The sequence below is a fragment of the Streptomyces sp. NPDC012769 genome, from assembly GCF_042901205.1.
GTDB lineage: Bacteria > Actinomycetota > Actinomycetes > Streptomycetales > Streptomycetaceae > Streptomyces.
Window position 1 is genome coordinate 402,548 of the sequence record NZ_JBIBCP010000002.1, and the last position, 115,343, is coordinate 517,890.

The following is a 115,343-nucleotide window of genomic DNA, read 5'->3' on the forward strand; positions in this document are numbered from 1 at the left end:
TCCGACTCGCCGGCCGCCAGGGTGACGATCTCGCTGCCCATGAAGGAGAAGACGACCATCAGCACACCGGTGAGGATCGCGCCCGCGCCCATCGGGAAGAAGCCCCCGGTGTCGGTGAGGTGCGCGAGGCCCGCGCCCGGGTTGTCCGAGCCCGGCAGCACGCCGAAGACGGCGAGGAAGCCGATGACGACGAAGGCGGCGATGGCGACCACCTTGATGCCGGCGAACCAGAACTCGAACTCGCCGTACGAGGCGACGGAGCCGAGGTTGGTGGCGGTGAGGACCACCATCACGATGAGCGCCCAGGCCCACTGCGGGACGGCCGGGATCCAGCTCTCCAGGATCACCGCGCCGGCGGTCGCCTCGACCGCGAGCACGACCACCCAGAAGAACCAGTACAGCCAGCCGATGGTGAAGCCGGCCCAGCGGCCGAGCGCCCGGTCGGCGTAGGCGGAGAAGGAACCGGAGGAGGGGCGGGCGGCGGCCATCTCGCCGAGCATCCGCATCACGAAGACGACCATGGCGCCGACGAGCGCGTAGGAGAGGAGGATGGCGGGGCCGGCCGCGGCGATTCCGGAGCCGGAGCCGACGAAGAGACCGGCGCCGATGACGCCGCCGATGGCGATCATCGACAGGTGGCGGTTCTTGAGGCCGGCCTTGAGGCCATCGGAGCCGTGGGCGGCGGAGGAGTCCTGGGAGTGACCGGGGTTTCCGGTGTTCCCGCCTTCCTTTGCCAGGGTCGGCTGCGTGTTCATGAACGCTTCCTTCGGGTGTGGGGGCTGCTCGGGTCGCGAGCCGGTGACATGTAACCCGGAGACCGATGAGTACGGAAGAGCTGATTCCGGATCGTGATTCAGGACATATGCCGGAGATAAGGTCCGGACCTTTCGGGACGGAAGTCCCGAACCAAGGTCCCGACCCCGCTGACCGCTACCCCGCCCGGGTCGTGCCACACTCGGACCATGCGCGTCTACCTCGGCTCCGACCATGCCGGTTACGAACTGAAGAACCACCTCGTCGAGTGGCTGAAGGCCCACGGCCACGAGCCCGTCGACTGCGGCCCCCACATCTACGACGCCCAGGACGACTACCCGCCGTTCTGCCTGCGCGCCGCCGAGAAGACGGCCGCGGACCCGGACAGCCTCGGCATCGTGATCGGCGGCTCCGGCAACGGCGAGCAGATCGCCGCCAACAAGGTCAAGGGCGTCCGTGCCGCCCTCGCCTGGAGCGAGCAGACCGCCGCCCTCGGCCGCGAGCACAACAACGCCAACGTGATCTCCATCGGCGGACGCATGCACTCCCAGGAAGAGGCGACCAAGTTCGTCGAGATCTTCCTGACCACCCCGTACTCGGGCGACGAGCGCCACACCCGCCGCATCGACATGCTGAGCGCGTACGAGACCACCGGCGAGCTCCCGCCGATCCCGGCGCACCACCCGCAGAACGAGGCCTGATCAGCACCCATGCCTGAGGGGCACACCATCCACCGGCTGGCCGCCGACTACCGGGAACGGTTCGGCGGCCGGCCTGTGCGCGTCACCAGCCCGCAGGGCAAGTTCGCCGACTCCGCCGCCCTCCTCGACGGCACCGTCCTCGCCCGCACCGAGGCCCACGGCAAACACCTCTTCCTGGGCTTCCCCGGCGACGAGTGGATCCACATCCACCTCGGCCTCTTCGGCAAGGTCGGCTTCGGCGACGCGCCCGCCCCGCCGCCCACCGACACGGTCCGGCTCCGGCTCGCCGACCCCGACGCGTACGTCGACCTGCGCGGGCCCACCACCTGCGCGCTCATCACCGACGGCGAGAAGCGGGCGATACACGACCGGCTCGGCCCCGACCCGCTCCGGGACGGCGACGACCCCGACAAGGCCTGGCGCCGCATCTCGAAGTCCCGCACGACGATCGCCGCGCTGCTGATGGACCAGAAGATCATCGCGGGCGTCGGCAACGTCTACCGCGCCGAGGTCCTCTTCCGGCACGGCATCGACCCGTACCGCGCGGGCAAGGACCTGACCGAGCGCGAGTGGCGCGCGATCTGGGACGACCTGGTGCTGCTGATGCGCGAGGGCGTGCGCCTGAACCGCATCGACACCGTCCGCCCCGAGCACACCCCCGAGGCGATGGGCCGCCCGCCGCGCGTCGACGACCACGGCGGCGAGGTCTACGTCTACCGCCGGGCCCACCTGCCCTGCCACATCTGTGGCGGCGAGATCCGCACCGCCGACCTCGCCGCCCGCAACCTCTTCTGGTGCCCGGCCTGCCAGCCCGCCGGGGCCCGCCCGTAGACGCCTAGAACCCGTGCGGCAGCCAGGGCGCGACCGGAGAGCCGAAGGCGACGGACGCCTCCACCAGCGCCCCCTCGCGCAGCTCCCGCACCCGGCCGGCCGCCGCGAGCGACAGCAGCGACACCCCGCCCAGATACGCCGAGCCCAACTCCCGTACGGACAAGGCCACATCGGCGGCCTCGTCCGTACGGACGCAGAGTGCGCCCTTCGGGTCACCCGTCAGCCGCCAACGCCCCTCGTTCCACGGGCAGAAGGCGTCCTCGACCTCGAACACCACGTCCACCGGCGCCTGGTACGTCCGCGCCGCCAGCGCCGCGCCCACGTCCACGAGCCGGACGAACAGCCCCTCCCGCAGCGTCGGCTCGCACCGCCGGACGTCCGTCACCAGGTGCTGCCAGGCGTCGTCCACCGGACGGCTGTGCACCTCCACCCGCGAGGTCAGGTCCACCGAGCACAGGAACCGCCACAGCGCCGCCTCCGCCACCGGGTCGAGCCCCGCCAGCTGCTGCACCATGACGGATCCCTCCGGGCCCGCCCACGACCACTTCGGCCGGATCGCGTAGTGCGCGTACCCCACGACCTCGCCGTCCCGCTCCGCGAGCAGGCACTGCCGCGGTGACGCGCCGTCCCGGTTGGCGGGCGGGTCGATCAGCGCGAGCCGCTCCCAGCCGGGCCGCCGCGCCGGCATCCCCGGCCGGCCCGCGACCAGCCGCGCGTACACCGCCTCGGTCGCCGCCAGCCCCTCCGCCGGCGTCGTCACCCGCAGCGCCACCTCGTCCGTGCCCTCCGGCACCACGAGCCGCACCCGGGTCGGGTCGATCGTCGCCCGCACCGCGTGCGAGGCCACCCCGTACCCGAACCGGCCGTAGATCTCCGGCTCCGAGGCCGTCAGCACCGCGAGCGGCTCGCCCCAGCTCCGTACGTCGTCGAGCTGGCGGCGCATCATCGAGGTGAGGATCCCCCGCCGCCGGTGCGTCGAGGCCACGCTCACCATCGTCACCCCCGCCGCCGGCAGCAGGGCCCCGCCCGGCACCGAGAGCCGGAACGTGAACGCCCCCGCCGTACCGACGCAGCGGTCCCCGTCCCAGACGCCGACCGAACGCTCGCACTCGGTCAGCTCCCGCCAGAGCGCCCGCTCCTCGTCCGCCTCCGCGACACCCCCGAACGCGAGCTCCAGAACCCCGTACCAGTCGTCCCACGCGGCGGGGTCGAGCACCCGCAGTTCAGTCGTCATATGCCATCGATATCAGCGCCCCTCGGACCGACGCGACCCGATTTCGAATGCAATGTCACCTGGGTACCCCCCTGCACGAGCTCCGACGGGGTGGATAGGGTCCAGGCCAATGGGACGTCGCGCCGGAGTGGACTCGTACGCGGCCCGGATGCGCAGGAGCGCCCACCGGGTCCGCGTCGCGCTGCGCCGGTCCGGGGTGGACTACTTCCGCGGCGACGGCTCCGACTGGGTCGCGCTCGCCGGACTCCTCCTCACCGTCCCCGCCATCGCCTTCGGCACCATCGCCGACCCCGTGTGGTGCTCGCCCGCCGCCCTCGTCCTGCCGATCGTCGCCGGCGGGCTGCTGCTGCGCCCCGCCAGCCTCCTCGGCCTGTACGCGGCTGCCGCCGGCGCCCTCATCGTCGAGTCCGTCGTCCTCGGGCCCTACACCCAGGGCCCCGCCCGGGTCACCCCCGGCACCGTCCTGGTCGTCGCCGCCTGCGGCTTCTTCGGACTGCTCATCGCCCAGTTCCGGGCCCGCGTCGGCGTGCCCTGGCGGCGCGGCGGCACCATGCTCTTCGACCTGCGCGAACGCATCCGGGTCCAGAGCGCGCTGCCCCGCCTCCCGGCCGGCTGGCACCGCGAGATGGCGCTCCGCCCGGCCGGCGGCCAGTCGTTCTCCGGCGACTTCGTCGTCGCCGCCCGCACCAACGGCGGCCGCACCCTCGAAGTCCTGCTCACCGACGTCTCCGGCAAGGGCATGGACGCGGGCTCCCGCGCCCTGCTGCTCTCCGGCGCCTTCGGCGGACTCCTCGGCTCCCTGCCCCCGCACGGCTTCCTGCCGGCCGCCAACGCCTATCTGCTGCGCCAGGACTGGGACGAGGGCTTCGCGACCTCCATCCACCTCGTCCTGGACCTGGAGTCCGGCGACTACGAACTGCTCTCCGCCGGCCACCTGCCCGCCCTGCAGCTCCACGCGGGCAGCGGACGCTGGGAGGAGAAGGCCGCCGAAGGGCCCCTCCTCGGCGTCTACGACGGCGCGGAGTTCCACCCGGTCAAGGGCTCCCTGCTTCCCGGCGACGTCCTCATGCTCTTCACCGACGGCCTGGTCGAGAGCGCCGAGCGCGACATCGCCGAGGGCATCGACCGGCTCACCGGCGAGGCCGACCGCTATGTCACCGCCGGCTTCGAGGGCGCCGCCTGGCACCTCATCGAAGCGTGTGCCAAGGACGTCAACGACGACCGCGCGCTGCTCCTCATCAGCCGCAAGGGATGACGCAAGGGATGACGCAACTGATGACGCCGGGGATGACCTCATGAGCGGTACGCCGTACCTCACCCTCGCCGAGATCGAGGCCCTCGCCGTGGCCGCCCACGCCGGCCAGACCGACAAGGCGGGCCGGCCCTACGCCGAGCACCTGAGGGCCGTCGCGGAGGGCGTACGGGTCCGGGGCGGCAGCCCCGGGCAGATCGCGGCGGCCTGGCTGCACGACGCCGTCGAGGACGACGCCCTGTCCGAGAAGTGGCTGGCGGACGCGGCCCTGCCGACGGAGGTGAAGGCCATGGTGCTCGCCCTCACCAAGCGCCCCGGCGAGGAGCTGGAGGACTACACCCGTCGCATTCTGGCCACCCCGGGCGCCCTCCTGGTCAAGGAGGCCGACCTGGCGCACAACGCCGATCCGGCCCGGCTCGCCGTCCTCGACCCGCCGACCCGGGACCGGCTCACCGCCAAGTACGCCCGCGTCCGGTCGCTTCTCGGCCTCGCCCCACAGAAATGATCAGGACGGAATTCGTCACCTTGGCTTGATTTCGACGGCGACGATTCGTCACCCCACCGTCCTGGGCAGGAAGTTGGTGGCACGATAGATGCGGCGGGGGTGTTCTGTGACGTGCGCTCCCCGGCGGCAAGGCGGGACCGACCGAGGGTGTGATCAGTTGTGGCCATTTCACTGTCCGTGGTGCTGCTGTTGGCGATCATCCTGGTGGTGCTGATCCGCGGCGGAAACCTGAAGGCCGGCCCGGCCGTCGTCGCGGTGCTCTTCGGCTTCTTCCTTGCCTCCACGGGCATGGCCGACGACATCCAGCGCTTCCTCGACTCGATAACGCGGACCATCGGCGCGATCAAGTTCTGAACCGGTCAAGGGCCCCCGCCGCTCGGCAGGGGCCTTCTCCGGTCACGCCGCCCGGTCTCAGAACAGCCGGACGCCCTCGAACCCGGAACCCGTCAGCGCCACCGGCGCGCCCAGCGTGCCGTCCTCGTGCGCCGGGTGCAGCACCAGACCGCCCCGCGGGTCGGTCGTGACCAGATCGATCCGCTCGTCACCGGCCAGGTCCCCGGCCGCGACGAGCGCCGGCACCTCCGACTCGCCCCATCCGGATCCGGCCACGGTCACCGGCTCCGTCAGGACGTACGGAGCCTCCCAGCCGTGGTCGACACCGGCGAACTCCAGCGAGCCCCGGACCGCGTCCCGGGCCAGGACACCGGCCGGCAGCATCTCGGCCCTGCCCTCCGAGGCGACGATCGTCCGCCCCGCCCAGCCGCTCGCCGCCAGCACCGTCGGCTCGGCCGCGCGCAGCTCGGCACCCTCGTAGAGGTCGAACACCAGCAGCCGGTCACCCTCGACCGCCACCACCTTCGGCAGCCCCGCGAACGACCGGCGGACGGCGATCCCGGTCACGCCCGACCAGTCGTACCCGGTGATCTCGGCCGGCGCCCCGAAGCCGCCCCTGCCGTCACCCGGGTACACGAACAGCTTCGCGCCCTGCCGGGCCACCAGGTCGTTGCGCACGTCGTTGGGCTCCTGCGGCCCGTACCGGTTGATCAGGTGCCCGGCCCGCGCCACCACCGCGCCCGACCAGTCCCGCCCGTCGGCGACGACGGGCGCCGAGAACCCGCCCTCGACGCCGGCGGCCAGCGTCAGCCGCCCCTGCGCGTCCACACCCAGCAGATCGGCCCGGCCGTCGCTGTCGTAGTCACCGAACGGCTCCGGGAAAGGCGACCTGATCCAGTACTCGGCGCCCACCGCGTCCGAGGAATTGCCCGCACGGTCCACCGCCCGGGCCCAGAAGGTCATGGGACCGGAGTCCTCGGGCGTGACGAAGGTCGTCGTGGCCGTCCCGTCGGCGCCGACCGGAACCCGACGGTCGGCCGGGCAGGACAGGGTGGACTCGCGGTACCTCGGGTCCACGCAGAAGTGCGAGGCCTCCGTCCCCTCCGGCAGGGCGAGCCGCACGGTCCGCACCGTCCCCGGCTCCGAGGCGTTCGGATAGGGGGTCGCGTCCAGGAAGGTCACCGCCGGGGCGGCCGGCCGCGTGTAATCCGTCGAGAACCCGCACGGCACGGTCCACTCCGAGGCCCGGCCCGCGCTCTCCAGCCGCACCTGCCACCAGTACGGGCCCTCGGGCGGCATCGACTGCCCGGGCACCCGCAGGGCGACCGTGGAGCCGCCGCTCGTCGGGACCGTCGTGTCGACGACCGGCGCCTCCGCCGCCCCCGCACGCCACAGCCGGAAGTGCGCCTCGGGCAGCCCACCGGTGCCGTTCCGGTCCTGGACCTTCGCCGTCAGCGTCACGAGATCCGTGTTCCCCACCCAGGGAAGGTCTCCGGAGGTCACGCAACCACCCGGGAGCGACGCCGGATCCACCGGCGTGAACGGGGACTCGGCGGCGGCCGACGCCGTCCCGCTCCCCAGGAGCGCCGCCGCGCACGCCAGCGCCAGCGAGGCCACGGCCCCTCTGCTCGTTCGTCTCATGACTCCCCTCCCGATCAGCGCAGTTGATCACTGCGGGAGAGAAGCTAACGACGACGGCCCGGGCCGGTCCATCGAAAATGGACCGGCCCGGGCCGTAACCGTCAGAGCGGGCGACGGGAATCGAACCCGCGTAGCTAGTTTGGAAGACTAGGGCTCTACCATTGAGCTACGCCCGCGAAGCGGCACCGCAGGCTGGGAGCGCCGCGGCACGGACGCCATCGTAGCGGGTCCCGGTGGGTGCCCGCACGCCCCTCGAAAAGAGGGGGCGTCGCACCGTCCCCGTCCATGTACCCTACGTGTCGCACCGACGGGGTGTGGCGCAGCTTGGTAGCGCGTCCGCTTTGGGAGCGGAAGGCCGTGGGTTCAAATCCCGCCACCCCGACCACCAGCCAAGATCACGTTGTGGGGCGCAAGCCGCTTGCGGTTACTATGCAAGCTGCGTGCCCGTGTGTCTCTCTGACCGGGCCGATCGGCAGGAACCGCCCCCTGGCGGTGCCGCCGGAAACCAGGAATCAGCCACCAAGGAGACCGAACCGTGAAGAGCGCCGTGGAGACCCTGAACCCGACCCGGGTTCGGCTCACTGTCGAGGTGCCCTTCGAGGAGCTCAAGGACAGCCTCGACGCGGCGTACAAGAAGATCAACCAGCAGGTCACGGTCAAGGGCTTCCGCAAGGGCAAGATCCCCGCGCGCGTCATCGACCAGCGGTTCGGCCGTGGTGCGGTGCTGGAGGAGGCCGTCAACGACGCCCTCCCGAAGCTCTACACCGAGGCGGTCAACGAGGCCGAGCTGAACCCGCTGGGTCAGCCCGAGGTCGACATCACCGAGCTGAAGGACGGCGAGAAGCTGGCCTTCACCGCCGAGGTCGACATCCGCCCGACCATCGAGATCCCGGACTACTCCGGCATCGAGGTCGAGGTCGACGCCATCGAGGTCACCGACGAGGACGTCGAGAAGTCCGTGCAGCAGCTGCGCGAGCGCTTCGCCTCCACCAACCCGGTCGAGCGCGCCGCGGCCGAGGGCGACGTCGTCACCCTCGACCTCGAGGCCAAGGTCGACGGCGAGGTCCTGCCCGACGGTGTCGCCAGCGGTGTCTCGTACACCATCGGCTCCGGCGAGCTGCTCGACGGCATCGACGAGGCCGTCACCGGCCTGGAGGCCGGCGGCGAGGCCACCTTCACCTCGCAGCTGAAGGGCGGCTCCGCCGAGGGCAAGGACGCCGAGGTCACCGTCAAGGTCACCGCCGTCGCCGCCCGTGAGCTCCCCGAGCTCGACGACGAGTTCGCGCAGATGGCGTCGGAGTTCGACACCCTCGACGAGCTCAAGGCCGACAGCCGCAAGCGCCTCGAGAACATGAAGCAGTTCGACCAGGCCACCCAGGCCCAGGAGCGCGTCCTGGAGAAGTTCCTGGAGCTGGCGGAGATCCCCGTCCCCGAGAAGCTCCTCGAGGACGAGATCAACACCCGCAAGCACAACCTGGAGCACCACCAGCTCGGTCAGATGGGTCTGACCCTCGAGAAGTACCTGGAGTTCCAGGGCAAGACGGTCGAGGAGTTCGACGCCGAGACCAAGGAGCAGGCGGTCAAGGGCATCAAGACCCAGTTCCTGCTCGACGAGCTGGTCTCCCAGGAGAAGCTGAACGTGGACCAGGAGGAGCTCACCGAGCACCTCATGCGCCGCGCCGCCTCCTCCGGCATGTCCCCCGACCAGTTCGCCCAGGCCGTGGTCCAGGGCGGCCAGGTGCCGATGCTGGTCGGCGAGGTCGCCCGCGGCAAGGCCCTCGCGGTCGTCGTCGAGGCCGCCAAGGTCGTCGACACCAACGGCAACGTGGTGGACCTGTCCGACGAGGACGAGGAGCAGGCCACCGAGACGGTCGAGGCCGTCGCAGGCGAGGCCGAGGTCTCCGAGGAGAAGTAAGCCCCACCAGGCTCACCGGGAGGCCCGCGCCTCCCGGTGAAGCCCGCGCCACGGGCCCGGACGCACAGCTGTGCGCCCGGGCCCGTGGACGTACCAGGACCCCTCCGTGGCCGGTTTATGCGCGCCCAACTACCTTGCGCTCCCAGCGAACAGTTCGGTAAGCGGGATGGCGCCCGCCTACCAGCGCGTTAGGGTCCATGAATACGAGGGCACTGCCCTCAGAACGAGACGCTGAGACGGCCCCGTGGCCGTCGGAGACGAGCAGGTGGATACGTGACGAATCTGAAGCCTTACGCCGCGGGTGAGCCGTCCATCGGTGGTGGCCTCGGCGACCATGTCTACAACCGGCTGCTCGGCGAGCGCATCATCTTCCTCGGCCAGCAGGTCGACGACGAGATCGCCAACAAGATCACCGCGCAGATGCTCCTTCTGGCCGCCGACCCGGAGAAGGACATCTACCTGTACATCAACAGCCCCGGCGGCTCGGTGACGGCCGGCATGGCCATCTACGACACCATGCAGTACATCCCCAACGACGTCGTGACCATCGGTATGGGCATGGCGGCCTCGATGGGCCAGTTCCTGCTCACCGGCGGCACCGAGGGCAAGCGCTTCGCGCTGCCGAACACCGACATCCTGATGCACCAGGGCTCCGCCGGCATCGGCGGCACCGCCTCGGACATCAAGATCCAGGCCGAGTACCTTCTTCGCACGAAGAAGCGCATGGCCGAGATCACCGCGCGCCACTCCGGTCAGACCGTCGAGACGATCATCCGCGACGGAGACCGCGACCGCTGGTTCACCGCGGAGGAGGCCAAGGACTACGGCCTCATCGACTCCATCATCACGCACGCCGCGGGCGTTCCCGGCGGCGGCGGCACGGGCGCCTGAGCCCGTCAGTCCGCTGAAGAGCCCCAGCCCCCGCCGAACGCCACCAGGACGGTGAACACCCAGATGCAGAACAACCTCTCCCCGAGCGGCCTCTACACCGGCGCGCCGATGGACAACCGCTACGTCGTCCCGCGCTTCGTCGAGCGCACCTCGCAGGGCATCCGCGAGTACGACCCGTACGCGAAGCTCTTCGAGGAGCGCGTGATCTTCCTCGGCGTGCAGATCGACGACGCCTCGGCCAACGACGTCATGGCGCAGCTGCTGTGCCTGGAGTCGATGGACCCGGACCGTGACATCTCGATCTACATCAACAGCCCCGGTGGTTCGTTCACCGCGCTGACGGCCATCTACGACACCATGCAGTTCGTGAAGCCGGACATCCAGACGGTCTGCATGGGCCAGGCGGCCTCCGCCGCGGCCGTGCTGCTCGCCGCCGGCACCCCCGGCAAGCGGATGGCCCTGCCGAACGCCCGCGTGCTGATCCACCAGCCCTCCGGCGGCACCGGCCGCGAGCAGCTCTCCGACCTGGAGATCGCGGCCAACGAGATCCTGCGCATGCGCAGCCAGCTGGAGGAGATGCTGGCCAAGCACTCCTCGACGCCGATCGAGAAGATCCGCGACGACATCGAGCGCGACAAGATCCTGACGGCCGAGGACGCCCTCGCGTACGGCCTGATCGACCAGATCGTCTCGACCCGCAAGAGCACGGCCGCCGCGGCAGCCTGACGCTCGACCTTCCCGCGGCGCGGTGGACATGGCGGTGGGCATGGCCGAATTCCGACCATGTCAACCGTGCCAAGGGGGGCCCGAACGGGGGGCCCGGCAAGGTACCGTCGAATATGAGGCACCAGGAGTCGCTGAACCAAGCGCTCCCAGGCGAAGGGGAAGCACCTCGTGGCACGCATCGGTGATGGCGGCGATCTGCTCAAGTGCTCGTTCTGCGGAAAGAGCCAGAAGCAGGTGAAGAAGCTCATCGCGGGACCCGGTGTGTACATCTGCGACGAGTGCATCGACCTCTGCAACGAGATCATCGAGGAAGAACTCGCGGAGACGAGCGAGGTGCGCTGGGAGGAGCTTCCCAAGCCTCGCGAGATCTACGAGTTCCTCGAGGGGTACGTCGTCGGGCAGGAGCCCGCGAAGAAGGCCCTCTCGGTCGCGGTGTACAACCACTACAAGCGCGTCCAGGCCGGCGAGAACGGCGGCGGCGCGGGGCGCGACGACGCCATCGAGCTGGCGAAGTCCAACATCCTGCTGCTCGGCCCGACCGGCTCCGGCAAGACGCTCCTGGCGCAGACCCTGGCCCGGATGCTCAACGTGCCGTTCGCCATCGCCGACGCCACCGCGCTGACGGAGGCGGGCTATGTCGGCGAGGACGTCGAGAACATCCTGCTCAAGCTGATCCAGGCCGCCGACTACGACGTCAAGAAGGCCGAGACCGGCATCATCTACATCGACGAGATCGACAAGGTCGCCCGTAAGAGCGAAAACCCGTCGATCACCCGCGATGTCTCCGGCGAGGGCGTGCAGCAGGCCCTGCTGAAGATCCTGGAGGGCACCACCGCCTCCGTACCGCCGCAGGGCGGCCGGAAGCACCCGCACCAGGAGTTCATCCAGATCGACACGACCAACGTGCTCTTCATCGTGGGCGGCGCCTTCGCCGGCCTGGAGAAGATCATCGAGTCGCGGGCCGGCGCCAAGGGCATCGGCTTCGGCGCGACCATCCGCTCCAAGCGGGAGATCGAGGCCAGCGACCAGTTCCAGGAGGTCATGCCGGAGGACCTGGTGAAGTTCGGGATGATCCCCGAGTTCATCGGCCGTCTCCCCGTCATCACCTCGGTGCACAACCTGGACCGCGAGGCCCTCCTGAAGATCCTCGTCGAGCCGCGCAACGCACTGGTCAAGCAGTACCAGCGCCTCTTCGAACTCGACGGCGTGGAGCTGGACTTCGACCGCCCGGCCCTGGAGGCCATCGCCGACCAGGCCATCCTCCGCGGCACCGGCGCGCGCGGTCTGCGCGCCATCATGGAGGAGGTCCTCCAGTCGGTGATGTACGAGGTCCCGTCCCGCAAGGACGTGGCCCGCGTGGTCATCACGGCGGACGTGGTCCGGAACAACGTCAACCCGACGCTGGTCCCGCGGATCGTGAAGAACGACGGCAGGCACGAGAAGTCGGCCTGAGCCGCACGGACGAACAGAAGGGGCGCCCCGCCGAACCGGCGGGGCGCCCCTTCTGGTGTGCGCCCGAACGGGCCGTCAGGCCTCAGATCTTGACGCGGACCTCCTTGCGGAGCTTGGCGGTGAGGGCGGCCGCCTCCTCGCCCGAACGGGCCTTGCCCGCGAGCATGTCGGCCATGTCCACCGGGACCACGAAGCCCACGGTGCTGTGGTCGGCCCACACGCACATGGTCATGCTGAACGCCGGGGTGCCCTGGGCGGCGTCGGGCTTGGTCTTGGCCTCCTGGCACTTCAGGACGGCGCCGTCGGCCTCGGCGGGCGTGTACTGCTGCGGGCTGCCGACGAGTTCGGGGGTGTCCTTGTCCTTCTCCTTGTCGGACTCGGCCTTGACGGCGGCGAAGACGTCGTCGACGACCTTCTCCGGGTCGTCGATCTCGCCGTAGAGGCCGCTGAAGGAGAGGATCTTGCCGCCGAGCGGGTTGGCCTTGTTCTCCACCTTGTAGCCGGCCTCGATCTGGGTGGCGTTCTTGACGCCGGTCTGGGCCTCCTTGAGGGAGTCCTTTCCGGCCGAGTCGCCTCCCTTGGCGTCCTTCTTGTACTCGCCGAGCACGATGTCCGGGGTGGTCAGCTTGTGCGGGCCGTCGTTCGCCACGTTCGAGGCGCCACCGCCGAACACGAAGTACGCGCCGACGCCCAGCGCCGCCACCACGGCCACCGCGCCGATGATCCAGCCGGCCTTGCCCTTCTTCGCGACCGGCGGGGGCGGCATGTAGCCACCGGGGCCCTGAGGGGCGCCGTACGGGGGCTGCTGCGGCGGCTGGCCGTACGGGGCGGGCTGCTGGGGCTGCTGGCCGTAGGGGCCGGGCTGGCCGTACGGCCCCGGCTGCTGCGGCGGGACACCCTGCGGGGCCTGCTGCGGGTAGCCGTAGCCGGGCTGCGGGGCCTGCGGCTGACCGTACGGCCCCGGCTGCTGGGGCTGCTGGCCGTAGGGACCCGGCTGGCCGTACGGCCCGGGCTGCTGGGGCTGGCCGCCGTACGGGCCCGGCTGGTTGTAGCTCATGGACAGGTTCCCCTCACAGGATGTTTATGCGTAGCGAACATCCTGTCGGAAGCCGTGCGGCGCCGGGGCGGTGGGGGTCACACCGTTACGGAACAATCGAGTTTCTGGACAACGCCGGGTCCCCCCTAAACTGAGCCCGTGACCGAGAACACTCAGCAGCAGACAGCAGCCACTCCCGAACTGCCGACCCAGTACGCGCCGGCCGAAGTAGAGGGGAAGCTGTACGAGCGCTGGGTAGAGCGGGGTTACTTCGAGGCGGACGCCAAGAGCGACAAGCCGCCGTACACCATCGTCATCCCGCCGCCGAACGTCACGGGCTCCCTCCACCTGGGCCACGCCTTCGAGCACACGCTGATCGACGCCCTCACCCGCCGCAAGCGGATGCAGGGTTACGAGACGCTGTGGCAGCCGGGCATGGACCACGCGGGCATCGCCACCCAGAACGTGGTCGAGCGCGAGCTCGCCAAGGAGGGCAAGTCCCGCCACGACCTCGGCCGTGAGGCGTTCGTCGAGCGCGTCTGGCAGTGGAAGGCCGAGTCCGGCGGCCAGATCTCCGGCCAGATGCGCCGTCTGGGTGATGGCGTCGCCTGGTCCCGTGAGCGCTTCACCATGGACGAGGGCCTGTCCCAGGCCGTCCAGACCATCTTCAAGAAGCTCTACGACGACGAGCTGATCTACCGCGCCGAGCGCATCATCAACTGGTGCCCGCGCTGTCTCACCGCGATCTCGGACATCGAGGTCGAGTACCAGGACGACGACGGCGAGCTCGTCTCCATCCGCTACGGCGACGGCGACGCGTCCATCGTCGTCGCCACCACCCGCGCCGAGACGATGCTCGGTGACACCGCCGTCGCCGTCCACCCGGACGACGAGCGCTACAAGCACCTGGTCGGCACCGAGATCGAGCTGCCGCTCACCGGCCGCCGCATCCCGGTCGTCGCCGACAGCCACGTCGACCCCGAGTTCGGCACCGGCGCCGTCAAGGTGACCCCCGCGCACGACCCGAACGACTTCGAGATCGGCCAGCGCCACGGCCTGCCGAACCTCGCCGTCATGGACGAGCGCGCGGTCATCACCGCCCACGGCCCCTTCCAGGGCCTGGACCGCCTCGAGGCCCGCTCCGCCATCGTCGCCGCACTGCGCGCCGAGGGCCGGATCGTCGCCGAGAAGCGCCCGTACGTCCACTCCGTCGGCCACTGCTCGCGCTGCAAGACCACCATCGAGCCGCGCCTGTCGATGCAGTGGTGGGTCAAGGTCGGCCCGCTCGCCAAGGCCGCCGGCGACGCGGTCCGCGACGGCAAGGTCAAGATCCACCCGCAGGAGATGGAGAAGCGGTACTTCGACTGGGTCGACAACCTGCACGACTGGTGCATCTCGCGCCAGCTGTGGTGGGGCCACCGCATCCCGGTCTGGTACGGCCCGAACGGTGAGGTCGTCTGCGTCGGCCCGGACGAGGAGCCGCCGGCCGGCGACGGCTGGCACCAGGACACCGACGTCCTGGACACCTGGTTCTCCTCCGGCCTGTGGCCGTTCTCCACGCTGGGCTGGCCCGAGCAGACCGAGAGCCTCGCGAAGTTCTACCCGAACTCCGTCCTCGTCACGGGGTACGACATCCTCTTCTTCTGGGTCGCCCGGATGATGATGTTCGGCCTGTACGCGATGGACGGCACCCCGCCGTTCCACACCATCGCCCTGCACGGCATGGTCCGTGACCAGAACGGCAAGAAGATGTCGAAGTCCTTCGGCAACGTGGTCAACCCGCTGGACTGGATGGACGAGTACGGCTCCGACGCCGTCCGCTTCACCCTGGCCAACGGCGCCAACCCGGGCGTCGACGTCCCGATCGGCGAGGACTGGGTCAAGGCCTCCCGCAACTTCGCCAACAAGATCTGGAACGCGACCCGCTTCGCGCTGATGAACGGCGCGACCGTCGAGGGCGAGCTGCCCCCGGTCGAGCAGCTGTCCGCGACCGACCGGTGGATCCTCTCCCGACTCAACAAGACGGTCGCGCAGGTCGACGCGTACTACGAGGACTACCAGTTCGCGAAGCTCAGCGACGCGCTGTACCACTTCGCCTGGGACGAGGTCTTCGACTGGTACGTCGAGCTGTCGAAGACGACCTTCTTCGCCGGCGGCGAGCAGGCCAAGGTCTCCGGCCGCGTCCTCGGCGAGGTCCTGGACGTGATGCTGCGCCTGCTGCACCCGATCGTCCCGTTCGTCACCGAGACGCTCTGGACCACGCTCACCGGCAAGGAGTCCGTCGTCATCGCCGACTGGCCCACCGACTCCGGCTTCCGCGACGAGGCCGCGGAGAAGGAGATCGAGCTGGTCCAGAAGGTCGTCACCGAGGTCCGGCGCTTCCGCGCCGACCAGGGCCTGCAGCCCGGCCAGAAGGTCCCCGCCCGTCTGGAGCTCGACGGCACCGCGCTCGCCGCGCACGAGGCCGCCATCCGTCAGCTGCTGCGCCTCCAGCCGGAGGGCGAGGGCTTCGCCGCCACCGCCTCCCTGCCGGTCGCCGGCGCCACGGTCTCGCTCGACCTGTCGGGCACGATCGACGTCGCCGCCGAGCGCAAGCGCCTCGCCAAGGACCTGGCCGCCGCCGAGAAGGAGAAGGCACAGGCCGAGGGCAAGCTCGGCAACGAGGCCTTCCTGGCCAAGGCGCCGGACAACGTGGTCGACAAGATCCGCACCCGGCTCGCCAAGGCGGACGAGGACATCGCCCGCATCCAGGCGCAGCTGGAGCGCCTGCCGCAGGCGTAGCGGAGCAGTGGGGGAGGGGCCCGGAACCGGGGACGGTTCCGGGCCCCTCCCGTATGTCCGGAGTGTGTGACCTCACATGACAGGGGACCGAAGTCCGTCAGCTCGGGCCGAAGGACCTTGGATGATGGAAGGCATGCTCCGCCTCCCCACCCTCCCCGCGCTGCGCCGCTGTGCGGACCGGTGGGCGGGGTCGCCCCGGGCCACGGACGTCGTCGCGGCACTCAGCGCCTTCGGCCTCATGCTCCTGGACGTGCCGGGGCTCGCCCGCGCCGACAACTCCCTCACCGGGGTCACCGCCACCCTGGTCCTCGCGGCCGGCGCGGCCACGCTGGTGCTGCGGCGGAAGGCCCCGTGGGTGCCGTTCCTCGTGGCGCTCGGCCTGATGGGCTGGCTGCACGAGCTCACGATGGTCCAGTTCGCGCTGTACTCGCTGGGCCGCTTCCGGGGCCGGCGGACCGCCGTCCTGGCCACCGCGCTGTACGTGGGCACCGCCTACGCGTACTTCCACACGCCCGGCTGGCCCGCCCGGCACGGCGAGACCCTCAGCGACTTCCTGAGCCTGGTCGTCCCGATCGGCGTCCTCGCCGCGGGCGTCGGCATCGCCGCCTTCCGCCAGGACCTGGTGCGCGCCCTGGAGGCCCAGCGCCGCGAGGCCGCCGCCCGGCAGGCCGTCCAGGAGGAGCGGATCTCGGTCGGGCGCGATGTGCACGACCTGGTCGGCCGGGAGCTGACCGTGCTCGCGGTGCGGGCCGAGGTGCTGGCCGTACGGGCCAGGGGAGAGGCGTACCAGCGGGACTTCGAGGAGCTCGCCGACACGGCCCGGCGCGCCCACCACATGCTCAACGAGACCATCGTGCGGCGCGGCGACGCGGCCGCCGCCACCCCGGGCCTCGAAGGGCTCGCCGCGCTCGCCGAGGAGAGCGAGCGGATGGGCAGCCCCGTGGACGTCACCGTCGCGGAGGAGGCGAAGGCGTTGTCGCCGCTGCGGCAGGCGGCCGTCCACCGGGTGGTGCGGGAGTGTCTGACGAACGCGGCCAAGCACGCGCCCGGCCTGCCGGTGACGGTCGCCATCACCGTCGAGGGCCCGTCCCTGCGCGTCGAGGTCCGCAACCCGCTCTCCCCGACCCCGCCGGACCGCGCCCCGGTGTCGACCGGCACCGGCCTGTTCTCCATGGAGGAGCGCGTCACCAGCATGGGCGGCTCGCTGACCGCCCGCCGCGAGAACGGTGTCTACGCGGTGACGGCCCTGCTGCCGAGCGGGCTGCGCTAAGGGGTGTCTCGCCGATCTCGCCGATCTCGCCGGGCTCGCGACGCGAGCCGGTGGGGCGAAAGACCCCGAAAGGGGTGGGTCCCCGGTCCTGTCGGTGCCCCTCCGTAGACTGGTGGCGTGAGTGAGCCGAGCGACCCGAGCGACCAGTTCGACGACATCGTCGACGCCGAGACCGACCGTGACCCGGACCTGGCGGTGATCGAGGCCGGCAGCCGCACCCTGCGCGCGATGGCCGGGCCGCCCCAGGGCGATCCGGTGCCCTCCCGCCCCGCCGACCCCGAGGTCGACAAGGCGCTGCGCGAGGTCGAGACCGAGCTGTCGACCCGCTGGGGCGAGACCAAGCTGGAGCCCTCGGTCAAGCGGATCGCGGCCCTGATGGACGTGCTGGGCGACCCGCAGCGCGCGTATCCGTCGATCCACATCACCGGCACCAACGGCAAGACCTCCACGGCCCGCATGATCGAGGCCCTGCTCGGCGCCTTCGACCTGCGCACCGGGCGGTACACCTCGCCGCACGTGCAGACCATCACCGAGCGGATCAGCCTGGACGGCGCCCCGATCGACGCCGAGCGCTTCGTCGAGACGTACCGGGACGTGAAGCCGTACGTGGAGCTGGTCGACGCCCGTGAGGAGTACCGCCTCTCCTTCTTCGAGGTGCTCACCGGCATGGCGTACGCGGCCTTCGCCGACGCCCCGGTCGACGCGGCCGTGGTCGAGGTCGGCATGGGCGGCACCTGGGACGCCACCAACGTCATCGACGCCTCCGTCGCCGTCGTCACCCCGATCGACCTGGACCACACCGACCGGCTCGGCGGGACCACCGGCGAGATCGCCGGCGAGAAGTCCGGGATCATCAAGCAGGGCGCGACCGTGATCCTGGCCCAGCAGCCGGTGGACGCGGCGCAGGTGCTCCTGAAGAAGGCCGTCGACGTCGACGCGACCGTGGCCCGCGAGGGCATGGAGTTCGGCGTCGTCTCGCGCGAGGTCGCGGTCGGCGGCCAGCTGCTGACCCTGCGCGGCCTCGGCGGCGAATACGACAACGTGTTCCTGCCGCTCTACGGGGCGCACCAGGCGCACAACGCGGCCGTGGCGCTCGCCGCCGTCGAGGCCTTCTTCGGCATCGGCGCGCAACACGCCCGCACCCTGGACGTGGACACGGTCCGCCGGGCCTTCGCCCAGGTGGCCTCGCCGGGCCGGCTGGAGGTCGTGCGCTCCTCGCCGACGGTGATCCTGGACGCGGCGCACAACCCGCACGGCGCGCGGGCGACGGCCGAGGGCATCACCGAGTCCTTCGGTTTCTCCCGGCTCATCGGTGTGGTCTCGACGAGCTCCGACAAGGACGCCAAGGGGCTGCTCGAAGCCTTCGAGCCGATCTTCGCGGAGGTGGTGATCACGGCGAACTCCAACCCCCGGGCCACCGACGTCGACGCGCTCGCCGCGATCGCGGTCGAGGTCTTCGGCGACGAGCGGGTGGTCGTGGAGCCGCGGCTCGACGACGCCCTCGAGGCGGCGATCACGCTCGCCGAGGAGGAGGACGAGTACGCGGGCGCGGGCGTCCTCGTCACCGGTTCGATCTTCACGGTCGGCGACGCCCGACTGTTGCTGAAGCGAGGCTGATCCGATGCGGGTGCTGTGTTCCTCGACGCTGATCGGCGAGTTCTTCGTGATCGGTTTCGCCGGGCTCGTCGCCATGAAGGACGAGTCGCTGGCGATGTCGACGGTGTGGACGGTCTGCGGCATCGCCATGGCCCTGTCGGTGCTGCTGTGCGGGATGATCACCCGTCCGGGCGGTGTGCAGCTGGGCTGGGCGCTGCAGATCGGTCTGGTCGCGAGCGGCTTCGTGGTGCCGGTGATGTTCTTCCTGGGTGCGCTGTTCGGCGTGCTCTGGTGGGCCTCGGTGCACTACGGCCGGAAGATCGACGAGATCAAGGCCGGCTGGGCGGCCTCCGAAGGCTCCGCAGGGCCTGACGCTGCGTGATCGGGGCCGGTGCGGGCCCTGTAGCCTCTTCAGTCCCGCACACCGTTGTCTGAAGGAGTTCCCCCGTGAGCCAGCGCACGCTCGTCCTGCTCAAGCCCGACGCCGTCCGCCGTGGCCTGATCGGCGAGATCATCGGCCGTATCGAGCGCAAGGCCGGCTGGACCATCGCGGCCCTGGAGATGCGCGAGCTGGACCAGGAGACGCTGGAGCAGCACTACGGCGAGCACAAGGGCAAGCCCTTCTACGAGCCGCTGATGGGCTTCATGGCCTCCGGCCCGGTCGTCGCGCTCGTCGTCGAGGGCGAGCGGGTCATCGAGGGCCTGCGCACGCTCGCCGGCCCGACCGACCCGATCGCCGCCGCGCCCGGCTCCATCCGCGGCGACTTCGGCACCATCGTCCGCGAGAACCTGATCCACGCCTCGGACTCCGAGGAGTCCGCCATTCGGGAACTGAAGATCTTCTTCCCCGGCCTCGTCTGACCCGGCGTCAGCCGATCAGAGCCACCCCCTGGGGCGACCGAAGGAATTTCGGTCGCCCCCAGGCATATGAACGACGAACCCGGGAACGGATCGCCGCGTCATTCCGTCACCTATACAGAGGTGGATCCGTCACCTATACAGAGGTGGACTGGGGCGGTCCGCCGCGCGGTATCCGTGCGGGCGGCACTACGATGGGGAAACTCCACGCCGCACCACCTACAGCCACCACCTCGCCGACCTGAGAAGCCGTCAACGCTCCGCTAGGGAAGGCCCGACGCATCCTCATGGGAAACAAGGGGAACTCAATGTCGTTCATCGGCCGTGACATGGCTGTCGACCTCGGGACCGCCAACACGCTGGTGTACGTCAGGGGTCGAGGCATCGTTCTGAACGAGCCGTCCGTCGTCGCGATCAACACCAACACCGGCGGCATCCTCGCGGTCGGTGCGGAGGCGAAGAAGATGATCGGCCGGACCCCCGGCAACATCGTCGCCGTCCGCCCGCTCAAGGACGGCGTGATCGCCGACTTCGAGATCACCGAGCGGATGCTCCGCTACTTCATCCTCAAGATCCACAAGCGCCGCTACCTGGCCCGTCCCCGGGTCGTCGTCTGTGTGCCCTCCGGCATCACGGGAGTCGAGCGCCGCGCCGTCATCGAGGCCTCCACCCAGGCCGGCGCCCGCCAGGTGCACATCATCGAGGAGCCCATGGCCGCCGCCATCGGCTCGGGCCTCCCGGTCCACGAGGCCACCGGCAACATGGTCGTCGACATCGGCGGCGGCACCACCGAGGTGGCCGTCATCTCCCTCGGCGGAATCGTCACGGCACAGTCCATCCGGGTGGCCGGCGACGAGCTCGACAACGCGATCATCCAGCACATCAAGAAGGAGTACTCCCTCCTCCTCGGCGAGCGCACCGCCGAGCAGATCAAGATCACCATCGGCTCCGCCTACGACCTCGACCAGGACGAGCACACCGAGATCCGCGGCCGCGACCTGGTCTCCGGCCTGCCCAAGACCGTGGTCATCTCCGCCGCCGAGGTCCGCAAGGCCATCGAGGAGCCGGTCAACGCCATCGTCGACGCCGTCAAGACCACCCTCGACAAGTGTCCGCCGGAGCTCTCCGGTGACGTCATGGACCGCGGCATCGTTCTCACCGGTGGCGGCGCACTGCTCCGAGGCCTGGACGAGCGGCTCCGCCGCGAGACCGGCATGCCGATCCACATCGCCGAGGACCCGCTGGACTCGGTGGCGCTCGGATCCGGCAAGTGCGTCGAGGAGTTCGAGGCGCTCCAGCAGGTCCTGGACGCCCAGCCGCGCCGCTGACCCGGCCGGCAGCCCGTAACGACCGCGTCACCCCACAACTCCATCACCCCCGGGCCCCGGCCCGGGGGCCCGTATCGAACGAGGAAAGGCACGGCCGCCGCACGTGAGGGACACACGAGAGAGCCGGCTGCTCCTGGTACTGCTGATCGCCATCGCGTTCGCACTGATCACGGTGGACATCAGAGGAGGCCAGGAGTCACCGGTCGACGGTGCCCGGCAGGCCGCGGCCGCGGTCTTCGGTCCCGTCGAGAACGGCGTCGCCTCGGCGGTCGACCCGATCGGCAACGCGATAGGAGCGGTCCGCGACTCCGGGGAGCGGCACAACCGGATCGCCGCCCTGGAGCAGGAGAACGCCGCCCTCAAGGCCAAGCTCGGCAGCGACGACCGCAACCGCAACCGGCTGCGCGAGCTCGACACCCTGCTGAAGACGGCCGGCGCCGGCCAGTACGGCATCAAGGGCGCCCAGGTCATCGCCATAGGAGCGGCCCAGGGCTTCTCCTGGACCGTCACCATCGACGCCGGCGCCCAGGACGGCATCCGGCGCGACATGACCGTCCTCAACGGCGCCGGACTCGTCGGCCGGGTCACCACCGTCGGCCCCTCCACGGCGACCGTGCTGCTCGCCAACGACCCCGACTTCACCGTCGGCACCCGCCTGGAGAAGACCGACGAACTCGGCTTCGCCACCGGCCAGGGCAACGGCCCGCTGCTCGTCCAGCTCCTCAACGGCAAGGCCAAGGTCAAGCCGGGCGACCGGCTCGTCACCTTCGGCTCGCACGGCGCCAAGCCCTTCGTGCCCGGCGTCCCGGTCGGCGAGGTGGTCCGCGTCGACCCGCTGGGCGGCGGCCTGACCCGTAACGTCTACGTCCGCCCGTACGTCGGCTTCAGCAAGCTCGACATCGTCGGCGTCGTCGTCCAGGCCCCGCGCACCGACCCGCGCGACACGGTGCTGCCGCCGAAGCCCAAGCCCGCCCCGACCGTCACCGTCACGGTCACCCCGCCGCCCCCGCAGCAGAACCCGAACCAGCAGAACCAGCAGGAAGGGCAGGCCCAGCAGCAGGGCGACCAGCCCGCGCTGAAGCCGGACGAGCTGAACCAGCAGCCCCAGCAGGACCAGCAGCAGGCCCAGCCGCAGGACCAGCAGCCCCAGCAGCAGCCTCAGCCACAGGACCAGCCGCAGGACCAGGGGGAGGAAACGCCGTGAAGTTGAACCGCATCCTGCTGTCGGCCGCGCTGGTCGTCGTCGCCCTGGTCGTCCAGGTCTCCGTCCTCGCCCGCCTCCAGCTCCCCGGCGCCGTCCCCGACCTCGTCCTGCTCACCGTCGTCGCGCTCGCGCTGGTGTACGGACACGTCACCGGCGCCCTCGTCGGCTTCAGCGCCGGCCTGATCGCCGACCTCGCCCCGCCCGCCGACCACGCCGCCGGCCGCTATGCCCTCGTGCTCTGCGTCGTCGGCTACCTCGTCGGCCTCGCCCGCCCCGAGAACGGCCGGCTCAAGTCCGCCGCCGGGCCCATGGCCGTGGTCGCCGTCACCGCCGTCGGCTCCACCCTCCTCTACGCCGGGGTCGGCGCGCTCGTCGGCGACACCGCCGCCCGCCACGTCGGGCTGGGCTTCCTGCTGTTCACGGCCGCCCTCTACGACCTGCTCCTCGCGCCGTTCACCGTCCCGCTGATCATGGCCATCGCGCGGCGCGCCGAGAACGACCCGCTCGCCGAGGCCGGGACGAACGGAGCCGACGTCTCCTCCGGCTGGCTCTCCACCGGCACCGGCCTGAGGATCGGCACCCAGCGCAGCGGCCTGCTCGTCAAGGCGGCCCGGACCCGCGCCTCACGCGCCGGACGCATCAAGGGAGTCAAGCGACTGTGACCGAGGGGGCAACGGCAGCATGAGCAACATCCCGGAGACCGGACGGACCCCCAGGGTCCAGATCCGGCTCATCGTCATCCAGGTCCTCGTCTTCTCCCTGCTCTTCACCCTCGGCGGACGCCTCTGGTACCTCCAGATCCGCCAGGGCAAGGAGTACACCGACGAGGCCAAGAACAACCACGTCCAGCAGGTCGTCCAGCCCGCCGTGCGCGGCTCCATCCTCGACGCCCGCGGCGTCCCGCTCGCCGACAACGAGACCCGGCTCGTGGTCTCCGCCTCGCGCACCGAGCTGATGAAGATGAAGGACGACGGCAAGGCCGTCCTCACCCGGCTCGCCGGCGTCCTGGGCATGAAGCCGCAGGACGTCATGAACAAGATCCGGCTCTGCGACTCCGAGACGCCCAAGCCCTGCTGGAACGGCTCCCCGTTCCAGCCGATCCCGGTCACCGACGAGGCCACCACCCAGCAGGCCCTGACGATCCGTGAGGCCTCCGAGGACTTCCCCGGCATCACCGCCGAACTCGCCGCCGTCCGCCGCTACCCGGCGCCCGGCAAGGCCCGCACCGCGCAAGTCCTCGGCTATCTCTCGCCCGTCACCGACGAGGAGATCGAGAAGGCCAAGGACACCGACTCGCCGTTCCTCCGCTCCGACCAGGTCGGCCGCTCCGGCATCGAACGCACCTACGACAAGGAGTTGCGCGGCAAGGCCGGCGTCACCCGCTACGAGGTCGACAACCTCGGCCGCGTCATGGGCCAGACGAAGTCCGACCCGGGCGTGCCCGGCTCCACCCTCGTCACCAGCATCGACGCCCGCGTCCAGGCCGTCGCCGAGTACGAGCTCCACCAGGCGATGAAGACGGTCCGCGGCGAGACCGACAAGATCACCGGCCGCCCGTACGAGGCCGACGCCGGCGCCGTCGTCGTCATGGAGTCCAGGACCGGCCGCGTCGTCGCGATGGCCTCCCAGCCCGACTACGACCCCAACGCCTGGGTCGGCGGCATCTCCGCCAAGGACTACGCCGCGCTCACCAGCAAGGACTCCAACTACCCGCTGCTGAACCGCGCCATCCAGGGCCAGGCGCCCGCCGGCTCCGTCTTCAAGGTGGTGTCGGCGAGCGCCGCCGTGCGCGCCGGGCACGACTTCAACGACAAGTACCTGTGCAGCGCCTCGTACAGCATGGGCAACCGCAGCTTCGCCAACTTCGAGTCCAAGGGGCACGGCCCCATCACCCTCGGCGACGCCCTCAAGTTCTCCTGCAACACCGTCTTCTACCGCCTGGGCCACCAGGAATGGCAGCGCGACGGCGGCCTCAAGCCGAAGAAGGACGCCAAGGACTGGTTCTACCGGACCGCCCGCGACTACGGCTTCGGTAGCGAGACCGGCATCGACCTGCCCAACGAGGTCACCGGCCGCATCCCGGACCGCCACTGGAAGCAGAGCTTCTGGGAGGCCAACAAGGACGTCTGGTGCAAGCAGGGCAAGAAGGGCGGCACCTACGTCGAGCAGATCGCCTACGAGAGCTGCCTCGAAGGCAACCAGCTCAAGGCCTTCGACAGCATCAACTTCGCGATCGGACAGGGCGACGTCCTCATCACGCCCGTCCAGCTGGCCACCGCCTACGCGGCCATCAGCAACGGCGGCACCCTCTACAACCCCACCGTCGGCAAGGCCGTGATCAGCCCCGACGGCAAGCAGATCCGGGAGATCAAGCCCCGGCCGCACGGCCGGCTGCCGGTCGACGCCCAGACCGTCAAGGACCTCGACAAGGGCCTGCGGTCCGTCGTCGAGCCCGGCGGCACCGCCGCCTGGCGGTTCGGCGGCTGGCCGCAGGACAAGATCCCGATGCACGCCAAGACCGGTACCGCCCAGGTCTACGGCAAGCAGACGACGTCCTGGCTGGCGACGTACACCAAGGACTTCACGATCGTCATGACCATCTCCCAGGGCGGCACCGGCTCCGGCGCCTCGGGACCCGCCGTGCGCAACATCTACGACGCCCTGTACGGCCTCGACGACGCGGGCAAGCAGGACCTCAAGCGGGCCCTGCTGCCCCAGCCGCAGCAGACCCTGCCGAAGGTCAACCCCGACGGCACCATCGACGCGCCCGAGGTCAAGCCCTACGACCCCAAGTCACAGCTCGTCGACCCCGCCGAGGGCGGCGTGGTGCCGCCGCTCGCGGGCCCGCCCCCGTACCTGAGGGACTGACCCGATGACCGCCCCCCACGGCTTCTCCGTCTCCCGCTACGCACCCGAGCGCGGGCCGCTCGCCAGGCTCACCGCCCGCGACTCGGTGCTGCGCAGGCTCGACTGGCCGATACTGCTCAGCGCCCTCGCGCTGTCCTTCCTCGGCACGCTGCTCGTGTGGTCCGCGACCCGCAACCGCACCGAGCTCAACGGCGGCGACCCGTACGCCTTCCTGTTCCGGCACTCGCTCAACACCGGCATCGGCCTCGTCCTGATGATCGGCACCATCTGGCTCGGCCACCGCACCCTGCGCGGGGCCGTGCCGATCCTCTACGGCATCTCCATCCTGCTGATCCTCGCCGTCCTCACCCCGCTCGGCGCCACCATCAACGGCGCTCACGCGTGGATCCAGATCGGCGGCGGCTTCTCGCTCCAGCCCAGCGAGTTCGTCAAGATCACCATCATCCTGATCATGGCGGTGCTGCTCGCGGCGAAGGTCGACGCGGGGGACCAGATCCACCCCGACCACCGCACCGTCGCCAAGGCCCTGGTGCTGGCCGCCCTCCCCATGGGCATCGTCATGCTGATGCCCGACCTCGGCTCCGTCATGGTCATGGCCGTCATCGTGCTCGGCGTGCTGCTCGCCTCCGGCGCCTCCAACCGCTGGGTGCTCGGCCTGATCGGCGCGGGCGTCCTCGGCGCCGTCCTGGTGACCACGCTCGGCATGCTCGACGAGTACCAGATCAACCGCTTCGCCGCCTTCGCCAACCCCGAACTCGACCCGGCCGGCGTCGGCTACAACACCAACCAGGCCCGCATCGCCATCGGCTCCGGCGGCCTGTACGGCGCGGGACTGTTCAACGGCCACCAGACCAGCGGCCAGTTCGTGCCCGAACAGCAGACCGACTTCATCTACACCGTCGCCGGCGAGGAGCTCGGCTTCGTCGGCGCCGGACTGATCCTCGCCCTGCTCGGCGTCATCCTGTGGCGGGCCTGCCGCATCGCCCGCGAGACGACCGAGCTGTACGGCACGATCGTGGCCGCCGGCATCATCGCCTGGTTCGCGTTCCAGTCCTTCGAGAACATCGGCATGACGCTCGGCATCATGCCGGTCGCGGGCCTGCCGCTGCCCTTCGTCTCCTACGGGGGTTCGTCGATGTTCGCCGTGTGGGTGGCGATCGGACTGCTGCAATCCATCAGGGTGCAGCGCCCGATGACGGCCTGACGCGCACTCCCGCCGCGCCCCCATCGCGTTCTAGGCTCGATCCATGGACGAGACGAAGCGCGAGATCGAGCGGAAGTACGAGGCCGCCGACAAGGCCGTGGTCCCGGACCTCGACGGGGTCCCGGGCGTCGCCGCCGTCCGGGACGAAGGCGTCATGGAACTCGACGCCGTCTACTACGACACGCCCGACCTGCGGCTCGCCGCCGACTCGCTCACCCTGCGCCGGCGCACCGGCGGCACGGACGCCGGCTGGCACCTGAAGCTCCCGGTCGCCCCCGGGATCCGCGACGAGATCAGGGCCCCGCTCGCCGAGACGCTGCCGCGCTCACTGGCGGGGCTCCTGCGGTCCCGGGTCCGGCACGAGGACGTCGTCCCCGTCGTCCACCTCCTGTCCCGCCGCGACGTCCGCCACCTGCTCGACGTCGACGGCAGCCTCCTCGCCGAGCTCTCCGTCGACACCGTCCACGCCGAACGGCTCACGGGTGACGGGAAGGCCGCCTGGACCGAGATCGAGGTCGAACTCGCCGACGACGCCGACGAGGCGATCCTCGACGCCGTCGAGAAACACCTGAAGAAGGCCGGCATCCGCCCCTCGCACGCGCCCTCGAAACTGGCCCGGGCCCTCGCCGACACGGGCGGCGGGCCCGCGAAAACCCCGACGGCCGCCACCGGCACCCCCGGCACGGCCGGACACGCCGTCCTCGCGTACGTACGGGAACAGATCGAGGCGATCGTCGCCTTCGACCCCGCCGTCCGCCGCGACCTCCCCGACGCGGTGCACAAGATGCGGGTCGCCACCCGACGCCTGCGAAGCGCCTTCAAGACGTACCGCAAGGTGCTCGACCGCGCCGTCACCGACCCGATCGGCGAGGAACTGAAGTGGCTGGCCGGCGAGCTCGGCGTCGCCCGGGACGAGGAGGTCCTCCAGGAACGGCTCGACGACCGGCTCGACGAGCTCCCCGACACCCTCCGCCTGGGCCCCGTCCACGCCCGGCTGCGCATCCGCGGCACGAGCCGCGCCGAAGAGGCCCGGCGCACGGTGCTCGCCGCCCTCGACTCCGACCGCCACCTCGCCCTCCTCGACCGCCTCGCCGCGCTCCTCGCCGACCCGCCGCTGCGCAAGGCGGCCGCACGCGACGCCGCCGATGTCCTCGCCCGCGCCGCCCACAAGGACTTCGACCGCCTCGCCGACCGGGTCGACCACGCCCTCGCCCTCGACCCGGGACCCGAGCGCGACCTCGCCCTCCACGAGGCCCGCAAGGCCGCCAAGCGCGCCCGGTACGCCGGCGAGTCCGCCCGCCCCACCCTCGGCAAGCCCGCCAAACGGTTCGCCAAGCGCGTCAAGGCCGTCCAGTCCTGCCTCGGCGACCACCAGGACAGCGTCGTCACCCGCGAAGCCCTCCGCGAGCTCGCGATCCAGGCCCACGCGGCCGGCGAGTCCGCCTTCACCTGGGGCGTCCTCTACGGCCGCGAGGCGGCGGCGGGGGAGGCGCTGGAGCGGGAGCTGCCGGAGCTGTGGGACCGGGCCTCCGCCCCGGAAATCCGGGCGGCACTGAGCCACTGAGCACCGGGGTACGCTTGAGAGTCGCCCCCCTGCCAGCTCACGAAGGTTCGAGATGTCTGCTGCCGAGTCTGTCTTCCCGCAGCTCGAAGCTCTGCTCCCGCACGTGCAGAAGCCGATTCAGTACGTCGGTGGAGAGCTGAACTCCACGGTCAAGCCGTGGGAGTCCGCCGATGTGCGCTGGGCGCTGATGTACCCGGACGCGTACGAGGTCGGCCTGCCCAACCAGGGCGTCATGATCCTCTACGAGGTACTGAACGAGCGTGACGGCGTCCTCGCCGAGCGCACGTACAGCGTGTGGCCGGACCTCGAGGAGCTGATGCGCGAGCACGGCGTGCCGCAGTTCACGGTCGACAGCCACCGCCCCGTCGGCGCCTTCGACGTGTTCGGTCTGTCCTTCTCGACCGAGCTCGGCTACACCAACATGCTCACCGCCCTCGACCTCGCCGGCATCCCGCTGGAGTCGAAGGACCGGACCGTCGACCACCCGATCGTGCTCGCCGGCGGCCACGCCGCCTTCAACCCCGAGCCGATCGCGGACTTCATCGACGCGGCGATCATCGGTGACGGCGAGCAGGCCGTGCTCGACATGACCGAGATCATCCGCCAGTGGAAGGCGGAGGGCCGGCCCGGCGGCCGCGAGGAGGTCCTCTTCCGCCTCGCCAAGACCGGCTCGGTCTACATCCCCCGCTTCTACGACGTGGAGTACCTGCCGGACGGCCGCATCGGCCGGGTCGTCCCCAACAGGTCCGGTGTGCCGTGGCGCGTCTCCAAGCACACCGTCATGGACCTCGACGAGTGGCCCTACCCCAAGCAGCCGCTCGTCCCGCTCGCCGAGACCGTCCACGAGCGGATGTCCGTCGAGATCTTCCGCGGCTGCACCCGCGGCTGCCGTTTCTGCCAGGCCGGCATGATCACGCGCCCCGTGCGGGAGCGAAGCATCACCGGCATCGGCGAGATGGTGGAGAAGGGTCTCAAGGCGACCGGCTTCGAGGAGGTCGGCCTGCTGTCGCTGTCCTCGGCGGACCACTCCGAGATCGGTGACATCGCCAAGGGCCTCGCCGACCGCTACGAGGACGACAAGGTCGGCCTCTCCCTGCCGTCGACCCGCGTGGACGCCTTCAACGTCGACCTCGCCAACGAGCTGACCCGCAACGGCCGCCGCTCCGGCCTCACCTTCGCCCCCGAGGGCGGCTCCGAGCGCATGCGCAAGGTCATCAACAAGATGGTCTCGGAGGAGGACCTGATCCGGACCGTCTCCACCGCGTACGGCAACGGCTGGCGCCAGGTGAAGCTGTACTTCATGTGCGGCCTGCCGACGGAGACCGACGAGGACGTCCTGCAGATCGCCGACATGGCGATGAACGTGATCGCCGAGGGCCGCAAGGTCTCCGGCCAGAACGACATCCGCTGCACCGTCTCCATCGGCGGCTTCGTGCCCAAGCCGCACACCCCCTTCCAGTGGGCCCCGCAGCTCTCCGCCGAGGAGACCGACGAGCGCCTGGCGAAGCTCCGCGACAAGATCCGCGGCGACAAGAAGTACGGCCGCTCCATCGGCTTCCGCTACCACGACGGCAAGCCCGGCATCGTCGAGGGCCTCCTCTCCCGCGGCGACCGCCGCGTCGGCGCCGTCATCCGCGCGGTCTACGAGGACGGCGGCCGCTTCGACGGCTGGCGCGAGCACTTCTCGTACGACCGCTGGATGGAGTGCGCGGAGAAGACCCTCCCCGAGTTCGGCGTGGACGTGGCCTGGTACACGACCCGCGAGCGCACCTACGAGGAGGTCCTGCCCTGGGACCACCTGGACTCCGGTCTCGACAAGGACTGGCTCTGGGAGGACTGGCAGGACGCGCTCGACGAGACCGAGGTCGAGGACTGCCGCTGGACGCCGTGCTTCGACTGCGGTGTCTGCCCGCAGATGGACACCCACATCCAGATCGGCCCGACGGGCAAGAAGCTGCTGCCGCTGTCGGTCGTGAACAAGTAGGCACGACGGCGATCGGGTGACGGCCCGGCGGAGGGGTGAACCCTCCGCCGGGCCGTCGGCGTCCTGTGGGACATGAGCACGGAAAACCCGGCACCGGCCCAGCCCGCCCCGCACGCCCTGATCCGCATCCCGGTCAGGTTCGTCGTGCTGGTTCTCGTCCTCCCGGTCCGCATGGCCTGGGACGCCCTCAAGGCCGCCGGCCGCCTCCTCGACCGCGCGCTGCTCCGCCCGACCGGCCGGGGCCTCGCCTGGCTCTACCGCCACCTGCTGAAGCGTCCGGCCGTCTGGCTGTACGAGCGGCTCCTGACCCCGACGGCTCGGGCCCTCGGCCGTGCCGCCCGCGCCGCCGGCCGGGCGATCGCGTGGGTGTTCGGCGGGTTGTGGCGCGGGCTGGCGTGGGTGTTCGGTGGCCTGTGGCGGGGCCTGTCGTGGGCCTTCGGCGGGTTGTGGCGTGGGCTGGCGTGGGTCTTTGGTGGCCTCTGGCGTGGGCTGGCGTGGGCCTTCGGCGGTCTCTGGCGTGGTCTTTCCTGGCTGCTCGGTGGCCTGTGGAGCGGGCTGGCCTGGGTGTTCCGGGGGCTGGGCGCCGGCCTGGTACGGCTGGGGCGCGGGCTGTCGGCCGGGGCGGTGCTGCTCGGCAAGGCGCTCGCCCTGCCCTTCTCCGCCTTCTGGCGGTACGTGCTCGTCCCCGTCGCCCGCTACGGGATAGCCGTCCCCGCCGTCTGGCTGTACCGGGCGGTGCTGGCGCCGGTGGGGCAGGGGACCGCCTGGGCACTCGTCAGGCTGTGGCGTGGTCTGGCCTGGGTGTTCATCGGACTCGGCCGGGGCCTGGCCTGGGTGTTCATCGGACTCGGGCGCGGCATCGCGGTCGGTGCCGGCTGGCTGGGGCGCGGGCTGCTGGCGACCGTGACGGCGCTGTTCACGGTGCTGTTCCGGTGGCCGTGGCGGTACGGGGTCGTGCCGCTCGTCACGTACGGGATCGTCCGTCCGGCCGTCTGGCTGTGGCGGCGCGTCCTGCTCCCCGTCGGCCGTGAGATCCGTGACGCCCTCGCCATCTGCTGGCGCGTCGCAGGATTCCTGTCCCGGGCCGTGGGCCGCGGCCTCGCGTGGCTGGCCCGGAACCTCGTCGCCCGCCCCGTCGCCTGGGTCGCCCGTCACCTGTTCGTACGGCCCGCCGCCTGGGTCTACCGCCAGGTGTGCACCCCGGTCGGCCACTGGATCCGCCACGCCGTCTGGGCCCCCGCCCGCAAGGCGCTCGCCGAGGGACGGCAGACGGCCCGGGCGGCCCTCGCCTCCGCCCGCGACGCCGTCCGCCAGGCCCGGCGCGACACCTGGCGCGCCCTGGTCGGAGAGACCCGCGCCGACCGGCCCCGGGAACCTCAGGTGGCCCGGGCGCGTACTCTGGGTAGTACAACGAACGTCCCCGGCGCGGCGCCCGCACCCGAGATCTCCCCGCAGACGCGGGGGTGAACCGGGCGGGCCCCCCAGGGCACACCCGCATTTCGAGGGCGGTGCGCCTCCCGCGCCCGCCCCGCACCGAGGAGAAGAACCACTGGGCAAGCGACAGCCCGAAGGCCCGCCGCCCGCACCGGCGGTGCAGCGCATCCGACTGCGCTACACCAAGCGCGGCCGCCTCCGGTTCACCAGCCACCGTGACTTCCAGCGCGCCTTCGAGCGTGCGCTGCGCCGTGCCGAGGTGCCCATGGCGTACTCGGCCGGGTTCACCCCGCACCCCAAGGTGTCGTACGCCAACGCCGCCCCGACGGGTACGGGCTCCGAGGCCGAATACCTGGAGATCGCCCTCACCGAGGCCCGCGACCCCGAGACCCTGCGGGCCCTGCTCGACGAGTCCATGCCGAGCGGCCTCGACATCATCGACGCCGTCGAGGCCCGGACCTCCGGCCTCGCCGACCGGCTCACCGCCTCCGTGTGGGAGCTGCGGCTCGACGGCGTCGACGTCGACGACGCGCGGAAGGCCGTCGACGCGTTTCTCGCGGCCGAGAGCGTGGAAGTACAGCGCAAGACCAAGAACGGTCTGCGCACCTTCGACACCCGCGGTGCCGTCGTGGAGCTGACCGCGGCCCCCGCCCCGGGCGATCCCCAGGGTGATAGGCCGCTGGACAGCGCCTGTGCGATACTGCGGCTGGTTGTTCGGCACGTGACACCTGCCGTGCGACCCGACGACGTCCTGTCCGGTCTCCGAGCTGTGGCCGACCTGGCGCCGCCGGTCCCCGCAGCGGTGACCAGGCTGGCGCAGGGGCTCTTCGACGAGGAGTCCGGCACGGTGACCGACCCGCTCGCGCCCGACCGCGAGGCAGTCACGGCCGCTCCACCCACGGCCGCCGCGACCGCCTCAGCGACGGCGCCGGGTGACGGCACCGCGTAGGGAGCGGTCGTTGTAGCGCCGCCCTGGTACTCGGGAGCCACCTGGGTCGGGCAGCGCACTGACCAGGAGACTTTCGCCAGGCCGTACGCACTGTGCGTACGGAACCGGCGAGCCAGACACAGAGCTCCCGTGCGGCGCCCGCGCCCCGGACGGCGGCACCGCGCATCTCGCGCGATTCGTGCCGCCGGACCGGAACCAGACGCGGCGCCCGGGAGCGTGACGGGAGAACCCCGCATGCTCGAAGAGAACGACACCAACGCACCCGGTGACAAGCTGCCGCCGCGCCGTCGGCGCCGCGCCGCTTCCCGGCCGGCCGGTCCGCCGGTGACGGCCGAGGCCGCCACCGAAGCCACCGAGGTCGTCGAGACCACCGCCGCTCCGGCCGCCGAGACCCCGGCCGCCGAGACCCCGGCCGCCGAGGAGCCGGCGCCCGCGCGTCCGCGCCGCCGCGCCACCCGGAAGGCCACCGCACCCCAGACCGCCCCGGCCGAGGCCCCGGCCGCCGAGGCCGCCGCGCCTGCCGCCGAGGCCGCTCCGGTCGCGGAGGAGGCCGCTCCGGCGCCTCGTACGCGTCGTCGTGCGACCCGTGCCGTGACGACCCCGGAGGCCGTCGAGGCCCCGGCCGCCGAGGCCGCCGCACCTGCCGCCGAGGCCGCTCCGGTCGCGGAGGAGGCCGCCCCGGCCCCCCGTACGCGTCGTCGTGCGACCCGCGCCGTTGCCACCCCGGAGGCCGTCGAGGCCCCGGCCGCCGAGGCCGCCGCGCCTGCCGCCGAGGCCGCTCCGGTCGCGGAGGAGGCCGCCCCGGCCCCCCGCACCCGCCGCCGGGCCACCCGTAAGACCAGCACGCCCGAGGTGGGGGCGGCAGCCGCCGCCGAGATCGCCGCGGAGACCTCCGGCGAGGCACTGCCCGAGGACACCGTCGAGGAGATCGCCTCGCACGGCGCCGATGTCGCCGCCGCCGAGGAGGCCGCCACCCGCGGCCGTGGCCGCCGCCGCGCCGCCTCGCCGCAGTTCACCGCCGAGCCGGCCGCCGAGGCCGAGAAGCCGCGCACCCGCCGCGCCGCCCGCCCGGCCGTCGCCGTCTTCCAGCCGCCGGTCTTCACCGAGCCGATGTTCCAGACCCCGGAGACCGCCGCGTACATCGCCGCGGCCGAGGCCGTGGAGGAGGAGCCCGAGGAGGAGACGGCCGAGACCGTCGAGACCGCCCCGGCCCCCGAGCACGTCGAGACCGGCTCGCGCCGTCGTCGCCGCCGCCGTGGCGAGCCCGTCGCCGTCGAGCCCGTCCCGGCCACCGTCGCCGACGAGCCCGAGGTCGAGTCCACCCCCGAGGCCGCCGAGGCCGAGGCGGAGTCCGAGGCCGAGGACACCGAGGAGTACGAGGACCGCCCGTCCCGCCGTCGCCGTCGTGGCGGCCGTCGCCGTCGCCGCGGCGAGTTCGCCGAGGCCGAGGAGACCGACGAGGCCGAGGAGGCCGAGGAGGCCCACGCCGAGGCCGAGGGCGAGACCGAGGAGACGGACGAGGGCGAGGACACCGAGGCGTTCGGCGGTTCCAGCAGCTCCCGCCGTCGCCGTCGCCGCCGTCGCCGCAGCGGTGACGCCTCCGAGGCCGAGGCCACGGAGGAGGACGGCGTCCGCACGGTCGTCAAGGTCCGTGAGCCCCGCCCCGCCCGCGAGAAGGCCGAGCCGTCCGACGAGGTGCAGTCCATCAAGGGCTCCACCCGCCTGGAGGCCAAGAAGCAGCGCCGCCGCGAGGGCCGCGAGCAGGGCCGCCGTCGCGTCCCGATCATCACCGAGGCCGAGTTCCTCGCCCGCCGCGAGGCCGTCGAGCGCGTGATGGTCGTCCGCCAGAACGGCGAGCGCACCCAGATCGGCGTCCTCGAGGACAACGTGCTCGTCGAGCACTACGTCAACAAGGAGCAGGCCACCTCCTACGTCGGCAACGTCTACCTGGGCAAGGTCCAGAACGTGCTGCCGTCGATGGAGGCCGCCTTCGTCGACATCGGCAAGGGTCGCAACGCCGTCCTGTACGCCGGCGAGGTCAACTTCGAGGCGCTCGGCATGGCCAACGGGCCGCGCCGCATCGAGTCCGCCCTGAAGTCCGGCCAGTCCGTCCTGGTGCAGGTCACCAAGGACCCGATCGGCCACAAGGGCGCCCGCCTCACCAGCCAGGTCTCGCTCCCCGGCCGCTACCTCGTGTACGTGCCCGAGGGCTCGATGACCGGCATCAGCCGCAAGCTCCCGGACACCGAGCGCGCGCGTCTGAAGACCATCCTCAAGAAGATCGTCCCCGAGGACGCGGGCGTCATCGTGCGCACCGCCGCCGAGGGCGCGAGCGAGGACGAGCTGCGCCGTGACGTCGAGCGACTGCAGGCGCAGTGGGAGGAGATCCAGAAGAAGGCGAAGAACGGCAACGCGCCGACGCTTCTCTACGGCGAGCCGGACATGACCGTCCGCGTCGTCCGTGACATCTTCAACGAGGACTTCTCCAAGGTCATCGTCAGCGGTGACGACGCGTGGGAGACCATCCACGGGTACGTGAACCACGTCGCCCCGGACCTGACCGACCGCCTGTCCAAGTGGACGAGCGAGGTCGACGTCTTCGCCACGTACCGGATCGACGAGCAGCTCATGAAGGCGCTGGACCGCAAGGTCTGGCTGCCGTCCGGCGGCTCGCTGGTGATCGACAAGACCGAGGCGATGATCGTCGTCGACGTCAACACCGGCAAGTTCACCGGCCAGGGCGGCAACCTCGAGGAGACCGTCACCAGGAACAACCTGGAGGCGGCCGAGGAGATCGTGCGCCAGCTGCGCCTGCGCGACCTGGGCGGCATCGTCGTCATCGACTTCATCGACATGGTCCTGGAGTCCAACCGCGACCTGGTGCTGCGCCGCCTCCTGGAGTGCCTGGGCCGGGACCGGACCAAGCACCAGGTGGCCGAGGTCACCTCGCTCGGCCTGGTGCAGATGACCCGCAAGCGGGTCGGCCAGGGCCTCCTGGAGTCCTTCTCCGAGACCTGCGTCCACTGCAACGGCCGCGGTGTCATCGTCCACATGGAGCAGCCGACCACCGCCGGTGGCGGTGGCGGCGGCAAGCGCGCGAAGAAGCGCGGCCGCGGCGGCGAGCACGTCCACGAGCACGAGCACGAGGCCGTCGAGACCCTGGCCGACTCGGTCGAGGCCGAGACGGAGACCGAGGCCGAGGTCGCGGCGGAGCTCGCGGCCCCGGTGGCCCTGCCCGAGCCGATCGCTCCCGACGAGGAGCTGTACGGCAGCGCCGCGGAGGCCGAGGCCGCCGCCACGCGCGGTCGTGGCCGCCGCCGGGCCACCCGCCGGGTGTCGGCGCCGGTCGCCTCTCCGGCCGTGACCGAGACGGAGACCTACGAGGTCGTCGTCCCGGAGACGAAGCCGGAGCCGAAGCCGGAGGAGGCCAAGGCCGAGCCGGAGCAGGTCGCGCAGCCCGTGGCCGAGCCGGTCGCCGAGCCCGCCGCCCAGGAGGAGGCCGCTCCGGCGCCCCGTACCCGCCGCCGCGCCACCCGCAGGGCGTCGGCCCCGGTGGTCGCCACCCCGGAGCCGGTCGCCGAGACGGTGGTCGAGCCGGCCGCCGTCGAGGCCCCCGCGGCCGAGCCGGTCGCCGAGCCCGCCGTCGAGGAGGCCCCCGTGGCCGCCCCGCCGAAGGGCCGTCGCCGGGTGGTCCGCAAGGCCACCGCTCCGGCCGGTTCGCCGACCGGTGCCGAGGAGGCCGCCGTGGTCGTGGTCGCGTCCGTCGCCCCGGCCGAGGCCGAGGTCCCCGCGGACGTCGAGGCCCCGGCGGACGCCGAGGCCGAGGCCCCCGCCCCGGCCAAGAAGGCGGCTCGCAAGACCGCCAAGAAGGCCACCGCGAAGAAGGCCGCCACCAAGAAGACGGCGGCCAAGAAGACCGCGGCGAAGAAGACGACGACCGCGAAGAAGGCCGCGAAGAAGACCGCCGCCCCCGCGCAGGACTGACCCCAGTCCCCGACGCGACCCGTGTGGGCCGTCCTCCTCCCGAGGACGGTCCACACGTTTTGACCCCCCGGATCGGAAACCAGGAACCAGCCCGATGAACAGCAACCCCACTCCCCGCGTACGCAAGGCCGTCATCCCCGCCGCCGGCCTCGGCACGCGCTTCCTTCCCGCCACGAAGGCGACGCCGAAGGAGATGCTGCCGGTCGTCGACAAGCCGGCGATCCAGTACGTCGTGGAGGAGGCGGTCTCGGCAGGGCTCGAGGACGTCCTGATGGTCACCGGGCGGAACAAGCGTCCGCTCGAGGACCACTTCGACCGGAACTACGAGCTGGAGGAGGCGCTGGTCCGCAAGGGCGACGAGGAGCGCCTCACCAGGGTCCAGGAGTCCAGCGAGCTCGCCACCATGCACTACGTGCGCCAGGGCGACCCGCGCGGCCTCGGCCACGCCGTCCTCTGCGCCGCCCCGCACGTCGGCGACGAGCCCTTCGCGGTGCTCCTCGGCGACGACCTGATCGACCCGCGCGACCCCCTGCTCGCCCGCATGCTGGAGGTCCTCACCGAGCACGGCGGCAGCGTCGTCGCGCTCATGGAGGTCGACCCCTCCCAGATCCACCTCTACGGCTGCGCCGCCGTCGAGCCGACCGGCGACGCCGACGTCGTACGGATCACCGGCCTGGTCGAGAAGCCCGAGCCGTCGGAGGCGCCCAGCAACCTCGCCATCATCGGCCGCTACGTCCTCGACCCGGCCGTCTTCGGCGTGCTGCGGGGGACCGAGCCGGGCCGCGGCGGTGAGATCCAGCTCACCGACGCCCTGCAGAAGATGGCGCTCGACGAGCGGATCGGCGGCCCGGTGCACGGCGTCGTCTTCAAGGGCCGCCGTTACGACACCGGTGACCGCGGCGACTACCTGCGGGCCATCGTGCGGCTGGCCTGCGAGCGCGAGGACCTGGGCCCGGACTTCCGCGACTGGCTCAAGGCCTTCGTCGCCGAGACGACCGAGATTTGACCCCCTACGGGCGCCGCCCGTAATCTAGACCGTCGGCGTGTCGACTAGCACGCCACACCTCTGAGCACCTCCCTCCCGGGTCTCCGGGAGAGGCCGCTCGTCCGATTCCGGAGCGCCGTGGGCCCAGGCCCGCGTGGGCGGCTGGCATCAGGGGTCCCGTTTCCGAGTGAGAGAGAGATCCGCGTGTACGCCATCGTGCGCAGCGGTGGTCGCCAGCACAAGGTTGCTGTCGGCGACATCGTTGAGGTTGACAAGATTTCCACCGCCAAGGTTGGCGACACGGTCGAGCTCTCGACCCTGCTCGTTGTCGACGGCGACGCCGTGACCAGCGACCCGTGGGTCCTGGCGGGCATCAAGGTCCAGGCCGAGGTCGTGGACCACCACAAGGGCGCCAAGATCGACATCCTGCGCTACAAGAACAAGACCGGCTACCGCCGTCGCCAGGGTCACCGTCAGCAGTACACGGCGATCAAGGTCACGTCCATCCCGACGGCCGCGAAGTAAAGAGGGACTGAGCAATGGCACACAAGAAGGGCGCATCGTCCACCCGGAACGGTCGCGACTCCAACGCCCAGCGGCTCGGCGTGAAGCGCTTCGGCGGTCAGGTCGTCAACGCGGGTGAGATCCTGGTCCGCCAGCGTGGCACCCACTTCCACCCGGGCGCGGGCGTCGGCCGTGGCGGCGACGACACGCTGTTCGCCCTGCAGGCCGGTTCGGTGCAGTTCGGCACCCACCGTGGCCGCAAGGTCGTGAACATCGTTCCGGTCGCCTGATCGGACGCTTTGCGGAGGCGGACCTCACTTCCCGTACGGGGAAGCGGGTCCGCCTTTCGCGTGTTACTAGATAGACATTCCACGCTTAATCTCTCTGGAGGCACAGAACATGACCACCTTCGTGGACCGCGTCGAGCTGCACGTCGCCGCGGGTAACGGAGGCCACGGCTGCGCCTCCGTCCACCGGGAGAAGTTCAAGCCGCTCGGCGGCCCCGACGGCGGCAACGGCGGCCGGGGCGGTGATGTGATCCTGGTCGTCGACCAGTCGGTCACCACACTCCTCGAATATCACCACTCGCCGCACCGCAAGGCCACCAACGGCAAGCCCGGCGAGGGCGGCAACCGCTCCGGCAAGGACGGCCAGGACCTCGTCCTGACCGTGCCGGACGGCACCGTCGTCCTCGACAAGAAGGGCAACGTCCTCGCCGACCTGGTCGGGGAGGGCACCACCTTCGTCGCCGCCCAGGGCGGCCGCGGCGGCCTCGGCAACGCGGCGCTCGCGTCCGCGCGGCGCAAGGCGCCCGGCTTCGCGCTGCTCGGCGAGCCCGGCGACCTCCAGGACATCGTCCTGGAGCTCAAGACGGTCGCCGACGTGGCGCTCGTCGGCTACCCGAGCGCCGGCAAGTCCTCGCTGATCTCCGTCCTCTCGGCCGCCAAGCCGAAGATCGCGGACTACCCCTTCACGACGCTGGTCCCGAACCTCGGCGTGGTCACGGCCGGCTCGACCGTCTACACCATCGCCGACGTCCCCGGCCTCATCCCCGGCGCCAGCCAGGGCCGCGGCCTGGGCCTGGAGTTCCTGCGCCACGTCGAGCGCTGCTCGGTGCTGGTCCACGTCCTCGACACGGCGACGCTGGAGTCCGACCGCGACCCGGTCTCCGACCTCGACGTCATCGAGGAGGAGCTGAAGCAGTACGGCGGCCTCGACGACCGTCCGCGCATCGTCGTCCTCAACAAGATCGACATCCCGGACGGCCAGGACCTCGCGGACATGATCCGCCCCGACCTGGAGCAGCGCGGCTACCGCGTCTTCGAGGTCTCGGCGGTCGCCCGTACGGGCCTGAAGGAGCTCTCCTTCGCCCTGGCCGAGATCGTCTCGAAGGCGCGCGCGGCCAAGCCGAAGGAGGAGGCGACCCGTATCGTCATCCGCCCGAAGGCGGTCGACGACGCCGGCTTCACCGTCACCTACGACGAGCAGGAGGACCTGTACCGCGTGCGCGGCGAGAAGCCCGAGCGCTGGGTCCGCCAGACCGACTTCAACAACGACGAGGCCGTCGGCTACCTGGCCGACCGCCTCAACCGGCTCGGCGTCGAGGACGAACTGATGAAGGCCGGCGCCCGCGCCGGCGACGGCGTCGCCATCGGCCCCGAGGAGAACGCGGTCGTCTTCGACTGGGAGCCCTCGATGACCGCCGGCGCCGAAATGCTCGGCCGCCGCGGCGAGGACCACCGCATGGAGGCCCCCCGCCCGGCCGCCCAGCGGCGTCGTGACCGCGATGCGGAGCGGGACGAGGCGCAGCGGGAGTTCGACGAGTTCAACCCGTTCTAGCGAACGTGTGCACGGGCCCTGCCGGGTGTTGCCGGCGGGGCCCGTTTCCGTGTCGGCGGACGGAGTCCGGCGCAGGCGCTCCGGCGGGGCCCGTTTCCGTGTCCGGGGTCTGGGGACGGGGAAGGGGCCCGTCTCCTCTGCATGAGGAGGCGGGCCCCTTTTACCGCTGTACCGCTGTGCCGCTGTGCGCGGGTCAGGAGGACGCGACGGGTGCCGGTTCGGGGTCCGGGTCGGAGGGGGTGGTGGTGCGCTGGGGTTCGCTGGGCGCCGGGGCCGGGTCGGGGCGCTTCTTGAAGCGGGGCTTCGCGCCGATCAGCGGCAGGCACATGATCCCCAGGAACATCGGGGCGAACATGTAGCGCGCCAGAGGCGCCGGGTTCGCCGCGACGACCGTGAGCTGGAGGGCCAGCGGGACCGAGAGCAGGGCCACCGGAGCCCAGGTCCGGTGCTTGCGGGAGAACGCGAGGACGATCGCGTACGCCGCGTAGCACCAGATCGCCCCGCGGAACAGCAGCCACTGCAGCTGCGGCGTCTTGGTCGCCTGCCACACGAAGTACGCCGCGTCGTTCAGCTTCTCGGACAGCGGGCGGACCTTCAGGATCGGCCGGTAAGGGCTGTCCTTCATGTCCGGGTTCCAGTCCGCCCAGCCGAACAGGTCCTTCGGCACGGCCGGCGGGCTGATCAGGGTGTGCCCCATCTTGTCCACGGGACCCGGGTACGGCGACCACGCGATGTGCGAGCGGCACAGCCGCGCCGAGATCATCCGGTCCGGCGTGCGCTCCAGCACCCGGAACCACAGGTTGACCAGCTGGTCGTTGTACTTCTCCGCCAGCTTGCGGTTCATCGGCTTCTGCATCGCCCAGTCGGCGTTGTAGCAGTTGGCGGCCTTGCCGCTCCAGTGTGACAGCGGCGCGACCTTCGCCATCAGCTTCTTGTCGGCCTTGGTGAAGGTGTGCGGAACCTGCCCGTACACCACCGCGATGTCCGCGTAGTTCATCGCGTACACCTGGTCCTTGGTCGGCGTCTTCACGCCGACGGCCGGGTAGATCACCAGCTGCAGGGTCGCCCCGATCACCGCCGGCACGACCGTCCCGACCAGCAGCCACCGGCGCATCCTCGGCAGCGTCAGCAGCAGCACCGGCACCGCGATCAGCGCGACCAGCAGGCCGTTGTTGCGGAAGATGCTCATGCCGAGGAAGCCGACGAACAGGACCGCGATCTCACCGCGGAAGGCACGGTCCTTGATGTCGACGGAGTCGCCCCGCAGCCGGCGCGCGGCCAGCCGGCCCACCGCCGCGAAGGCGAGGACCGCACCGATCGCGTACGCGACGTCCTTCCACACGTAGATCACGAACGTGCCGAGGGACGGCAGCAGCGCGCAGGCCACCGCCGCGGTGAAGCTCCACTTCCCCTTGACCCCGAACATGCGCAGCGTCACCGCCACGTACGCCAGGGCCGACGCCATCGCCACGGACTGGAAGAACGTCAACAGCGCCAGGTCGCCGGTCAGCTGGAGGCTGAGCCAGACCAGGGCGTCGTACGCCACCGAGTGGTTGGACATCCAGTGACCGGTGGTGACGTGCCACACGTACGAGATCGAGTCATAGCTCATCCCGCCCGGGTAGAACGCGGCCCACCACACCAGGAAGATCAGCTGGGTGGCCGCGTACACGCCCAGCGGAAGCCGCCGTTGCGGCGGGATCCGTTCCAGGGTTCGGTTCACGAGGGGGAGGGAAAGCGACTTCACCGCTGCTCCGCAGGCTTGTTGGACGGGCTGTCGGGGTGGGCGAGCTCCAGCATCCGGCGGATCACTCGCTCGGAGGCGTGGCCGTCGTCGAGATCGCAGAACACGTCGCGGAACTCGCGGTACGCGTCGGTGTACGTGGAGCTGATCCGGTCGATGTCGGCGAGCGCCTCGACGAGTTCGTCGGAGGTCTGCAGCAGCGGACCGGGGGCCCGCTTCTCGAAGTCGAAGTAGAAACCGCGGAGCTGGTCGCGGTAGTACTCCAGGTCGTACGTGAAGAAGAGCATCGGACGGCCCGTGTTCGCGAAGTCGAACATCAGCGACGAGTAGTCCGTGACCAGCACGTCGGTGATCAGGAACAGCTCCGCGATGTCCGGGTAGCTGGACACATCGAAGATGAAGCCGTCGCCGGCGCCGGGCACCGCGTCCACGATGTTCGAGTGCTTGCGCACCAGCAGGACGTGGTCCTCGCCGAGCCGTTCCGCCGCCTTCGCGGTGTCGAGGCGGAGATCGAACTTGTAGTTGCCCGCCTGGTAGAACTGGTCGTCCCGCCAGGTCGGCGCGTACAGCACGACCTTCTTGCCCTCCGGCAGCCCGATCCGCTCCCGGACCGTGCGCGCCAGGTCCTCCGTCTTGGGGGACAGCAGCACGTCGTTGCGCGGGTAGCCGGACTCCAGGATCTCGCCGTCGTACTGGAACGCGCGCTTCATGATCGGGGTCGAGAAGCGGTTGGGGGAGACCAGGAAGCTCCAGCTCGGAGTCTCCTGGGCGACCTTCTCCAGGTACTTGCGGTCGGCGAACTGCACGCTGTCGATGTCGTGGCCGATCCGCTTGAGCGGGGTGCCGTGCCAGGTCTGCACGATGACCTGGCCCTCACGACGGTTGATCCAGAACGGCAGATGGGTGTTGGTCACGATGAAGCGGCTCGTGCCGAGCGCCTCGTACCACTCGCGGCTCCACCGGCGGATGACGCGTACGCCCTCGGGGATCTCGGCCCGGAGGTCCTCCACGACCCAGATGTGCTCCAGGTCGGAGCCCTGCCGGACCAGCTCGTCGTAAACCGCCCGCGGCGAGTCGGAGTACTGGCGCCCCGAGAAGGACGCGTACAGGACGGTGTCCTTCAGCGCGGCCGTACGGGCCCGCTCGTAGACGGTGGACCGCATCTCCCGCTGGCGGAACCAGCCGATCTCCTCCGCGTCCAGGTCGGAGGCGGAGTCGATGAGCAGCCGGTCGTAGAAGCGGTGGGTCAGCGCGTAGTCGCGGCCCCGCAGCGAGAACGAGACCGGCAGCGTGCCGAGCGCCGACGGGACGGCCCGCACGGGCACCTCGACACGGCTGTCGACGGTCCGCACGAACAGGTACCAGCGGCCCTGGCGCAGCGGCACCTCGGTGAAGCCGGCGGGCACCGGAAGGAAGCCGACACGGAAGGTGCCGTCCTCGACGGTGACCGGGTAGCGGTGTTCCTCGGCGTGCCGGCTGTGGCGCAGCACGAGCTCCAGGTCCTGGTCGACCGTGGCGGGCAGCGCGCCCTCCAGGGTGATCAGGCCCTCGGCGGACACGGTCGCCTCCGCGATCATGGGCTGGATCGGCTGGGTGCGCAGCACCAGGCGGCCGGCGCCGTCGTTGGCGATCGCCACGGCCCGGCTGCCCCAGGCGGTGGTGTCCCCGCCGTCGAAGGCGTACTGGCGGCCCAGGTCGCCCTGGCGGTCGTTCACGGCGACCGGGAACTTCTTCGAGCCGACGACCAGCTCGGCCGCCCACTTGTCGGTGACCTCCAGGTCCTCGGAGTCGCGGCCCTCGACGTCGAGGTCGGCGAGCGGGACGCGTACGGAGAAGTCGGCGCCGTCACGGGTGACGGGGAACTCCCGCTTCCCGCCCGAGGTGGCGTGGGTGAGCCGGAGCGCGGACTTCACGCCGGGCGCGGCGGCCTCGTGGCCGAGGACACCGGACAGCTCGACGGCACCGTCGACCCGGCGGTGACCGGTCAGCTTGGCGCGGACCTTGTCGACCCGCAGGTACAGGTGGCTGTCGGCGACGAAGGGGACGATGCGTACGTCCTTCTCGACCCAGTGCTGGGAGGGGCTCTCGGCGCTGCCGCTCTCGCCGGCCTTCAGCCGGGTGCGGCGCGCCACACCCTCCTGGACGGTGGCGACGGTCAGCCGCCACACGCCGTCGCGCCAGCCGCCCCGGCCCTTCAGCTTGGCGGGGTTGAGGTCGAGGGAGAAGCCGGACCAGTCGTAGTTGTGCAGCGACTGGCCGGAGGTCTGGGTGGCCTTGGGGGCCCGCGTCCGGCTGGGCCGGACGAGGACGGTGCGCCGGCTGCCGCTCTCGCGCAGCATCAGGACGCGCAGGGACGGCTTCGGCTTGGGGGCGGCCAGGTTGCGGATGTAGGCGTGGCCGTCGAGGTGCAGTCGGCCGTCGCGCCAGAGGACCGCCTCGACCTGGGCGCGGGCGGAGAACTCGGAGCCGACGCGCAGCACGTCGCGGGGGACCGCCTTGCCCTTGTCGAGCACCGGGTAGTCGGCGAAGTGACGCAGGCCCTGCCGGGTGACCGGGACCGCCCGCCCGGTCTCGCGCTCGAACGTGATCAGCTCCAGGAGCTCGTCGAACCGGCCCTCACCGATCAGGTGGCACTTGAGCCGCAGCGACACGTCGATCCGGCCGAGGACCTTGGGGTCGACCCGGCCGAGGTAGTCGGCGGCGCCCGCCATGAACAGCTCGCGGAACTCGTCACCGGCCTCGTCGAGCACGCCCATGAAGAGCGGCAGCTCGTCGCTGATGAAGATCTGGTCGTACCAGCGCTTGTGCTCCGCGTACTCCTCGCCCGGCTGCGAGGCGAGGAACCGGCTCACGGACTCGCACGACCTTATGCGGTCGCGGACGTTGACCGGCTCGGTCCGGCGCTGCGTGATCGACGGGGCGCCACCGGTCCGCTGCCGCCACAGGTAGACGGGGTCGCCGAGCACGTCGACCTTCGACGCCTGGAAGTGGGCCGGCAGCGTCACCGGGGCGTCCTCGTAGAGGATGCCGGGGAACTCGAAGGCGTGCTTGTCCCAGAACGAACGGCGGAAGACCTTGTTCCACGCCGTGCGGTCGTAGACGAGTTCCTTGTCGCGGGTGATGTGCGTGCGGTCGCGGTCCTTGCCGAGGCGCTTCTGGTGCAGCGGGGACGGCAGGATCTCGCCCGCCTTGAGCAGGTTCACGTTGCCGCTGGCGAAGTCGGAGCCGGTCGCGTCCAGCTTGGCGATGAACCGCTCGTAGGCGTCCGGGAGCACGATGTCGTCGCTGTCGACGAACGCGAGGTACTCCGTGCCCTCCGTCAGATGGGCCACACCGGTGTTACGGGCCGGCCCCAGCCCCTTGTTCTCCTGAGCCACCACCCGGAACCGCTGGTCCTTCTCGGCCCACGCGCGGGCGAGGGCGAGGCTGCCGTCGGTCGAGCCGTCGTCGACGACGATGGCCTCCCAGTCGGTGAACGTCTGGTCGGCGATGGACTGCAGGCACTCGTCGAGAAAGAGCTCCACGTTGTAGACGGGAACGACGACTGACAGGCGGGGAGGCATTGGGTACTGCGCCTTTCCTCAAGGTGTTCGTGTGTGACGGCGACGTACGGCTCGCCGGACACGGTAGCTCTAGCCGCGGGTGCGTGGACCGGGGCGCTCCGTGGGATGTGCCACCGGCGGTTCATTCTCCTGGTTCAGGAAGACCTTGCGTACCACGCGCTCCGCCGCGAAACCGTCGTCGAACTCACAGAAGCGCCTGCGGAACTCGGTCCGCAGCTTCGCGGACTCGTCGTCGGACCAGCGCCCGGAGAGGAAGACGTCCAGAAGGTCCGATTCGGTTTCCACCACATGGCCCGGGGACTCCGCGCGGATGTCGAAGTAGGTGCCGCGGGTCGCGCGGTAGACCTCCCAGTCGTTGGCGTAGATGACCACGGGCCGGTCGAGCAGCGCGTAGTCGAACATCAGCGACGAGTAGTCGGTGAGCAGGCAGTCGGCGGCGAGGAACAGCTCCTCCACCGAGGGGTGGCGGCTGACGTCGATGACGCCCGAGCCGTCCTTCGGGCCGGTGCCGGCCGGGTCGTCCAGGTGGAAGTAGTGGGCCCGGGACAGGACCGTGAAGCCCTCGCCGAGCCGGGCCGCCAGCTGCTCCAGGTCGAGCAGCGGCTTGGGCACGCCCTGGTAGTCCCGGTGCGTCGGCGCGTACAGGACGACGGTGGAGTCCGCGTCCAGGCCGAGCTTCTCGCGGGCCGCCCGCCGCTCGTCCTCTCCGGCCCGGACCAGGACGTCGTTGCGCGGGTAGCCGTAGTCCAGCGAGCGGTACTCGGCCGGGTAGGCGCGGTCCCAGACGGCGGTGGTGAAGCTGTTGGCGGAGACGCTGTAGTCCCAGCGGTCCACCCGCTGCATCAGCGTCTTCATGTCGAGGTCGCCCTGGGCGACGGGGAACTCGGCCAGGTCGACGCCCATCCGCTTCAGCGGGGTTCCGTGGTGCGTCTGCAGATGGATCTGGCCGGGGCGCTTGACCACGCGGGTGGGGAAGTTGACGTTGTTGACGAAGTACTTCCCGCGCGCCATCGCCCGCCAGAAGCCGAACGAACCGGGGCGGACGACCTGCGTGCCGGGCGGCGGGGTGTTGCGCGAGCCGGGCTTGAGGACCCAGGTCGTCTTCACCTTGGGCGCCAGTTCGAGCAGCTTCTGGTGGACGGCGGCCGGGTTGCAGGCGTAGTCCGTGTTCCAGTACGCGGCGAAGACGGCCGTGTCGTTCTGCACCGGCAGCATCCGCTGGGCCCGGTAGTAGCCGGCCAGGACCGCGGTGCGCAGCGGCTTGCGCAGCTTGCGCGGGGCCGCCTTGACCCGGCGGGCGGTGCGGTAGGCGCGCCGGGCGGCGCCGCGCAGCGGGGCGGGCAGCTTGGCGACGGCCTTGCGGGGGCCGGAGACGCTCCTGGCCGGCGGGGTGACGTGCCCGGCGGGCCGGTAGGCGTTCTCGTACTGGAGGAACTTCGTACGGAACTCCTCGCGGGCCTCGGCGGGGAGCCGGCCGGGGGACCTCTCGACCACCCGGAAGTGGGTGATCATCCGGTCGAAGAGAGGGCCGCGCCAGCTGTCGAACTCGGGATGCGCGTCGAGGAACGCGAAGACCCGCTCGTACTGGTCGAAGACGTCGAAGTGCTTACGGCTGGTGCTGTGCAGGATGCTGCCCTGGCGGCGCTGCCGGTAGTGCACGCACACCCGGGGGAGCACCGCGATCGACTCGGCGGCGACCAGCACCGGGTAGGTCCAGGGGGTGTCCTCGTAGTAGCCGTGCGGGTACTCGAAGCCCCAGCGCTCCACGAAGTCACGGCGGTACGCCTTGTTCCAGGCGACCTGGAGCAGGTCGAGCAGGGCGGGGTTGTCGGCCAGGCCGACGGCGCCGCGCGGGCTGTCGACGAGCACCTTCGCCTTGGCGTTGGGGGTGATCCGGCCGTCCCAGTGCGTACGGGAGTAGTCGAAGACCAGCAGCTCGGGATCGGCGGTCTCGGCGAGCCGCTGCTCGATGGCCGCGAGCGAGCCCGGCAGCATCGTGTCGTCGCTGTCCAGGAACAGCAGATAGGTGCCCTTCGCGCGGGCCATGCCCGCGTTCCTGGCCCGGCCCAGGCCCACGTTCTCGGCGAGCTGGACCGCGACCACCCGGGGGTCCGCCGCCGCGTATTCGGCCATGATCTCGCCGCACGCGTCGGGCGAGGCGTCATTGACCGCGATGAGCTCGAAGTCCTGGAAGGACTGGCCGAGGACGGAGTCCAGGCAGTCCCGCAGGTACGCCTCGACGCGGAAGGCCGGGACGATGATGCTGAACCGGGGAGCGGCCGCCGATGGCCGGGCTGCTGTGTGCGTGGGAGTCATGAGGGCTGGCTTCCGGACGTACGGGGTGCGGACGAGGGGCGGTCGGCGCAAAGGGGGCGGACGGACTCCGCGGGGCGGCGGGATCGTCCCGCCGCCCCGCGGGACGGTCATCGTGAGCTGGTCAGAGCGTATGCGAGCAGTCGTCGTACGGCGGCCGGGCGGCGCAGCGCCCCGGGGAGCAGGGTCAGCGCGTGCAGCCGCATCGACAGGTGCAGGCGGGCGGCGCGTGCGGCCTTCGGCCAGCCGTGCCGGTCGAGGTCCCGGGCCACCTCCCCGAAGAACTGGATCGCCTCGGCGAAGCGGCCTCCGGTGGCGGCCTCGGCGGAGGAGAGACTGCCCGAGTGGCGCCGGTAGCGGAAGGCGGTGACCGGCTCGACCACGAGCTTCTCGCCGCGCTTGATCAGCTCGATGATCAGCGCCAGGTCCTGGATGACCGACAGGTCCTCCCGGAAGCTGATCCCCTTGACCGCGTCGGCGCGCCAGACGATCGAGGGGAAGTAGAGCCAGTTGCCGCCGAGCAGGTTCGCGGCGAGCGGTTCGCCGGAGAGCACCAGCCGCCGACCGGTGTTCTTCGGCGCGTACAGCCGCTTCTTGACCTCGTCGCCCAGCGACGTGGACGGGTTGCCGTGCTCGTCGATCACCTCGACGCCCGGCTGGTAGATCGCCGCGTCGGGCACGGCCGCGACGGCGGCCCGCATCGTCTCGACGTAGGTCGGCAGCAGCAGGTCGTCGCTGCCGAGCATGGTGAAGTACGGGGACTCCACCAGGTCGACGCACTTGCGGAAGTTCCGGGTGATGCCGAGGTTCCGCTCGTTGCGCTGGTACCGCACGCGGGTGTCGCCGAGGGAGGCGAACCACTCGGGTACGCCCTCCTCCTTGCCGTCGTCGACGACGGTCAGCCGCCAGTCCTTGTCGGTCTGGTCGAGGACGCTGCGCACCGCGGCCTGCATCAGGGCGGTGTCGCCGTAGTGCGGCAGCATGATGTCGAGCGTGCCGAGACGGTCGGTGGTGTCGGCCCTGTCGGGGTTTGGCACCGCTGTCACTTGCCCTTCCTCTTGGGACCGAGGGCGGAGCGGCGGCTGAGCGCGAGCAGCAGGATCATGCCGATCCGGCCCAGGTAGAGCGTGGCCTTCCACGGGGACTGGCTCGGGGTGCCGGTGGCGCGCGGGCGCATGGCGACGGGCACCTGCTCGATGCGGTAGCCCGCCCGGACCACGGCGATGGTGGACTCCACCGTGTCGCCCAGGTACTCCACGGGGTACCAGTGGGCGAAGACGTCGATCAGGTCACGGTTGGAGGCGCGGAAGCCCGAGGTGACGTCGGTCAGTCTGGTCTTCGCCATCCGCGACAGCCAGAACGCGAGCACCAGCATGGCCCACTTGCGCGGACCGCGGGTCTCGTAGTCACCGGTGCCGGCGAACCGCGCGCCCATGACGAGGTCGGCGCCCGCCTCCAGGCGCGCCAGCAGCTCCGGCACGTTGCGCGGGTCGTGCTGGCCGTCGGCGTCGACCTGGATGGCGACGTCGTAGCCGCGGTCGTGCGCGTAGCGGTAGCCGGCGCGCATCGCGCCGCCCACGCCGAGGTTGTACGGGAGCGTCATCACGGTCGCGCCGGCGGAGCGGGCCACGGCGCTGGTGTCGTCGGCGGAGCCGTCGTCCACGACGAGGACATCGGCACCCGGAAGCGTGGTGTGGACCTCCTTGATGACGTCGGCGACGCCCTCGGCCTCGTTCCACGCGGGCATGATGATCAGTACACGCTTGCCGTCGATCACTTGCGGCCCCCCTGCCCGGTCGTCGTGCCGGTCTGCTGCGCGAGCTGCTCGCGCAGCTCCCCGACGTCCACGCGGAGCAGCGCCACTTCCTCCGAAAGCGTGCGCCCCTCCTCTTCGAGATGGCCGACCTCCCAGCTCAGCTGGAGGCAGACGATGAAGAGGAAGGCGACGCTGAGGAAGAGGATCAGGCTGACGCCGGAGGCGACACCCACCGCACGCGCGACGGAGTCGAGACCGCTCGGGAAGAAACCGAGCGGGATGATCACCAGTCCGGTGAGCACCCAGAGGAACGCGTACTTCTCCTTGAGCTTGCGACGGCGCAGCAGCTCGACGATGCACGCGACGAGAAAGACTCCGGTGACCGAAGTCAGCATCCACAACTTCACGCCGGGCTCCGGTCTATCGGACGACTCATGGAAACGGCCTGTCTACTTCCAAAGGAGGGGGGCGGAGGGCGCCGTACGGCTGCATTCACTGTCCGTCTGTCGATCACGGAGAGTGAGGGAATGGAGATCATTCCTATGAGTGCACCGAACGGTAGACTACACGAGAGCGAAGAACGAGCGTCATGACGGTGACCACGACGAGTGACCCCACGGCATAGGCGATCTCGACCCTGCCGCGCAGCTCCAGTGGACTCAGAGTGACCGCCACCAGCGCGGCCGTGCCCACGATCCAGGCCATCAGCTGCTGCCGTACGGCGCCGCTGGTGAGCAGCGCCTGGCCGAGCACCATCGCCAGCATGTACAGGGTCGTGCCGAGCGAGAGCCACACGAAGTCCAGCGGTCCGAGCACGTCGGGTGAGTTGAACAGCACCGGCAGCAGCACGGGGCCGAGCGCCACGGCGCCGATGCCGAAGGCCGCGCCCAGACCCGCCGTCATCGCACAGGCCCGCAGCAGCAGCCGCCGGTAGCCGCGGCTGTCGCCCTCGGCCTGCGCGGTCGACAGGCCGGCGAGCAGCGACGCCTGGAAGGCACCGAACGCGAACAGCGGCACCCTCGCCAGGACCAGCGCGGACAGCAGGGCCGCCACCAGGGCGCTGTCGTCCGTCGCGATCAGCTTGGTGCTGACCACCGCGACGTTCACCAGCACCTGCGCCAGCAGGGTGGACCCGACGAGCAGGCCCAGGTGCTCGATGAGCTCCCGCCACTGCGCCGTCGACCCGGACCGCGCCCCGCGCAGCACCGGCGGCAGGGTCAGCAGGACCGAGACCAGCGGCGCCGCGGTCATCACGGCGGCGAACAGGAACGACGAGCCGACCCCGGCGAGCGCCAGGGCCGCGGACAGCACGATCCGCAGCAGCCCGTCCAGGCCCAGCTGCAGCCCGTACGCCTCGAAACGGCCGAGCCCGGCGAGCATGCCGCGGGTCAGGTGGGCCACGGCGAGTGCTGTGAAGGCACCGCCGAGCGCGAGGACCAGCGCCCGGTCGCCGTGGAAGAAGAGGTCGGCGATCGGCCCGGCGAACAGCGCCAGCGGCAGCAGTACGGCCGCGAGCAGTCCGCCGGCGAGCACCGCCCCGCGCCGCAGCACGGGCAGGGAGCCGTCGCCGGCCACCACGCGGGCGGCCACCAGTCGGGTGACCTCCTGCTCGACCGGGAAGAACAGGCCGAGCCCGACGGAGGCGACGATGGTCCACAGGACCGAGAAGCTCGCCATGTCGTCCACGGACAGCGAGTGGCCCGCCGCCGCGAGGTGGACGTAGTTGGCGCCGCCGAGCAGCGCGGTGCCGATGCCCACGACGGCGGTGCCGCGCGGCAGGACGGTGGTGATGCGGTCGAGCAGGGTCACGCGCCGGACCGTCCGCCGGGGGCAGGGGTCTCCTGGGCAGGGGTCTCCTGAGCGGGGGCCTGGTGCGCGGGGGCTCCCGGGGCCATGACCCGCAGGGCCTCGGCGAGCTGGTCGCGCCAGTGCGGCTGCGCCGCCACGCCCGCCTCGGCCCACCGCTCGTGCGCGAGCACGCTGTAGGAGGGACGGCGGGCCGGACGCACGAACTTGTCCGACGTGGTCGGCCGCACCCGCTCCGGGTCCAGACCGGTCAGCTCGAAGGCCGCCCGGGCCAGGTCGAACCAGGTCGCCGTCTCCGAGGCCGTGCCGTGGTAGACACCCGCCGGGGCCCGGCCCGCGACGGCCGCCTCGCCCAGGTCCCGCAGCTGGCGGGCCAGCGCACGGGTCCAGGTCGGCTGGCCGCGCTGGTCGTCGACCACGTCGACGGTCTCGCGCCGCTCGGCCAGACCCAGCATGGTCGACACGAAGTTCCGGCCGTGCGCCCCGTACAGCCACGCCGTGCGCACCACATAGCCGCGCTCCGGCAGCAGTTCGGTGACGGCCAGCTCGCCGGCCAGCTTGCCGCGGCCGTAGGCGTTCACGGGAGAGGTGGGGGCGTCGTGCCGGTACGGCTCGGTGGCGTCGCCCGGGAAGACGTAGTCGGTGGAGACCTGGAGCAGCACGGCGCCGTTCTCGGCGCAGGCCGCCGCGAGGGCGCGCGGGCCGTCCCCGTTGATCCGGGTGGCCGCGGCCTCCTCGGTCTCGGCGCCGTCGACGTCGGTCCACGCGGCCGTGTTGACGATCACGTCGTGACCGGCGACGGCGGCACGGACGGCCTCGGCATCGGTGATGTCGAGGTCCTGGCGGGTCAGGGCGGTGACCTTCGCGCCGGCCTCGGCCAGGACCTCGGCGAGGTCGCGGCCGAGCATGCCGGCGGCTCCGGTGATCAGCCAGCGGGTCTGCGAGGACGAGGCGCCGGTGTGCTGCTCGGTGCTCATGCGGACAGCGCCGCCTTGGCCTTCAGCGGCTCCCACCAGGTGCGGTTGTCGCGGTACCACTGGACGGTGTCGGCGAGACCCTGCTCGAAGGTGACGAGCGGGGTGTAGCCGAGCTCATTGCGGATCTTGTCGATGGAGAGGGAGTAGCGCAGGTCGTGGCCCTTGCGGTCCTCGACGTGCTCGACCATGTCCCAGCCGGCGCCGCAGGCGTCGAGGAGGAGACCGGTGAGCTCCTTGTTGGTCACCTCGGTGCCGCCGCCGATGTGGTAGACCTCACCGGCGCGGCCGCCGCGCAGCACCATCTCGATGCCGCGGCAGTGGTCCGAGACGTGCAGCCAGTCGCGCACGTTCAGGCCCTCGCCGTACAGCGGCACCTTCTTCCCGTCCAGCAGGTTCGTGGTGAACAGCGGGATCATCTTCTCGGGGAAGTGGTACTGCCCGTAGTTGTTGGAGCAGCGCGTGACCACGACGTCCATGCCGTGGGTGCGGTGGTACGAGAGGGCCAGCAGGTCCGAGCCGGCCTTGGAGGCCGAGTACGGCGAGTTCGGCGCGAGCGGCCAGTCCTCGGTCCAGGAGCCCTCGCTGATGGAGCCGTAGACCTCGTCGGTGGAGACGTGCACGAAGCGGCCGACGCGGTGGCGCTTGGCGGCGTCCAGGAGGACCTGGGTGCCGAGCACGTTCGTCGTCACGAAGGGCGAGGAGTCGAGGATCGAGCGGTCCACGTGGGACTCGGCGGCGAAGTGCACCACCGCGTCCTGACCGCGCATGGCGTCGTCGACGACTCCGTGGTCACGGATGTCCCCGTGCACGAAGGTGTAGCCGGGCAGATCCGCCACCGGGGCGAGATTGGCCTCGTTGCCCGAATAGGTGAGGTTGTCCAGGACGGTGACCTGGGCACCCTCACCCGAAGGCAGCTCTCCGGAGAGCATTGCCCGCACGAACTGTGAACCGATGAACCCGGCGCCGCCGGTGACGAGAATCCTCATAAGGCGGCCCATTCTATGGGCACCGGTTCCGGCGTCCGTTCGCACGTCGTTCGTCCGGCCGTCCGTGACCGTTCTCACGAGGGCTCCCCGGCCGCTGCCCGGCGGCGGTGGCTTCCGGCCCCACGCGCCTGCCGTAGGCTGCGTGCCCATGCGTGGAATTTTGCTCGCCGGTGGTACCGGCTCCCGACTGTGGCCGATCACCCGGGCCGTGTCGAAGCAGCTGATGCCGGTCTTCGACAAGCCGATGATCTATTACCCCCTGTCGACCCTCGTGATGGCGGGTCTCAGAGAGATTCTGATCATCACGGGGCCCGAGGAGCGTCCGCAGTTCGAGCGGCTTCTGGGCGACGGGTCCGATTTCGGACTCGACATCCAGTTCGCCACTCAGGAGCACCCCAACGGAATTGCCGAGGCATTTGTCATCGGTGAGGAATTCATCGGTGACGAGCCCGTCGCGCTGATCCTCGGCGACAACATCTTCCACGGCGTCGGCCTCGGCCGGCAGCTCGCCCACTACAGCGCGCCCGAGGGCGGCGTCGTCTTCGCCCACGCCGTCTCCGACCCCACCGCCTACGGCGTCGTCGACTTCGACGAGCAGGGCCGCGCCCGCTCCATCGAGGAGAAGCCGAAGAAGCCCAAGTCCCGCTACGCGGTGCCGGGCCTCTACTTCTACGACAGCCGGGTCGTCGAGATCGCCAAGGGCCTGAAGCCCAGCGCCCGCGGCGAGCTGGAGATCACCGACGTCAACAAGTACTACCTCGACCGCGGCGAGCTCCAGGTCTCGGTCCTCGACCGCGGCACCGTCTGGCTCGACACCGGCACCTTCCAGTCCCTCGTCCAGGCCTCCGAGTACGTCCGCGTGGTCGAGGAGCGCCAGGGCATGAAGATCGGCTGCCTGGAGGAGGCCGCCTGGCGCGCCGGCTTCATCGACGACGCGCGGCTGCGCGCCCTCGCCGAGCCGCTGACCAAGAGCGGTTACGGCGACTACCTGCTGAACCTGCTCGCGTACGAGGCCGAGCAGGCCTGAGAGAGGAACGATCGCTCCGATGAAGGTCAACCCGCTGGGCATCGAGGGTGCCTGGGAGTTCGTCCCGCAGCAGCACGGTGACGCCCGCGGCCTGTTCCTCGAGTGGTACAAGGCCGACGCGCTCGCCGAGGCCGTCGGGCACCCGCTCGGTCTGAAGCAGGGCAACCTCTCGGTGTCCGCCGCCGGGGTCGTGCGCGGCATCCACTTCGCGGACGTCCCGCCCGGCCAGGCCAAGTACGTGACCTGTGTGCGCGGCGCCGTGCTCGACATCATCGTCGACGTACGGGTCGGCTCGCCGACCTTCGGCCGCTGGGAGGCCGTGCGCCTCGACGACCAGGACCGCAAGGCGGTCTACCTCTCCGAGGGCCTCGGCCACGGCTTCTGCGCGCTCACCGACGACGCCACCGTCAGCTACCTCTGCTCCGAGGGGTACGCGCCGCAGCGCGAGCGCACGGTGTACCCGCTGGACCCGGAGATCGGCATCGAGTGGCCGGTCGACGGCGAGCCCGAGCTGTCCGCGAAGGACGCCCAGGGCCCGACCCTCGCGCAGGCCCGCGAGGCGGGGATCCTGCCGGTGTACGAGGAGTGCCTGGCGTTCCGCCGCTCGCTGGCGGAGGGCCGGGGCTGAGCCCACACCCGTTCCGCAGCGGCGGCCCGGCGTTCCCGTGTGGGGGACGCCGGGCCGTTGCCGTGGGGCCGTCGTGGTCCGGGCCGTTGTCGTGGGGCCGCCGCCGTCCGGGCGGGCGGCGGGGCGCGGAGGTTCGGGCGCGGTGGGGCCGGGCCGGCCCGCGGGACGCGGCGCGCCGACGGTGCCCGCGGGCTCCGGGCCGAGGCCGGACGACCCGGCGCCCACCCCCGCCGCTTCGTCTCGCTCCGCGCCGTTCGCGTTAGGCTGCCCGAATGACGTGGCTCATCACCGGCGGCGCCGGCTACATCGGTTCCCATGTCGTCAAGTCCATGGCCGAGGCCGGTGAGCGGACGGTCGTCCTCGACGACCTTTCCACCGGCGACCCGGCCAGGGTCCCGGTCGGCGTCCCCCTGGAGCGCGGCAGCGTCCTGGACCGGCCCTTCCTCGACCGGGTCCTGCGCGACCACGCGGTCCGCGGCATCGTCCACCTCGCCGCGAAGAAGGCCGTCGGCGAGTCCGTCGAGCGCCCGCTCCTCTACTACCGCGAGAACGTCAGCGGCCTCCAGATCCTCCTCGACGCGGCCGCCGCCTCCGGTGTCGACCGCTTCGTCTTCTCCTCCTCCGCCTCCGTGTACGGCATGCCCGACACCGAGCTGGTGACCGAGGACACCCCGTGCGCGCCGCTCAGCCCGTACGGCGAGACGAAGGTCACGGGCGAGTGGATGGTCCGCTCCGTCGGCCGCGCCCACGGCATGGCCACCGCCTGCCTTCGCTACTTCAACGTGGCCGGCACCGCCGCGCCCGAACTCGCCGACACCGGTGTCTTCAACCTCGTCCCGATGGTCTTCCAGCGGCTCGACGAGGACCGGCCGCCGCTGATCTTCGGCGACGACTACGCCACCGCCGACGGCACCTGCGTCCGCGACTACATCCACGTCGCCGACCTCGCCGACGCCCATCTGGCCGCCGCGCGCCGGCTCACCGAGCTCGCCGCGGCCGGCGAGTTCCGCGATGCCACCCTCAACATCGGCCGCGGCGAGGGCGTCTCGGTACGGGAGATGATCGACCTGGTCCGCGAGGTCACCGGCCGGACCGTCGAGCCCGAGGTCGTCGCCCGGCGCCCCGGCGACCCGGCGAAGGTGGTCGCCTCCTGCGAACGGATCGCCGCCGAGCTGGGCTGGAAGGCCCGCCACGACGTGCGTTCCATGATCGCCTCGGCCTGGGAGGCGCACACCGGGAGCGCTGTCCACCCGGCGGAATAGACGGGCGGCGCCCGGCGCCGCTCGCGTAGATTGCTCGCCGAGCGAGCGCACGAGCGCGCGAGCACGAGCAGCGGCATGACGGCGAGGACGACGCAGGTGACAGAGGCCAGGCAGTACGTGACGGAAGCCCGCAGGATCGTGGTGAAGGTCGGCTCGTCCTCGCTGACCACCGCCTCCGGCGGCCTCGACGCCGACCGCGTCGACGCCCTCGTGGACGTCCTCGCCAAGGTCCGCAGCGGCGGCGAGAAGGAGATCGTCCTGGTCTCCTCCGGCGCCATCGCCGCGGGCCTCGCCCCGCTCGGCCTCACCCGCCGCCCCAAGGACCTCGCCCGGCAGCAGGCCGCCGCCAGCGTCGGCCAGGGCCTGCTCGTCGCCCGCTACACCGCCTCCTTCGCGCGGTACGGCATCCGCGTCGGCCAGGTCCTGCTCACCACGGACGACACCAGCCGCCGCGCCCATTACCGCAACGCCTACCGGACCCTCGACCAGCTGCTCGCCATGGGCGCCCTGCCGGTCGTCAACGAGAACGACACCGTCGCCACGGACGAGATCCGTTTCGGTGACAACGACCGGCTCGCCGCCCTCGTCGCCCATCTGGTCCGCGCCGACCTGCTCGTCCTGCTCTCCGACGTCGACGGCCTCTACGACGGCGACCCGTCCAAGCCCGGCACCTCGCGGATCGCCGAGGTCACCGGGCCCGACGACATCGCCCACGTCGAGATCGGCTCGGCCGGCAAGGCGGGCGTCGGCACCGGCGGCATGGTCACCAAGGTCGAGGCGGCCAGGATCGCGGCCGCCGCCGGCATCCCCGTCGTCCTCACCTCCGCCAGCCGCGCCGCCGACGCCCTCGCCGGCCGCGACACCGGCACCTACTTCCACCGCACCGGCCGCCGTTCCGCCGACCGGCTGCTGTGGCTCGCCCACGCCTCGACCCCGCAGGGCGCGCTCACCCTCGACGACGGGGCCGTACGGGCCGTGGTGGAGGGCAAGAAGTCGCTGCTCGCGGCCGGAATCGCCGCCGTGGAGGGCGAGTTCACCGCCGGTGACCCGGTGGAGCTGCGGGACACCGAGGGCCGCGCCGTCGCCCGCGGGCTCGTCAACTTCGACGCCAAGGAGATCCCCCGGCTGCTCGGCCGCTCCACCCACGACCTGGCACGCGAACTCGGACCGGAGTACGAGCGCGAGGTCGTGCACCGTGACGACCTGGTCGTCATGTGAACCGAAACGGCTGAAAGTCTGGTCATCCGGTAGGGACCTTCACCAAAACCGCCCCATGCGCCGCCGCGGGCTGGTCAACTTTCTCTGGGGGCACGGAGAGGGCGGGGACGACAACACGCGCAGCACACGCAGCAGCATGCAGCAGCACGCAGCACAGGCATCACACAGGAGGCCGCCGGTGAGACGAGCGCGCCCAGGGGCACTGCCCCGCGGGACGGCCGAACGCGCCCTGACGAGCGTCGAGGCCGGAGCCGACTTCGACGAGTACGAGCAGGACGCGCCCGAGCAGACGGACGGGAGGACCCCGGAGCGGGAGCTGTCCAAGCTCTGGCACATCACCCTCAGCGTCTCCGGAGCGGAGGCCCCGCTGAAGGAGGTGCGGCGCGCTCTGGAGCAGCTGGCCCACGACCACCCCTTCCTGCTGACCAGCCGCTATGCCAACGACCACGCCGAGATCCGCTACTGGGAGGAGGCCCGCGACCTCCACGACGCCGCGGCCGTCGCCCTGCGGCTGTGGGGCGAACACCGGCAGAGCGCCAAGCTGCCGCCCTGGGAGATCGTCGGCCTCGAGGTCATCGACCGCGAGACCTACCACCAGCGCATCGCCGAGGGCTACGGCCCGCCACCGGCCGCCCCGGTCGGCGTCCACCCGTACTGACGGGCACCGGGGCGGTCGGGCGGTGTCCAGGACGTCTCGCACTGCGGGACGGCGGTGAGATACGTGAGGGATGTCCGCAGAGGTGCCAGTACCCTGCGGACATGACCTCGTTCCTGCCCTTCGACAACATGTCCCCGGTCGCACAGGCCGCCTACCGGGCCCGCGCCGCGGCCGCCGAAATCGCGCCACTCCCGCGCGCGACGAAGGACGACGCCCTGCTGGCGATCGCGGACGCCCTCGAAGTCCGCACGGCCGAGATCGTCGAGGCCAACGCCGAGGACATCGCCCGCGCCCGGGAGGCCGGCACCAGCGAGGCCATCATCGACCGGCTCACCCTCACTCCCGAGCGGGTGCGGGCCATCGCCGCCGACGTCCGGCACGTGGCCGCCCTGCCCGACCCGGTCGGTGAGGTCGTCCGCGGCTCGACCCTCCCCAACGGCATCGACCTGCGCCAGATCCGCGTCCCGCTCGGCGTCGTCGGCATCATCTACGAGGCCCGGCCCAACGTCACCGTCGACGCCGCCGCCCTCTGCCTCAAGTCCGGCAACGCCGTCCTGCTCCGCGGCTCGTCCTCCGCGTACTCCTCCAACACCGCCCTGGTGAAGGTGCTGCGCGACGCCGTCGGAGGCGCCGGGCTGCCCGCCGACGCCATCCAGCTCGTCCCCGGCGAGTCCCGCGACTCGGTGCGCGAGCTGATGCGCGCCCGCGGCCTCGTCGACGTCCTCATCCCGCGCGGCGGCGCCTCGCTGATCAAGACGGTCGTCGAGGAGTCCACCGTCCCGGTCATCGAGACCGGCACCGGCAACTGCCACGTCTACGTCGACGCCGAGGCCGACCTCGACATGGCCGTCGAGATCCTGATCAACTCCAAGGCCCACCGGGTCAGCGTCTGCAACGCCGCCGAGACCCTCCTGGTCCACCGGGACATCGCCGACGCCTTCCTGCCGCGTGCCCTGGACGCCCTGGCCGAGGCCGGGGTCACCGTCCACGCCGACGAGCGGGTCCTCGCCCGTGCCGAGGGCAGCAAGGCCACCGTCGTCGCGGCCACCCCGGAGGACTGGGAGACGGAGTACCTCTCCTACGACATCGCCGCCGCCGTGGTCGACTCCCTCGACAAGGCCGTCGAACACATCCGCCTCTGGTCCTCCGGCCACACCGAGGCCATCGTCACCACCTCCCAGGCCGCGGCCCGCCGCTTCACCCAGCTGGTGGACTCGACCACCGTCGCCGTCAACGCCTCCACCCGCTTCACGGACGGCGGACAGTTCGGCTTCGGCGCGGAGATCGGCATCTCCACCCAGAAGCTCCACGCCCGCGGCCCCATGGGCCTTCCCGAGCTCACCTCCACCAAGTACATCGTGACCGGCGACGGTCACATCCGGTAACCGGCGTCCCCCGTTCGGCCGTCGGCCGAGGGCAGGGACAGTTCGCGCTCTCCCTGCCCAAAACCCCCTTCCCGGTCTACTCTGAATCCGTGCCGGACGACGTGGGGGGCAGGCCGTTCCAGGACGGCGGAGACCCCGAGGACTCTGTCGACCGCGGAGGCGCCGACGAGGATTTCGCCACCGTGGTCTTCGACGAGGACTTCGTCCGGGCCGCCGAGATCCACGAGCCGACCGCCGTCGAACGGCTGCTCGCCGCCGCCCAGGCCCGCGCCGAGGCCGAGGCCGCCCGCGCCCGGGCCGTCGCCGGTCTCGCCGACGACGAGGGCCACGATCCCGGCCGCTTCTCCGAGGACCACGACCCCGACACCGCCGACGACGACTTCGGCCCCTACGGGCCCCACGGCGGCGCCCTGCGCCCCTACCGGAGCAGCGCCCGCTGGCACCGGCCGGTCGCCTGGGTGCTCGCCCTGGTGATGGGCGTCGGCATGGTCGCCCTCGCCTTCAGCGCGGTCTACCGGGGAGCCTCGGCCAACCGCCAGGACCGCATCCCCCCGCCGGCCACCACCGACGTGGACAAGCCCCGCGGGACGCCCTCGGCGGCCGGCGTCCCCGCCGTTCCCGGCGCCCGCTAGCGGCCCCCGCGAGGGCCCACGGCCGCCCCTCGCCCGTTCGCCGCAACGCTGTCGGAATACCTCGGACCCACGGCGTCCGAATTCTTCCGAAGTTGTCGTGTACCTGGGCGTTTACCGGGGCGCCCACCGACCTACCCTGAAGGTATGGCAGGGCGTGGCGACCCGCCTGAGGGGACTCCGGACGGGGTCCCCGGCGGTGAGGACGAGTACCGATCCGTCGTCTTCGACGAGGCGTTCGTCCGGGCTGCCCGGCTCCAGGAGTTCTCCGCCCAGGAGCGGATGGGCGAGCACGCCCAGGCGGTCCGCTCCCTGCCCCCAGGGGAGAGCCGCGGCGGCGGCTCCCGCCAGGCCATGCTGCTGGTCCTGCTGATCGTGATCGCCTTCGGCACCGCGGTCTACCTCGGCGTCCGCAACCCCTACCAGCCGCCCGTCGACCAGCCGGCCGAAGCGCTGCGCACCACGCTGGTCCCCCTCGCCCCGCAGGGCCCGGTACCGGGCGGCGAACCGGCGCGGCTCTTCGCCCGCAGCCCCGCCGCCGAGCAGCGCACCGGCGCCGCCGGCATCAACCTCCCCCTGGCCGGCCGCACCGGCCACTTCTCCGAGAGCCAGGTGGTCACCGCCCTCGGCATCGCCAAGGACTATCTGGTCGCCTCCTCCCTCGAACCTGACGTCCTGGCCGGCGCGACCGTCCGCCCGCCCCGCCTGCTCGTCGACCCGGACCAGCAGGAGCAGTTCGACCGGAGCGTCGAATCGCCCAAGGACGACGGCCGGCACGCCGTCGCCGGCTGGCTGGTCCGCTTCGACCCGGACCGGGTCGTCCTCGCCGACCCCGCCGTCCGTGTCCAGGGCACCCTGCGCTTCGCGGAGATCAACACCGACCTGCTGGAGATCACGGCGAACCACACCTTCACCTACGCCGTCCGCCCCGCCACCTCCGGCAGCGGCCCGGCCCCCCAGGCCTCGCTGTTCACCGTCCACCGCGAGCTGCGCTTCCGCTTCGACCGCGAGGACCTGCGGATGCACCGAGCCGAGCTGCTCACCAGCACCGTCCAGGCCGGCCCGCAGTCCTGCGACGCCGACCCCACCGGTGCCCTGCGCCCGCTGCTGGCGGGCGAGCGGGCCGCCGACCGCGGCCGGCCGGAGGTCACCGACCCGTACGCCACGGGCCGGCCCGCCATCGCCTCGCTCTGCGGCACCCTCGCGCCCGGTGCTCAGCCCTCGCTCTGACCCCGCCCGCCGGTCCCGTCGCCACCGGTGCCGCGCTCGTCGTCGCCCGGCGCGCCCTTGGCACCCTGGCCGCCGCCGGCCCCGGTGCCCGCGCCTCCGTTGCCTCCGAAGCGGCCGAACAGCTTCTCGCCCAGATCGCCCGCGAGGTCCCCGGCGCCGCCGGCTATGTCGGTGACCAGCTTCATCAGCGGATCCTTGCTGTTGCGCACCGACTCCGCGTAGTGCCGCCCGGACTCGCGGAAGGAGTCGGTCACCGAGGTGTCCCCGTCCTCCGTGCGCTTCGGGTAGTGGCCGTCCATGATCCGCTGGTAGTCGCGGGTCTCCGACCACTTCTTCAGCTCGGCCGCGCGCACGGTGGTGAACGGGTGCGAGCGCGGCAGCACGTTCAGGATCTTCAGCACGGAGTCGCGCAGGTCACCGCCCTTCTCGTACTCGTCGGCCTGGGCGAGGAATGCGTCCACGTTCATCTCGTGGAGGTGGTTGCCGCCCGCGATCTTCATCAGGCCGCGCATCGAGGCCTGGAGGTCCTGGCCCACGAGCAGCCCCGCCCGGTCGGCCGAGAGCTCCGACTTGCGGAACCACTCCCGCAGCGCGGTCACTATCGCCATGATCGCGACGTTCCCCAGCGGGATCCAGGCGACCTTCAGCGCCAGGTTGGTGAGGAACAGCAGGATCGTCCGGTACACGGAGTGGCCCGAGAGCGCGTGGCCCACCTCGTGACCGACGACCGCCCGCATCTCCTCCTCGTCGAGCAGCTCCACCAGACCGGTGGTGACCACGATGATCGGCTCGTCCAGGCCGATGCACATCGCGTTCGGCTTCGGGTCCTGCGTGACGTACATCGGCGGGACCTTCTCCAGGTCCAGGATGTAACACGCGTCGCGCAGCATGTCGTTGAGATGCGAGAACTGCGCGTCGCTCACCCGCACGGAGTCCGAGAGGAACAGCAGTCGCAGACTGCGCTCGGGCAGCAGCCCGCTCAGCGCCTTGAAGACGGTGTCGAAGCCGCTCAGCTTCCGCAGCGCGACCAGCGCCGAGCGGTCGGCCGGGTGCTCGTAGGCCCGCGAGGAGATGTCCGGGAAGCGCTTGCGCTGCCTGCCGGGCAGGTTCCCCTGGTGGTTCTCGGTCATGGATGCCCCCTGTTCGTACGAGTCGGTGCTCGTCCCCCTGACGCAACCCAGCCTAGGGGAGGCGACCACCGTGTGCCGGAGCCTGTGGATAACTCCGGCGAACGGCTCCGGGGACGCCAACGCCTGAGTCGGCGTGAGCGCGCCGCGACCTCCCGCATACGATGTGCGCGAAGTCTCGCTCCCATCCCCGATCGAAGGTCCTGCCGAAGATGAGCCTCCACGCCACCGCCGCCAACCTGGTCACGCTCGCCTCCGAGGGCGAGCACGGCGGCAACCACGACAGCCTCAACCCGTACCTCACCGGTTTCGGCTCCCTCGCCGCCCTGCTCCTGCTGCTGTGGATCACCACCCGCTTCAACCGCGACCGCTGAGCCCCGAGGCCGCTGATCCGGCGTCCGCCGCCGTGCCAGTAGGCTCTGCACGCATGGGAGAGCAGGAAGTGCCTACTGGCGGTCGCGGCAAGCGCCGCCTCGGCGTGATGGGCGGAACGTTTGATCCGATCCACCACGGACACCTGGTGGCCGCCAGTGAGGTGGCCGCCCTGTTCCACCTCGACGAGGTGGTGTTCGTGCCGACTGGGCAGCCGTGGCAGAAGAGCCACAAGGCCGTCTCGGCGCCCGAGGACCGCTACCTGATGACGGTCATCGCCACCGCCTCGAACCCGCAGTTCTCCGTCAGCCGCATCGACATCGACCGGGGCGGCCCGACGTACACCATCGACACCCTGCGGGACCTGCGCTCCCTCAACAGCGATTCGGACCTGTTCTTCATCACCGGCGCCGACGCGCTCTCACAGATCCTCACCTGGCGCGACGCCGAGGAACTGTTCGCGCTCGCCCATTTCATCGGCGTCACCCGACCGGGTCACGACCTCACCGACGACGGTCTGCCCAAGGGCGGCGTGTCCCTGGTCGAGGTCCCCGCGCTCGCCATCTCCTCCACCGACTGCCGGGCGAGGGTCGCGCAGGGCGACCCGGTCTGGTATTTGGTCCCGGACGGTGTGGTGCGCTACATCGACAAGCGCCAGTTGTACCGCGGCGAGTGAGCCTCGGGGAGGGGCACCGGTGAACGACCAGCAGAACCCGTACGACCCGAACTATCCGCAGCCGCAGATCATCGGCTACGACGAGTACGGGCAGCCGGTGTACCAGCAGCAGGTCCCGCAGCAGCACTACGACCCCTACGGGCAGCAGCAACAGCAGGTCCGGCAGCCCCAGGCCCAGGACTACGGCTACGACCCCTACGGGCAGCAGCAGCCGGTCCAGCAGCCCCACGCCCCGCAGGCCCACACCCAGCAGCCGCAGCAGTACCCCGCCCAGCAGCCGCAGTACGACCCGTACGCCCAGCAGCCCGGGTACGACTACCAGCAGCAGTACGACACCGGTCAGCAGTGGGCCGTACAGACCGAGCCCGCGCCCGTCCCCGCCCAGCCGGCCCCCGCTCCGGCGCCGGAACGCGCCCCGTCCGCCGCCGTGCCCGGGCAGCGCCCGGCGCCCGAGGACGACGGGCGCGCGTACCGCACCGAGCAGTTCTCGTTCATCGAGGAGCCCGACGAGGACTCCGAGGACGTCATCGACTGGCTGAAGTTCACCGAGAGCCGCTCCGAGCGGCGCGAGGAGGCCCGCCGCAAGGGCCGCAACCGCGTCGTGGCCCTCGTCGTCGTCCTCGTGCTCGCCGCCGTCGGCGGCGTCGGCTACCTGTGGTCGGCCGGCCGGCTGCCCTTCACGGGCGGCGGCGAGCAGAAGCAGAACACGGCCACCGGACCGCAGCAGCGGGACACCATCGTCGTCCACCTCCACAACACCAAGGGCGGCGGCACCTCCACCGCCCTCCTGGTGGACAACACCACCACCAAGCAGGGCACCACCGTCCTGCTCCCCAACTCGCTCGCCGTCGCCGACGACGAGGGCGCCACCACCACCCTCGCCAAGTCCGTCGAGGACGACGGATCCAGCGGCACCCGCGAGGCGATCGGCAACCTTCTCGGCGCCAAGATCACCGGTACCTGGCGGCTCGACACCCCCTACCTGGAGAACCTGGTCGAGCTCGTCAGCAACATCGACATCACCACCGACACCGACGTGCCCGGGGACAAGCCCGGTGCCGAGCCGCTGGTCAGGAAGGGCGAGAACCAGACGCTCAACGGCCGCGCCGCCGTCGCCTACGCCACCTACCGGGCGCCCGGCGAGGCCGAGGCCAAGCAGCTCCAGCGTTTCGGCCAGGTCATGTACGGCGTGCTGCGGAAGATGTCCGACGACCCCAAGGCCGCCACGGTCACCATCGAGACCCTCGCCCAGATCCTCGACCCGTCGCTGCCCGAGAAGGACCTCGGCGCCTCGCTCGCCAAGCTCGCCGAACACGCCAAGGTCGGCGACTACAAGACGGCCGTGCTGCCGGTCGAGCCCGACGGATCGCTCAGCGAGGCCACCGGCGACAGCGTCGTCAAGGACATCCTCGGCGGCAAGGTCAGCGCCCCCGAGCAGGGCGCCGCGACCCGGGTCGCCCTGCGCGACGCCACCGGCGACGACGCCATCGAAGGGGCCCGTGTGGTCCTGATCAACGGCGGCTACGCCGTGGTCGGCGGCAGCAAGGCCGACAGCGAGGAGAAGTCCCAGGTCGTCTACGGGGACGACGCCCAGAAGGCGGCCGCCTCGGAGGTCGCCAAGACGCTGGGGCTGCCCGCCGGCTCCGTCACCAAGGGCAAGCCCACCGGAAACGCCGAGGTCACCGTGGTCCTGGGCGAGGATTACAAGATCCCCGGCGCCCGACGATGACCCTCCGATAATCCTTTTCGGGCCCGTCGGCGGTACATGAGACCCTTGAGGTGTCTCTGACCGCCGACGAAAGCCTGCTTGTGACCGCCACGGACCGCTCCATCGAGCTTGTCAGCACCGCCGCCCAGGCGGCGGCCGACCGGCTCGCGCACGACATCATCGCGTACGACGTCAGCGACGTGCTGTCGATCACCGACGCCTTCCTGCTCGCCTCCGCGCCCAACGACCGCCAGGTCAAGTCGATCGTCGACGAGATCGAGGAGCGGCTCCTCAAAGAGCTCGGCGCCAAGCCGGTGCGCCGAGAGGGCGACCGCGACGCCCGTTGGATCCTCCTCGACTACGTCGACATCGTGATCCACGTCCAGCACAGTGAGGAGCGGGTCTTCTACGCCCTGGAGCGGCTGTGGAAGGACTGCCCCGAGCTGCCGCTGCCCGAGGACGCGCAGAAGACGCGCGGCAAGGCGCAGGAGCACGCGCGCCTGATGGGCACCGACGGGACGGACGGTGAGCTGAGCTGACCAGCGGCAAGGGCGGCACGGGCCGCCGTATCGTGCTGTGGCGCCACGGCCAGACGTCGTGGAACCTGGAGCGCCGCTTCCAGGGCTCCACGGACATCGAGCTGACCGAGGCCGGCGTCGCCCAGGCGCGCCGGGCCGCCCGGCTGCTCGCCGCGCTGAAGCCGGACGCCATCGTCTCCTCCGACCTCAAGCGGGCGGCGGCCACGGCCGCCGAGCTCTCCGCGCTCACGGGCCACGCCGTCGCGCACGACTCCGCCCTGCGCGAGACGTACGCGGGGGAGTGGCAGGGGCTGACCCACGACGAGATCACCTCGCGGTTCGGCGAGCAGTACGCCGCCTGGAAGCGCGGCGAGCCGGTGCGCCGGGGCGGCGGCGAGCTGGAGACCGAGGTGGCCGACCGGGCCGCTCCGGTGGTCCTGGCGCACGCCGAGAAGCTGCCCGTGGACGGCACGCTGGTCGTGGTCAGCCACGGCGGCACCATCCGCACCACCATCGGGCGGCTGCTCGACCTGGAGGCCCGCCACTGGGAGAGCCTGGGCGGGCTCTCGAACTGCTGCTGGTCCGTCCTCGGCGAGGGGGCGCGCGGCTGGCGTCTCATGGAGCACAACGCCGGAACGCTGCCCGAGCCGGTCCTCGGCGACGACGACTGAGTCCCGCGAGCGGCCTGCCGGACCCGATTTCACTTTCCGGCAGGTCACAGGCTAAAGTTCTTCTTGTTCGCAGCGCGGAGCGCGAAGAACACGAGGGGCTATAGCTCAGTTGGTAGAGCGCTTGCATGGCATGCAAGAGGTCAGGAGTTCAATTCTCCTTAGCTCCACAGTCACCGGATCCCGTCCCCAGCAGGGGGCGGGATTCGTCGTTTCTCCTCGTCACTCCCGGGTGAGGAGGAGGTCCATGGCCCGGCGGCTCTCCTCGTCGTACGGCGTGTAGGTGACGATCCGGCACTCGGGCATCCCGTTGATCGACAGCGAGACCGAGGACATCCGTATCTCGCCCACCAGGTCATGGCGGAAGGTCTTCACCCGGGGGCCCGGCGGCACCACGTCACCGCTCCGCCACAGCTCCGCGAAGTACGGGCTGGCCTCGGAGAGCAGCCGGACGAACGACTCCCACGACGGCTCGCCGACGTGCCGCCCGTACGCCCCGCGCAGCTGCGCCACCATCACGGGCAGCTCCAGCTCCTTGTCGACCACCGGGCACAGCGGATCGGGCTCGGTGAACAGCGTCCACAGCACGTTGCGCACGCCGAGCGGCCCGCGCCGGGCCTCCCCGTCGGTCCGCGAGGCGTCGGCCCGCGAGGCGTCGGTCCGCAAGGCGTGGGTCCGCGAGGCGTCGGTCCGGAAGAACAGCAGGTCGTATGTCGCGTTGGTGGCCAGCACGTCGTACCGCGCGTTGTAGACCACCGCCGGGATGGGTGCCAGCGCGTCGAGGATGCCCTGGATCTCCGGGCTGACCGCCGCCAGGTCCTCGGGGACCGGCTCCGGCTCGTACGGCACCTCCGCGAGGTGGTAGAGGTGCTCGCGCTCCGGCCGGTCGAGCCGCAGCGTGCGGGCCACCGCGTCGAGCACCTGCGACGAGGCGTTGATCGGGCGGCCCTGTTCCAACCAGGTGTACCAGGTCACGCCGACACCGGAGAGCTGGGCCACCTCCTCGCGGCGCAGCCCCGGCGTGCGCCGTCTCAGCCCCGGCGGCATGCCCACGTCCTCGGGCGTCACCCGAGCCCGCCGGCTGCGCAGAAAGGCGGCCAGCTCCGGCCTGCGCCGGGTCCCCGTCGGTGCCGTCACCGTCGTCACACCCCCCATGGTCGAGCCCCCGTACCGCCGTTGCCAGGTGCTGTCAGTACCAGCATCAGCGGGCTCTCGTCACCCGTATCCGGCCGGCGTCACGCTCCTCGCATGACGACGACCACCAGACGTCCCGTACCTTCCGTACTCAGTAAAGCCGCCCCCACCGACAACCGTCCGGGTTCCCCGCTCGCTTCCCGCCCCGGCATCCTGCTCGGCGTCGTCCTGGCCGCGCAGTTCATGGCCCTCCTCGACGTCTTCATCGTCAATGTCGCCGCCCCCACCATCCGCACCGAACTCGCCGCCACGGGCGCCGGGATCCAGCTGGTCGTCGCCGGATACACCATCGCCTACGCGGTGTTGCTGATCACCGGCGCCCGGCTCGGCGACCTGCTCGGCCACCGACGTCTCTACCTCGCGGGCCTCGGCCTCTTCACCGCCGCCTCGCTCGCCTGCGGACTGGCCGCGGACACCGGTCAGTTGATCGCGTTCCGGATCGCACAGGGCGCCGGGTCGGCCCTGATGATCCCGCAGGTGCTCAGCCTCATCCAGCGCACCTTCACCGGTGAGGGCCGGGCCCGGGCGCTGAGCGCCTACTCCGCCGTCCTCGCCACCGGAGCCGCCGCCGGACAGGTCCTCGGCGGCGTCCTGGTCAGCGCCGACCTGTTCGACACCGGCTGGCGGCCGGTCTTCCTGGTCAACGTGCCCATCGGCATCGCGCTCCTCGCCCTCGGCGCCAGGGTGCTGCCGCGCGACCCGCACCGCGGCGCCGGCCGGGCCCGCTCCCTCGACCTGCCCGGTCTGCTCCTGCTCGCCGCCTCCGTCTCGCTGCTCACCGTCCCGCTCGTCCTCGGCCAGGAGGAGGGCTGGCCCCTGTGGACCTCGGTGTCGCTGTGCGGCGCCGTGCTCCTGTTCGCGGCCTTCGGCGCGTACGAGACCCGGCTCGCCCGGCGCGGCGGCGCCCCGCTCATCGCCCCGCGGGTGCTGCGCGCGCCCGGGATGGGGCGGGCCGTCCTGCGGATCGGGGCCGTGATGGCAGTCAACGCGGGCTTTCTGTTCACCCTCACCCTGCACCTGCAGGGAGCGCTCGGACACAGCGCGCTGCGGGCCGGGCTCACCTTCGTGCCGACCGCCGCGGTGTTCGGGGTCGTCGGGCTCACCTGGCGGCGACTTCCGGCCCGTCTCCAGCGCTTCCTGGTGCCGGGCGGCTTTCTCCTGACCGCCGCGGCCGCGCCGGCCGTGGGCGCCGTCCTGACGGGCGGCGGAGAGGGCGGTCTGCTCCTCCAGCCGGTGCTGTGCGTGCTGGGGGCCGGTCTCGGCCTGGCCTTCAGCCCCGCCCTGACCGGTGCGCTGGCGACCGTACGGCCCGAGGACGCCGCCGACGCCGGCGGTCTGCTCGCCACCGTCACCCAGCTCGGTCAGCTGATCGGGGTGGCCGCCTTCGGCACCGTCTTCCTCGGCGGGATCGCCGGCCCCGGGGCGGCGGCATCGGCGGACGCGCTCCGGGTGTGCATGCTCGCGCTGGCGGGAACAGCGCTCCTGGGCGCCTTTGCGAACCTGGTCCGGCGACGACGCTGACCCCCTTGCGGGGCCATGGCAGAATCGGACCGCCGGAGGGGGACGAGGGTCCGGACGGGAGGGAGCGCGCATGGCCGTGGACGGTGCCGAGGAGATCGAAGCCGATGCCGTCGCGGATTGCGCCCCAGTGCCCTGGGCCCGGCTGGACTGTTCCCTGTGTCCTCGTGGAGCCGAGTGATGGGTGCGCACAGGCGGAAGTGCGACTGGTGCGGCAGCGGTACGCCCATCGTCCGGGACATGGACCCGGTGAACGCGGCGTTCCAGTACTGGTGCGAGGAGTGCGCGCGGGCGCTGATCATAAAAGGCGACCCCATCGAGACCTACCGTGAACTCGAGGGGGAGCCGATCTACGGCCGGCTCCTCGACGAGCACTGCACCCTGAAGCGGTTCTACTCCTTCGCGACGGCCTGAGGCTCCCGGACGGCCCGAGGCTCCCGTCCGACGACCTCGGCCTCGGTGGCCCCGCCGGTGACGGTCCGAGACGTCCGTCCCCGCCACGACGCCAGCGCGTAGCCGACGAAGACGGCGGTCGCCGTCAGCGGATAGACCGCGGAGAGAAGCATCTGACCGGCGTTCTGGTCCAGTTCGGGCCGGCCCGGGTCGTGCGGCACCCACCACAGCGCGAACGACGCGAAGGCCAGGGCCACCGCTCCCGTCGCCGGCCACGCGCGGGTGGAGCGGTCGTACAGCAGGATCAGCAGCGGCACGCACCACACCCAGTGGTGGGACCAGGAGATCGGGCTGATCATCAGCGCCGTGAACGCGGTGACGATCACGGCCACCGCCCTGTCGCCCCGGACCGCGGCCCGTACCGCGAGCGCCATCGCCGCGCCGCCGAACAGGACCGCGGCCGCCACCCACCACAGGCCCGGCGCGTCCGTGTGCATCAGCCGGGCGAGGACCCCGCTGAGGGACTGGTTCGCGGTCTCCTCCGCGTGGCCGACCCGGCCCGTCTCGAAGAGGGTCCGGGTCCAGAACGTCCTGGAGTCGGCGGGCAGGGCCAGCGCCATCGCCAGCGTCGCCGCCAGGAAGACCCCGGTCGCCGTCAGCGCCGTCCGCAGCCACTGGTTGACGGTCCGGTCCCGGCGCCACAGCAGCAGGCCCGCGGCGAACAGCAGGACCACGAAGAGGCCCGGGGTGAGCTTCACCGCGGTGGCGAGGCCGATGCCCAGGCCGGCCCAGCGGCTCCCCTCGCGGCGGGTCAGGTCCCAGAGCACCGCCACCGCGATGAGCAGGTTGATCTGCCCGTACCGCAGCGTCGTCCACACCGGCTCGCACCAGACCACGATCGCGGCGATCCACAGCGTCGTACGCCACAGATCGGCCCTCGATCCGACGCGGGACAGCGCCGGGCGCACCAGCTGGAGCGACAGCTGGACGAGCGCGATCACCAGGAGCAGGTTCCCGGCGGTGGACAGCGTGCGCATCAGCGGGACGCTCACCAGCGTCAGCGGCAGGAACAGGACGGCCGCGATCGGCGGGTAGGTCATGGCGAGGTTCGCCGACGTGGCACGCATCGCGTACAGGTCGCCTCCGGCCCGCAGCGTCTCGGCCTCCGCGCGGTAGACCATCACGTCGAGCATGTTCACGTGCGCGAGGCGTTGGGCCACCCAGAAGGCCGTGAACGAGAGCAGGCAGACCGCCGCGGCGACGGCGAGGGGCCGGGCGCGGGAGGGAGAGGGCACGGAGACGGACACAGTCGGCGACCCTACCCGGCCGGCCGCGGGGTTCCGGAGAAACGGATTTGGAGAACCGTCGGGCCGCCGGTTACTGTTCTGTCCGTCGCCGCGCCAGTAGCTGGAGCGGTGAGCGGCAAGGGGCTATAGCTCAGTTGGTAGAGCGCTTGCATGGCATGCAAGAGGTCAGGAGTTCAATTCTCCTTAGCTCCACAGAAGGGAAGCGGGCCGCCCGGACGGGTAGGTTCGCACCGCTTCTGCGGTAGTCTTAATCCCTCGCACGGGGCTATAGCTCAGTTGGTAGAGCGCTTGCATGGCATGCAAGAGGTCAGGAGTTCAATTCTCCTTAGCTCCACAGTAGAGAAGCGGGTCGTCCGGATCGGACGGCCCGCTTCGTCGTGTGTCGCCCCCCGGAACGTCGATGCGGCCCGCTCGGGCCCTGCGGTACCCTGACGCCATGCGTGCCGTACGCCTTCTGCTTAGCGAGCCGCGCTGATCAGTCCCGACGGATGAAGATCCGGTCGGCATCGGCGCGGCGTCCCCTCCTGTGCGAGGGGATTTTTCATTTCGTGGCAGTTACCGGCAGTGGGCAGAGACGATCGATGGAGCTTCAAGGATCATGACCGAGATCAACACGGCTGCCGAGACGGCGGCCCCGCATCGCTACACGGCGGCCGTGGCCGCCGACATCGAGGCACGCTGGCAGGACGCCTGGGACGCCGAGGGCACCTACGAGGCCCCGAACCCCACCGGTGACCTGGCCGGGGACGCGGCCGTGGCGGCCCGCCCCAAGAAGTTCATCATGGACATGTTCCCGTACCCGTCCGGCGCGGGTCTGCACGTCGGTCACCCGCTGGGCTACATCGCCACCGACGTCTTCGCCCGCCACGCGCGCATGACCGGGCACAACGTCCTGCACACCCTGGGCTTCGACGCCTTCGGACTGCCGGCCGAGCAGTACGCCGTGCAGACCGGCACGCACCCGCGCGTGTCCACCGAGGCCAACATGGAGAACATGAAGGTCCAGCTGCGTCGGCTGGGCCTGGGCCACGACAAGCGCCGGTCGTTCGCCACGATCGACCCGGACTACTACAAGTGGACCCAGTGGATCTTCCTGCAGATCTTCAACTCCTGGTACGACGACGAGGCGAAGAAGGCCCGCCCGATCGCCGAGCTGGTCGAGCAGTTCGAGAACGGCACCCGTGACGTCCCCGGGGGCCGTGACTGGAACGCCCTGAGCGCCGTCGAGCGCGCCGACGTCCTGGGCGAGTACCGCCTGGCGTACGCCTCCGACGCCCCGGTCAACTGGTGCCCCGGCCTGGGCACCGTCCTGGCCAACGAGGAGGTCACCGCCGACGGCCGCTCCGAGCGCGGCAACTTCCCCGTCTTCAAGGCCAAGCTGCGCCAGTGGAACATGCGCATCACCGCCTACGCGGACCGCCTGCTGGACGACCTGGACGCGCTGGACTGGCCCGAGGCCATCAAGCTGCAGCAGCGCAACTGGATCGGCCGCTCCGAGGGCGCCCGGGTCGACTTCCAGGTCGGCGACGCAGGCGCCATCACGGTCTTCACCACCCGCCAGGACACCCTGTTCGGCGCCACCTACATGGTGCTGGCGCCCGAGCACGACCTGGTCGAGAAGATCGTCCCGGCCGCCTGGCCCGAGGGCACCCACGACGTGTGGACCGGCGGTCACGCCACCCCCGCCGAGGCCGTCGACGCCTACCGCAAGCAGGCCGCCTCCAAGTCGGACGTCGAGCGCCAGGCCGAGGCCAAGGAGAAGACCGGCGTCTTCACCGGCGCGTACGCGACCAACCCGGTCAGCGGCGAGCAGGTCCCCGTCTTCATCGCCGACTACGTCCTGATGGGCTACGGCACCGGCGCGATCATGGCCGTCCCGGCGCACGACAGCCGCGACTTCGCCTTCGCCCGCGCCTTCGAGCTGCCCATGCGCTGCGTCGTGGAGCCGAGCGACGACCGCGGCACCGACCCGGCCGCCTGGGACGACGCCTTCTCCTCCTACGAGGCCAAGCTGATCAACTCGGCCAACGAGGAGATCTCCCTGGACGGCCTGGGCGTCGTCGACGCCAAGGAGCGGATCACGTCCTGGCTGGCCGACCGCGGCATCGGCGAGGGCACCGTCAACTTCCGCCTGCGTGACTGGCTGTTCAGCCGCCAGCGCTACTGGGGCGAGCCCTTCCCGATCGTCTACGACGAGGACGGCGTCGCCCACGCGCTGCCCGAGTCGATGCTGCCGCTGGAGCTGCCGGAGGTCGACGACTACTCGCCGCGCACCTTCGACCCGGACGACGCCGACACCCAGCCGGAGACCCCGCTGTCCCGCAACGAGGACTGGGTCTACGTCACGCTGGACCTGGGCGACGGCCCCAAGAAGTACCGCCGCGAGACCAACACCATGCCCAACTGGGCCGGTTCCTGCTGGTACGAGCTGCGCTACCTGGACCCGCACAACGACCGGAGGCTGGTCGACCCGGCGATCGAGCAGTACTGGATGGGCCCGCGCGAGGGCATGCCCACCGGTGGCGTCGACCTGTACGTGGGCGGTGCCGAGCACGCCGTACTGCACCTGCTGTACGCGCGCTTCTGGTCCAAGATCCTGTTCGACCTGGGCCACGTCTCCTCGGCCGAGCCGTTCCACAAGCTGTACAACCAGGGCATGATCCAGGCCTTCGTCTACCGGGACGCCCGCGGCATCGCCGTCCCGGCCGCCGAGGTCGAGGAGCGCGACGGCGCGTTCTGGTACCAGGGCGAGAAGGTCAGCCGCGTCCTGGGCAAGATGGGCAAGTCCCTGAAGAACGCGGTCACCCCGGACGAGATCTGCTCCGAGTACGGTGCCGACACGCTGCGCCTGTACGAGATGGCCATGGGCCCCCTGGACGTCTCCCGTCCCTGGGACACCCGCGCGGTCGTCGGCCAGTACCGGCTGCTGCAGCGGCTGTGGCGCAACATCGTCGACGAGACGACCGGCGAGGTCACGGTCGTCGACGAGCCGGCCGACGAGGACACCCTGCGCGCCCTGCACAAGGCCATCGACGGGGTCTCGCAGGACATGGTCGCGATGCGCTTCAACACCGCCATCGCCAAGATCACCGAGCTGAACAACCACCTGACCAAGTCCGGTGGAGCGGTGTCCCGGCAGGTCGCCGAGCAGCTGGTGCTGCTGGTCGCCCCGCTGGCCCCGCACATCGCGGAGGAGCTGTGGCACCGCCTGGGCCACACCGACTCGGTCGTCCACCAGGACTTCCCGGTCGCCGACCCGGCGTACGTCGTCGACGAGACCGTGACCTGCGTCGTGCAGATCAAGGGCAAGGTCAAGGCGCGTCTGGAGGTCTCCCCGTCGATCACCGACGCCGAGCTGGAGACGCTGGCGCTGGGTGACCCGGCCGTCGTCGCCGCCCTGGGCGGCGCGGAGATCCGCAAGGTGATCGTCCGCGCGCCGAAGCTGGTCAACATCGTCGCCGGCTGACCGGCTGACCGGCTGACGTGCGCAGCGCGGCTGACGCCGATGTCTGACGGCTTCCCCTAGGGGGAGGCTGGGGGCAGGTTGGGGGTTCCGCTGGAACCCTCCGCCTGCCCCTTCCGTTTACCGTGGAAGAACCACAATCGAGGCCGGAGGGGCGAGCCACATGGAAGCCTTGATCACGATCTTGGCGTTGCTCTTCGTCGCCTTCGTGGCGCTGGGGGTCTACGCCACGGTGAAGGTGGCCAAGGCGGCCAAGCGCGGAGTCGACCGCACGATCGACCAGGCCAAGCGCACGGTCGAGGACACCACGCTGCGGGCCAAGAGCTTCGGCCAGACCGGCGTCGCCGGCGAGCTGGCCCAGCTCCGGCTCTCGCTGCGCACCTCCATGCGCGCCACCCAGGACGCGCTGCAGGCGGGCGCCGCCGAGGACGCGTCCCTGAAGGAGTCCCTGGACCTCTTCCACCGGCTGAGCGCCCACGGGCGGGAGCTGGACGAGGACCTCAAGCGGCTGGAGCGCGAGCCGGACCGGGCGCACGTCGCCGGGCAGCTCGCCGATCTCCGTCGGCGCACCGAGCAGATCACCCACTCCGCCGACGCGCTGCGCTTCGCGGCCCGCGACCGGGCCCGTCAGTTCGCCGAGGACGAGCTCTCCTCGCTGAGCGCCCAGATCGACATGGAGGCGGGCGCCCTGCGTCACTGGACCCGCACCGACGGCCCGGACGAGGCGACGGGCACGCAGCAGCAGGGAGCCGCCTGGCCGGGAACGGGGGCAGCGGCGGGCGAGCCCGAGCCCGAGGCCGAGCAGCCGCAGGCGATCACCGGACCCGACCCCCGCAGGACGGCGTATCCGTGGGAGAAGTCGACCCGCCCGGAGACCACCACCTGAGGGACCATCCGAGGGCCGGCCGCCGGCCGAGGACCGGTCCGCCGCCGGATGCCGCGTGAGTGCCACGCGGAGCCGCGAGAGGGTGGGACGGAGCCGCGTAGGGGTGCGCTGACGGGGCCCGGGCTGCCGTGCGGCGGCATCGGCGGGTAACCTCCCGCTCATGTCCCGGCATGTCGCGATCGTCACCGATTCCACGGCCTACCTGCCACCCCAGACGATGGAGCGGCACGCCATCACCGCCGTTCCGCTCACCGTCGTCATCGGGGACCGCGCGTTTGAGGAGGGCACCGAGATCTCGGCCCGCTCGCTCGCGGAAGCGCTGCAGAAGCGGCGCTCGGTGACGACCTCCCGTCCCGCCCCCGAGGTCTTCGCCGCGACCTACCGCGCCGCCGCCGAGGCCGGGGCCCGCGGCATCGTCTCGCTCCACCTGTCCGCCGAGGTCTCCGGCACCTACGACGCCGCCCTGCTCGCCGCCCAGGACGCCCCCGTGCCCGTACGGGTCGTCGACACCCGCATGGTGGGGATGGCTCTCGGCTTCTGCGCCCTCGCGGCGGCCGAGGTCGCCGACGCGGGCGGCTCGGTCGACGAGGCCGCCGCGGCGGCCGAGAAGCGTGCCGCGGGCACCTCCGCCTTCTTCTACGTCGACACGCTCGACTATCTGCGCCGCGGCGGGCGCATCGGGGCCGCCCAGGCGCTCCTCGGCTCCGCGCTGGCCGTGAAGCCGCTGCTCCAACTCGACGGCGGGCGGATCGAGCTGAGGGAGAAGGTGCGGACGGCGTCGAAGGCGATCGCACGGCTGGAGGAGATCGCCGTCGAGCGGGCCGGGGCCGGCCCCGTCGACGTCGCCGTGCACCACCTGTCCGCACCCGACCGGGCCGCAACCCTGGCCGAACGACTGCGGGAACGCCTGCCGACCCTCGAGGACCTGCAGGTCACCGAGGTCGGCGCGGTCATCGGCGCCCACACCGGACCGGGCCTGCTCGCGGTGGTCGTCTCGCCGCGCTGACCGTCTGCGGTCCCTCGTTCGAGTGACGGAGTTATCCACAACTGGGTAGTTGTCCACCGGATTTGAGGGGTCTCAGCGGATTCCGGCGAACCTGCCTACCGTCGGATCCATGACTCTTCGCACACACATCGGATCAGGGCGTGGCACGGCGACCAGCGGACCCGGCCGGGCGCCGGGATCGGACGGCCGTGTCACACGGCGACGCACACGAACGGCCCGGACGGCTCGGGCGGCACGGCCGGCTCCGGAGACGGTGCGGCGACGGGGCGAGGCGCTGTTCCCGCCCGCGCCACCCGCCCCGAACAAACCACCGGGGCTCCCGGAGCCGCCGGAGCTTCTCGCGGGGGAGCGGGCGGGACCGGAACCGCCCGTGCGGCGCGCGGAGCGGTTACGGCTCGCGGTGCGCGAGCGGCTGCCGCTGTGGGTCCAGTCCCGGTGCGGGCTGGAGCGCCGTTCGCTGGCCGCGCTCGCCGTCGTCCTCGTCGTGGGCGCCGGTGTCGCGGGGGCCTCCTTCTGGACGGGCCGCCCCCAGCAGGTCAGGGCACCCGAAGTGGTGGCGGCGGCCCGGCCGCTGCCCGGTGCCGTGTCACCGGTACCGGAACGCCCGTCCTCCGCGCCGAAAGGGACGGGAGCGGGGACAGGGACCGGCGCGGGGACTGCCACGCCGGCAGGCGCGGGATCGGCTACGGGTGCGGGGTCGGTCGTCGTCGTGGACGTCGGGGGGAAGGTGCGCCGGCCCGGGGTGTTCACGCTGCCCGCCGGGTCCCGCGTCGCCGACGCCCTGCGCGCGGCCGGTGGCATCCGGCCGGGCACGGACCTGACGGGCCTCAACCGGGCGCGGGTCCTCCAGGACGGCGAACAGGTCCTGGTGGGCCTCCCCGCGACGGTGAGCGGCGCGGGAGCCGGGGGAGCGGCCGGCACGGGGTCCGGCGCGGGGCTGGGAGCGCCGAGTCCGACGAGTCCTCTGAGCCTCAACGCGGCGAGTGTGGAACAGCTCGACGCGCTGCCCGGCGTCGGCCCGGTCCTCGCCCGGCACATCGTCGAACACCGGGTTCAGCACGGAGGATTCCGGTCGGTCGCCGAACTGCGGGACGTCAACGGGATCGGCGAGCGCCGATTCGCGGACCTCGCGCCGCTGGTCCGGCCATGAGCGAGGACATCCGCCCCACGGCATCGAGGGACGAGGGCCCGGCCGATCTGCGGCTCGTCCCGCCGGCCCTCGCCGCATGGGGCGGCGCGGCGCTCGCGGTGGGCGTCGCCGGGTGGTGGACGGTCGCCGGCGTGCTGCTCTGCCTGGCCGGGGCGGCGCTGCTGCTGGTGCCGGCCGCGCGACGCGGGCTGCGGGCGACCGCCTTCGCCGGGGTACTGCTCTGCGCTGCCGCGGGCGCCGCTTCCGGTGGTCTGCACGCCGCCGACCTGCGGCGCGGTCCGGTGCCCGAACTCGCCTCCGCCTACGGGCGGGTGGAGGCCGAGGTGACGGTCACCGCCGATCCTCGGCTCACCCGGCCGCGGACGAGCGGCAACCGGGCAGCGCCCGTCCTCGTGGTGGTGACGGGCGAGGTGATCAGGGTGCAGGGGCGGGACGGTGCCGTGCACCGGACCAGGGCGCCGGTCCTGGTCCTGGTGCCCGCGGGCAAGGATCGACAGGAGTGGCTGTCGCTGCTTCCCTCGACCTGGATCGGCGTGCGGGGCAGGCTCGCGCCGCCGCGGTCCGGCGATGTCTTCGCCGCCGTGCTCCGGGCCGACGGCGGCGGACCGCCCCCGGTCACCGGCCGGCCGAGCGCGCTCCAGCGCAGGGCCGGGGAGCTGCGTGCCGGACTGCGGCGGGCGACGGACGGGCTGCCTCCGGATGCCCGGGCGCTGCTGCCGGGGCTCGTCGTGGGCGACACCTCGCGGATCGGGCCCGAGTTGAAGGAGGCCTTCGAAGCGACCGATCTGACGCACCTGCTGGCCGTCTCCGGTTCCAACCTCACGGTCGTCCTGCTGCTCCTCATCGGCAGGCCCGGCACGGCCCAGCGGGTGGAGCGGGGCGGGCTCGCCCCCAGGCTCGGCATCCCGCTGCGGGCGACGGCCCTCGCCGGGGGAGGACTGACGCTCGCGTTCGTGGTCGTGTGCCGGCCGGACCCGAGTGTCCTGCGTGCGGCGGCGTGCGGACTCGTCACGCTGCTGGCCATCGCGACCGGCCGGCGCCGCTCGCTGATCCCGGCGCTCGCCGGCGTGGTGCTGATCCTGGTGCTCTACGACCCCTGGCTGGCGCGCAGTTACGGATTCCTGCTCTCGGTCCTGGCCACGGGGGCGCTGCTCACGGTCGCGCCGCGCTGGAGCGATGCGCTGCGGCGGCGCGGGGTGCCCGGCCGGATCGCCGAGGCGCTGGGGGCGACGCTGGCGGCGCAGGCTGTGTGCGCTCCCGTCGTGGCGGTCTTCGCGGCACGGGTGAGCCTGGTGGCGGTGCCCGCCAACCTGCTCGCGGAGCCGGCGGTGGCCCCGGCGACGGTCCTCGGGTTCGCCGCGCTGGGGCTCGCGCCCGTGTGGCCCGGGGCGGCGGAGACGGCGGCGCGGATCGCGGGTCTGCCCGCCGGGTGGATCGCGAAGGTGGCCCGGACCGGGGCGGAGCTGCCCGGGGCGGAGACGGCCTGGCCGGACGGCTGGTGGGGAGGGGCGCTGCTGGCGCTGCTGTCCGGGCTCGTGCTGCTCGCCGTGCGGCGGTTGCCCGGGCGGCGGTGGATCGGAGCGGGCTGTGCCGTGCTGCTGTTCCTGGCGGTGGTGCGGCCGCCGCCGCTGGTCCGGCTGGTCACCGGCTGGCCGCCACCGGGCTGGGTGTTCGCGATGTGCCAGGTCGGTCAGGGCGACGCCACCGTCCTGTCGGCCGGTGGGGACACCGCCGTCGTGGTGGACGCAGGGCCGGATCCGGCGCCGGTCGACCGCTGCCTCCGGGATCTCGGGGTGCGCCGGATCCCGCTCCTGGTGCTGACCCACTTCCACGCGGATCATGTGGCCGGGCTGCCGGGGGTGCTGCGCGGGCGGGCGGTGGGCGTGATCCAGACGACCGGTCTTGACGAGCCGCCGGAGCAGGCCGCGTTCGTGCGGCGGACGGCGCTCGCGGCCGGGGTGCCGCTGGTGCGGGCGGAGGCGGGGGAGCGGCGCTCGCTCGGTTCGCTGGAGTGGCAGGTGCTGTGGCCGAGGAGCCATCCCGCCTTGGGGCCCGAGGAGTCGGGGCCCAATGACGCCAGCGTCACGCTGTTGGTCCGCACCGCCGGCGGGGTGAACCTGCTGCTGCTCGGCGACCTCGAACCGCCGGCTCAGCGCGGCCTGTTGCGGGCCTGGCCGGCGCTGCCGTCGGTGGACGTGCTCAAGGTCGCCCACCACGGTTCGGCCCACCAGGACCCGGAGCTGATGCGGGCGGTGCGGCCGAGGCTGGCCCTGGTGTCGGCGGGGCGGGACAACCCGTACGGGCATCCCTCGCCGATGACGATGGGGGCGCTGCGGGCCGGTGGCGCGCGGGTGCTGAGCACGGACCGGGACGGGGCGATCGCGGTGACGGGTGCGGGCGCCGGGCTCACGGCGCACACCTCCGCCGTGGGAGTGCCGTGAGGCCGCGCGAGCAAAGGAGTTCGTGCGCCCGATCCTTGTAAAGGAGTCTTTCTAAAGTTATGTTTACATCATGACCGAGCAGTCTCGCAGCATCCGGCTCACCGACCCCCGCGCCCTGCGCGCCTACGCCCATCCGACGCGGATGACCCTCGTGGGTCTGCTGCGGCGCAGCGGCCCGCTCACCGCCACCCAGGCGGCCGAGCTGACCGGCGAGTCCGTCGCCAGCTGCTCGTACCACCTGCGGATACTCGCCAAGTACGGGCTGGTCGAGGAGGCGCCGGGCGGCAAGGGGCGGGAGAAGCCGTGGCGGGCGACGGCCCAGTTCACGGAGTGGCCCGACCACAGCGAGGACGCGGCGGTCGCCGAGGCGGCGAACGCGCTCAGCGGGGCCGCGATCGAGCTGTACTTCCACCGGGTCCTCCGGGCCGTGGAGAACCGGCACACCCTGCCCCCGGAGTGGCATGAGGCCGAGCAGTTCGGCGACACGCTGGTGCACCTCACCCCCGAGGAGCTCACCGACCTCGGCCGGCGGATCGGGGAGCTGCTGCGGCCCTACGAGGACCGTGACCTCGACCCGGCCCGGCGACCCGAAGGGGCCAGGCCCGTGAGCATCGTGCGCATCGCCTATCTGGACCGGGAGTTCCCCGAGGGAGCGCCCGGCGGCACCCCCGCCGACGACGAGGAGCAGTGATCATGGCGATCGGCACCCGCATACCCGCGCTGCTTCGCGAGCGCCCCTTCCGGCGGTACTGGACGGGCCAGACGGTTTCGCTCGTCGGCGACCAGATCTCACTCATGGCGCTCCCGCTCGCCGCCGTGCTCGTCCTGGGGGCCGACGCCGCCGAGATGGGCTGGCTGAAGACGGCCGAGCTGCTGCCCGCGCTGCTGCTCAACCTGCCGCTCGGTGCCTGGGCCGACCGGCAGGCCCGGAGGAGACGGGCCATGATCGCGGCCGACCTGGGACGGGCGGCGCTGCTGCTGACCCTCCCGGCCGCGTACCTCCTGGACATGCTGACGCTCGGCCAGCTGTACGTGGTGGCCTTCGGGGTGGGCGCGCTCAGCGTCATGTTCGAGGCGTGCAACACCACGCTGTTCGTGGCGCTCGTCCCCACCGAGCGGTATGTGCAGGCCAACTCCCTCGTCAACGGCAGCCGGTCGATGGCCTGGCTGGCGGGGCCGGGGATCGGCGGTGTGCTCGTGCAGGTCCTCACCGCGCCCTTCGCACTGCTCGCGGACGCGCTCACCTATTTGGTCTCGGCCGGGTACCTGGCGCGGATCAGACCCGAGGAACCGGCCCCCGCGCCGGTCGAGAAGGGGCACTTCACCGAGGGACTGCGCTGGTTGCTGAAGGACGCGTCGATGCGCGCGCTGTTCGCCTCGGCCGGTACGGTCCAGTTCTTCAACTACATGTTCCACACCCTCTTCGTGCTCTACGCGACGACCGAACTGGGCCTGAGCCCCGGCGTGCTGGGGGCGGTGCTCGCGGCGGGGGCCGTGGGCGGGCTGATCGGCGCGGTGACGAGCGGCGCCGTCGTCCGGTGGATCGGCATCGGCCCGTCCCTCGTGGCCGGCTACCTCGGCTTCACCCTCCCGCTGCTCCTGATCCCCCTCGCCGACGGGCCGCTGCCGCTGGTGATCGGGCTGCTGTTCGCCGCCGAGTTCCTCTCCTGCGTCGGCGTGATGGTGGTGGACGTCGCGGCCGGCTCCTTCCAGATGGCGCTGATACCCGACGCCATCCGGTCCCGCGTGATGGGGGCGTTCCGGACGCTGAACCACGGCTTCCGTCCGGTCGGCGCGCTCGTCGGCGGTCTGCTCGGCGCCGGCCTCGGACTGCGGCCCACGCTGTGGATAGCGACCGCGGGCGCGGTGTTCGCGGTGCTGTGGGTGCTGCCCTCGCCGCTGCCGCGTCTGCGGGAGTTGCCGGAGCGGGCGCCGGTCGCCTCACACGTGTAGGCGGGGCCAAGGGTGATCGACGCGGCCTGCATCGACACCGGTGTGCGGATGCGCGACGACCATCAGCGCTCCGGCGACTTCCTCGGCGTCGGCGCCCACCCGACGAGCCGGTGACGGCCCAGCGGCTGCCGGACGCCGCTCGCGCGCGGCGTCGCGGCGGTCGGCTCCGGCATCGCCCTGGACGTCCAGATCGTGCCGAAGGCCGCGGCCCCGGCCTGACGTCCTACGGCGCCTCCAGCCAGCCCTCGTACTCGGCGGCCAGCCCGTCGAGCGCCGCCGGGTCAAGGCGGCCCTCCGGGTCCTCGACGACCACCAGCCACTGGGCGTCCTCGGCGTCGTCCTCGCCCGCCAGGGCGTCCCGGACGAGCTGCGGCTCCTCGGCGACGCCGAAGCGGTCGGGCAGCTCCTCGGCGACCTCCTCGGCCGCGTCGCGGTCGGGGAGGACCAGTACGTGTCTCACATCGCTCACGTGCACATTCTCGACGATGGCCCGAGTGTCGGTGGCCCATGGGATGCTGGAGCGCGATGGCCACCAGAAAGACTTCCACCGACGACCTCCTCGGTCCCCTCACGCTCGCCGTGGGCCAGGAGGACCTGCTGCTCGACCGCGCGGTCCGGGAGGTGGTGGCGGCGGCCCGCGCCGCCGACGCCGACACCGACGTCCGCGACCTCGCCCCCGAACAGCTCCAGCCCGGCACGCTTGCGGAGCTGACCAGTCCCTCGCTCTTCGCCGAGCGGAAGGTCCTGGTCGTGCGGAACGCGCAGGACCTGTCGGCGGACACGATCAAGGACATCAAGGCGTACCTCGACTCGCCCGTCGAGGAGATCACGCTGGTGCTGCTGCACGCCGGTGGCGCCAAGGGCAAGGGACTCCTGGACGCGGCCCGCAAGGCGGGGGCGCGGGAGGTGGCCTGCCCGAAGACGACCAAGCCGGCGGAGCGGCTGACGTTCGTGCGGCAGGAGTTCCGGTCGCTGGGGCGCTCGGCCACGCCCGAGGCGTGCCAGGCGCTGGTCGACGCGATCGGCAGCGATCTGCGGGAGCTGGCCTCCGCGGTGGCCCAGCTGACGGCGGACGTCGACGGCACCATCGACGAGGCGGTCGTCGGGCGCTACTACACGGGCCGCGCCGAGGCCTCGTCCTTCACGGTCGCGGACCGTGCCGTCGAGGGGCGCGCGGCGGAGGCCCTGGAGGCCCTGCGCTGGTCGCTCTCCACGGGCGTCGCCCCCGTCCTGATCACCAGCGCGCTCGCCCAGGGCGTCCGGGCGATCGGCAAGCTCTCCTCCGCCCGCGGCGGCCGCCCGGCCGACCTCGCGCGCGAGCTGGGCATGCCGCCCTGGAAGATCGACCGCGTCCGCCAGCAGATGCGCGGCTGGACCCCTGACGGCGTCGCCGTCGCCCTGCGGGCGGTCGCGGAGGCGGACGCGGGAGTGAAGGGCGGCGGCGACGATCCGGAGTACGCCCTGGAGAAGGCCGTGGTGACCATCGCCCGCGCGGCCCGCATGCGCCGCGGCTGACCCTCCGTACCGGCCCGCCCCCGGGCCGGTGCCCCGCCCCGGCAGCCCCCGCCGCGCCCCCCATCGCACGCGCACCCGGCGAAGGCCCCCGGACCTGGCGAATGCCCCCGGACCTGGCGAATGCCCCCGGGCACGACGAAGGCCCCGGCGGCTCCTGGGGAAGGAGGGCGGCGGGGCCTTCGTCGTTATGCGTGGGTGGTCCCGTACACGCGTGGCGAACGCGTCTCGCGTACGAGGCCGGGGTGGCCGGGTGGGAGCGGAAGAGAGGGCCCGCTGGGTCCCGTCCGGCCGGTTACATCAGAGCTCAGCCCTGGAGGGAGGCAACCTTGGTGGCCAGCGCCGACTTCTTGTTGGCGGCGGCGTTCTTGTGGATGACACCCTTCGAGACAGCCTTGTCGAGCTGACGCGAAGCGGCACGAGCGGCCACAGTGGCCTTCTCGAGGTCGCCGGCGGCGACAGCCTCACGGGCCTTGCGGATCGCGGTCTTGAGCGACGACTTGACGGCCTTGTTGCGCAGGCGCGCCTTCTCGTTGGTCTTGTTCCGCTTGATCTGGGACTTGATGTTCGCCACGAAAGAGCCTTTACAGGTTCGATGTTTCTTCAGGATGTGCCGCGCAGCTGAGAGGGCACACGAGACACAGCTGTCCACGGTATCAGCCGCTCTCCGCACCGCCCAAACCGAGCACCGGCCCGCAGTCATGGGACCATGGAGCCTACGTATCCGTTCTGAACATCGCCCGAGACGAGAACCCTGCGTGCCCGCGACTCCTACCAACGTGCCCGAGCCGAGCCGAACCGACCCGGCTCTGATCCGCAATTTCTGCATCATCGCGCACATCGACCACGGCAAGTCCACGCTCGCCGACCGGATGCTCCAGCTGACCGGTGTGGTCGACCAGCGGCAGATGCGCGCCCAGTATCTCGACCGGATGGACATCGAGCGTGAGCGCGGCATCACGATCAAGTCCCAGGCGGTCCGTCTGCCCTGGGCCCCCAACGAGGGGCCCGACCAGGGCACGACGCACATCCTGAACATGATCGACACCCCCGGGCACGTCGACTTCACCTACGAGGTCTCGCGCTCGCTCGCGGCCTGCGAGGGCACGATCCTGCTCGTGGACGCCGCGCAGGGCATCGAGGCGCAGACCCTGGCCAACCTCTACCTGGCGATGGAGAACGACCTCACCATCGTCCCGGTGCTCAACAAGATCGACCTCCCGGCCGCCCAGCCGGAGAAGTTCGCCGAGGAGCTGGCCAACCTCATCGGCTGCCAGCCGGAGGATGTCCTCAAGGTCTCCGCCAAGACCGGCATGGGCGTCGAGGCGCTGCTCGACCGTGTCGTCCGGGACATCCCGGCCCCGGTGGGCGTCGCCGACGCGCCGGCCCGCGCGATGATCTTCGACTCCGTGTACGACTCGTACCGGGGCGTCGTCACGTACGTCCGTGTCATCGACGGCCAGCTCAACAAGCGCGAGCGCATCCGGATGATGTCGACCGGCGCCACCCACGAGCTCCTGGAGATCGGCACCAACTCGCCCGAGATGCTGCCGGCCGACGGCCTCGGCGTCGGCGAGGTGGGCTACCTCATCACCGGCGTGAAGGACGTCCGCCAGTCCAAGGTCGGTGACACGATCACCTCCCAGGTCAAGGGCGCCCAGGAGGCGCTGGGCGGCTACAAGGACCCGAAGCCGATGGTCTTCTCCGGTCTGTATCCGCTGGACGGCTCGGACTACCCCGAGCTGCGCGACGCCCTCGACAAGCTCCAGCTCAACGACGCCGCGCTCGTCTACGAGCCCGAGACCTCCGCTGCCCTCGGCTTCGGCTTCCGCGTCGGCTTCCTCGGCCTGCTCCACCTGGACGTGATCCGCGAGCGCCTGGAGCGCGAGTTCGGCCTCGACCTGATCGCGACCGCCCCCAACGTGGTCTACCGCGTGATCATGGAGGACGGCGCCGAGCACACGGTCACCAACCCGAGCGAGTTCCCCGAGGGCAAGATCAGCGAGGTCTACGAGCCGGTCGTGCGGGCCACGATCCTGGCCCCGACCGAGTTCATCGGCTCGATCATGGAGCTGTGCCAGAACCGGCGCGGCACCCTCCTCGGCATGGACTACCTCTCCGAGGACCGCGTCGAGATCCGCTACACCCTCCCGCTGGCCGAGATCGTCTTCGACTTCTTCGACCAGCTGAAGTCCAAGACCCGCGGCTACGCCTCGCTCGACTACGAGCCCACCGGCGAGCAGGCCTCCAGCCTGGTCAAGGTCGACATCCTGCTGCACGGCGACAAGGTGGACGCCTTCTCGGCGATCACCCACAAGGACGCCGCGTACGCCTACGGTGTGCGGCTCGTCGCCAAGCTGCGCGAGCTCATCCCGCGGCAGGCCTTCGAGGTGCCGATCCAGGCCGCCATCGGCTCCCGGGTCATCGCCCGCGAGACCATCCGCGCCATCCGCAAGGACGTCCTCGCCAAGTGCTACGGCGGTGACATCTCCCGTAAGCGGAAGCTGCTGGAGAAGCAGAAGGAAGGCAAGAAGCGGATGAAGATGGTCGGCTCCGTGGAGGTGCCCCAGGAGGCCTTCATCGCCGTCCTGTCCAGCGACGACGCGGCCGGCGGCAAGGCCAAGAAGTAACTGCCGCATACACCGAACGGGTCTGTGTGCCGTTGGCGCGCAGACCCGTTCGTTATATGCAAGCTCTTACGCGCCAGTCTTCGGCGCTCTACTCTGAAGCCGCTCGAAGGTTACTCACCAGTTAGTTCCGCACCGCCGCCGCCCGGAGGACGTCGTGAGCGACACACAGACCCTGATCGAGAACCGGCCGCCGTCCGTCGCGGCCCTCTTCCTGGAGCGCGTGGAGCGGACTCCCGACGCGGAGGCCTACCGCTACCCGGTCCCCGCCGCCTCCGGCCAGGGCCCCGACGACTGGAAGTCGCTCAGCTGGGGACAGGCCGCCGAGCGCGTCTTCGGCATCGCGGCCGGCCTCATCGACCTCGGCGTCGAGCCGGAGGAGCGGGTCGCCCTCGCCTCCTCGACCCGCGTGGAGTGGATCCTCGCCGACCTCGGCGTCATGTGCGCCGGCGCCGCCGTCACCACGGTCTACCCGCAGACCAACGCCGAGGAGTCGGCCTTCATCCTGTCCGACTCCGACTCGCGCGTCCTCATCGCCGAGAACGCCGCCCAGCTCGCCAAGGCCGTCGAGCGCCGCGCCGACCTGCCCCAGCTCCACCACGTCGTCGTCATCGACCCCGAGGGCGCCGACACCTCCGACGAGTGGGTGCTCACCCTCGCCGAGCTGGAGGCGCGCGGCAAGGCGTACCTGGAGAAGCACCCCGAGGTCGTCAAGGAGCGGGTCGGCGCGATCACCAGGGACCAGCTCGCCACCCTCATCTACACCTCGGGCACCACCGGCCGCCCCAAGGGCGTCCGCCTCCCGCACGACAACTGGTCGTACATGGCCAAGGCCATCGCCGCCACCGGCCTGGTCACCCAGGAGGACGTGCAGTACCTGTGGCTGCCGCTCGCCCACGTCTTCGGCAAGGTGCTCACCTCCGGCCAGATCGAGGTCGGCCACGTCACCGCCGTCGACGGCCGGATCGACAAGATCATCGTGAACCTGCCGGTCGTGCAGCCCACCTACATGGCCGCCGTCCCCCGCATCTTCGAGAAGGTCTACAACGGCGTGGCCGCCAAGGCCCGCGAGGGCGGCGGGGCCAAGTACAAGATCTTCCAGTGGGCGGCCGGCGTCGCCCGCGAGTACGCCAAGGTCACCCAGGACAACTTCCGCCGCACCGGCACCGCGTCCGCGCCCTTCGGCCTCACCGCCCAGCACAAGATCGCCGACGCGCTCGTCTACAAGAAGCTCCGCGAGGCCTTCGGCGGCCGGCTGCGCGCCGCCGTCTCCGGCTCGGTCGCCCTGGCCCCCGAGATCGGCTATTTCTTCTCCGGCGCCGGCATCCACATCCTGGAGGGCTACGGCCTCACCGAGTCCTCCGCCGCCTCCTTCGTCAACCCCGGCGAGGCCTACCGCACCGGCACCGTCGGCAAGCCGCTGCCCGGCACCGAGGTCCGCATCGCCGACGACGGCGAGATCCTGCTGCGCAGCCCCGGCATCATGGAGGGCTACCACGGCCTGCCGGAGAAGACGGCCGAGGTCCTGGAGCCGGACGGCTGGTTCCACACCGGCGACATCGGCGAGCTGTCCGCCGACGGCTACCTGCGGATCACCGACCGCAAGAAGGACCTGTTCAAGACCTCCGGCGGCAAGTACATCGCCCCGACGGAGATCGAGGGCCAGTTCAAGGCCGTCTGCCCCTTCGTCTCCAACATCGTGGTCCTCGGCGCCGACCGGAACTACTGCAGCGCGCTCATCGCGCTCGACGAGCCCTCCATCCTGGGCTGGGCCGCCGAGCACGGGCTCGCCGGCAAGTCCTACGCCGAGGTCGTCGCCTCCCCGCAGGTCGAGAAGCTCATCGAGGGCTACGTCACCCGCCTCAACGAGGGCCTGCAGCGCTGGCAGACGATCAAGAAGTTCCGGCTCCTGCCGCGCGACCTCGACGTCGAGCACGGCGAGCTCACGCCGAGCCTGAAGATGAAGCGGCCGGTCGTGGAGCGGACCTACCAGCACCTGATCGACGAGATGTACGCGGGAGCGCGCGAGGCCTGATCCGCCCGCGCCCCGGAGTTATCCACAGGCTCGGCGGTCACGTCGGGCGGTACGGGACAATGGGCTCATGCCTTCCGTACTGCCCGATGGTGAGCCCATGCCCGACGACGGGGCGCTGCCCGCGCACGCCCTGCAGGGGGCCGGGGAGCGTCCGCTCGGGTTCTATCTGCACGTGCCGTACTGCGCCACCCGGTGCGGCTACTGCGACTTCAACACCTACACCGCGAGCGAGCTGCGCGGCGCCGGCGGCGTGCTCGCCTCCCGGGAGAACTACGCGGGGCAGGTGGCCGAGGAGATACGGCTCGCCCGCAAGGTCCTCGGCGACGACCCGCGTCCGGTGCGGACCGTCTTCGTCGGCGGCGGCACGCCCACGCTGCTCGACGCGGCCGACCTCGTGTCGATGCTGGCGGCCGTCCGGGACGAGTTCGGGATCGCCGACGACGCCGAGGTGACGACCGAGGCCAACCCGGAGTCCGTGACCCCGGCCTATCTGGAGGAGCTGCGGGCCGGCGGCTTCAACCGGATCTCCTTCGGCATGCAGAGCGCCCGGCAGCACGTGCTGAAGATCCTCGACCGCAGCCACACTCCCGGCCGCCCCGAGGCATGCGTCGCGGAGGCGCGGGCGGCCGGCTTCGAGCACGTCAACCTCGACCTCATCTACGGCACGCCCGGCGAGTCCGACGACGACTGGCGGGCGTCCCTCGACGCGGCGATCGGCGCCGGTCCCGACCACGTCAGCGCCTACGCGCTCATCGTGGAGGAGGGCACCCAGCTGGCCCGGCGCATCCGGCGCGGCGAGATACCCATGACCGACGACGACGTCCACGCCGACCGGTACCTGATGGCCGAGGAGGTGCTCTCCGGTGCCGGCTTCGAGTGGTACGAGGTGTCCAACTGGGCCACCTCCGAGGCGGGCCGCTGTCTCCACAACGAGCTGTACTGGCGCGGCGCCGACTGGTGGGGCGCCGGCCCGGGCGCCCACAGCCACGTGGGCGGCGTGCGCTGGTGGAACGTCAAGCACCCCGGGGCGTACGCGGCGGCCCTGGGCGAGGGGCGGTCCCCCGGAGCCGGTCGTGAGGTCCTCTCCGAGGAGGACCGGCGGGTCGAGCGGGTCCTCCTGGAGCTGCGTCTCCGGGAAGGGGTCCAGCTGGGGCTGCTCAAGCCCGCAGGCCTGGCCGCCGCCGAGCGGGCCCTCGCGGACGGACTCCTGGACGCGGGGCCGTACGGGGAGGGGCGGGCGGTTCTGACGCTGCGGGGCCGCCTGCTGGCCGACGCGGTGGTGCGGGACCTGGTGGACTAGCGGGGTGCTCGGGGGCGGCCCGCCCTCGTGACGGCGCCCTCCTCGTGGGCGTCGTAGGTACGGGGAGCGGAGGCGCCCGCCAGGGCGCCGTCCCGTGTGCCCACCCGTCCCGCCCCGCGGGACGATTGCCCACACGGGCGGGGCGAGGCCGGCCGTCCCGGCTACGGCGCCGTCACGAAGTCGATCAGTTCCTCCACCCTTCCCAGCAGCTCCGGTTCCAGGTCCTTGTACGAGTGGACGTGGGACAGGATGTGCTGCCAGGCGGCGCCGGTGTTGGGGGGCCAGCCGAGGGCTTGGCAGACGCCGGTCTTCCAGTCCTGACCGCGGGGGACGGTCGGCCAGGCGGGGATGGACAGGGCGGAGGGCTTCACGGCCTGCCAGACGTCGATGTAGGGGTGGCCGACGACGAGGACGTCGGGGGAGGAGACCTGGGCCGCGATGCGGGACTCCTTGGAGCCGTCCACCAGGTGGTCGACCAGGACGCCGAGGCGGGCGTCCGGGGCGGGGGCGAAGTCGGCGACGATGGCCGGGAGGTCGTCGACGCCCTCCAGGTACTCCACGACGACGCCCTCGATCCGCAGGTCGTCGCCCCACACCCGCTCCACCAGCTCGGCGTCGTGGCGGCCCTCGACGTAGATCCGGCCGGCCCGGGCGACCCGCGCCCGGGCGCCGGGGACGGCGATCGAGCCGGAGGCGGTACGGGTGGGCCGCGCGGGCGCCGGGCGGGCGGGGCGGACCAGGGTGACGACCCGGCCCTCCAGGAGGAAGCCGCGCGGTTCCATCGGGAAGACCCGGTGCTTGCCGAAGCGGTCCTCGAGCGTCACCGTGCCCGCCTCACAGCGGATCACCGCCCCGCAGAAGCCCGTCGAGACCTCCTCGACCACGAGGTCACGGTCCGCCGGGACCTCCGGGACGGGCGCCGAGCGCTTCCAAGGAGGTGTCAGATCCGGGTTGTAGCTGCGCATTCGGGGGACGTTATGCGACGGAGAAGCGCCGTGCCAGTTCATGGCGCTGGCGTCGCACGAACGTGGCGTCGACCACCGCCCCGTGGCCCGGCACGTACACCGCGTCGTCGCCGCCCAGGGCCAGTAGGCGGTCCAGGGCGTCCGGCCAGCGGGCCGGGATCGCGTCCGGGCCTGCCTGGGGTTCGCCCGACTCCTCGACCAGGTCGCCGCAGAAGACGATCTCCCGCTCGGCCGGGACGAGGAGCGCCAGGTCGTGGCCCGAGTGGCCCGGCCCCACGTTGGCCAGCAGCACCTGCCGGCCGCCCAGGTCGAGGGTCCACTCGCCCGAGACGGTGTGGCGCGGTGCGACCAGCACCTCGGCCGCCTCCGCCGCGGCCCGCTCGTCGACCCCCTGCCGTACCGCGTCCGTCCGCAGCTCCTCCCGGTCCCGCGGCAGCAGGGTGTCCATGCCGACCGCCCCGAAGACCTCGGCCCCCGCGAAGACCGCCGTCCCGAGCACATGGTCGAAGTGCGGATGGCTGAGTGCGACATGCGTCACCCTGCGCCCGCCCGTGAGTTCCGCCACCTGGGCGTGCAGCTCCGCACCCTGTGCGAGGGTGGCGCCGGTGTCGTACAGCAGGACCGCGTCACGGCCGATGACCAGGCCCGCGGTGGCGTCCCAGCCCGGCAGTCGCCGCCTGCCGACCCCCTCCCCGAGCCGCTCCCAGCCGAGCTCTTCCCATCGCTCCGTACGGGCGTCTTCCCCATTCATGTCCATGCGACGACGCTATCGGGCACGACCCCTCCGACCCCGCCTCCTTGCCAGGAGCGATGTCGGCCGCCGTACACTGGCCGGGGGATTCCTGGCACTCGGGCAGGGCGAGTGCCAAAAGCGGAGCAACCGGAACCGGATCGACAGCTGGAGGTGCGCGCGATGCTCAGCGAACGCAGACTCGAGGTGCTGCGCGCCATCGTCCAGGACTACGTCGGGACGGAGGAGCCGGTCGGCTCCAAGGCGCTGACCGAGCGGCACAAACTCGGCGTCTCGCCGGCCACCGTGCGCAACGACATGGCGGTCCTGGAGGAGGAGGGCTACATCGCCCAGCCTCACACCAGTGCCGGGCGCATCCCCACCGACAAGGGCTACCGCCTCTTCGTGGACCGGTTGGCCGGCGTCAAGCCGCTGTCGACCCCCGAGCGGCGGGCGATCCACAACTTCCTCGACGGGGCCGTCGACCTCGACGACGTCGTCGGCCGCACGGTCCGGCTGCTCGCGCAGCTGACCCGGCAGGTCGCCGTCGTGCAGTACCCCTCGCTGACCCGTTCGACGGTGCGGCACGTGGAACTGCTGTCGCTCGCGCCCGCCCGGCTGATGCTGGTGCTCATCACCGACACCGGCCGCGTCGAGCAGCGGGTGATCGACTGCCCGGCACCCTTCGGCGAGACCTCCCTCGCCGACCTGCGGGCCCGGCTCAACAGCCGGGTCGTCGGCCGCCGCTTCGCGGACGTGCCGCAGCTGGTGCAGGACCTGCCGGAGTCCTTCGAGGAGTCGGAGGACCGCGCCACGGTCTCGACCGTGCTCGCGACCCTCCTGGAGACCCTCGTGGAGGAGCACGAGGAGCGGCTCATGATCGGCGGCACCGCCAATCTGACCCGCTTCGGACACGACTTCCCCCTGACGATCAGGCCCGTCCTGGAAGCCCTTGAGGAGCAGGTCGTGCTCCTCAAGCTGCTCGGCGAGGCCAAGGAATCGGGCATGACCGTACGGATCGGGCACGAGAACGCCCACGAGGGACTGACGTCCACGTCGGTCGTCTCGGTCGGCTACGGTTCCGGCGGCGAGGCAGTCGCCAAACTCGGCGTGGTCGGACCGACCCGCATGGACTACCCCGGAACGATGGGAGCGGTACGCGCAGTGGCACGTTACGTCGGACAGATCCTGGCGGAGTCGTAAGTGGCCACGGACTATTACGCCGTCCTCGGCGTGCGTCGAGACGCTTCGCAGGACGAGATCAAGAAGGCTTTCCGGCGACTCGCCCGCGAGCTTCACCCGGACGTGAACCCGGACCCGAAGACGCAGGAGCGGTTCAAGGAGATCAACGCCGCGTACGAGGTCCTGTCGGACCCGCAGAAGAAGCAGGTCTACGACCTCGGCGGCGACCCCCTGTCCTCCTCCGGAGGCGGCGGGGCCGGCGGCTTCGGCGCGGGCGGGTTCGGCAACTTCTCGGACATCATGGACGCCTTCTTCGGTACGGCGTCCCAGCGCGGCCCGCGCTCGCGCACCCGGCGCGGCCAGGACGCGATGATCCGTCTGGAGGTCACCCTCGACGAGGCCGCCTTCGGCACCACGAAGGACATCCAGGTCGACACGGCCGTCGTCTGCACCACCTGCTCGGGCGAGGGCGCCGCGCCCGGCACCTCCGCGCAGACCTGTGACATGTGCCGCGGCCGCGGTGAGGTCTCCCAGGTCACCCGGTCCTTCCTGGGCCAGGTCATGACCTCCCGTCCCTGCCCGCAGTGCCAGGGCTTCGGCACCGTCGTCCCGACCCCGTGCCCCGAGTGCGCGGGCGACGGCCGGGTCCGTTCCCGTCGCACCCTCACGGTCAAGATCCCGGCCGGTGTCGACAACGGCACCCGGATCCAGCTCGCCGGCGAGGGCGAGGTCGGCCCGGGCGGCGGCCCGGCCGGCGACCTGTACGTCGAGATCCACGAGCTCCCGCACGAGGTCTTCCAGCGGCGCGGCGACGACCTGCACTGCACGGTCACCCTCCCCATGACGGCGGCCTCGCTCGGTACGAAGGTGCAGCTCCAGACCCTCGACGGTCTGGAGGACGTGGACATCCGCCCGGGCACCCAGTCCGGCCAGTCCATCCCCCTGCACGGCCGCGGCGTCACCCACCTGCGCGGCGGCGGCCGGGGCGACCTGATCGTCCACGTCGAGGTCCAGACCCCGTCGAAGCTCGACCCGGAGCAGGAGCGCCTGCTGCGCGAGCTGGCCAAGCTGCGCGGCGAGGAGCGCCCGACGGGGCAGTTCCAGCCGGGGCAGCAGGGGCTGTTCTCGCGTCTGAAGGATGCGTTCAACGGGCGGTAGGCGCTCTGCCGGGGGTCCGGGGGTCGCCCCCCGGGCAGGCACAGTCAGCCGGGGCAGTAGGGGCTGTTCTCGCGTCTGAAGGATGCGTTCAACGGGCGCTGAGCCCGATGCCTGAGCCACGGGGCCCCGCACCATGTGAGGGGCCCCGTGGCGATTCGGCGCCGTCACACCGGCATGGCACGATGCCTGCATGTCCACCGCGCTGAACGATCTCTCTCGTCATCCGATCGTGCAGGCCCCCATGGCGGGTGGCGCCTCCTGCCCGGAGCTCGTCGGTGCCGTGTGCGAGGCGGGGGCGCTCGGGTTCCTGGCCGGGGGGTACAAGACGGCGGGCGGGCTCTACCAGGAGATCAAGCAGGTCCGCGGGCTCACCGGCCGGCCCTTCGGGGTCAACCTCTTCATGCCGCCGAGCGGCCAGCCCGCCGACCCCGCCGCCGTCGAGGTCTACCGCCACCAGCTGGCCGGCGAGGCCGGCTGGTACGAGACCGAGCTCGGCGACGCCGACCAGGGCAGGGACGACGGGTACGACGCCAAGCTGGCGATCCTCCTCGACGACCCCGTGCCGGTCGTCTCCTTCACCTTCGGCTGCCCCGACCGTGACGCGCTGCACGCCCTCGACCGCGTCGGTACGTTCACCATCGTCACCGTCACCTCCGTCGAGGAGGCCCGTACCGCCGAGCGCGCCGGGGCGGACGCGATCTGTGTGCAGGGCACCGAGGCGGGCGGGCACCAGGGCACCCACCGGGACGATCCGGCCGACGGGCCCTCCGCCGGCCGCGGCCGCGGGTTGCTGCCGCTGCTGACCGAGGTGCGGGAGAGCGTCGGGCTGCCGATCGTCGCGACCGGCGGGATCATGCGCGGCCGGCAGATCGCCGCCGTGCTCGCGGCCGGAGCCGACGCCGCCCAGCTCGGCACCGCCTTCCTGGTCTGCCCCGAGTCGGGGGCGCACCCGCTGCACAAGCGGGCCCTGACCGACCCCCTCTTCGTCCGCACCGAGCTCACCAGGGCCTTCTCCGGGCGGCCGGCCCGGGGCCTGGTGAACCGTTTCGTGCGGGAGCACGGGCCGTACGCGCCCGCCGCCTACCCCGAGGTCCACCACCTCACCGCCCCGCTGCGCAAGGCCGCCGCGACCGCGGGCGACCCGCAGGGCATGGCCCTGTGGGCCGGGCAGGGCCACCGCCTCGCGCGGGAGCTCCCGGCCGGCCGGCTCGTGGAGGTCCTCGCCGCCGAACTCGACACGGCCCTCGCCGGGCTGCCGCACAGCACCAGGAGCACATCGTGACCGCACCCGTCTTCGTCGTCGACGCCGTGCCCGCCGTCGGCGGGTTCCTCCTCGACGGGCCCGAGGGCCGCCACGCCGTGTCCGTGAAGCGGCTGCGCGCGGGGGAGGAGCTGGTGCTCACCGACGGGCAGGGTGCCTGGGCCGCGTGCGTGGTCGCCGCCGCCGAGGGCAAGGACCAGCTGACCGTCGAGGTCACCGCCGTCCACGAGGACCCCGCGCCCACGCCCCGTATCACCGTCGTCCAGGCCCTGCCCAAGGGCGACCGCGGCGAACTGGCCGTCGAGACCATGACGGAGACCGGCGTGGACGCGATCGTGCCGTGGGCCGCGTCCCGCTGCATCACCCAGTGGAAGGGCGACCGGGGACTGAAGGCCCTCGCCAAGTGGCGGGCCACCGCCCGCGAGGCCGGCAAGCAGTCGCGCCGCACCCGCTTCCCCGAGGTCACCGACCTGATGTCGTCCAAGCAGGTCGCCGCGCTCCTCGCCGACGCCGACCTCGCGGCCGTCCTGCACGAGGACCGCGCGCACCCGAGCGGCGCCCTGGCGACCGCCGAACTGCCCGAGAAGGGTTCGATCGTCCTCGTCGTGGGTCCCGAAGGCGGGGTGTCCCCGGACGAGTTGGCGCTGTTCGAGGAGGCCGGCGCCAGGCCGTACCGCCTCGGGCACAGCGTGCTGCGCACCTCCACGGCCGGTACGGCGGCCGCGGCCCTCGTGCTCGGGCGGACCGGGCGCTGGTCGTGAGCGCTGTCGGTGGGCCCCGCTAGCATGCGGGTGTACGGATGATCGACAGAGGCGAGGAGGCCCGGGCCATGGCCGGAGAGCCACAGAGCGACTGCCTGTTCTGCAAGATCGCGGAGGGGGAGGTGCCGGCGACGATCGTGCGCGAGACCGAGACGACGGTGGCGTTCCGCGACATCAACCCGCAGGCGCCCACGCACGTCCTGGTCATCCCGCGGCTGCACTACGCCGACGCCGCGTCCCTGGCCGCCGCCGCGCCGACCGTCGCCGCCGACGTGCTGCGCGAGGCCGGCGAGGTCGCCGCGCAGGAGAAGGTCGACGGCAGCGGCTTCCGGATCGTCTTCAACACGGGCGTCGGCGCCGGCCAGACCGTCTTCCACGCCCACGCGCACGTCCTCGGCGGCCGCGGCCTCAACTGGCCCCCCGGATAGGTCAGGACGGATCGTTCCCTTGTCCGTACGCGAACTGGTCGTCCTCGGCACGGCCAGCCAGGTCCCGACCCGGCACCGCAACCACAACGGCTATCTGCTGCGCTGGGACGGGCAGGGCATCCTCTTCGACCCCGGCGAGGGCACCCAGCGGCAGATGCTCAGGGCCGGGGTGGCGGCGCACGACCTGCACCGGATCTGCGTCACCCACTTCCACGGCGACCACTCGCTCGGCCTGGCCGGGGTCATCCAGCGGATCAACCTCGATCAGGTCCCGCACCCGGTCACCGCGCACTACCCGGAGAGCGGGCAGCGCTTCTTCGAGCGGCTGCGGTACGCGACGGCCTACCGCGAGACGGTGAAGCTGGCCGAGGCGCCGGTCGCCGCCGACGGGCCGCTCGCGGTCACCGAGGCGTACACGCTGGACGCGCGCCGGCTCTCCCATCCGGTGGAGTCCTACGGCTACCGGCTGGTCGAGCCGGACGGGCGCCGGATCCTGCCCGAGCGGCTGGCGGCGTTCGGCATCAAGGGCCCCGACGTGGGCCGGATCCAGCGCGAGGGCGCCCTGGGCGGCGTCACCCTGGAGCAGGTGAGCGAGGTCCGGCGCGGACAGCGGTTCGCCTTCGTCATGGACACCCGGCTGTGCGACGGGGTGTACGCGCTCGCGGAGGGCGCCGACATGCTCGTGATCGAGTCGACCTTCCTCGACGAGGACGTCCAGCTCGCCGTCGACCACGGCCATCTGACGGCCGGCCAGGCCGCGGCGGTCGCGCGGGACGCGGGCGTGCGGCACCTGGTGCTGACGCACTTCTCGCAGCGGTACACCGACCCGGAGGAGTTCGAGCGGCAGGCGCGGGCGGCCGGGTTCGAGGGGGAACTGAGCATCGCCCAGGACCTGATGAGGGTCCCCGTACCGAAGAGATAGAAGCAGCACGTGCCCGTACCGAAAGCCGAACTTCACCTCCACATCGAAGGCACCCTCGAACCCGAGCTGGCCTTCGCGCTCGCCGCGCGCAACGGCGTCACCCTGCCGTACGCGGACACGGAGGCGCTGCGCCAGGCATACCGCTTCAGCGACCTGCAGTCCTTCCTGGACCTGTACTACGCCCTGATGGCGGTCCTGCGCACCGCCGACGACTTCACCGAGCTCGCCGACGCTTATCTGGCGCGGGCCGCGGAGCAGGGTGTGCGGCACGCCGAGATCTTCTTCGACCCGCAGGCGCACACGGCGCGCGGGGTGCCGATCGGGGTGGTCGTGGAGGGCCTCGCCGCGGCCCTGGACCGCGCCGAGGAGCGGCACGGGATCTCGACGCGGCTCATCATGTGCTTCCTGCGCGACGAGTCGGCGGAGTCGGCGATGGCGACGCTGGAGGCCGCGAAGCCGTATCTGGACCGGATCACGGGAGTGGGGCTCGACTCGGCGGAGGTCGGTCATCCGCCGGCGAAGTTCCGCGAGGTGTACGAGGAGGCCGCCCGGCTCGGTCTGCGGCGGGTCGCTCACGCGGGGGAGGAGGGCCCGGCGGAGTACGTCCGCGAGGCCCTCGACGTCCTGGGGGTGGAGCGGATCGACCACGGTCTGCGCTGCCTGGAGGACCCGTCGCTGGTCGAGCGGCTCGTCCGGGAGCGGGTGCCGCTGACGCTGTGTCCGCTGTCCAACGTGCGGCTGCGGGCGATCGACGTCCTGGAGGAGCACCCGCTGCGGACGATGCTGGAGGCGGGCCTGCTGGCGACGGTCAACTCCGACGACCCCGCCTACTTCGGCGGCTACGTCGGCGACACCTTCGACGCGGTCAGGGACGCCCTGTCCCTGACCCCGGAGCAGCTGCGGACCCTCGCGCGGAACTCCTTCCTGGCCTCCTTCCTGGAGGACGACGAGGCGCGGCGGGAGCGGTACCTGGCGGAGGTCACCGCGTACGACTTCGGGGCGTAGCCCCCGCCGAAGCCTCCGCCACAGCCCCAGCCGGAGCCGGAGCCGGGGCCTCGGCCGGGGTCAGTTCGAGGCGGCGGCCCCGGAAGCCCTCCCGGAGGCGCCGGTCGTGGCTGACGATCACCAGCGTGCCCCGGTAGGCCGTGAGCGCGGCCTCGATCTCCTCCACCAGGCCCGGGGCCAGGTGGTTGGTCGGCTCGTCCAGGAGGAGCAGGTCGGCGGGCGCCGTCACCAGCCGGGCCAGCTCCAGCTTGCGGCGCTGCCCCGTCGACAGGAGCCGTACCGGCGTCGTCAGGTCCCGGGCGGCGAAGAGCCCGAGGGCGAGCAGTTCGTCCTCGCGGCCCTCTCCGAAGGCCCGGGCGACCGTACGGGGGTCGGTCGGCGGGGCCGTGTCCTGGCGGAGCAGCCCGACCCGCGCGGGGGCCCGCACGGTGCCCGCGTCCGGGACGAGTTCGCCCGCGAGGACCTTGAGCAGGGTGGTCTTCCCGGCGCCGTTCGGGCCGGTCACCAGGAGCCGTTCGCCCGCGTCCAGACGCAGGGCGTCGAGCCGCAGCCGGCCGGCCACGCGGATCCCGGCCAGGTCGACGGGTGCGCCCTCGCCCGCCGGGGCGGCGCGGAAGCGGAGCGGCTCCGGAGGCGCGGGCACCGGGTGGGAGGTGAGCCGGGCGAGCCGCTCGCGGGCGGCGCGGATGCGGCTCATCGCCCCGTGCGCCCGTGACCGGGCCCGGAAGGCGCCCGCCCCGCTGAAGGAGGCCGGAGCCTTGCGGGGGATGGCGCTGAAGCGGTCGATGGCGCTGTCCGCGAGGGCCGTGTACCGGGCGAGTTCCGCCTTCCACTCCTCGTGCTCCCGCTGTCGCCGGGCCCGTTCGGCGGCGCGGCCGGCGAGGTAGCCGGCGTAGCCGTTGCCGTAGCGGCGCAGGGTGTGGCGGTCCTCGTCGACCTCCAGGACGGCGGTGGTGACCCGTTCGAGGAAGACGCGGTCGTGGGAGACGACCACGACCGTGCCCCGGTGGGCGCGCAGCCGCTCCTCCAGCCAGGTGACGGCCTCGTCGTCGAGGTCGTTGGTCGGCTCGTCGAGCAGCAGCAGTTCGGGTTCGGCCGCGAGCACGGCGGCGAGGGCGAGCCGGGAGCGCTGCCCGCCGGAGAGGGTGCCGAGGGGGCGCTCGCGGTCGAGCGGACCGGGTTCACCGAGTCGGCGCAGGGTGGTCTCGACCCGCCGGTCGGCCTCGGCGCCGCCGCGCGCCTCGTAGGCGGCGAGCAGCTCCGCGTATCCGGCGAGGTCACCGGTGTCGGCGAGGGCCGCCTCCGCCGCGCGGATCGCCCGCTCCAGCGCCCGGACCTCCGCGAGGGCCTGTTCGACGGCCTCGCCGACGGTGGCGGTCCCCGGCAGTTCGAGGGTCTGGGCGAGATGGCCGAGGCCGCCGGGGGCCTCGACGGCCACGGTGCCGTTGTCGGCGCTTTCGAGGCCGGCGAGGAGCCGGAGCAGGGTGGACTTCCCGGAGCCGTTGTCGCCGACGACGCCGAGGCGCTCGCCGGGGCGGACGGTCAGGGAGACGCGGTCGAGCACGGTCCGGTGGTGGACGTGCCGGTCGTCGTAGCGCTTGGTGACCTCGGTGAGTTGGGCACGGAACAAGGGCGCGTCCTTCGGGTCGGCGACAGGAACATCGCGAGACGATGCGTCTCGCGATCGATGGGTCGACGGTACGCGAGGATCGATCGGGAAGCAAGACGAGACGTCTCGTATTGTTAAGTGGGTGCGGAGGCCCCCGCCCCGGGAGGACCGCCCCCTCAGCCCCGGTCCGTCGGCCTCGCCAGGCGGAAGGCCGACCCCGCCGCGCGGCGGCGGGAGGCCGTGACCGGGACGGCGATCTCGGTGACCTCCTGCTCCGGGGCGCCCAGCTGCGGGAGGAGGGACGGCGGGGCGGAGGTCGTGGCGGCCAGGAAGGCGGCCGGGGCGCCGCCGCGACGGCGGATGGAGCCCGGGGCGAGCGGGCGGCCCGAGGCGTGCCGGGCCACCGCCGTCATCGGCGCCGCGACCAGGAGCAGCAGGGCGCACAGGGTCAGGCCCATGCCGGGATAGCCGGCCGCTTCCGACAGGACGCTTCCCGTGACGGGGCCGCAGGCCACCCCGAGGGAGGACGCGGAGCCGACCAGGACCGCCCAGCGGCCGCGCGGGTCGAGGGAGGCGGCGAGCCCGAGCAGATACGACAGGACGACGGGGTACAGGGCGTTCCACAGGATCTCGCCGGTCGCGAAGGACACCGGGCCCTCGGCGGCCGAGCTGAGCAGCACGCAGCCGGCGATCAGCGCCGTGCCCGCGCCGATCGGCACCGCGCGGCCGAGCCGGGAGCCGAGCGCGCCGGCCGCGATGACGCCCGCGAGCCCGGCGCCGAGCGCGGCGGCGAACACCATGCCCAGCGTCACCTCGGACAGCCCCGCCTGGGTCAGGCCGATGCGGCCGCTGACGCCCCACAGCGCGTTCTGCGCCATCGACCACAGCAGGATCCCGCACGCGAGGACCGCCCCCGCGGACCGGTGGGGCAGCGGCCCCGCCACGGCCGTCTCCCGCACTGCGGGGGTGCCGCCCGGCAGCCACGCCGTCACCGGCCAGACCAGCAGCGCCGTCCCGGCGATCGCCGCGAACGGCAGTCCGTGGCCGCCGCCGAGGTGCGGCAGCGTCAGATACAGCGCGCCCGCGGTCGCCGAGACCGACAACAGGCCGAGCGAGGAGGCGCGATGGGGGTCCGGGCGGCCCGCGATGCCGGCCGCTGCCACCGCCGTCGCCGTACCGGAGCCGAAGCCGCCGACGACCGCGCCCGCCACGACCGGCAGGACCGCGTCCGTCGCCGCGGCCGTGCCGTAGCCGACGGCCATCGCCGCGAGTCCGAGGCGCGCCGCCCGGCGAGGACCGATCCGCTCCGCGTGCGCGGCCAGCGTGAAGCCCGCCGAGGCGGAGCCGAGCAGCAGGATCGAGCCGACCAGGCCGGCCTGGGCGGTGCCGAGGCCGAGCCCCGCGGACAGCCGGCCGACGACCGTCGGCAGCAGATACGGGGCGAGATATCCCGCCGTGAAGAGGGCGACGAGGGAGGCGAGGGCGGCGCGCGCCCCCAGGGCACGCGGACGGCGCGACGACATGGGCGTTCCAGGAACCGAACGGGAAAGTGAGACGGCGCCCGGTGATCCACGGGGTCGCGGCACCATGTGTATCAAGCATCCGAGTGGGCGGAGAAGCCGTTATCCCCCGATTCGGTATGTGATACGGGTCACTCTCTACAGGGGAAAGGTTTGGCGCAAGATGATCATGGGTACTGGGTCGCGAATTCGTTGCGCCGGACCCGTCTCCCCGGCCCCTTCCGGCACACTGTCCGCATCAGCACCACGACCGGGGAGCCTGCCGTGACCGACCGCGACACCGACCTCGCCGACGTCGACCCGCTGGTGTGCCTGCGCGAGCCCACCGACCCCGACTGCGACGTCTTCCTCACGGGCACGGTCTTCCTCGACATCATCTTCACCGGCCTCGACAGCGCCCCCGTGCGCGGCACCGAGTCCTGGGCGCGCGGCATGGGATCCAGCCCCGGCGGCGTCGCCAACATGGCCACCGCGCTCGCCCGGCTCGGCCTGCGCACCTCGCTCGCCGCCGCGTTCGGCGACGACCACTACGGCGAGTACTGCTGGGACGCCCTGGAGCAGGGCGAGGGCATCGACCTCGCGCTCTCCCGCACCGTCCCCGGCTGGCACTCGCCCGTCACCGTCTCCATGGCCTACGAGGGCGAGCGCACCATGGTCTCCCACGGCCACGACGCCCCGCCCGTCGACGGCGCCCCGCCCGCCTACCCGCCGCGCGCCCGCGCCGCCGTCGCCTCCCTGGTGCCCGGCCGCAGCGAGGAGTGGGTGGCCCGGGCGGCCCGGGGCGGCGCCAAGGTCTTCGCCGACGTCGGCTGGGACGACACCGGCCGCTGGGACCTGGCCGGCCTGACCGACCTGGAGCACTGCGAGGCCTTCCTGCCCAACGCGGCCGAGGCGATGCGCTACACCCGCACCGACTGTCCGCGCGCCGCCGCCCGCGCCCTGGCCGACAAGGTCCGCTACGCCGTCGTCACCCTCGGCTCCGAGGGTGCCTACGCCGTGGACGGCGCCACCGGCGAGACCGCCGAGGTCCCCGCCATCCAGGTCTCCGCGCTCGACCCGACCGGCGCCGGCGACGTCTTCGTGGCCGGCTTCGTCACCGGCACCCTGGCCGACTGGCCGCTCGCCGACCGGCTCGCCTTCGCCGGCCTGACCGCCGCCCTGTCCGTGCAGGAGTTCGGCGGCTCCCTCTCGGCGCCGACCTGGGGCGAGATCGCCGCCTGGTGGCAGCACGTCCAGGGCCACGAGTGCCAGGACCCGGCGGCCCTGCGCGCCCGCTACGCCTTCCTGGAGCGGCTGCTTCCGGTCCAGGACCGGCCCTGGCCGCTGCGCCGCGCGGTCCCCACCATCGGCTTCCGCCCCGCCCCCGCGCCGTAAAAGGCTTCTGGGTTGTCCGACCCGAGTCGTAGGCTTGGTATCCGAGAGGTTGTCGAGCAGCGAGAACCCTGCGACAGGAGGTATGTGCAGGCCACAGTGCCGGCCCATGACTCAGACACCCACAGCCCACGCCCCCGCGCCGGGGCAGGCACGCGCACAGTTCACCGTCCCCGCGAAGCATCCGATGGTGATGATGCTGGGTTCCGGCGACTCCTTGCTGCGCGTGATCGAGAAGGCGTTCCCGGCGACGGACATCCACGTGCGGGGAAACGAGATCAGCGCGATCGGTGACGCGAGGGAAGTCGCACTGATCCAGCGCCTGTTCGACGAGATGATGCTGGTGCTCCGCACCGGACAGCCGATGACGGAGGACGCCGTGGAACGATCGATCGCCATGCTGCGGGAGGAGACCGGGGACGCGGCGGTCGAGACGCCCTCCGAGGTGCTCACGCAGAACATCCTCTCCAGCCGCGGTCGCACCATCCGTCCCAAGACCCTCAACCAGAAGCGCTATGTCGACGCCATCGACAAGCACACCATCGTCTTCGGCATCGGCCCCGCCGGCACCGGAAAGACGTATCTGGCCATGGCCAAGGCGGTCCAGGCCCTGCAGTCCAAGCAGGTCACCCGGATCATCCTGACCCGGCCGGCGGTCGAGGCGGGCGAGCGGCTCGGCTTCCTGCCCGGCACGCTCTACGAGAAGATCGACCCGTATCTGCGGCCGCTGTACGACGCGCTGCACGACATGCTCGACCCCGACTCGATCCCCAAGCTGATGGCGAACGGGACGATCGAGGTCGCGCCGCTGGCGTACATGCGAGGCCGGACGCTCAACGACGCGTTCATCATCCTCGACGAGGCGCAGAACACGAACCCCGAGCAGATGAAGATGTTCCTCACCCGCCTCGGCTTCGACTCGAAGATCGTCATCACCGGTGACATCACCCAGGTCGACCTCCCCGGCGGCACGAAGAGCGGTCTGCGTCAGGTCCGGGACATCCTCGACGGGGTCCCCGACGTCCACTTCTCGTCGCTCACGTCGCAGGATGTCGTACGGCACAAGCTCGTCGGCCGTATCGTCGACGCGTACGAGCAGTACGACAGCCGCAACGGCGCCCGCGAGGGCGGCCGGGACGGCGGCCGTCACGAAAGCCGCAACGGGAAGTAGAAGCAGCAGCACATGTCGATCGACGTCAACAACGAGTCCGGAACCGAGGTCGACGAGCAGGCGATCCTCGACATCGCCCGCTACGCGCTCGCCCGCATGCGCATCCACCCGCTCTCCGAGCTCTCGGTGATCGTCGTGGACGCCGAGGCGATGGAGCAGCTCCACATCCAGTGGATGGACCTGCCGGGCCCGACGGACGTCATGTCCTTTCCGATGGACGAGCTGCGCCCGCCGTCGAAGGACGACGAGGAGCCCCCGCAGGGGCTCCTCGGCGACATCGTGCTCTGCCCCGAGGTCGCCAAGAAGCAGGGCGAGGACGCACCCACGCAGCACTCCATGGACGAGGAGCTCCAGCTCCTGACCGTCCACGGAGTGCTGCACCTGCTCGGCTACGACCACGAGGAGCCGGACGAGAAGGCCGAGATGTTCGGCCTTCAGGCCGCCATCGTGGACGGCTGGCGCGAGGAGAAGGGCCTCACCGGCCCCTCGCCCGCGCCGACCGTCTCCTGACCCCGGCCGGACATGAGCGCTCAACTGATCATGGGGGCGGTCGCCCTCGTCATCGTCGCCTGGCTCGCCGCCTGCGCCGAGGCGGGCATCGCCCGCGTCTCCAGCTTCCGCGCCGCCGAGGCCCTGCGGTCCGGGCGGCGCGGCGCCGAGAAACTGGCCCAGGTCGCCTCCGACCCCACCCGCTACCTCAACGTGGCGCTGCTCGTCCGCGTCGCCTGCGAGATGGCGGCCGGCGTCCTGGTCACCTACGCCTGCCTGGAGGAGTTCCCGCAGACCTGGGAGGCGCTGCTCGTCGCGATCGCCGTCATGGTGCTCGTGTCGTACGTCGCCGTCGGCGTCTCGCCGCGCACCATCGGCCGCCAGCACCCGCTGAACACGGCGACCGCCGCCGCGTACGTGCTGCTGCCGCTGGCCCGGGTCATGGGCCCGATCCCGCAGCTGCTGATCCTCATCGGCAACGCGCTCACGCCCGGCAAGGGCTTCCGCAAGGGCCCCTTCGCCTCCGAGGCCGAGCTGCGGGCCATGGTCGACCTCGCCGAGCAGGAGTCGCTGATCGAGGACGAGGAGCGCCGGATGGTGCACTCGGTCTTCGAGCTCGGTGACACGCTGGTGCGCGAGGTGATGGTGCCGCGCACCGACCTCGTCTGCATAGAGCGCTACAAGACCGTCCGCCAGGCCCTGACCCTCGCGCTGCGCTCCGGCTTCTCCCGCATCCCCGTGACCGGGGAGAACGAGGACGACATCGTCGGCATCGTGTATCTCAAGGACCTGGTCCGCAAGACGCACATCAACCGGGAGGCCGAGGCGGACCTGGTCTCCACCGCGATGCGCCCGGCGGCCTTCGTGCCCGACACCAAGAACGCCGGCGACCTGCTGCGCGAGATGCAGCAGGAGCGCAACCACGTCGCCGTCGTCATCGACGAGTACGGCGGGACGGCCGGGATCGTCACCATCGAGGACATCCTGGAGGAGATCGTCGGCGAGATCACCGACGAGTACGACCGGGAGCTGCCGCCGGTCGAGGAGCTGGGCGAGGGCCGCTTCCGGGTCACCGCCCGTCTCGACATCGGCGACCTGGGCGAGCTGTACGGCTTCGGCCCCGACGAGTACGACGACGAGGACGTGGAGACCGTCGGCGGACTGCTCGCCAAGGCCCTCGGCCGGGTGCCGATCGCCGGTGCGAACACGGTCGTGAAGCTGCCCGACGGGCGGACGCTGCGGCTGACCGCCGAATCGCCGGCCGGCCGCCGGAACAAGATCGTGACCGTGCTCGTCGAACCGGTCGTCAGGAGCGGCGAGGGGGAGGAGACGGCCGAGCGATGACGCCCGACCAGCTGCGCGCGTTCTGCCTGGAGTTCAACGACGCGAGCGAGGAGTTCCCGTTCGGCCCGGACGTCTCGGTCTTCAAGGTCGCCGGGAAGATGTTCGCGCTGTCCTGGCTGGACGCCGAGCCGCTGCGGGTCAACCTCAAGTGCGATCCGGAGGAGGCCCTACGTCTCCGCGAGGAGCACCCGGCGATCGCCCCCGGCTATCACATGAACAAGCGGCACTGGAACACGGTGACCGTGACGGAGCTCCCGGACCGGCTGGTCCGGGAGCTCGTCGAGGACTCGTACGACCTGGTCGTCGCCGGCCTGCCGAAGGCGGTACGGCTCCGCCTCGACCGGCCCTGACGGTCAGGCCCGGGCCCGCTCACGCCGCGCGCGCCGCAGGCCCAGGGCGATCACGGCCGCCGTCACCAGCACGATGGCCGCGTCCAGGGCGAGGACCGTGCGGACGCCCCCGTACAGGCTGTCGCCGGTGGTGGCGAGCACGCCGAGCATCGGGATGCCGACGGTGAGGCCGACCTGCTGGGTCGTGGTGACCAGCCCGGTCGCCAGGCCCTGTTCCGCGTCGGGGACGCCGGAGGTGACGGTCACGCCGTACGCGACGATCGCGCCCAGGTGGCAGATGGAGGCCAGCGAGACGGCGACGGCGGCGAGGACCGCGCCCGACCCGGTGCCGATGCCCAGGAGCGCGGCGGTCAGCAGGCCCTGCCCGGCGAGGCCGATGACCAGCGTGCGGCCGGCGCCGAACCGCCCGATGACCTTCGGCGCGACCGTGCCCGCGAAGACCGACACGACGCCCTGGATCCCGAAGACGAGACCGGTGGCGAAGGACGAGAGCCCCAGCGTCTCCTGGAGGTAGAGGGTCAGGACGAAGATCACCGTCGACATCATCGAGAAGGTGACGAGCCCGCCCAGATTGCCGAAGGCGACCGTCCCCCGCCTGAGCATCGGCAGCGACACCAGCGGGGCGGCGCTGCGGGACTCCACGACGCCGAAGGCCACCAGCAGCACCACGCCCGCGACCAGCGAGACCTGGACGTCCGTGCCGCCGAAGCCCCGCTCCGCGGCCGTCGACAGGGCGTAGATCAGCGAGAGCAGACCGCCGGTGACGGTCACCGCGCCCGGCACGTCGAGCCGGGGCCGTTCGGGAGTGCGCGACTCGGGCAGCAGGCCCGGCGCCAGCGGCAGCACGATCAGCGTGAACAGGGCGAGCAGGCCCATGGTGGAGCGCCAGCCGAGGGTGTCCGTCATGACCCCGCCGAGGATCATGCCGATGGTGAAGCCGAGCGACAGCAGGGTGCCGGAGATGCCCAGCGCCCGGTCGCGCTGCGGTCCCTCGGGGAAGGTCGTGGTCAGCAGGGACATGCCGGTCGGGACGATCATGGCGGCGCCGAGGCCCTGCAGCGCGCGGCCGGCCAGGAAGGAGGCCGGGTCCCAGGCGAAGGTGGCCAGCAGGGAGGCCGCGCCGAAGAGCGCGAGGCCGATGAGGAACAGCTTCCTGCGCCCGTACAGGTCGCCGATCCGGCCGGACAGCAGCAGGAATCCGCCGGAGGGCAGGGCGAAGGCGGTCACCGCCCACTGGAGGGCGGCGGGACTCATCCCGAGGTCGGCGCCGAGGACGGGCAGGGCCACGTTCAGGACGGAGAAGTCCAGGGCCACCATGAACTGGGCGGCGCACAGGACGAGGAGGATGAGCCGGGCGCGGCCGGTGATCGCCGAGGAGGCGCGATCCGGTACGGGGCCTGAGGCGCGATCCGGTACGGGGGCGGGCGCGGGCTCCGGTACGAGCGGGGTTTCGGGGCGGGTCGGGGGAGTGGTCGTTGCCATGGCCACGACTCTCGTGGCGCGGGAATGCCCGTGGGGAGCGGGAACTTATCCTGTTGGTCGCACCACCAGGCGTCCAGGGGGAGGAAGCACACGTGGCCACGGCACTGGAGAGCACCGACGGCAAGGCGCACCGGCTGGCCGAGCTCCGGGCGTTCCTGATGAGCCGTCGGGCCCGGGTGACGCCCGCCGAGGCCGGACTGCCGGACGGCGGCGCCCGGCGCCGCACCCCCGGTCTGCGCCGCGAGGAGGTCGCCGTCCTCGCCGGCGTCGGGGTGTCCTGGTACCAGTGGTTGGAGCAGGGCCGGGACATCACGGTCTCGCCGCAGGTGATCGACGCGGTGGCGCGGGTGCTGCGGCTCAGCCCGGCGGAGCGGCGCCATCTCTACGTGCTCGCGGGGCTCAACCCGCCCGCGCCGGAGGTCGATCCGGAGTTCGCGGACATGTGCCAGGGGCTGCGGCGGCTCATCGAGGCGTGGATGCCGTTCCCTGCGCACATCATGGACGCCTACTGGAACACGGTGATGTACAACGACGCGGCGTCCTTCGTCCTCGGGATGCGGCCGGAGATCGTGCAGAACTGCCTGATCTCGTTCTTCACCGACCCGCTCTACCGCTCCCGGGCGGGCGACTGGGCGGAGCTGGCGCCCAAGGTCGTCGCCCAGTTCCGGGCCGCGTGCTCGGAGCGCCCCGACGACGACGGGTTCCGGGCGGTGGTGGCGGAGGCGAAGGCGGCCAGCGCCGAGTTCACGGAGCTGTGGGAGCGGCGGGACGTCATGCCGGGCGGCCAGGTCCGCAAGGTCCTGGACCATCCGCTGGTCGGCCCGCTCCACGTCGAGTCCACGCAGCTGCGCGTCCCGGCCCGCCCCGACCTGGCGATCGTGCTCCACACCCCGCTGCCGGAGGCCGACACGGCGGCGAAGCTGGAGTGGCTGGCCTCGCCGGAGGGGCGGCGCGGGGCGATGTACCCGGTGGCGGGCTGAGCGAGGTCCCGCGCGCGTCAGGGCGCTGTCACCGGGCCCGTATAGGCTGCTCGCCGTTCGGTCGCACAGGTGTACGCGGCCCGGCAGCTTCCGCTCACTTCCTTACCCTCAAGAGGCAGTTCACCATGCGTACTCGCATCAGCCGCGGCCTGGCCGCCGCCCTCGCCGTCTCCGCGCTCTCGCTGACCGCCGCCTGCGGTGGCGGTTCCGCGGACGACGGCAAGAAGAAGGACGGTGCCGACAAGCCGTCCGCCGGCGCGACGACCTCCGCCGCGCCCACCTCCGCGGCGCCGTCCGGTCCGCTGACCGCCGCTCAGATGAAGGCCGGCGTGCTGGAGCTGAAGGACCTTCCGTCGGGCTGGAAGACCACCAAGCGGCAGACGGGCAGCGCGGTCTACAAGGCCGAGAAGGCCGAGTGCCAGCCGATCGCCGCGCTGATGAACGGTGAGATGGACGGTGCCACGAAGGGCCCGACTGCCGACTTCGCCCTCGGCAACAACGCCTCCGAGATCAGCGAGGACGTCGTGACCTTCCCGGGCACCGGCGCCGCCGACTTCACCAAGAAGCTCACCACGGCCCTGGACAGCTGCCCCGACTTCGCCGTCACGGCCGACGGCGCGAAGATGAAGTTCACGGTGAAGAAGACCACCGCCCCGCAGGGGGCCGAGGAGGCGCACGCCTTCGAGATCGGCATGGAGGTCGCGCCCGGCATCGTGATCAAGCCGAACCTGGTCTTCGTGCGCCAGGGCACCGGTGTCCTGCGGTTCCTGTACCTCGCGGACGCCGCCGGCATGAAGGAGTACGGCTCCCTCACCAAGCTCGCCACCGACAAGTTCGTCAAGGCCGCCCAGGGCTGAGCCCCCGTCCCGTCCGCACCGCCCCGCCCTATCCTCGGATCATGACACTCAACCGCGAGCACGACGACCTCGGCGCCGAGGACCTCAAGATCATCACGCTGGCGCGCAGCGCCCGCGCCCGCAACGGGGTGGCGGAGGGCGCGGCGGTACGGGACGAGACCGGGCGGACGTACGTCGCCGGGACCGTCGCCCTGGAGTCGCTCAAGCTGAGCGCGCTCCAGACGGCGGTCGCCATGGCCGTGGCCAGCGGCGCCCAGTCGCTGGAGGCCGCGGCCGTCGTCTCCACCGCCGAGGCCGCGTCCGACGCGGACCGCGCGGCGGTGCGGGACCTGGGCGGGCCGGAGACCCCGGTGCTGCTCGCCGGTCCCGACGGGCGGCTGCGGGCGGCGGTCACGGCGGGCTGAACCCCGTGACGGACCAGGAGGGGCCCGGCGCGCACGACATGCGCCGGGCCCTTCGCGTACGCCCGCCGCACGGCCCTTGCGCACCGCCCCCTGCACACTCCCGCACGGCCCTTGCGCACCGCCCCCTGCACACTCCCGCACGGCCCTTGTGCTCTTGTGAAGAATGCGCGTCAATAGCAGCGCGGATCGTCCGACGGTCCGTCAGAAACAGGTCATCCACACGCGTCATCACGCAGTGTCCGCACCCCTGCGTTCGTCATCGGAAGGGGTACGACCTCGCCATGAGAAGCAACAGCAGCTTAGGGATCGTCGCGGTGCTCTCCGGGGCGCTCGCCGCCGCCGGACTCGCCTTCGCACCGGGCGCCGCCGCCGTGTCACCGGGCACGGCCACGGCCACCTACGACTGCGGGTCGTGGGGCGGTGGCGGTGTCACCCTCACCGCCACGCAGAACGGCACCGCCGCCACCGTCACGATCACCTCCGCCGTGAAGACGCCGATCGCGGTCGGCGTCGACCAGATCAGCGCCACGCTGACGATGGCCAAGGCGGGCGGCGGCACCCGGGTCTTCAGCGGCAAGAAGAACCCGGCGCTCGCCGCCAACCAGTCCGTCACCATCGGCCCGCTCAGTGGGACCGTCGCCTCCGGCGACAGCCTCAACTCCTACTTCGCGGGCACCGCGCTCAAGATGGTGATCTTCGGGGTCACGGTGAACTGCGACGCCCTCACCTCGCAGTCGCCCGGGCCCTTCGTGTTCAGCTGAGCCCTTCCCGCACGGCCGACCGGTACCGCCGAGTGCGGTACCGGTCCCTGCTGTGACCTGCGCAGACCCCGGTCCGGCCGCCGATCTTGCCAGTTTCTGATGGAGCATCAGACGAGGGCTTCCGCCTCCCTTGACTTCTCTCGGCCCGCACCCGTCAATGGCGCCCTCTCATCCCTCAGGAGGGGCCCACATGGCACTCGACCGAAGCCGCGCGGCGGCCCGAAGACGGCGCCGCTGGACCGCCGCCCTCGGCGCCGGCGCGCTCGCGCTCACCGCCGGAGCGCTCGCCGCCCCGGCCGGCGCACTCACCCCGGCCTCCGCCCCCGTGGAGTTCGCCACCCACTGCGTCCCGCCGCCGATCGCCGGCATCCCGCCGATCGACGGCACCACCACGGCACAGATCACCGTCGACAACACCGCGCCCAAGGTCGGCGACACGGTCACCGTCACCTACACGGTCACCAGGCCCGCCGCCTCCAACCCGGTGGACCTCGCCCTCCCGGCCGACATCATGACCCCGAGCGGCAAGGTCACCCTCGGCGGCGCCCAGTCCGGGTCCGTCACCGTCACCGGCCCGAAGAAGAACCCGCCCGTCCCGGGCAAGGGCTCCTTCCCGCCCTTCTCCATGACCGGCACCTTCACCGTCACCGCCCCCGGCGCGATCACCCTCGCGCCCGGCGACTACAACATCCACACCAGCTACCTCATGGAGCTGGACACCCCCTGCACCGTCACCGACCCGCCCGCGCCCGTATCCGAGACGGTCACGGCCACCGCACAGCCCGGCGCCAACGAGCGGGCCCTCCAGCTCGACAGCGCCTCCGGGGCACCCGGCGTCCGCGTCACCGTCAGCGGCAGCACATTCACCCCGCTCACCGAGGTCACCGTCGTCGGCCGGGCCGGAGCGGCCGAGACAGCCGACCGGATGACCGTCACCACCGACAGCGAGGGCGGCTTCGTCGCCCGCCTGAAGATCAACGACAAGGCGACCACCGGAGTCGTCGCGTACGAGGGCGCGGCCTGGGACCCCGACAAGGGCGCGGGCCCCGTCGCGTACACCGTCGTCGACGACACCCCCACGCCGCCGAACAGCCAGAAGATCACCGCCTCGGTCATCGCGGGCGAACTGTCGATGACCCAGGCCGGCGACGCCGTCCAGCTCAGCGCCGTCGACTTCGGGCAGGGCGGCGCGGCCACCGGAGCCCTGCGGACGGTGACCGTCAAGGACTTCCGCGGCGGCCCCGCGGGCTGGTCCCTGACCGGCAAGGTCACCGACTTCACCGGCCCCGGCGGCGCCATCGGCGCCGGGAAGCTCAGCTGGACCCCGGCCTGCACCACCAAGGCCGGCAGCCCCAGCACCTGCGTCCCGGGCAGCTCCGGCCCGGTCGGCACCACCGGCGCCACCCTCGCCTCCACGCCGAACGGCACCCTCACCGGCGGCGAGTTCACCGTCGACGCGGGGCTCTCCCTCGACGTCCCGGCGTTCACCGCGCCGGGCGCCTACGCGGGCGTGCTCACGCTGACGCTGTCCTGACCGTCCAGCGGGCCGGGCGCGCACCCGGCCGGCCCGCTCCTCCTCCCCGGGGGTCCGCACCCGTGCGCACGCTGTACGTCCTCCTCCTGAGCTTCCTGCTGAGCGCCGCCCCGGTCCTCCTCGGCCCGCCGCCGCGGGCGGCCGCCGCCGAGAACGGCGAATGGGCCGTGTACCCGGCCGCCTCCACGCTCGGCAGCCGCCCGTACTTCTACCTCTCCGCCGACCCCGGCGCCACGCTCACCGACCGGGTCACCGTCACCAACAAGACCGCCGGCCCGCTCACCTTCCTCCTCTACGGCGCCGACGCCTACAACACCGAACGCGACGGCGGCTTCGCCGTCCGCACCCGGCAGGAGCGGCAGACCGGCGCCGGAGCCTGGATCAGGCCTGCCCGCGACCGGGTCACGGTCCCGGCGCGCTCCGCCGTCACCGTGCCGTACACCCTGACCGTCCCCGCCGACGCCGAGCCCGGCGACCACCCCGGCGCCGTCGTCGCCCTCGACGAGCGGATCGCCGACGACGACGGCGGCGGCGGGGCGGTCGCCCTCGGCGTACGGCGCGCCGTCGCCGCCCGCGTCTATCTGCGGGTGGGCGGCCCCACCGTCCCCGGCCTCGCCGTCGAGGACGTCACCCTCGACCAGGACCGGCCGCTCGTCCCCGGCACCCGCGCCGGCAGCGCCGTCGTCTCCTACACCCTGCACAACCTCGGCAACGTCACCCTCCACCCCAAGGTCTCCCTGAAGGCCCGGGGGCTCCTCGGCCGCACCCTGCTCTCCCGCGACCTCGACCGGGTCCCGGCCGAACTGCTGCCCCGGCAGAAGATCCGGCTCACCGCGCGGTGGACGGACCCGCCGCAGTTCGACCGGGGCGAGCTGACCCTGACCGCCACCGCCGGGAACGTCCGCGCGTCCGGCCGGGTCTCCTTCCTCGCCGTGCCCTGGCTGCCCCTCGCCCTCCTGGTCACCGGTGCCGCGGCCGCGGCTGGTGCCCTCCGGATCCGTCGCCGTCGCCGCCGTCGCGCGGCCGGGAAGGCACTGAGTACGTGAGGCGGGCGCTCATCGGGGACAATGACCCCCATGAGCGTTCGCACCCCAGACACCGATGAGAACACCGCCCCCCACCGGGCGGGCTTCGCCTGCTTCGTCGGGCGCCCCAACGCGGGCAAGTCCACCCTCACGAACGCTCTCGTCGGGCAGAAGGTGGCGATCACCTCCAACCGGCCGCAGACCACCCGGCACACCGTCCGCGGCATCGTGCACCGGCCCGACGCCCAGCTGATCCTGGTCGACACCCCCGGCCTCCACAAGCCGCGCACCCTGCTCGGCGAGCGCCTCAACGACATCGTGCGCACCACCTGGGCCGAGGTCGACGTCATCGGCTTCTGCCTGCCCGCCGACCAGAAGCTCGGCCCCGGCGACCGCTTCATCGCCAAGGAGCTCGCCGAGATCCGCAAGACCCCCAAGGTCGCCATCGTCACCAAGACCGACCTGGTCGACTCCAAGACCCTCGCCGAGCAGCTGATCGCCATCGACCAGCTCGGCAGGGAGCTCGGCATCGAGTGGGCCGAGATCGTGCCCGTCTCCGCCGTCGGCGACAAGCAGGTCCAGCTCGTCGCCGACCTGCTCATCCCGCTCCTGCCGGAGTCCCCGCCGCTCTACCCCGAGGGCGACCTCACCGACGAGCCCGAGATGGTCATGGTCGCCGAGCTGATCCGCGAGGCCGCGCTCGAAGGCGTACGGGACGAGCTGCCGCACTCCATCGCGGTGGTCGTGGAGGAGATGCTGCCGCGCGAGAACCGCCCCGCGGACCGGCCGCTGCTCGACATCCACGCCAACGTGTACATCGAGCGCCCCAGCCAGAAGGGCATCATCATCGGCCCCAAGGGCAGCCGCCTGAAGGAGGTCGGGATGAAGTCCCGCAAGCACATCGAGGCGCTCCTCGGGACCCCGGTCTTCCTCGACCTCCACGTGAAGGTCGCGAAGGACTGGCAGCGGGATCCCAAGCAGCTGCGCAAGCTCGGCTTCTAGCGGGTGTCTTGTCGATCAGGCCGGATCAGGGAGCGGCGTCTGGCGTCGCGAGCCCGGCAAGATCGGCGAGACACCCCCTAGGCGCCTTCCTTCAGAAGCCTCGTGACGAGGGCCCGCTGGGCCTCGCCGAGGTGAGGGTCGCGGCAGCGCACCGTCCGGCCGTCGACCGTGATCTCGTACGAGAAGCCGTCCGGCACGCCCCGGGCGGCCTGCTCGTCGTCAAGGGACTCGGCGAGGACGGACGCGGCCAGGGCGTGCCACTCGGCGGCGTCGGCCCGGCCGGCGGTGTCCACCTCCGCCGACCGCTCGATGCCCGCGAAACCGCCCGTGCGCCGCACTGAAATCCGCATGGGCCCTGTGTACCAGGAGGCTGGCCGTCAGGAGGTCGGTACGCCGACGACCGACCAGGCCTTCAGGACCGCCTCCACCTCGTCGCCGCCGTCCCCGAACAGCCTGCGCGCCGACGCCACCGTCGCCCGCGCGAACTCGGAGAACCGGGCCTCCTCGGTCAGCGTGCCGCCGGTCATCACGTCGTACCAGATCCGCCCGGCCCGCTCCCAGGCCTTGCCGCCGAGCTCGGTGGCGAGGACGTAGAAGGCGTGGTTGGGGATGCCCGAGTTGATGTGCACGCCGCCGTTGTCGGAGCTGGTGCGGACGTAGTCGTCCATGGTCGCCGGCTGCGGGTCCTTGCCGAGGACGTCGTCGTCGTACGCGGTGCCCGGGGCCTTCATGGACCGCAGCGCCGTGCCCCGGTCCACCGCCGGTCCGAGCAGCCCGGCCCCGATGAGCCAGTCCGCCTGGTCCGCGGTCTGCCCGAGCGCGTACTGCTTCACCAGCGAACCGAAGACATCGGACACGGACTCGTTCAGCGCCCCCGACTGGCCGTAGTAGGCGAGGTTCGACGTGTGCTGGGTGAAGCCGTGGGCCAGCTCGTGGCCGATGACGTCGACGGGGAGGGTGAAGTCGAGGAAGAGCTCGCCGTCGCCGTCGCCGAACACCATCTGTTCGCCGTTCCAGAAGGCGTTGTCGTACTTCACGTCGTAGTGGACCGTCGCCAGGAGCGGCATCCCGGCGCCGTCGATCGAGCGGTGCCCGAAGGCCTTCAGGAAGAGGTCGAAGGTGGCGCCGAGCCCGGCGTAGGCGCGGTTGACGGTGGCGTCCTGGCCCGCCGGGTCGCCCTCGCCGCGGACCTTCACGCCCGGGAGCTCGGTGCGGTTGCGGGCGTCGTACACCGTCCGGCGCGGTCCGTCGGAGGGCTCGCCGGACGGGGCGGCGGGCGCGGCCCCGGCCCGGGCCGTGCGCTGGGCCACGTCGACCGCGAGGGTGCGCCGGGCGGCCTCGGCGTGGGCGGGGTTGTCGGAGCGGGCCAGCCGCTCCAGGACGTGCGGCGGGACGATGGAGCAGAACACAGGCGTGTGGGGAGTCATTCCTGCAATGTGGCACTGTGTGAGCGCGCTGTCACGAGCGGCGACGAGGATTGCCGAAATGGAGTGATGGGTCACGTTTCGGGCTTGACGCGACGGCCGTCCCGCATACTGAAACGGGACGTCCGCCTCCGCCGGTCCTGGGCTATGGTGACGCACATCATGCGTTTCGGGCTGCTTCTCCTTAGCTGCCGCGGCGAGGGCCTGTAGTCGTAGGCCGACCCCCTCCCCGCGGGTTTCGGTGTTGCGTTCGACAGTCGGCCGTCCCTCCCGCAGGACCCCCGAGGAGCCCTACGCAATGTCTCAGTCCACGTTTGCCGGTCGCCCCACGCCTCTGACCAACGCGACGCACCTGCAGAAGCCGTCCGGGATGCCCGTCCACAAGTACGGGCGGTACGAGGCCGTCGACATCCCCGATCGCACCTGGCCCGAGCAGCGCATCACCAAGGCGCCGCGCTGGCTGTCCACCGACCTGCGCGACGGCAACCAGGCCCTGATCGACCCGATGAGCCCGGCCCGCAAGCGCGAGATGTTCGACCTGCTGGTCCGCATGGGCTACAAGGAGATCGAGGTCGGCTTCCCGTCCTCCGGCGAGACCGACTTCGCCTTCGTCCGGTCGATCATCGAAGAGGGCGCGATCCCGGACGACGTCACCATCTCCGTACTGACCCAGGCCCGCGAGGACCTGATCGAGCGGACCGTGGAGTCCCTGGTCGGCGCCAAGCGCGCCACCGTGCACCTGTACAACGCGACCGCGCCCACCTTCCGCCGGGTCGTCTTCCGCGGCTCCAAGGGCGACATCAAGCAGATCGCGGTCGACGGCACCCGTCTGGTGATGGAGTACGCCGAGAAGCTGCTGGGCCCGGAGACGATCTTCGGCTACCAGTACAGCCCGGAGATCTTCACCGACACCGAGCTGGACTTCGCCCTGGAGGTCTGCGAGGCGGTCT

At 71.8% G+C, this 115,343-nt stretch carries 99 protein-coding genes, 5 tRNA genes and 1 pseudogene (2 of these 105 running past the window's edge); 79 read left to right on the forward strand and 26 right to left on the reverse strand.

Features of this window, described 5'->3' with window-relative positions:
* Positions 1-755: the 5' portion of an amino acid permease gene (locus ACFY7C_RS10630; RefSeq protein ID WP_389646978.1), read on the reverse strand. Its footprint begins 706 nt before the window's first position; the window shows 755 of its 1,461 coding nt (coding positions 1-755); its start codon is at positions 753-755; the stop codon falls past the left edge of the window.
* 207 nt (positions 756-962) lie between these two features.
* Here ACFY7C_RS10630 and ACFY7C_RS10635 point away from each other — a divergent pair, with 207 nt between their 5' ends.
* A complete protein-coding gene (locus ACFY7C_RS10635) occupies positions 963-1,454 on the forward strand; it encodes a ribose-5-phosphate isomerase (RefSeq protein WP_345488286.1) in 492 nt (163 codons plus the stop codon).
* A 9-nt stretch (positions 1,455-1,463) separates the two neighbouring features.
* The gene (locus tag ACFY7C_RS10640) at positions 1,464-2,285 is read left to right on the forward strand and encodes an Fpg/Nei family DNA glycosylase (protein ID WP_389646980.1); all 822 of its coding nucleotides are present in this window, start codon (positions 1,464-1,466) and stop codon (positions 2,283-2,285) included.
* A 4-nt stretch (positions 2,286-2,289) separates the two neighbouring features.
* On the opposite strand, the gene ACFY7C_RS10645 is transcribed toward ACFY7C_RS10640, so the two are convergent.
* On the reverse strand, positions 2,290-3,519 hold the full coding sequence (locus tag ACFY7C_RS10645; RefSeq protein ID WP_389646983.1) for a GNAT family N-acetyltransferase: 1,230 nt from the start codon (positions 3,517-3,519) through the stop codon (positions 2,290-2,292).
* 109 nt (positions 3,520-3,628) lie between these two features.
* Between ACFY7C_RS10645 and ACFY7C_RS10650 the strand changes: the two genes are divergently transcribed.
* The 3 genes from ACFY7C_RS10650 (at position 3,629) to ACFY7C_RS10660 (ending at position 5,630) form a co-directional block, all read left to right on the forward strand.
* Entirely contained in the window at positions 3,629-4,774 is a 1,146-nt protein-coding gene (locus ACFY7C_RS10650; protein WP_389646986.1) for a PP2C family protein-serine/threonine phosphatase, read from the forward strand.
* Positions 4,775-4,814: 40 nt separating this feature from the next.
* Positions 4,815-5,276: an HD domain-containing protein gene (locus ACFY7C_RS10655; RefSeq protein ID WP_389646989.1), complete on the forward strand. Its 462-nt coding sequence runs from the start codon at positions 4,815-4,817 to the stop codon at positions 5,274-5,276.
* 159 nt (positions 5,277-5,435) lie between these two features.
* On the forward strand, positions 5,436-5,630 hold the full coding sequence (locus ACFY7C_RS10660; protein ID WP_345488297.1) for a hypothetical protein: 195 nt from the start codon (positions 5,436-5,438) through the stop codon (positions 5,628-5,630).
* A 57-nt stretch (positions 5,631-5,687) separates the two neighbouring features.
* Here the strand turns inward: ACFY7C_RS10660 and ACFY7C_RS10665 are convergent, their stop codons facing one another.
* Positions 5,688-7,088 carry a hypothetical protein gene (locus ACFY7C_RS10665; RefSeq protein WP_389646992.1) on the reverse strand — a complete coding sequence of 467 codons (1,401 nt, stop codon included), beginning with the start codon at positions 7,086-7,088 and terminating at the stop codon, positions 5,688-5,690.
* Between the two features lie 267 nt (positions 7,089-7,355).
* Positions 7,356-7,426, reverse strand: a tRNA-Gly gene (locus ACFY7C_RS10670).
* A 132-nt stretch (positions 7,427-7,558) separates the two neighbouring features.
* Between ACFY7C_RS10670 and ACFY7C_RS10675 the strand changes: the two genes are divergently transcribed.
* The 5 genes from ACFY7C_RS10675 to clpX all read left to right on the forward strand — a co-directional run bounded on the left by ACFY7C_RS10675 (position 7,559) and on the right by clpX (position 12,234).
* A tRNA-Pro gene (locus tag ACFY7C_RS10675) sits at positions 7,559-7,635 on the forward strand.
* 150 nt (positions 7,636-7,785) lie between these two features.
* Positions 7,786-9,165 carry a trigger factor gene (gene tig, locus ACFY7C_RS10680; protein ID WP_389646994.1) on the forward strand — a complete coding sequence of 460 codons (1,380 nt, stop codon included), beginning with the start codon at positions 7,786-7,788 and terminating at the stop codon, positions 9,163-9,165.
* A gap of 273 nt (positions 9,166-9,438) precedes the next feature.
* Positions 9,439-10,056 (forward strand): ATP-dependent Clp protease proteolytic subunit, encoded by a 618-nt coding sequence (locus tag ACFY7C_RS10685; RefSeq protein ID WP_389646997.1) that lies wholly within the window; start codon positions 9,439-9,441, stop codon positions 10,054-10,056.
* Positions 10,057-10,119: 63 nt separating this feature from the next.
* On the forward strand, positions 10,120-10,782 hold the full coding sequence (locus ACFY7C_RS10690; RefSeq protein WP_345488304.1) for an ATP-dependent Clp protease proteolytic subunit: 663 nt from the start codon (positions 10,120-10,122) through the stop codon (positions 10,780-10,782).
* A 168-nt stretch (positions 10,783-10,950) separates the two neighbouring features.
* On the forward strand, positions 10,951-12,234 hold the full coding sequence (clpX, locus tag ACFY7C_RS10695; RefSeq protein WP_360309418.1) for an ATP-dependent Clp protease ATP-binding subunit ClpX: 1,284 nt from the start codon (positions 10,951-10,953) through the stop codon (positions 12,232-12,234).
* A gap of 82 nt (positions 12,235-12,316) precedes the next feature.
* On the opposite strand, the gene ACFY7C_RS10700 is transcribed toward clpX, so the two are convergent.
* Complete coding sequence (locus ACFY7C_RS10700) at positions 12,317-13,291, reverse strand: hypothetical protein (RefSeq protein ID WP_389647000.1); 975 nt, start codon at positions 13,289-13,291, stop codon at positions 12,317-12,319.
* A 138-nt stretch (positions 13,292-13,429) separates the two neighbouring features.
* On the opposite strand from ACFY7C_RS10700, the gene ACFY7C_RS10705 reads away from it, so the two are divergent.
* From ACFY7C_RS10705 to obgE, 19 genes are all read left to right on the forward strand, one after another.
* A complete protein-coding gene (locus ACFY7C_RS10705; RefSeq protein ID WP_389647002.1) occupies positions 13,430-16,051 on the forward strand; it encodes a valine--tRNA ligase in 2,622 nt (873 codons plus the stop codon).
* A gap of 133 nt (positions 16,052-16,184) precedes the next feature.
* Positions 16,185-17,321 carry a sensor histidine kinase gene (locus ACFY7C_RS10710; RefSeq protein WP_389647005.1) on the forward strand — a complete coding sequence of 379 codons (1,137 nt, stop codon included), beginning with the start codon at positions 16,185-16,187 and terminating at the stop codon, positions 17,319-17,321.
* 117 nt (positions 17,322-17,438) lie between these two features.
* Positions 17,439-18,938 carry a bifunctional folylpolyglutamate synthase/dihydrofolate synthase gene (locus ACFY7C_RS10715; protein WP_389647008.1) on the forward strand — a complete coding sequence of 500 codons (1,500 nt, stop codon included), beginning with the start codon at positions 17,439-17,441 and terminating at the stop codon, positions 18,936-18,938.
* Positions 18,939-18,942: 4 nt separating this feature from the next.
* The gene (locus ACFY7C_RS10720; RefSeq protein WP_389647011.1) at positions 18,943-19,299 is read left to right on the forward strand and encodes a DUF4233 domain-containing protein; all 357 of its coding nucleotides are present in this window, start codon (positions 18,943-18,945) and stop codon (positions 19,297-19,299) included.
* A 65-nt stretch (positions 19,300-19,364) separates the two neighbouring features.
* Positions 19,365-19,778 (forward strand): nucleoside-diphosphate kinase, encoded by a 414-nt coding sequence (ndk, locus tag ACFY7C_RS10725; protein ID WP_389647014.1) that lies wholly within the window; start codon positions 19,365-19,367, stop codon positions 19,776-19,778.
* Positions 19,779-20,083: 305 nt separating this feature from the next.
* Positions 20,084-21,103 carry a rod shape-determining protein gene (locus ACFY7C_RS10730; RefSeq protein ID WP_046905593.1) on the forward strand — a complete coding sequence of 340 codons (1,020 nt, stop codon included), beginning with the start codon at positions 20,084-20,086 and terminating at the stop codon, positions 21,101-21,103.
* A gap of 103 nt (positions 21,104-21,206) precedes the next feature.
* The gene (mreC, locus tag ACFY7C_RS10735) at positions 21,207-22,307 is read left to right on the forward strand and encodes a rod shape-determining protein MreC (protein WP_389647017.1); all 1,101 of its coding nucleotides are present in this window, start codon (positions 21,207-21,209) and stop codon (positions 22,305-22,307) included.
* Positions 22,304-22,969, forward strand: coding sequence for a rod shape-determining protein MreD (gene mreD / locus ACFY7C_RS10740; protein ID WP_389647020.1), 666 nt, complete (start codon positions 22,304-22,306; stop codon positions 22,967-22,969). The genes mreC and mreD overlap by 4 nt, the downstream gene beginning before the upstream one ends.
* A gap of 19 nt (positions 22,970-22,988) precedes the next feature.
* Positions 22,989-25,175 (forward strand): penicillin-binding protein 2, encoded by a 2,187-nt coding sequence (gene mrdA / locus ACFY7C_RS10745; RefSeq protein ID WP_389647023.1) that lies wholly within the window; start codon positions 22,989-22,991, stop codon positions 25,173-25,175.
* 4 nt (positions 25,176-25,179) lie between these two features.
* Positions 25,180-26,379: a rod shape-determining protein RodA gene (gene rodA / locus ACFY7C_RS10750; protein ID WP_389647025.1), complete on the forward strand. Its 1,200-nt coding sequence runs from the start codon at positions 25,180-25,182 to the stop codon at positions 26,377-26,379.
* Positions 26,380-26,422: 43 nt separating this feature from the next.
* A complete protein-coding gene (locus ACFY7C_RS10755) occupies positions 26,423-27,943 on the forward strand; it encodes a CHAD domain-containing protein (RefSeq protein ID WP_389647028.1) in 1,521 nt (506 codons plus the stop codon).
* Between the two features lie 52 nt (positions 27,944-27,995).
* On the forward strand, positions 27,996-29,927 hold the full coding sequence (locus ACFY7C_RS10760; protein ID WP_389647031.1) for a TIGR03960 family B12-binding radical SAM protein: 1,932 nt from the start codon (positions 27,996-27,998) through the stop codon (positions 29,925-29,927).
* A gap of 72 nt (positions 29,928-29,999) precedes the next feature.
* Positions 30,000-31,394, forward strand: coding sequence for a hypothetical protein (locus ACFY7C_RS10765; RefSeq protein ID WP_389647034.1), 1,395 nt, complete (start codon positions 30,000-30,002; stop codon positions 31,392-31,394).
* Positions 31,395-31,518: 124 nt separating this feature from the next.
* On the forward strand, positions 31,519-32,310 hold the full coding sequence (locus tag ACFY7C_RS10770) for a TIGR03936 family radical SAM-associated protein (protein ID WP_389647037.1): 792 nt from the start codon (positions 31,519-31,521) through the stop codon (positions 32,308-32,310).
* Positions 32,311-32,544: 234 nt separating this feature from the next.
* On the forward strand, positions 32,545-36,294 hold the full coding sequence (locus ACFY7C_RS10775) for a ribonuclease E/G (RefSeq protein ID WP_389647040.1): 3,750 nt from the start codon (positions 32,545-32,547) through the stop codon (positions 36,292-36,294).
* A gap of 94 nt (positions 36,295-36,388) precedes the next feature.
* Complete coding sequence (gene galU, locus ACFY7C_RS10780; protein WP_389647042.1) at positions 36,389-37,300, forward strand: UTP--glucose-1-phosphate uridylyltransferase GalU; 912 nt, start codon at positions 36,389-36,391, stop codon at positions 37,298-37,300.
* A 183-nt stretch (positions 37,301-37,483) separates the two neighbouring features.
* Positions 37,484-37,804: a 50S ribosomal protein L21 gene (rplU, locus tag ACFY7C_RS10785; RefSeq protein WP_010476312.1), complete on the forward strand. Its 321-nt coding sequence runs from the start codon at positions 37,484-37,486 to the stop codon at positions 37,802-37,804.
* Positions 37,805-37,818: 14 nt separating this feature from the next.
* Positions 37,819-38,073, forward strand: a complete 255-nt coding sequence (gene rpmA, locus ACFY7C_RS10790) for a 50S ribosomal protein L27 (protein WP_010041940.1) — start codon at positions 37,819-37,821, stop codon at positions 38,071-38,073.
* 109 nt (positions 38,074-38,182) lie between these two features.
* Complete coding sequence (obgE, locus tag ACFY7C_RS10795; RefSeq protein ID WP_389647045.1) at positions 38,183-39,622, forward strand: GTPase ObgE; 1,440 nt, start codon at positions 38,183-38,185, stop codon at positions 39,620-39,622.
* Between the two features lie 193 nt (positions 39,623-39,815).
* Here obgE and ACFY7C_RS10800 read toward each other — a convergent pair whose 3' ends face one another.
* The 9 genes from ACFY7C_RS10800 to rfbB all read right to left on the reverse strand — a co-directional run bounded on the left by ACFY7C_RS10800 (position 39,816) and on the right by rfbB (position 52,767).
* On the reverse strand, positions 39,816-41,345 hold the full coding sequence (locus ACFY7C_RS10800) for a DUF6020 family protein (RefSeq protein ID WP_389647047.1): 1,530 nt from the start codon (positions 41,343-41,345) through the stop codon (positions 39,816-39,818).
* A 20-nt stretch (positions 41,346-41,365) separates the two neighbouring features.
* Entirely contained in the window at positions 41,366-44,890 is a 3,525-nt protein-coding gene (locus ACFY7C_RS10805; RefSeq protein ID WP_389647049.1) for a CDP-glycerol glycerophosphotransferase family protein, read from the reverse strand.
* A gap of 108 nt (positions 44,891-44,998) precedes the next feature.
* Positions 44,999-47,245, reverse strand: a complete 2,247-nt coding sequence (locus tag ACFY7C_RS10810) for a CDP-glycerol glycerophosphotransferase family protein (protein ID WP_389647052.1) — start codon at positions 47,243-47,245, stop codon at positions 44,999-45,001.
* A gap of 107 nt (positions 47,246-47,352) precedes the next feature.
* Positions 47,353-48,288, reverse strand: a complete 936-nt coding sequence (locus tag ACFY7C_RS10815; protein WP_389647054.1) for a glycosyltransferase family 2 protein — start codon at positions 48,286-48,288, stop codon at positions 47,353-47,355.
* Positions 48,285-49,019, reverse strand: coding sequence for a glycosyltransferase family 2 protein (locus ACFY7C_RS10820; protein WP_389647057.1), 735 nt, complete (start codon positions 49,017-49,019; stop codon positions 48,285-48,287). The genes ACFY7C_RS10815 and ACFY7C_RS10820 overlap by 4 nt, the downstream gene beginning before the upstream one ends.
* On the reverse strand, positions 49,016-49,393 hold the full coding sequence (locus tag ACFY7C_RS10825) for a DUF2304 domain-containing protein (RefSeq protein ID WP_389647060.1): 378 nt from the start codon (positions 49,391-49,393) through the stop codon (positions 49,016-49,018). Before ACFY7C_RS10825 ends, ACFY7C_RS10820 begins: the two co-directional genes overlap by 4 nt.
* 145 nt (positions 49,394-49,538) lie before the next feature.
* Positions 49,539-50,807, reverse strand: coding sequence for a lipopolysaccharide biosynthesis protein (locus tag ACFY7C_RS10830; RefSeq protein ID WP_389647063.1), 1,269 nt, complete (start codon positions 50,805-50,807; stop codon positions 49,539-49,541).
* Entirely contained in the window at positions 50,804-51,781 is a 978-nt protein-coding gene (rfbD, locus tag ACFY7C_RS10835) for a dTDP-4-dehydrorhamnose reductase (protein ID WP_389647065.1), read from the reverse strand. The genes ACFY7C_RS10830 and rfbD overlap by 4 nt, the downstream gene beginning before the upstream one ends.
* On the reverse strand, positions 51,778-52,767 hold the full coding sequence (gene rfbB, locus ACFY7C_RS10840; protein ID WP_389647068.1) for a dTDP-glucose 4,6-dehydratase: 990 nt from the start codon (positions 52,765-52,767) through the stop codon (positions 51,778-51,780). The genes rfbD and rfbB overlap by 4 nt, the downstream gene beginning before the upstream one ends.
* A 148-nt stretch (positions 52,768-52,915) precedes the next feature.
* Here rfbB and rfbA point away from each other — a divergent pair, with 148 nt between their 5' ends.
* From rfbA to ACFY7C_RS10880, 8 genes are all read left to right on the forward strand, one after another.
* Positions 52,916-53,794 (forward strand): glucose-1-phosphate thymidylyltransferase RfbA, encoded by an 879-nt coding sequence (gene rfbA / locus ACFY7C_RS10845; protein WP_389647071.1) that lies wholly within the window; start codon positions 52,916-52,918, stop codon positions 53,792-53,794.
* A 19-nt stretch (positions 53,795-53,813) separates the two neighbouring features.
* Positions 53,814-54,422, forward strand: coding sequence for a dTDP-4-dehydrorhamnose 3,5-epimerase (gene rfbC / locus ACFY7C_RS10850; RefSeq protein WP_389647073.1), 609 nt, complete (start codon positions 53,814-53,816; stop codon positions 54,420-54,422).
* Positions 54,423-54,694: 272 nt separating this feature from the next.
* Positions 54,695-55,684 (forward strand): UDP-glucose 4-epimerase GalE, encoded by a 990-nt coding sequence (galE, locus tag ACFY7C_RS10855; RefSeq protein WP_389647076.1) that lies wholly within the window; start codon positions 54,695-54,697, stop codon positions 55,682-55,684.
* 96 nt (positions 55,685-55,780) lie between these two features.
* A complete protein-coding gene (gene proB / locus ACFY7C_RS10860; protein ID WP_389647079.1) occupies positions 55,781-56,902 on the forward strand; it encodes a glutamate 5-kinase in 1,122 nt (373 codons plus the stop codon).
* Between the two features lie 178 nt (positions 56,903-57,080).
* Complete coding sequence (locus ACFY7C_RS10865) at positions 57,081-57,560, forward strand: hypothetical protein (RefSeq protein WP_389647082.1); 480 nt, start codon at positions 57,081-57,083, stop codon at positions 57,558-57,560.
* 101 nt (positions 57,561-57,661) lie between these two features.
* Complete coding sequence (locus ACFY7C_RS10870; protein ID WP_389647085.1) at positions 57,662-58,945, forward strand: glutamate-5-semialdehyde dehydrogenase; 1,284 nt, start codon at positions 57,662-57,664, stop codon at positions 58,943-58,945.
* A gap of 89 nt (positions 58,946-59,034) precedes the next feature.
* Positions 59,035-59,577 carry a hypothetical protein gene (locus tag ACFY7C_RS10875; protein ID WP_389647088.1) on the forward strand — a complete coding sequence of 181 codons (543 nt, stop codon included), beginning with the start codon at positions 59,035-59,037 and terminating at the stop codon, positions 59,575-59,577.
* 144 nt (positions 59,578-59,721) lie between these two features.
* On the forward strand, positions 59,722-60,804 hold the full coding sequence (locus ACFY7C_RS10880) for a hypothetical protein (protein ID WP_389647090.1): 1,083 nt from the start codon (positions 59,722-59,724) through the stop codon (positions 60,802-60,804).
* Here the strand turns inward: ACFY7C_RS10880 and ACFY7C_RS10885 are convergent.
* A complete protein-coding gene (locus ACFY7C_RS10885; protein ID WP_389647093.1) occupies positions 60,789-61,934 on the reverse strand; it encodes a M48 family metallopeptidase in 1,146 nt (381 codons plus the stop codon). The two genes, ACFY7C_RS10880 and ACFY7C_RS10885, sit on opposite strands and share 16 nt — an antisense overlap.
* 209 nt (positions 61,935-62,143) lie before the next feature.
* On the opposite strand from ACFY7C_RS10885, the gene ACFY7C_RS10890 reads away from it, so the two are divergent.
* From ACFY7C_RS10890 to ACFY7C_RS10915, 6 genes are all read left to right on the forward strand, one after another.
* Positions 62,144-62,305 (forward strand): hypothetical protein, encoded by a 162-nt coding sequence (locus ACFY7C_RS10890; RefSeq protein WP_389647096.1) that lies wholly within the window; start codon positions 62,144-62,146, stop codon positions 62,303-62,305.
* A gap of 53 nt (positions 62,306-62,358) precedes the next feature.
* Positions 62,359-62,979 (forward strand): nicotinate-nucleotide adenylyltransferase, encoded by a 621-nt coding sequence (gene nadD, locus ACFY7C_RS10895; protein ID WP_389647099.1) that lies wholly within the window; start codon positions 62,359-62,361, stop codon positions 62,977-62,979.
* Between the two features lie 19 nt (positions 62,980-62,998).
* Entirely contained in the window at positions 62,999-64,708 is a 1,710-nt protein-coding gene (locus ACFY7C_RS10900; RefSeq protein WP_389647102.1) for an LCP family protein, read from the forward strand.
* An 80-nt stretch (positions 64,709-64,788) separates the two neighbouring features.
* Positions 64,789-65,226, forward strand: a complete 438-nt coding sequence (gene rsfS, locus ACFY7C_RS10905; protein ID WP_389647105.1) for a ribosome silencing factor — start codon at positions 64,789-64,791, stop codon at positions 65,224-65,226.
* The gene (locus ACFY7C_RS10910; protein WP_389649451.1) at positions 65,223-65,876 is read left to right on the forward strand and encodes a histidine phosphatase family protein; all 654 of its coding nucleotides are present in this window, start codon (positions 65,223-65,225) and stop codon (positions 65,874-65,876) included. Before rsfS ends, ACFY7C_RS10910 begins: the two co-directional genes overlap by 4 nt.
* A 94-nt stretch (positions 65,877-65,970) precedes the next feature.
* Positions 65,971-66,043 (forward strand) — tRNA-Ala (locus ACFY7C_RS10915).
* Positions 66,044-66,095: 52 nt separating this feature from the next.
* Here ACFY7C_RS10915 and ACFY7C_RS10920 read toward each other — a convergent pair.
* Entirely contained in the window at positions 66,096-67,028 is a 933-nt protein-coding gene (locus ACFY7C_RS10920; RefSeq protein ID WP_389647108.1) for a helix-turn-helix transcriptional regulator, read from the reverse strand.
* Between the two features lie 93 nt (positions 67,029-67,121).
* Here ACFY7C_RS10920 and ACFY7C_RS10925 point away from each other — a divergent pair, with 93 nt between their 5' ends.
* Both ACFY7C_RS10925 and ACFY7C_RS10930 read left to right on the forward strand, forming a co-directional pair.
* Positions 67,122-68,588, forward strand: coding sequence for an MFS transporter (locus ACFY7C_RS10925; RefSeq protein ID WP_389647111.1), 1,467 nt, complete (start codon positions 67,122-67,124; stop codon positions 68,586-68,588).
* Positions 68,589-68,765: 177 nt separating this feature from the next.
* Positions 68,766-68,999 (forward strand): hypothetical protein, encoded by a 234-nt coding sequence (locus ACFY7C_RS10930; protein WP_389647114.1) that lies wholly within the window; start codon positions 68,766-68,768, stop codon positions 68,997-68,999.
* On the opposite strand, the gene ACFY7C_RS10935 is transcribed toward ACFY7C_RS10930, so the two are convergent.
* A complete protein-coding gene (locus tag ACFY7C_RS10935; protein ID WP_389647116.1) occupies positions 68,978-70,285 on the reverse strand; it encodes a glycosyltransferase 87 family protein in 1,308 nt (435 codons plus the stop codon). The genes ACFY7C_RS10930 and ACFY7C_RS10935 overlap by 22 nt on opposite strands.
* A gap of 119 nt (positions 70,286-70,404) precedes the next feature.
* Here ACFY7C_RS10935 and ACFY7C_RS10940 point away from each other — a divergent pair.
* The 10 genes and pseudogenes from ACFY7C_RS10940 to ACFY7C_RS10985 form a co-directional block, all read left to right on the forward strand.
* Positions 70,405-70,477, forward strand: a tRNA-Ala gene (locus ACFY7C_RS10940).
* 69 nt (positions 70,478-70,546) lie between these two features.
* Positions 70,547-70,619 (forward strand) — tRNA-Ala (locus ACFY7C_RS10945).
* Between the two features lie 264 nt (positions 70,620-70,883).
* Positions 70,884-73,751, forward strand: a complete 2,868-nt coding sequence (leuS, locus tag ACFY7C_RS10950; protein ID WP_389647119.1) for a leucine--tRNA ligase — start codon at positions 70,884-70,886, stop codon at positions 73,749-73,751.
* Positions 73,752-73,911: 160 nt separating this feature from the next.
* Positions 73,912-74,634, forward strand: coding sequence for a hypothetical protein (locus tag ACFY7C_RS10955; RefSeq protein ID WP_389647122.1), 723 nt, complete (start codon positions 73,912-73,914; stop codon positions 74,632-74,634).
* A 160-nt stretch (positions 74,635-74,794) separates the two neighbouring features.
* On the forward strand, positions 74,795-75,640 hold the full coding sequence (locus tag ACFY7C_RS10960; protein WP_389647125.1) for a DegV family protein: 846 nt from the start codon (positions 74,795-74,797) through the stop codon (positions 75,638-75,640).
* 370 nt (positions 75,641-76,010) lie between these two features.
* A complete protein-coding gene (locus tag ACFY7C_RS10965) occupies positions 76,011-76,790 on the forward strand; it encodes a helix-hairpin-helix domain-containing protein (RefSeq protein ID WP_389647128.1) in 780 nt (259 codons plus the stop codon).
* The gene (locus tag ACFY7C_RS10970) at positions 76,787-79,231 is read left to right on the forward strand and encodes a ComEC/Rec2 family competence protein (protein WP_389647131.1); all 2,445 of its coding nucleotides are present in this window, start codon (positions 76,787-76,789) and stop codon (positions 79,229-79,231) included. Before ACFY7C_RS10965 ends, ACFY7C_RS10970 begins: the two co-directional genes overlap by 4 nt.
* A 70-nt stretch (positions 79,232-79,301) precedes the next feature.
* A complete protein-coding gene (locus ACFY7C_RS10975; protein ID WP_389647134.1) occupies positions 79,302-79,922 on the forward strand; it encodes a helix-turn-helix domain-containing protein in 621 nt (206 codons plus the stop codon).
* A 2-nt stretch (positions 79,923-79,924) separates the two neighbouring features.
* A complete protein-coding gene (locus ACFY7C_RS10980; protein ID WP_389647136.1) occupies positions 79,925-81,184 on the forward strand; it encodes an MFS transporter in 1,260 nt (419 codons plus the stop codon).
* 12 nt (positions 81,185-81,196) lie between these two features.
* Positions 81,197-81,289: pseudogene (locus tag ACFY7C_RS10985) on the forward strand (YceI family protein); the annotation flags it as partial.
* A 118-nt stretch (positions 81,290-81,407) separates the two neighbouring features.
* Here ACFY7C_RS10985 and ACFY7C_RS10990 read toward each other — a convergent pair.
* Positions 81,408-81,653, reverse strand: a complete 246-nt coding sequence (locus ACFY7C_RS10990; protein WP_389647139.1) for a hypothetical protein — start codon at positions 81,651-81,653, stop codon at positions 81,408-81,410.
* A 56-nt stretch (positions 81,654-81,709) separates the two neighbouring features.
* On the opposite strand from ACFY7C_RS10990, the gene holA reads away from it, so the two are divergent.
* Positions 81,710-82,699 (forward strand): DNA polymerase III subunit delta, encoded by a 990-nt coding sequence (holA, locus tag ACFY7C_RS10995; protein WP_389647142.1) that lies wholly within the window; start codon positions 81,710-81,712, stop codon positions 82,697-82,699.
* 304 nt (positions 82,700-83,003) lie between these two features.
* On the opposite strand, the gene rpsT is transcribed toward holA, so the two are convergent.
* Positions 83,004-83,270, reverse strand: coding sequence for a 30S ribosomal protein S20 (rpsT, locus tag ACFY7C_RS11000; RefSeq protein ID WP_030211082.1), 267 nt, complete (start codon positions 83,268-83,270; stop codon positions 83,004-83,006).
* Between the two features lie 184 nt (positions 83,271-83,454).
* On the opposite strand from rpsT, the gene lepA reads away from it, so the two are divergent.
* The 3 genes from lepA to hemW all read left to right on the forward strand — a co-directional run bounded on the left by lepA (position 83,455) and on the right by hemW (position 88,658).
* The gene (lepA, locus tag ACFY7C_RS11005; RefSeq protein WP_389647145.1) at positions 83,455-85,326 is read left to right on the forward strand and encodes a translation elongation factor 4; all 1,872 of its coding nucleotides are present in this window, start codon (positions 83,455-83,457) and stop codon (positions 85,324-85,326) included.
* A gap of 154 nt (positions 85,327-85,480) precedes the next feature.
* Positions 85,481-87,358, forward strand: a complete 1,878-nt coding sequence (locus tag ACFY7C_RS11010) for an AMP-dependent synthetase/ligase (RefSeq protein ID WP_389647147.1) — start codon at positions 85,481-85,483, stop codon at positions 87,356-87,358.
* Between the two features lie 67 nt (positions 87,359-87,425).
* Positions 87,426-88,658, forward strand: a complete 1,233-nt coding sequence (gene hemW, locus ACFY7C_RS11015; RefSeq protein WP_389647150.1) for a radical SAM family heme chaperone HemW — start codon at positions 87,426-87,428, stop codon at positions 88,656-88,658.
* 161 nt (positions 88,659-88,819) lie between these two features.
* Here the strand turns inward: hemW and ACFY7C_RS11020 are convergent, their stop codons facing one another.
* Together ACFY7C_RS11020 and ACFY7C_RS11025 are read right to left on the reverse strand one after the other, a co-directional pair.
* Positions 88,820-89,623 (reverse strand): DUF3097 domain-containing protein, encoded by an 804-nt coding sequence (locus tag ACFY7C_RS11020; protein WP_389647152.1) that lies wholly within the window; start codon positions 89,621-89,623, stop codon positions 88,820-88,822.
* Positions 89,624-89,633: 10 nt separating this feature from the next.
* Positions 89,634-90,380, reverse strand: coding sequence for an MBL fold metallo-hydrolase (locus ACFY7C_RS11025; RefSeq protein WP_389647154.1), 747 nt, complete (start codon positions 90,378-90,380; stop codon positions 89,634-89,636).
* A 156-nt stretch (positions 90,381-90,536) separates the two neighbouring features.
* Here ACFY7C_RS11025 and hrcA point away from each other — a divergent pair, with 156 nt between their 5' ends.
* The 7 genes from hrcA to ACFY7C_RS11060 all read left to right on the forward strand — a co-directional run bounded on the left by hrcA (position 90,537) and on the right by ACFY7C_RS11060 (position 97,070).
* On the forward strand, positions 90,537-91,556 hold the full coding sequence (gene hrcA, locus ACFY7C_RS11030; protein WP_356697641.1) for a heat-inducible transcriptional repressor HrcA: 1,020 nt from the start codon (positions 90,537-90,539) through the stop codon (positions 91,554-91,556).
* A complete protein-coding gene (gene dnaJ, locus ACFY7C_RS11035; RefSeq protein ID WP_389647157.1) occupies positions 91,557-92,693 on the forward strand; it encodes a molecular chaperone DnaJ in 1,137 nt (378 codons plus the stop codon).
* Positions 92,694-92,883: 190 nt separating this feature from the next.
* On the forward strand, positions 92,884-93,975 hold the full coding sequence (locus ACFY7C_RS11040; protein ID WP_389647160.1) for a nitronate monooxygenase: 1,092 nt from the start codon (positions 92,884-92,886) through the stop codon (positions 93,973-93,975).
* A complete protein-coding gene (locus tag ACFY7C_RS11045) occupies positions 93,972-94,715 on the forward strand; it encodes a 16S rRNA (uracil(1498)-N(3))-methyltransferase (protein WP_389647163.1) in 744 nt (247 codons plus the stop codon). Before ACFY7C_RS11040 ends, ACFY7C_RS11045 begins: the two co-directional genes overlap by 4 nt.
* Positions 94,716-94,783: 68 nt before the next feature.
* Positions 94,784-95,143 (forward strand): histidine triad nucleotide-binding protein, encoded by a 360-nt coding sequence (locus ACFY7C_RS11050; protein ID WP_389647166.1) that lies wholly within the window; start codon positions 94,784-94,786, stop codon positions 95,141-95,143.
* Positions 95,144-95,162: 19 nt separating this feature from the next.
* Positions 95,163-96,065, forward strand: coding sequence for a ribonuclease Z (locus ACFY7C_RS11055; RefSeq protein ID WP_389647169.1), 903 nt, complete (start codon positions 95,163-95,165; stop codon positions 96,063-96,065).
* A gap of 9 nt (positions 96,066-96,074) precedes the next feature.
* Positions 96,075-97,070, forward strand: coding sequence for an adenosine deaminase (locus ACFY7C_RS11060; RefSeq protein WP_389647172.1), 996 nt, complete (start codon positions 96,075-96,077; stop codon positions 97,068-97,070).
* On the opposite strand, the gene abc-f is transcribed toward ACFY7C_RS11060, so the two are convergent.
* Entirely contained in the window at positions 97,045-98,700 is a 1,656-nt protein-coding gene (abc-f, locus tag ACFY7C_RS11065) for a ribosomal protection-like ABC-F family protein (RefSeq protein ID WP_389647175.1), read from the reverse strand. The two genes, ACFY7C_RS11060 and abc-f, sit on opposite strands and share 26 nt — an antisense overlap.
* Positions 98,701-98,855: 155 nt before the next feature.
* Positions 98,856-100,202: an MFS transporter gene (locus ACFY7C_RS11070; protein WP_389647178.1), complete on the reverse strand. Its 1,347-nt coding sequence runs from the start codon at positions 100,200-100,202 to the stop codon at positions 98,856-98,858.
* Between the two features lie 261 nt (positions 100,203-100,463).
* Between ACFY7C_RS11070 and ACFY7C_RS11075 the strand changes: the two genes are divergently transcribed.
* The 5 genes from ACFY7C_RS11075 (at position 100,464) to ACFY7C_RS11095 (ending at position 104,924) form a co-directional block, all read left to right on the forward strand.
* Positions 100,464-101,573 (forward strand): carbohydrate kinase family protein, encoded by a 1,110-nt coding sequence (locus ACFY7C_RS11075; protein ID WP_389647181.1) that lies wholly within the window; start codon positions 100,464-100,466, stop codon positions 101,571-101,573.
* A gap of 106 nt (positions 101,574-101,679) precedes the next feature.
* The gene (locus ACFY7C_RS11080) at positions 101,680-102,741 is read left to right on the forward strand and encodes a PhoH family protein (RefSeq protein WP_389647183.1); all 1,062 of its coding nucleotides are present in this window, start codon (positions 101,680-101,682) and stop codon (positions 102,739-102,741) included.
* A 12-nt stretch (positions 102,742-102,753) separates the two neighbouring features.
* A complete protein-coding gene (ybeY, locus tag ACFY7C_RS11085; protein ID WP_389647186.1) occupies positions 102,754-103,251 on the forward strand; it encodes an rRNA maturation RNase YbeY in 498 nt (165 codons plus the stop codon).
* Positions 103,252-103,263: 12 nt separating this feature from the next.
* Positions 103,264-104,574 (forward strand): hemolysin family protein, encoded by a 1,311-nt coding sequence (locus ACFY7C_RS11090; RefSeq protein WP_389647189.1) that lies wholly within the window; start codon positions 103,264-103,266, stop codon positions 104,572-104,574.
* Positions 104,571-104,924 carry an MmcQ/YjbR family DNA-binding protein gene (locus ACFY7C_RS11095; protein WP_389647192.1) on the forward strand — a complete coding sequence of 118 codons (354 nt, stop codon included), beginning with the start codon at positions 104,571-104,573 and terminating at the stop codon, positions 104,922-104,924. Before ACFY7C_RS11090 ends, ACFY7C_RS11095 begins: the two co-directional genes overlap by 4 nt.
* A 3-nt stretch (positions 104,925-104,927) precedes the next feature.
* Here the strand turns inward: ACFY7C_RS11095 and ACFY7C_RS11100 are convergent, their stop codons facing one another.
* Complete coding sequence (locus ACFY7C_RS11100; RefSeq protein WP_389647195.1) at positions 104,928-106,406, reverse strand: MFS transporter; 1,479 nt, start codon at positions 106,404-106,406, stop codon at positions 104,928-104,930.
* Positions 106,407-106,498: 92 nt separating this feature from the next.
* On the opposite strand from ACFY7C_RS11100, the gene ACFY7C_RS11105 reads away from it, so the two are divergent.
* The 7 genes from ACFY7C_RS11105 (at position 106,499) to era (ending at position 112,969) form a co-directional block, all read left to right on the forward strand.
* Entirely contained in the window at positions 106,499-107,386 is an 888-nt protein-coding gene (locus ACFY7C_RS11105; protein WP_389647198.1) for a helix-turn-helix transcriptional regulator, read from the forward strand.
* A gap of 125 nt (positions 107,387-107,511) precedes the next feature.
* On the forward strand, positions 107,512-108,243 hold the full coding sequence (locus ACFY7C_RS11110; RefSeq protein WP_389647201.1) for a hypothetical protein: 732 nt from the start codon (positions 107,512-107,514) through the stop codon (positions 108,241-108,243).
* Between the two features lie 41 nt (positions 108,244-108,284).
* Positions 108,285-108,647, forward strand: coding sequence for a cytidine deaminase (locus ACFY7C_RS11115; RefSeq protein ID WP_389647204.1), 363 nt, complete (start codon positions 108,285-108,287; stop codon positions 108,645-108,647).
* 281 nt (positions 108,648-108,928) lie between these two features.
* Positions 108,929-109,408 (forward strand): hypothetical protein, encoded by a 480-nt coding sequence (locus tag ACFY7C_RS11120; protein ID WP_389647207.1) that lies wholly within the window; start codon positions 108,929-108,931, stop codon positions 109,406-109,408.
* A 190-nt stretch (positions 109,409-109,598) separates the two neighbouring features.
* Positions 109,599-110,942, forward strand: coding sequence for a beta-xylosidase (locus ACFY7C_RS11125; RefSeq protein WP_389647210.1), 1,344 nt, complete (start codon positions 109,599-109,601; stop codon positions 110,940-110,942).
* A gap of 62 nt (positions 110,943-111,004) precedes the next feature.
* A complete protein-coding gene (locus ACFY7C_RS11130; RefSeq protein WP_389647212.1) occupies positions 111,005-111,988 on the forward strand; it encodes a DUF916 domain-containing protein in 984 nt (327 codons plus the stop codon).
* 21 nt (positions 111,989-112,009) lie between these two features.
* Positions 112,010-112,969: a GTPase Era gene (gene era / locus ACFY7C_RS11135; protein ID WP_382745796.1), complete on the forward strand. Its 960-nt coding sequence runs from the start codon at positions 112,010-112,012 to the stop codon at positions 112,967-112,969.
* A 77-nt stretch (positions 112,970-113,046) separates the two neighbouring features.
* Here era and ACFY7C_RS11140 read toward each other — a convergent pair whose 3' ends face one another.
* On the reverse strand, positions 113,047-113,319 hold the full coding sequence (locus tag ACFY7C_RS11140; RefSeq protein WP_389647216.1) for a protealysin inhibitor emfourin: 273 nt from the start codon (positions 113,317-113,319) through the stop codon (positions 113,047-113,049).
* 27 nt (positions 113,320-113,346) lie between these two features.
* Entirely contained in the window at positions 113,347-114,396 is a 1,050-nt protein-coding gene (locus ACFY7C_RS11145; protein ID WP_389647219.1) for a M4 family metallopeptidase, read from the reverse strand.
* Positions 114,397-114,691: 295 nt separating this feature from the next.
* Here ACFY7C_RS11145 and leuA point away from each other — a divergent pair, with 295 nt between their 5' ends.
* Positions 114,692-115,343: the start of a 2-isopropylmalate synthase gene (gene leuA, locus ACFY7C_RS11150; protein WP_389647222.1), read on the forward strand. It continues 1,112 nt past the right edge of the window; only the first 652 of its 1,764 coding nucleotides appear in the window; the start codon lies at positions 114,692-114,694; the stop codon falls past the right edge of the window.

Bases quoted from the DNA above. Each gene is read 5' to 3' on its own strand.
- ACFY7C_RS10635 (WP_345488286.1), top strand. From the start codon at position 963: ATGCGCGTCTACCTCGGCTCCGACCATGCCGGTTACGAACTGAAGAAC.
- ACFY7C_RS10640 (WP_389646980.1), top strand. From the start codon at position 1,464: ATGCCTGAGGGGCACACCATCCACCGGCTGGCCGCCGACTACCGGGAA.
- ACFY7C_RS10645 (WP_389646983.1), bottom strand. From the start codon at position 3,519: ATGACGACTGAACTGCGGGTGCTCGACCCCGCCGCGTGGGACGACTGG.
- ACFY7C_RS10650 (WP_389646986.1), top strand. From the start codon at position 3,629: ATGGGACGTCGCGCCGGAGTGGACTCGTACGCGGCCCGGATGCGCAGG.
- ACFY7C_RS10655 (WP_389646989.1), top strand. From the start codon at position 4,815: ATGAGCGGTACGCCGTACCTCACCCTCGCCGAGATCGAGGCCCTCGCC.
- ACFY7C_RS10690 (WP_345488304.1), top strand. From the start codon at position 10,120: ATGCAGAACAACCTCTCCCCGAGCGGCCTCTACACCGGCGCGCCGATG.
- ACFY7C_RS10700 (WP_389647000.1), bottom strand. From the start codon at position 13,291: ATGAGCTACAACCAGCCGGGCCCGTACGGCGGCCAGCCCCAGCAGCCC.
- ACFY7C_RS10710 (WP_389647005.1), top strand. From the start codon at position 16,185: ATGCTCCGCCTCCCCACCCTCCCCGCGCTGCGCCGCTGTGCGGACCGG.
- ACFY7C_RS10720 (WP_389647011.1), top strand. From the start codon at position 18,943: ATGCGGGTGCTGTGTTCCTCGACGCTGATCGGCGAGTTCTTCGTGATC.
- ACFY7C_RS10730 (WP_046905593.1), top strand. From the start codon at position 20,084: ATGTCGTTCATCGGCCGTGACATGGCTGTCGACCTCGGGACCGCCAAC.
- mrdA (WP_389647023.1), top strand. From the start codon at position 22,989: ATGAGCAACATCCCGGAGACCGGACGGACCCCCAGGGTCCAGATCCGG.
- rodA (WP_389647025.1), top strand. From the start codon at position 25,180: ATGACCGCCCCCCACGGCTTCTCCGTCTCCCGCTACGCACCCGAGCGC.
- ACFY7C_RS10755 (WP_389647028.1), top strand. From the start codon at position 26,423: ATGGACGAGACGAAGCGCGAGATCGAGCGGAAGTACGAGGCCGCCGAC.
- ACFY7C_RS10760 (WP_389647031.1), top strand. From the start codon at position 27,996: ATGTCTGCTGCCGAGTCTGTCTTCCCGCAGCTCGAAGCTCTGCTCCCG.
- ACFY7C_RS10765 (WP_389647034.1), top strand. From the start codon at position 30,000: ATGAGCACGGAAAACCCGGCACCGGCCCAGCCCGCCCCGCACGCCCTG.
- ACFY7C_RS10775 (WP_389647040.1), top strand. From the start codon at position 32,545: ATGCTCGAAGAGAACGACACCAACGCACCCGGTGACAAGCTGCCGCCG.
- galU (WP_389647042.1), top strand. From the start codon at position 36,389: ATGAACAGCAACCCCACTCCCCGCGTACGCAAGGCCGTCATCCCCGCC.
- rpmA (WP_010041940.1), top strand. From the start codon at position 37,819: ATGGCACACAAGAAGGGCGCATCGTCCACCCGGAACGGTCGCGACTCC.
- obgE (WP_389647045.1), top strand. From the start codon at position 38,183: ATGACCACCTTCGTGGACCGCGTCGAGCTGCACGTCGCCGCGGGTAAC.
- ACFY7C_RS10810 (WP_389647052.1), bottom strand. From the start codon at position 47,245: ATGACTCCCACGCACACAGCAGCCCGGCCATCGGCGGCCGCTCCCCGG.
- ACFY7C_RS10825 (WP_389647060.1), bottom strand. From the start codon at position 49,393: ATGCTGACTTCGGTCACCGGAGTCTTTCTCGTCGCGTGCATCGTCGAG.
- rfbD (WP_389647065.1), bottom strand. From the start codon at position 51,781: ATGAGCACCGAGCAGCACACCGGCGCCTCGTCCTCGCAGACCCGCTGG.
- rfbB (WP_389647068.1), bottom strand. From the start codon at position 52,767: ATGAGGATTCTCGTCACCGGCGGCGCCGGGTTCATCGGTTCACAGTTC.
- rfbA (WP_389647071.1), top strand. From the start codon at position 52,916: ATGCGTGGAATTTTGCTCGCCGGTGGTACCGGCTCCCGACTGTGGCCG.
- rfbC (WP_389647073.1), top strand. From the start codon at position 53,814: ATGAAGGTCAACCCGCTGGGCATCGAGGGTGCCTGGGAGTTCGTCCCG.
- galE (WP_389647076.1), top strand. From the start codon at position 54,695: ATGACGTGGCTCATCACCGGCGGCGCCGGCTACATCGGTTCCCATGTC.
- ACFY7C_RS10870 (WP_389647085.1), top strand. From the start codon at position 57,662: ATGACCTCGTTCCTGCCCTTCGACAACATGTCCCCGGTCGCACAGGCC.
- ACFY7C_RS10880 (WP_389647090.1), top strand. From the start codon at position 59,722: ATGGCAGGGCGTGGCGACCCGCCTGAGGGGACTCCGGACGGGGTCCCC.
- ACFY7C_RS10885 (WP_389647093.1), bottom strand. From the start codon at position 61,934: ATGACCGAGAACCACCAGGGGAACCTGCCCGGCAGGCAGCGCAAGCGC.
- ACFY7C_RS10890 (WP_389647096.1), top strand. From the start codon at position 62,144: ATGAGCCTCCACGCCACCGCCGCCAACCTGGTCACGCTCGCCTCCGAG.
- nadD (WP_389647099.1), top strand. From the start codon at position 62,359: ATGGGAGAGCAGGAAGTGCCTACTGGCGGTCGCGGCAAGCGCCGCCTC.
- ACFY7C_RS10920 (WP_389647108.1), bottom strand. From the start codon at position 67,028: ATGGGGGGTGTGACGACGGTGACGGCACCGACGGGGACCCGGCGCAGG.
- ACFY7C_RS10925 (WP_389647111.1), top strand. From the start codon at position 67,122: ATGACGACGACCACCAGACGTCCCGTACCTTCCGTACTCAGTAAAGCC.
- ACFY7C_RS10930 (WP_389647114.1), top strand. From the start codon at position 68,766: ATGGGTGCGCACAGGCGGAAGTGCGACTGGTGCGGCAGCGGTACGCCC.
- leuS (WP_389647119.1), top strand. From the start codon at position 70,884: ATGACCGAGATCAACACGGCTGCCGAGACGGCGGCCCCGCATCGCTAC.
- ACFY7C_RS10955 (WP_389647122.1), top strand. From the start codon at position 73,912: ATGGAAGCCTTGATCACGATCTTGGCGTTGCTCTTCGTCGCCTTCGTG.
- ACFY7C_RS10960 (WP_389647125.1), top strand. From the start codon at position 74,795: ATGTCCCGGCATGTCGCGATCGTCACCGATTCCACGGCCTACCTGCCA.
- ACFY7C_RS10970 (WP_389647131.1), top strand. From the start codon at position 76,787: ATGAGCGAGGACATCCGCCCCACGGCATCGAGGGACGAGGGCCCGGCC.
- ACFY7C_RS10975 (WP_389647134.1), top strand. From the start codon at position 79,302: ATGACCGAGCAGTCTCGCAGCATCCGGCTCACCGACCCCCGCGCCCTG.
- ACFY7C_RS10980 (WP_389647136.1), top strand. From the start codon at position 79,925: ATGGCGATCGGCACCCGCATACCCGCGCTGCTTCGCGAGCGCCCCTTC.
- holA (WP_389647142.1), top strand. From the start codon at position 81,710: ATGGCCACCAGAAAGACTTCCACCGACGACCTCCTCGGTCCCCTCACG.
- hemW (WP_389647150.1), top strand. From the start codon at position 87,426: ATGCCTTCCGTACTGCCCGATGGTGAGCCCATGCCCGACGACGGGGCG.
- ACFY7C_RS11020 (WP_389647152.1), bottom strand. From the start codon at position 89,623: ATGCGCAGCTACAACCCGGATCTGACACCTCCTTGGAAGCGCTCGGCG.
- ACFY7C_RS11025 (WP_389647154.1), bottom strand. From the start codon at position 90,380: ATGGACATGAATGGGGAAGACGCCCGTACGGAGCGATGGGAAGAGCTC.
- hrcA (WP_356697641.1), top strand. From the start codon at position 90,537: ATGCTCAGCGAACGCAGACTCGAGGTGCTGCGCGCCATCGTCCAGGAC.
- ACFY7C_RS11040 (WP_389647160.1), top strand. From the start codon at position 92,884: ATGTCCACCGCGCTGAACGATCTCTCTCGTCATCCGATCGTGCAGGCC.
- ACFY7C_RS11050 (WP_389647166.1), top strand. From the start codon at position 94,784: ATGGCCGGAGAGCCACAGAGCGACTGCCTGTTCTGCAAGATCGCGGAG.
- ACFY7C_RS11070 (WP_389647178.1), bottom strand. From the start codon at position 100,202: ATGTCGTCGCGCCGTCCGCGTGCCCTGGGGGCGCGCGCCGCCCTCGCC.
- ACFY7C_RS11080 (WP_389647183.1), top strand. From the start codon at position 101,680: ATGACTCAGACACCCACAGCCCACGCCCCCGCGCCGGGGCAGGCACGC.
- ybeY (WP_389647186.1), top strand. From the start codon at position 102,754: ATGTCGATCGACGTCAACAACGAGTCCGGAACCGAGGTCGACGAGCAG.
- ACFY7C_RS11090 (WP_389647189.1), top strand. From the start codon at position 103,264: ATGAGCGCTCAACTGATCATGGGGGCGGTCGCCCTCGTCATCGTCGCC.
- ACFY7C_RS11095 (WP_389647192.1), top strand. From the start codon at position 104,571: ATGACGCCCGACCAGCTGCGCGCGTTCTGCCTGGAGTTCAACGACGCG.
- ACFY7C_RS11100 (WP_389647195.1), bottom strand. From the start codon at position 106,406: ATGGCAACGACCACTCCCCCGACCCGCCCCGAAACCCCGCTCGTACCG.
- ACFY7C_RS11110 (WP_389647201.1), top strand. From the start codon at position 107,512: ATGCGTACTCGCATCAGCCGCGGCCTGGCCGCCGCCCTCGCCGTCTCC.
- ACFY7C_RS11115 (WP_389647204.1), top strand. From the start codon at position 108,285: ATGACACTCAACCGCGAGCACGACGACCTCGGCGCCGAGGACCTCAAG.
- ACFY7C_RS11120 (WP_389647207.1), top strand. From the start codon at position 108,929: ATGAGAAGCAACAGCAGCTTAGGGATCGTCGCGGTGCTCTCCGGGGCG.
- ACFY7C_RS11125 (WP_389647210.1), top strand. From the start codon at position 109,599: ATGGCACTCGACCGAAGCCGCGCGGCGGCCCGAAGACGGCGCCGCTGG.
- era (WP_382745796.1), top strand. From the start codon at position 112,010: ATGACCCCCATGAGCGTTCGCACCCCAGACACCGATGAGAACACCGCC.
- ACFY7C_RS11140 (WP_389647216.1), bottom strand. From the start codon at position 113,319: ATGCGGATTTCAGTGCGGCGCACGGGCGGTTTCGCGGGCATCGAGCGG.
- ACFY7C_RS11145 (WP_389647219.1), bottom strand. From the start codon at position 114,396: ATGACTCCCCACACGCCTGTGTTCTGCTCCATCGTCCCGCCGCACGTC.